We start from the raw sequence: 115,343 nt of genomic DNA on the forward strand, positions 1-115,343 counted from the left end.
CGAGTGGGACAGCTTTCGCATCGCCAGCGCGGGTAAATCCACTCATGCCGACAATCATGCCATCTTTGATCAGGCCTGCTGCTTCTTCTGCAGTGATGATCTTATCACGCAGAGACGTGTTCCTGATACGTGCTTCCAACATGGTATCTACCTTCCTTGCAGACCGGCTTTAGGCCGGAAACAACGCTCTCCGGTACGCGAAGCGCTTAGGCTGACGATCGGAGTCGGCGCATGGAGGTAATAGCCTAAGCAGAGAACTATTACACGCATGCTTTGGTCTTAGATTGGGATCCTAGATCGACAATCAGCAGCTACATTGAAATGGAGCATCAGGGAAATGATTACAATCAAACGGAAACAGTTCCCATCCCGATAAAAACAGCATAAATGTAGATGTGTTGGCACCGTCCTTCTCACAAAAACACTGAAGCGCATTTCTTTCAGAAGCACCGTCTGGCTGAAGATTGAGCCTTCGCAAACAGAGGTTATGCGATGAACGATATCGCTAATCAGAATGTCGGTTTCGGACGAATTGCGGCTATGATTCCTGTCAAAGACATGGCCCGAGCCTATCATTTTTACGGTGAAATTCTTGGTTTCGAAAAAGTCTTCGAAAACGGAAATCCTGTTGGCTTTATGATCCTCCGAAATGAGAAAGGTGAACTGCATCTTTCACTGCAGAAAGATCACAAAGCTGCAAACTTCAACATTGCACATATGCTGGTCGATAATGTTGATGCTCTGCACAACATCTGCAAACAGAACGGTATGCGGATCATAAAAGGCTTGCAGGACAAGGATTACGGCTTGCGGGCTTTTGTGTTTGAAGATCCGGACGGTAATCGTATCGATGTCGGGCAGAAGATCTAAAGCTTAGGCTAAAACCGGATGAGCACTGTTTCATCCGGTTTCGTTTATGAGCCAGCGTTAAACATCGGTTGGCTCTTCAAAAGAGAGCAGGCGTCGCAGTCGTCAGTCGGTTACAGCACGCACAAACGGACCCAACCCAAACCGAACACATTGTTTTAGCAAGTTAAAGTTGCGACGTTCCCAGCAGATTACAGATGCGACAGGTGCTGACGTTCAGCCCCCATTCCGAGAGGCTGGTCGGGGTTGCAAACGAGGAATGGGGGCGGGTGAATATCCACCTCTTCGGCTTTAGCTTTCTTAGTAGCAATTGTTCTGTCAGCAGTTGATACTCGGCTCACCTGCATCGGGCAGGAGAGGGATCCAAGTCGTACAATGCTACCAAAAATCTGCCTGCAAGGTGACGTCGATATCGCTGCACTCTCACCACTGCTTCGCGGCATGCTGCTTGCAGTTGCCTATGCTCAGCGCGAGGGTGGCATCGGACTAACGGCAACCGGCGCGATGAACCGCAAGTTCGTGCATTGGGCTGCTGAGAACTTCCTCTGGCCCAGGTTCACAGCCAAAGACCTCTTCAGCATGCACAAGGTGCTCAATGAAAACGACATGCCACCACTTTGTGTTGTGCACGACCTGACCCGTTATCTGAAGCTTCTTCGCCGCAGGAAAAATGTACTGCTGCCAACCAAACGTGGCCTGGAGTTTCTGGTCAATCCACACGCTTTCTTCGATCTGATCGCCACCGATTATCTCTATTCGTATATTCATGCCACCGAACGTAAAGAGGCGATCCAGGCACGATTGCGTTGGTGGCGTATGTATCTCAATCTGCTCAATATCAAGACCAGAGAAGGGTGTAAGCCGATGGACATTGTAAAGATACTCTATCCGGATATCGCTCATCTGTCCGACACTGAAATAACCGTCGATGCGTGGGACCTGAAATTCGAGCTTCAGTACGGTGTCCTGCGACGCTTATGCTGGCTCGGCCTGCTTTTTGAGGCAAGAGAAGGGCTCAGCTTGCTTGACGACGGAACCTTCCACAAAACACCGCTCTGGACAGCTTGCCTGCAATTGGAGTCAGATACGCAAAGCGATATCGGTGTCCATTGACTCCCTTTATTCCGGCGCTGGCTGTCTCAATAAAGCTTGTTCTCGCCGGGCAATGACGGCAGGGTCGTTCATGTAAGCTGTGCGCGATTTACGCTCTCGCTTCTGATAGCCATTCCCGACACTGCCGTCAGGTATACCAAACATATGGTTGGCCTGACCAGTACGACGCGGACCGCTTTTGCTGCGTTGCTGCTCCCGTCCCGCCTGCATCTCAGCGACGATCAACAGCATGTCATCCAGCCGTTTGTTCTCGACAACAGGTGAGCGATGAATGGAACGAAGCTTGTCGAATGTTGTATAGGGCAGGGTGTCCGTACCGTGCATGATCTCCAGACGTCCGTCGGGATAGTCGCAGACAATGACCTTCTGCCGCGCAAGCCGCTTTGCAACTTCGGTCGGTTCCAGGATGAACAGCACTTTATCATAGCGTAGTGTCAGTGTTTGTGACAGCGTTCGCACTTCCTTCCGGCACAGCGCACCATCAATATTCTCATGCGCTGCCAGCGGTCGATGCATGTCCTTGGGATTGCGTGGCTCCTTGCCAAAACGGGCATTGAAATCTGCAATATATTCCGGCGCATATGCATTGGCTGCTTCGATCGTATCGATGCCGCGCAGCCGCAATTCCTTAACCAGACGATCCTGCAAAGTCCTGTTTGCCCGCTCAACACGGCCTTTGGCCTGTGGAGTATTGGCACAGATAATGTCGATGTTGAGCTCATAAAGTGCCCGACCAAACTGTGTCAGGCCGCTTGTTCGATCTTGCTTCGACGGATGAAGCGAACGAAAAACGCCGTGTTTGTCGCTATAGAAAGCTAGTGGTTTGCCCCATTGCTGGAGATATGCCTTCGTCGCATGAAAATAATCAAACGTGTTCTCTGAGCCCGCAAAACGCAAATGCAGGAGCTTGCCAGTGGCATCGTCGATATAAACGAGGAGGGCGCATTTGGGACCCCGCTCCTCGAACCACCAATGATGCGAGCCGTCGATCTGTATCAGTTCACCAAAGCAATCACGCCGGCCGCGCGGTTGATGCAGTTGCCGCTTGCGTTCGCGACGTGATGTCCACAATCCCGCTGCTGTCATCCATTGCCGCAGCGTCTCCTTGCTGACTGAAAGCCGATGGCGTTCAATCAGCTTCTCACAGGCCAGTGTCGGCCCAAAGTCCCGATAATACGTCCGTACAATATCCAGAATATCATTCCGGAAATCCTCGCCATAACGGCGATTGCTCGGACGACCGCGCTTGCCCGAAACAAGGCCCGCTGCACCAAGCCGATCAAATGCCTGTAACATCCGATGAATCTGACTACGACTGAGGCCAAGCAGCGCCGCTGCCTCCACCACACGAAGCTGATTATCTCTGATTTGCTGAACAGTCTTCAGCCGGTTGAGTTCTTTCTGCGACATCGTGATCAAACAAGACATGACGGCTCCCATCCGCTGTTTGCTGCTGAAAGCCCAGTCTTCCTTTCCGCGTTCGATTTGAAAAGGGCAAGAGAGGCAAAAATTGTCGCATCTCTAAATTGCCCATGTGTCGCATCTGTATATTGCCGTTATACACATCGATTGCATAAGATAGATTATGGAACATACCTTTGTGATTTGGAGTCAGCTTACGCCGATATTATCGGCGCTGAGCGATATATAAATGTCCCGGAACTGGCGAACCTTGCTCGCTACGAACGACGATATCCTCACAGCGTATGCATTCCATGCCATGCGCAGATAAAAGCGCACGCACATAGGATTGTGCATGAGCAAAGCGCTGATAATCACCCACCATGAAATCACGTCCGGCAAAACGCTCGTCAGGCTGCGTTTCACTGGAGAAGCCGAAATAGCCTCCGGCTTGCAGATGATTTGCTACGCCTGAAAAGAACTGATCCAGCCCGCCCATATAAGGCAGCACGTCGGTCGCGACGATCAGATCCCAATTGTCTTCTTCAGTGGTCTCAAGAAAGCGAACAGCTTCTCCAACGAACAGCGCGTCGTAATCGCCTTTTTCATACGACACTTCGATCATGTTTTCAGAAATGTCGACGCCGGTTTTGTGGTCTGCCATGTCATCCAGCGCATCGGCAGAAAGGCCAGTACCGCAGCCAAGATCAAGCATACGCTCAGCCTGAAACTCTTCGTCCATTTCAAGAAGCATTTCGCGCAGCTGCAATGGCACATCGTAACCAAGCTGATCGACAAGGATCGTGTCAAACATCTCGGCGTGTTGATCAAACAGCGTTGCAACATAAGCGTCTGGCGCTTTTGGCGGCACGTTTCCGCGCCCCATGCTGGCAAGGCGCACCGCAGCGCCACAATGATCTTCCGGGTCGAGTTTTAGAACGGCCTGATATGCCTTTTCAGCAGCATCCAGATCACCGGCTTTTTCCAGCGCAAGCGCATGGTTGTAAGCCTCGGCCAAAGCCTCCTGATCAAATGAATCCGTCGTGCCGGATTTGCCGTTCTGCTTGGACATATCAATCGCCTTTTCTTGAGCCCTTAGTGAACGCGGATAGCCACTAGAAAGCAAATAACTGGGTTAGGGCCGTCTGCTCCATAAAAGGAAAGGGCGAGGCGAAACCACTCGCCTGCCCTCCTACCCTCATATGAGGATCACAGCAAGAACCAGTTCTATTCAGCTGCTGCAGTCGCCGTATTTGCAGCAGGCTTATGATCGGCAAGTTTACGCGCAATCACTGCGCAAGCCATCAGCTGGATTTGGTGGAAAAGCATCAGCGGCAACACCACGCTACCGACATTTGCGCCTGCAAATATAGCACTGGCCATCGGCGCACCGCTGGCAAGGCTCTTCTTGGAGCCACAGAACATGATCGTGATACGGTCGGCGTGATTAAAGCCCAGCGCCTTGCTGCCATACCAGGTCGCCAACATGACAATCACCAGAAGCAGAATATTCACGCCGATCATTACACCGAGATCGTTCCAGGAAACTGTATGCCACAGACCTTCGACGATCGCTTCACTGAACGCCAGATAGACAACCATCAGGATCGAGCCCCGATCGACAAATCCGAGCGATTTGTTGTGACGACGCATGAAATTGCCGATCCATGGCTGCAAAATTTGCCCAAGAACAAACGGTGCAAGCAATTGAAGCAGAATAGATTCAAGCGCATCGACAGAAATACCGCCGCCACCTTTCACTGCGAAAAGCAGGCCGACAAGCAATGGCGTCAGGAACATACCGAAAATGTTGGATGCAGAGGCCGAAACAATGGCAGCGGAAACATTACCGCCTGCCATCGAGGTAAAGGCGATTGACGATTGAACCGTAGAAGGCAGAACGCAGAGATAGAGAATGCCGAGATAGAACGGCGATTGTGCCAGTCCCGGAATTGTCCAGCCTGCGGCCAGTCCCAAAATCGGGAACAGGACAAATGTCGAGCATACGACCGCCAAATGCAGTCGCCAGTGCGTAACGCCCGCAACAACCGCTTCACGCGACAAACGAGCGCCATGCAGGAAGAACAGAAGCCCCACAGCGATCTTCGTCGCAATCCCGAACCATTCAGCGAAATCGCCTTGCACCGGAAGGAATGACGCAAGCAAGATGGTTGCAATCAACATGCAAGTGAACTTATCGGGCAGAAAACGCATTATCTCGGTAGTCCTTCATTACTTCGGGCCGTAAACCGGCCAGCCATCCCTCCAGTTGTAATAGTCCAATCAGACTTTGGTACAATACTTAAGGATAGGTGACGCATATAGCCGGTTCACTTTTCCGGGAGAACAGGACTGAAATACAACAGCCCTACCCTACTGCTTTATTCATATCCGTTTGGATTTTTAGACTGCCAGTTCCACATGTCCTGACACATTTCACGAAGGTCTTTTTCAGCGGTCCAGCCCAGAAAATCACGCGCGAAAGCAGGATCGGCATAGCATTCGGCAATATCACCTGGGCGGCGCGGCGCGATCTCGTATTTGATCTCACGGTTTGACACATGCTCGAAAGCCTTGACCACATCAAGAACGCTGTAGCCCTGCCCTGTACCCAGGTTGACTGAAAAGCACTTCGGTTCATCAAGCTTTTTAAGCGCTTTCAAATGCCCTGCAGCAAGATCGACAACATGGATATAATCGCGGACACCTGTGCCATCCGGCGTATCATAATCATTGCCCCAGATGTTGAGCTTCTCGCGACGGCCCGTCGCAACCTGCGCGATGATTGGCATCAGATTGTTTGGGATACCCTTTGGATCTTCCCCAATCAGACCGCTTTCATGTGCGCCAACTGGATTGAAATAGCGCAGGATCGCAATTTTCCAGCTGTTATCGCTGTTATAGAGATCGCGCAGCATATCTTCGATGACGAGCTTCGTGCGGCCATAGGGATTTGTTGCGGACAGTGGCTGGTCTTCGGTGATGGGGAGTTTTTCCGGATCGCCATAAACCGTGGCCGAAGAGCTGAAAACCAGCGTTTTGACGCCTGTAGTTTCCATCGCCTGCAACAAGCGTAGCGTACCTAGCACATTGCAATCATAGTAATGCAGCGGCTTTTCGCTCGACTCACCTACGGCTTTCAGCCCGGCAAAATGAATAACAGCCGTGCATTTGTGACGTGTAATGATCTGTTCCAGCAGGGTACGGTCGCGAATATCACCAGGTTCGCGAATTGGCGCACGCCCCGTGATCTTTTCCACACGATGGAGAGCTTCCGGATTACTATTATCAAAATTATCGACCACAACCACGTCGTGGCCAGCCTCAATCAGCTGTACGCATGTATGAGAACCGATATATCCGGCACCACCAGTTACAAGAATCGTCATTCTTTAAATACCTGCTTGTTGAACATACTGCCCCAATGTGCGATCCCCCAAAGGCGTTTATTGGCTGACTATGCAAAAACCATAGCGGACTGCAACCCAAACCCTTCGATTCTCGCAGATTGCCTCAACAATGCGACATCAATTTAATGGAGCGAAGATGGAACCCTCCCGCAATATCGACCGTCTTCTCGAAATCATGGTCGCTCTGCGCGATCCGGAAACCGGCTGCCCATGGGATGTCGAGCAGACCTCAAAATCCATCGCACCTTATACGCTTGAAGAAGTCTATGAGGTTCTGGATGCCATTGAACGTGACGATGTGGATGATCTGCGCGAAGAGCTTGGCGATCTGTTGCTACAAGTCGTATTTCACGCACGCATGTCGGAAGAACAGGGAAAGTTCGGTTTCGGTGATGTCGTGGAAGCCATCACGCACAAAATGATCCGCCGTCATCCGCATGTCTTTGGCGATACTGAGGCCAGAAGCGCTGGCATGGCGAAGGGCTCCTGGAATCGGATCAAGGCGGAAGAGAAGGCTGAGCGTGCAGAGCGCCGTGCTAAACTTGGTTTGGAAACTGTTGAGAAAACACGTTATCTCGATGATATTCCAAATGCCTTCCCTGCCCTTCTACGCGCGCTGAAACTCCAGCAGAAAGCCGCCAAGGTGGGGTTCGACTGGTCGGAAGCAGCGCCGATTCTCGACAAGATCGCTGAAGAAACTGCCGAGCTCAAAGAAGCAATGGCCGCTGAAGACAAAGCTAATATCGCCGAAGAATACGGTGATCTGCTTTTCGCGATGGTCAATCTCGGTCGACATCTGGAAATAGATGCCGAAACAGCCCTGATCGCGGCGAATGACAAATTCAAGCGCCGCTTTGATTTCATTGAGAAATCCTTGAAGGATACAGGCAGCAGTCTTGAGGCAGCAGAACTCGACGAGATGGAACATATCTGGATCGAAGCAAAGAAAAAGGGGCTGTAATCAGCCCCTCAAATCTACAGCATAATTTCTAAAACTTGAATCAGCTTAAAATGAAATTATGCTGTAAAATCAAAATACTATAGCTATAATTTCGCGCCCAGCAGGGTGAACGGCGCTCTAACCTTCCCACTTCGGTCGGAACATTTGATAGACGTACTCGGTCGTCGCATAATCCATATAGCCAAGCCGTGTGACGGGCTTGGCTTTTCTTATGTCAAACAGTCCATCAGTCAGCACGCTTTCATCAATGTGAACGCCGACAACTTCACCGATGACCATATAATTGTCAGTCGGCCTGCCCTCTTTGTCCTGTAGACGTTTGGTCTCGACTGCGACGCATTCGAGTGCTGCATAGGCTTCTTTCACATATGGCGCTGCAATGACCTTGCTGTGGGCAATACCAAGGCCTGCATATTCAAACTCGCTCACACTGCGTGGCGCATTGACCGAAGAAGCATTCATCTTCTCTTTCAGATGGTCACTCACCAGACTGGCGGTAAACTCGCCCGTTTCCTCGATGAATGTCACGCTGTCTTTCACACCTGAAGACGAAAACATCACCATAGGTGGCGTATCACAGATGGCATTGAAAAACGAGTACGGAGCCAGATTGACGCTTCCTGATGCCGAACGCGTACCGATCCAGCCAATCGGACGCGGAGCGACAATTGCCTTGAACGGATTGTGGGGCAGTCCGTGACCATCTTCTGGCTTATAAAACATCTTGTTTTCCGTAGTTTATCAGAGAAAACTAACCTAGTTTATTCAGTCCAAGGTCCACTATAATCGGAAACGATCTTTTCCATATCGGCGCGCGGACGCTCAGGCATCTTGTTTTCTGCTGTCCCGATATGCACGAAACCGGCAACCCGTTCATTCGGAGCAATCCCCAGATGAGCGCGTGCAGGCGCATCGTCGGAATACCAATTGGTGATCCAGTTGGTGGCATAACCAAGCGCATTTGCTGCGGTGCAAAGGTTCATTGCAGCAGCGCCTGCCGACAGAAACTGCTCCCATTCCGGAATGCGCTCGTGAGCGACCGGCGAAGAAACCACACCGATTACCAGTGGTGCGCGCGCAAAACGCGCCCTCTCCTGATCCTTGCGACTGTCCGGCAAGGGACCTTCCCGCTCTTCTGCGCGCTTGGCAAGATATTCACCAACCTTGTGACGAACATCACCACGATAAAGAATGAAACGCCAAGGTGTCAGACGACCATGATCCGGCACGCGCGCTGCCACTTTCAGCAATTCGTCCAGTTCAGCGCCTTCGGGTGCTGGTTCTGAAATAGCCGAAATAGGTGTGGAGCTGCGCTGAGCCAGAAAATCAAACACCGGATGTGTCACGGGGGGAAACCTCATCGCTAAAATCTGCATATGTCACTCCACTTAAAGCATAATGCGACCAGAGTGAAATGGAGATCGCCAAGATTATGCTGGAAATGGAATGTGACTGCTTCTCACCTGTCATTGTTGGCCTGTAAAGCCAAGAATCTGTGACAACGCATGAAGCGCCCATATAAATTGCCATGTCTATGGTCGATTTGGCCTTGAATTCGCCACCCGCTTGGGGTCAAAACATGTCCATGTCAGATACTATGGGTCTGTTTCGAGCAAACAGTGCAAAATCATCGCGCAGCAAGTCACTTGCCGCGACCCTTTCTTTTGTCCTGATTGCTTCGTCTGCTTTAGCGCAAGGCCCCGGTGGCCCGGGCGGACCGGGTGGTCCCGGCGGCGGAATGGGCGGGGGATTTGGCGGCGGTCCGCAGGGAGGTCCCGGCGGCGGCTTCAAATTACCGAATTTCCAGCTTGAGCCACCAGCTGCCCCACCTGCCATGCAGGCCCCTTCCGGCGGAAATGGATCAGTTCAGACCAACAGCACTAGCGGCTTGCCAAATTTTCCAGAGCCAAAGCTTAATTTGCCAACGCTCAGCCCCTACGCAAGCCCAATAAGCCCTGAAAACAATCCTCTTGTGAAAACAAGCGAACTGGATCTCAAGGCACGTCTCAAACAAGACGGTCCGGATATTTCGACCGGGCTTGTCTGGCGCGTCTTCGCACCTGAGGTTGGGGCAGATGGACAACTCGCGCTCATCGCTTCTTCAAAGGGCGGCAGCACAGTTTTCAATCTTCCTGAAGGCAGTTATCTCGTACACGCCGCCTATGGCCGTGCGGGAGCAACCAAGCGCATCACACTGACCAATGCCAGCCGCCATGAAGTAATGACCCTCGATGCAGGCGGCATGAAGCTCAGTGCAGTTCTGCCAGATGAAGGCAAAATCAAAAGCGACCTGGTGCGATTCTCGATTTATGCCGACGAAGACAACAATGACCGCTCGCTCATCGTGCCGGATGTAAAACCAGATACGATCATCCGTCTGAACAGCGGCACCTATCATGTCGTTTCCAACTACGGTTCTGCAAATGCCATCATTCGCGCAGATATTCGCGTCGAAGCAGGCAAGCTGACGGAAGCCACCGTTCAGCATCGTGCGGCCGAAGTTGTGCTGAAGCTTGTTCGCGAAAAAGGTGGCGAAGCGCTCGCCGATACCTCCTGGTCAATCTTGAACGCTTCCGGTGACGTCGTTCGCGAAAGCGCTGGCGCCTATTCTTCACTCGTTCTCATCGAGGGGGACTATGTCGCCGTTGCCAAGAACAAGGACCGGATTTATCAGCGTGATTTCAAGGTTTCATCGGGCAAGAATGAAGATGTCGAGGTTGTCACAAGCAAGGAATTTGAAGCGTCCGACGACACTGTAGATTGATTTCTCACCCATCTATAGCGCATTGCTTCCCTACGCCTGTCAAATTCAGCCCGTAAGAATTATCGTTCTGTGTATGGATGCATAAAAAACCGCGCCTAAGCGCAGTTTTATTTGATTACTTCTTCAGACGAAGAAGATCTGGTGGCGTCGCCTCTTCTGTCAGACGAGCAATCGCTTCGTCCAGCGTCATGGCTTCCTGATCGCGCGATCCGAGACGGCGCATATTGACCGTCTTTTCCTCTGCTTCACGCATACCGCAGACGAGAATGACCGGAACCTTCTGCAACGAATGTTCGCGAACCTTGTAGTTGATCTTCTCGTTACGAACGTCAGTCACGACCTGGAGGCCAGCAGCCTTGAGCTTTGCTGCAACTTCAGCAGCATAGCCGTCAGCTTCAGACGTAATGGTCGCAACGACAACCTGAATCGGTGCAAACCACAGTGGCATGTGACCGGCGAAGTTTTCGATCAGAATACCAAGGAAGCGTTCCATCGAACCGCAGATCGCGCGATGGATCATCACCGGCTGCGTCTTCTCCGAATTGCTGTCGATATAGAATGCGCCAAAACGTTCCGGCAGGTTAAAGTCAACCTGTGTCGTTCCGCACTGCCATTCACGGCCGATCGCATCCTTCAGCGTGTATTCGAACTTAGGACCGTAAAACGCACCTTCGCCCGGCAGAATTCCAGTCTTGATGTCTTCTGACTGTTCCGCGATTTGTTCCAGAACCGTCATCATCACGCTTTCAGCGCGATCCCACAATTCATCCGAACCCACACGCTTTTCAGGGCGTGTCGAAAGCTTGATCGTGATCCCTTTAAAGCCGAAGTCCTTATAGACTGACAGGATAAGATCATTGATGCGAAGGCATTCGGCAGCCATCTGCTCTTCGGTGCAGAACACATGCGCGTCGTCCTGCGTGAAGCCACGCACACGCATCAGGCCATGCAATGCGCCCGATGGTTCGTAACGATGCACATTACCAAATTCTGCAAGCTTTATAGGCAGATCGCGGTAAGACTTAAGACCATGCTTAAATATCTGAACGTGACCTGGGCAGTTCATCGGCTTCAACGCGAATACGCGATCATCGTCGGTATCGTCACCGGCAACAGTCACCTTGAACATGTTGTCGCGATACCAACCCCAGTGACCAGATGTCTCCCAAAGGGACTTGTCCAGAACCTGTGGTGCATTGACTTCCTGATAGCCGTGGCTGTCGAGACGACGACGCATATAGGCGACCAACGTCTGGAACATGCGCCAGCCTTTGGCGTGCCAGAACACAACGCCCGGACCTTCTTCCTGAAAATGGAACAGGTCCATTTCACGACCCAAACGGCGGTGATCGCGCTTCTCGGCTTCTTCAAGCATATGAAGATAAGCGTTGAGATCGGCATCATTGGCAAATGCCGTGCCGTAGATTCGGGTCAGCATCGGGTTGTTGGCATCGCCGCGCCAGTAAGCGCCAGCAACCTTCATCAGCTTGAATGAATTGCCGATCTGGCCAGTGGATGCCATATGCGGGCCACGACAAAGATCGAACCATTCTCCCTGATTGTAGATTTTCAGGTCCTGACCTTCAGGGATCGCATCAACGAGTTCGACCTTGTAGCTCTCGCCTTTATCGGCAAAAACCTGCTTGGCCTTCTCGCGCGACCATACCTGCTTGGTGAACGGCTTGTTGCGCTGAATGATTTCGCGCATCTTCTTTTCGATCACCGGCAGATCATCGGGCGTGAAAGGCTCATTACGCGCAAAGTCGTAATAGAAACCGTTCTCGATGACTGGACCGATTGTTACCTGCGTTCCCGGAAAGAGTTCCTGCACAGCTTCAGCCAGAACGTGAGCCGTGTCGTGACGGATCAGTTCCAGCGCGCGCGGGTCTTCGCGGGTGAGAATTTCGATTGCACCGGAAGCGCCAAGCGGATCGGAGAGATCGCGCACGGTACCGTCTACGGCATAAGCCACGGCCTTCTTTGCAAGTGATTTGGAGATTGATTCAGCTAATTCGGCACCGGTTGTTGCGGCATCATATTCGCGCACCGAGCCATCAGGAAACTGCATAGATACATTCGACATCATTTTCTTCCTTATCCAGTCCCGCCAACGATTGCGGGTGGTTTTGCATGAAACGATCCTGCTCAAGCTGTCAGAACCGCCTATATGTTGCTTACACAACAGGAATTATAGCATTCCAGCAAAAGCGCGAAGCGGTTCTGCGTCGGATACTGCGTAAAAACAAACAGTTACAGCGGCTCCAAAGATTCAGTCTTAACTGGATCCGCTATAACGTTTGGGTATTAATCTTTTTTGATTAATAGGTAAAGCAAAAGCGCCGTGGCAAACTGCATCACGGCGCCTTCAGCATTCTGGAAACTGGATGAACTCAGTTGCGGATGGCGAGGCAGGGAACGCCCTGCTGCTTGAGCTTCGCACAAGTCTTTTCAGCTGCATCCGAATCCTTGAATCCGGAGAAGCGAACACGGTACATCTTGCGACCGCGAGGAGCGGTGGAAATCTCAGCCTTTGTACCTGGCACCAGGTTGCTTACAACCGGCAAATACTTGGCTTGCAGTTCGTCTGCGCCCTTGCGGGATGGCGTTACACCAACCTGAACACGCCATGCAGACATGGCAGACTTCACCAGAAAGCCGCCGTCGCCCTGCTCGATCTTGTTGTCGTCGATCATATCGGCAACAGCATCAACCTTTGGCTTTTGTGGCTTAAGCGGCGAGATAACGGGCAAAGGTGTCTGAACCGAAGCCGTAACGATTTCGTCTGTGGACTTTCCAGCGCCTTCCGTGCCGAAGCGCGTCAGGAGTTTCGCCATGCGGTCATCACGCTCGCGCGATGAGCCAGCGCCAAGCACAACGCCCACGAGATGCTTGTCATTGATGATTGCCGACGAAACGAGGTTATAGCCGGAAACATCTGTATAGCCGGTCTTGATGCCGTCTACGCCCTGATAGCGATACATCAGATTGTTGTGGCCGTTGAACGGACGGCCTTTATAGGTAAAGGAGCGCTGCGAAAACAGCGCATACTCTTTTGGAAAATCGCGACGCAGCGACATGCCAAGCACGGCCATATCGCGCGCGGTTGTCAGCTGGGTCATCTTCGCCGTCAAACCCGATGGATTAGCGAAATAAGTGCTTTTCATGCCGAGGTTTCGGGCTCTTTGCGTCATCAGGCGGCCAAAGCCCGCTTCCGATCCACCGAGATATTCGCCAACAACCGTTGCGGCATCATTTGCCGAAACGATAACCATACCCATGACGGCATCACGAACTGAAATTGTTTCGCCTGCTTTCAGATACAGCTTCATTCTGACTTTGGCAGATGCGTTCTTGGAGATCGGCATTTGATCATCCCAATTCAGCCTGCCAGTCTTGAGAGCCTCAAAGGTCAGATAGAGCGTCATCATCTTAGCCAATGAAGCAGGCGCGTGCTGCTCGGTTGCATCGTCTTGTCCCAAAACGACGCCAGTATCGGCATCAAAAACCACCCATGAAACATTCGCCATGGCGTTGGTAGCGCAGAAGATGCTGGCACCAAGCGCAACACCGGCAATCAGCTGGGAGGTGCGGGACAACGATTTATGCATATTGGCTCACATGAAAAGAAAACTAGATGCAAATGAAGCCGAATTGCGGCGCGAAAAAGACGCCGGGCCGACCTGATTTCCTTTTCCCGATAAAACAGAATTATCATTAACGAATTCTAATCAACGGGCAATAAACTAACAGATTTGTTGCAATCTTTAAAAAACAAACACTTAGCTTGTGGGTGACGAGACCCGCCAGTAGCGCCAAGGCAAATACCAGCGATAATAGGCCGACAATTCTTGCGGAACAGGATCGAATCCGTGAGTTCCCATGGGGCCGCAACGCATGATCCGGAACAGTCCCATCCAGCTGCCGTTCCACAATCCGTAACGGGCCACAGATTCGTAGGTATATTCAGAACAGGTCGGCATATGTCGGCAGGAATTGCCGATAAAGGAGGACAGCGTGAGCTGATAAAGCCTTATCAGACTGGTGCCGAGCACCCTGCCCGGCGTTTTGCGCCATGGATCGGTAAAATTGCGGGTCTGGCGCTTTCCGGTTGCCGTCGCACCGCCCGAATGATCTTTCCCGCAACTGCACATATGCTATCCTAAGCCGCCTGCACCTTTTCTTCGATCTGGCGAATGCAATCGATAACCGCGTCGAATGTCAGAAGCGTCGATGCATGACGGGCTTTATATTCACGAACCGGTTCAAAATATTTGAGATCCTCAAAACGGCCTTCCGGCGCAGGGCCGTTTTCCTTGAGCATCTTATACATCGAATCGCGCACGGCGCGCAGTTCTTCCGACGTGCAGCCAACCACATTGCGCGCCATGACCGACGATGACGCCTGCCCCAATGCGCAGGCCTTCACCTCATGTGCGAAGTCTGTAACCACGCCGTCTGACATGCGCAGATAGACGGTAACTTTGGACCCACATAATTTGGAGTGAACAGTTGCGACCGCATCGGGGTCAGCAATTCGTCCGAGTCTTTCAATATTCCCTGCAAATTCAAGGATACGTTTGTTATAAACATCGTCGATCATTGAGGGAAACCTTCCGCCTTTCCGGAGAAAAATGTAAAATTGTCGTCCGGTTACGGTTTGAAGTTGCAATTTCCTGTCTATATAATAGGCAAGTAGCGGCTGCGCCATGGGTAGATTATCACATGGTGATGAGTAGCCGCGGAAATGCCCGTCCGGCAGCTTGGTGTTGCCGGATCAATACATCGCACGCTCGCAAATCAGACTATGGGGCGCATCGTTGTATTGTCCGTTTAACTCGTCTCCTCCTTGAAGGAGACTACTGGAGAATACTGATGGACGCTCGCATCCTCAAGATTGATGACGAATCCAATCCGTCTGCAGACCTGCCACGGCCAACTCAGGCCGACGCAGAAGCTGCTGTGCGCACTCTTCTTCTTTGGGCAGGAGACAATCCTGACCGCGAAGGCCTGCTGGATACACCAAAGCGCGTTGCCAAATCCTACAGCGAACTTTTCGGCGGCTATGCCGAAAGCCCGGAGGATGTGCTTGGCACCACTTTTGAAGAAGTATCCGGCTATAATGACATGGTGCTAGTGAAGGACATTTCCTTCTTCTCGCATTGTGAACATCATATGGTTCCAATCATCGGCAAGGCGCATGTCGCTTATCTGCCAGATGGCAAGGTGCTTGGCCTGTCGAAGATTGCACGCGTTGTTGATATTTTTGCGCGTCGCCTGCAAACGCAGGAAAGCATCACTGCCCAGATCGCTGAAAGCATTCAGCGCATTCTGAAACCGCGCGGCGTTGCAGTAATGATTGATGCAGAACATATGTGCATGGCGATGCGTGGCATTCGCAAGCAGGGTTCAAGCACAATCACGACGACCTTTACCGGCACGTTTCAGGAAGAAGTGAACGAACAGGTTCGCTTCATGAGCCTTATCCGCCAGTAAAAAGACAACCAGGCGCAACAATGAGTATTTTTCCCGTTCAGCCTTCTGACAAGAAGGCGATTGAAGAAGGCGCGGTTTTCATGCCGCGCTTTGACGCATCAGGTTTGATCACGGCAGTCGTCACCGACGAACGTGATGGCGAGTTGCTGATGGTCGCTCATATGAACGAGGAAGCACTGCGCCTGACGCTCGAAACCGGGATCGCGCATTACTGGTCGCGCTCCCGCAATACGCTTTGGAAAAAGGGCGAAACCTCTGGCAATCTGCAAAGCGTGATCGAGCTACGTACAGACTGCGACCAGGATGCGCTTTGGCTGAAAGTCCGTGTTGCTGGTGATGGTCCAACTTGCCACACCGGTCGGCGCTCGTGTTTTTACCGACAGGTTCAGTCAGAAGATGGTCAGGTTAGCCTGTCTCTGAATGGTTCCTGCGACCACGATCACTAAATTCTCTCACGATCTGTGACCCCTCTCAAATCGATGTGAAGGCGTGATTTTCTCTCGCGCCTTCAATTTGCAGCATTTATTGTTTCGATACAGTGTTTTGATACACTCACCGAAATGAAAGGTGCTTGGTCGATATGCTCGCATGGGGTCAAAGGCGCAAGGCAGCCAATACGCAACCCTTGAAGCCTGAAGAAGAAGTCATCGAACTGCCGCAGGTACGGCATGAACCACGCCGCATTGCACTTGCGCTTGGCGGCGGTGCGGCGCGTGGCTGGGCACATATCGGTGTGCTGCGAGCGCTTGATGAAGCGGGCATCGAAATCGAAATGATTGCCGGCACCTCAATCGGCGCACTGGTTGGCGGCTGCTATCTTGCGGGCAAGCTCGATCAGCTTGAAGAATTTGCGCGCAGCCTCACACGCCGCCGCATGTTCAACCTTCTCGACATCACATTTCGCGGCAGCGGCCTGTTTGGCGGCATGAAGCTTGATAGCCGTATGCGCGAGCACCTCGACGGCTTGCGTCTTGAAGATCTGGATCGCCCATTCGTCGCCGTTTGTACCGAACTGCGCACAGGCCACGAAATCTGGCTTTCGACAGGTCCACTGGTTGAAGCCATGCGGGCATCCTACGCCCTGCCCGGCGTGTTTGAACCCGTTCGCTGGCAGGAGCGCGTGCTGGTCGATGGTGCGCTGGTCAATCCGGTTCCGGTCTCGGTCTGCCGCGCCTATGAGCAACGCCTCGTTCTGGCGGTAAACCTGCATTACGACCAGTTTGGACGTGCTGCGGTCATCAAACACGCTCAGTCGCGTCAGGACACATTGAGCGAAACGATTCACGGCGAGAAGGAAAGCCGCCTCGGTATTACCGGCGTGATGATGGAAGCCTTCAACATCATTCAGGACCGTATTTCCCGCGCGCGTATGGCTGGCGACCCGCCCGATGTTTCGCTGATGCCCACTGTCGGGCAAATCGGCCTGGCCGACTTTCACCGGGCATCAGAAGCAATCGATATTGGCTATGCGGAAACCGTAAAGCGGCTGGAAGACATTAAAAGACTGCAGGGAATAAGCGGTTGATGAGTGCAGCAGATTCGTCGTCATCTATGGCAAATCCGCATAGATCGACGCCGAAAGCCGCAGAATGGCCACAATCTTGACACCAAGAAGCCAGGAAAACTGAGGTTTTAAGTGCCTTAAATTGCAGTATTACGACTTTTAGGCACTCTTTTTTGAAAAAGATCGGCAGAAGCACAAGATCGGGCTTGTGCCTGTCTGATCGATTTGCTAGATGCCTCCTCGCTGACAAGTTCAGCTTCTACCACACAGTGCGGTCGTGGCGGAATTGGTAGACGCGCAGCGTTGAGGTCGCTGTGGGGCAACCCGTGGAAGTTCGAGTCTTCTCGACCGCACCATTCTCTCCCAAGAGTTATGATTTCTTTTTAGATGCAGCTCTGCGATCTGGTTAAACACCAGATGAAGCAGGGATTTTTTGCGTTTTAAAATCAGATATTTAAGCCCAACATAAAATAATTTCATTCAATTGTGCTCAACTGCAAGAATGGCCTTGTGCAGTCCAGATTGATTTGCTAAATGCCCTCTCGCTGACATTGTTCAGCTTCTACCACACAGTGCGGTCGTGGCGGAATTGGTAGACGCGCAGCGTTGAGGTCGCTGTGGGGCAACCCGTGGAAGTTCGAGTCTTCTCGACCGCACCATTCTCTCCCCTTAAAAATTTGATTTTTTTGCGCTGCAGTAATGAATAGCTTCTCGAATTTGGGATGTTATCCAACCTGCTAAAATGCTTTATTGCATCATGCAGACGCCAATCAACGACGGGAAGAAACAATGAAAATCAGCGCACGCAATCGCCTCAAAGGCACAATCGTCGATGTCACCAAAGGTGCAACCACGGCGCATATCCGCATTGATATCGGAAACGGTGTCGTTGTTACCTCATCCATCACCAATGAAGCCGTGGATGAACTTGACCTCAAGGTTGGCTAGACAGCCTATGCAGTGGTTAAAGCATCAGACGTGATGGTCGCCACCGACGACTGACCTACTAATAACCCCGCTTAAAGCGGGGTTTTTGTTATATATCATTCTTATGCTCGCCCAGTTTCGGTGATCGCCTGTCGAGCTTCAGTTCGGCGTCTGAGAATCGGATTGGCGTACGCAAGCCCGGCACACCATCGGGATCGATTCTCATCTGCCGCGCGATGAATTGCGGATCGGCAAACACATCTGCAACCGTGTTGATCGGCCCGGCGGGCACCCCTGCCTTAGCAAGCGCTGCCAGAAGATCATCCCGTAACCATTGCGTTGTACGCTCTTCAAGCATTGCTGTCAGTGCATCGCGATTGGCGACGCGCGATGCATTGGTGAGGAAGCGGGAATCACGCGCGATTTCACCGACTCCCAGCAAAGCCGTCAGTTTTGCAAACTGCCCGTCATTGCCGCAGGCGATAATGAAATAACCGTCCGATACAGGCAGCGTCTGATAAGGCGCGATATTGGGATGCGCATTGCCCATACGCTTGGGCGAAACGCCGGATGCCAGATAATTCATCGCCTGATTGGCAAGAACCGCCGACATACAATCAAACAGCGCCATATCGATATGCTGACCCTTGCCCGTGCGCTCACGCATGATGAGTGCCGACTGGATAGCGATGACGCTGTAAAGCCCGGTGAAAATGTCTGCGAAAGCCACGCCAATCTTCTGCGGTTGCCCGTCCGGCTCGCCAGTCAGATCCATGATGCCGCCCATGCCCTGGATCATGAAATCATAACCCGCACGTTCTGCATAAGGCCCGGTGTGGCCAAAACCCGTGATTGAGCAATAGATCAGCCGTGGATTGATCGCTTTCAGGCTTTCATAGTCAAGGCCGTATTTATCAAGACCGCCGAGCTTGAAATTCTCAATCACCACGTCCGCATCGGCAACCAGCTTGCGCACAAGCTCCCTGCCCTCATCAGAGCGAAAATCAGCAATAATCGATTGCTTGCCACGATTACAGGCGTGGAAATAGGCTGCCGACTTTTCGCCTTCAACCTCGATAAATGGCGGCCCCCATGTGCGGGTGTCGTCACCTTCAGGGCTTTCGACCTTGATGACGTCGGCACCAAGGTCGGACAGTGTCTGTCCGACCCATGGACCTGCCAGAATGCGGGCCAGCTCAATGACTTTAAGACCCGCAAGCGGTGTATTATGCATTTCTCAAAACCTTTTCGAGCGATCAGAAGAAGGCCTGAATTCCGGTCTGCGCACGTCCGAGAATCAGCGCATGAACATCATGCGTACCCTCATAGGTGTTGACGGTTTCAAGATTCTGCGCGTGGCGCATGACGTGATATTCGATCTGAATGCCGTTGCCGCCATGCATGTCACGAGCCTGACGCGCAATATCGAGCGCCTTGCCGCAATTGTTGCGCTTGACGATGGAAATCATTTCGGGCGCCATTTTTCCTTCGTCAAACAGACGACCAACGCGTAAGCTTGCCTGCAAGCCCAGCGCTATTTCAGTCTGCATATCGGCGAGCTTCTTCTGATAAAGCTGCGTTCCAGCCAGCGGCTTGTCGAACTGCTTGCGATCAAGACCATACTGACGTGCGCGGAACCAGCAATCTTCTGCCGCGCCCAGCACACCCCATGAAATGCCATAGCGCGCACGGTTGAGACAGCCGAACGGACCCTTGAGGCCCGATACATTCGGCAACAATGCATCTTCCGATACTTCCACGCCATCCATGACGATTTCGCCAGTGATCGAAGCACGCAACGAAAGCTTTCCGCCAATCTTGGGGGCAGAAAGACCTTTCATGCCCTTTTCAAGTACAAAGCCACGGATCGCACCGTCATGGGCAGTCGACTTAGCCCAGACCACGAAAACGTCGGCAATCGGCGAATTGGAAATCCACATTTTAGAACCGCTGATGCGATAGCCACCATCGATCTTATCGGCGCGGGTTTTCATGCCAGCAGGATCGGAACCGGCATCAGGCTCAGTGAGACCAAAGCATCCAATCAATTCGCCGGAAACCAGGCCCGGCAGATATTTCTTGCGCTGTTCGTCGGAGCCATAAGCATAGATCGGATACATGACGAGCGACGACTGAACGCTCATCATCGAACGATAGCCGGAATCGATGCGCTCGACTTCGCGTGCCACCAGACCATAGGAAACATAGCCAGCATTGGCTGCGCCGTATTCTTCGGAAAGCGTTACACCAAGAAGGCCAGCCTGCCCCATCAGACGAAACAGGTCCGGATCAGTCGTTTCATCAAGATAAGCTTTTTCAATGCGCGGCAGCAGAACATCGCTCGCGAAAGCCTGCGCCGAGTCGCGGATCATCCGCTCGTCTTCGGTCAGTTGCTCATCAAGCAGAAACGGATCTTCCCAGTTAAATGCGGCACGCGACATGAATAATCTCCTCAAATTCAGGTGCCCAAATGTGACCGGAAAAGCGGAATCATGCAATGAACGTTTACTCATCGATCTATTCCGTTTAGTAATAGATGATGACATCACTATCGAGACGCCTGCTTCCTTCGACAAGCGCGCTTGCTGCCTTTGACGCAGTGGCGCGACACGAGAGCTTTTCGAGTGCGGCGGAAGAGCTGTCTCTGACGCAAGGGGCTGTCAGCCGTCAAATAGCAGCATTGGAAGAACAGCTTGGCGCTGCTCTGTTTGACCGCACCAGCCGCCATGTTTTGCTGACCGATGCCGGACGTGCCTATCTGAGTGGGATAAGCCCTGCCCTTGCCTCTATTCGCGCGGCCTCATTGCAAGTCATGTCGCAAATGCGTGGGACAACGCTCAATCTTGCATTTCTACCGACCTTCGGCACCCGCTGGCTGATCCCGAGAATCCCGCGTTTCGTCGCGCAATATCCGGATATTATTCTGAATTTTGCCACCCGCATTGGCCAGTTCGACTTTGAACGCGAGGGCCTTGATGCGGCAATCCATATTGGCCAACCGGACTGGCCGAATGCCGATTGCACATTTCTGATGGAGGAAACGGTTGCGCCCGTTTGCAGTCCAGCTTTTCTGAAACAGCACGCCATCACCGAGCCGAATGACCTGTTGCGCCTGCCGCTTTTCAACATGGCATCACGCCCCGGTGCATGGAGCCACTGGTTCAAAAGCCTCGACATTGCAGCACCTGTTGCGGGCGGAATGCGCTTTGAGCAATTCTCAAATGTTTCTCAGGCTTGTGTCGCAGGCCTTGGGATTGCACTGATGCCGCTGTTTCTGATCAGTGCCGAAATTGAAAGCGGGCAGCTTGTGGTGGCCTATCAGCACACAGTCAAAAGTCCGAGCAGCTATTACTTTGTGACACCGCAGGCGCGTGCGAATACGCCTGCGGTCAAAGCTTTTCGCGATTGGCTTCTTACTGAGGTCAATCGCGAGTTCGATCCTCACGCCATCGAGTTGCTGACGATCTCATAAGAGCGAAGACGCTTCTGATGGTCATAGATCATGCCCGTCACCATCAATTCGTCCGCACCAGTGCGTTCGGCAAATTCGCGAATGCCCTTGTCGACGGCTTCAGGACCGCCCACCACACGACATGATAGCATCTGGCGAACCAGTGCCTGTGCGGAAGGATCAAGCTGCTCCTGATAGCCCACAACGGGCGCTGGCAACTTGCCCGGACGGCCGCTGCGCAAGTTCACAAATGCCTGCAATTGCGACGTGAACAGATGATGTGCTTCTTCATCCGTATCCGCTGCAATGACATTAAGCCCAAGCATGACATAAGGCTTCTGCAAATATTCGGACGGCTCAAATCGTTCGCGATAAAGCTCTACAGCGCGTTCCATGTCAGCCGGTGCGAAATGGGAGGCGAAGCCATAAGGTAGCCCCAGCATCGCAGCCAGTTGCGCGCCAAACAGGCTCGAACCGAGAATCCAGACCGGGACATTCAGTCCCGCGCCCGGCACGGCCTGAACGCGCTGGGCGGGATCGGCTGGCTTAAAGTAATTGAGAAGCTCCACGACATCGCGCGGAAAGTCATTGGCGCTGCTTTCAAGATTCCGGCGAAGCGCATGTGCCGTCAGCTGATCAGTGCCGGGCGCACGACCAAGGCCCAGATCGATACGGCCCGGAAACAGCGAAGCCAGCGTGCCGAACTGTTCGGCGATCACCAATGGCGAATGGTTCGGCAACATGATGCCGCCCGCACCAACGCGAATGGTGGACGTGCCCGCTGCCACATGGCCGATAACGACCGAGGTAGCTGCACTGGCAATACCGGGCATGTTGTGATGCTCGGCCAGCCAATAGCGCGTAAAGCCCAGTTTTTCAGCCTGCTGGGCCAATTCGAGCGTGTTGCGCAGAGACTGTCCTGCATCGCTGCCTTCAGGGACGGGTGAAAGATCGAGTACGGATAAAGGTATCATGCCTGCTCATATGGTAATTAAGAGTTGGAATACAAATGATCCCAAGAAAAAGGGCGGCCCACATGTGGCCGCCCTTCATCTTATTATTCAATACAAGTTTCAGTGATGCGGTACAGGAGCAGGTTGTCCACCCTCTTCCTTTTCAGGAACGAATTCACCCTCAACATCTTTCTTTGCAATGAACGTATAGAACATCGGAACCACGAAGAGCGTGAAGACTGTACCGATGGTGATACCGGTGAAGATCACCAGCCCCATCGAGTAACGAGCCGCCGCACCCGCACCACTTGCGATGATCAGCGGAACAACGCCAAGCGCCATTGCAGCCGTGGTCATCAGAATCGGACGCAGGCGGGTTTCTGCCGAGAGGATGATGGCCTCACGACGCGAATGACCATGCAGGCGACGCTGCTGGTTGGCAAACTCCACCATCAGAATACCGTGCTTGGTTATCAAGCCGACAAGGGTAATCATACCAACCTGCGTATAGATGTTGAGCGTGCCAAGTCCCAGGTTCAGCGGAACGATAGCACCGAAGATCGAAAGCGGAACCGACATCATGATGATGAACGGATCGCGGAAGCTTTCGAACTGCGCCGCAAGCACCAGATAGATCACGATAACGGCAAGGCCGAAGGCGATCATGATCGTGTTGCCCTGCTCGACTTCCAGACGCGACTGACCGGAATAGTCAAGGAAGAAGCCTTCCGGCATCTTCTGCTGCGCCAGATTGACGAGTGTTTGCAGGCCCTGACCTGTGGTGACACTCGGCATTGGCAGAGCGGAAATCGTTGCCGAATTCAGCTGGTTGAACTGCTCGATAGCCGCAGGCGAAGAGTTCGTCTTGATCTGGATGACAGAAGACAGAGGAACCATCTCGCCCGAAACACTGCGAACATAGAAATCACCGAGCTTTTCAGGATTCGAACGATAGATGTCCGGCACCTGACTGATGATATCATAGCTGTTTGAATCGCGGTCGAACTGAGCAATCTTTGCACCACCGGTCAGAAGACCAAGCGTCGAGCCAATATCACTCACCTGCACGCCCAGCGTTGCAGCCCGGTCACGATCAATTGTGATGGTGGTCTGCGGCGCATTATAGGACATGGAGTTCTGAACGATAATGAACTGGCCTGTCGCCTGTGCTTCGTTTTTGATTTCCTCAGCAAGCTCGAACACCTGACTTGACGGTCCCGTCGACTGAAGAGCAATCGAAATCGGCAAGCCACCACCAGCACCCGGCAGCGAAGGAGGCGCAAAGATGAATGCGTCAACGCCGGCAACCTTGGTCAGTCGGGCAGTCAGGTCTTCCTGAATCTGCTTCTGCGAACGCGTGCGCTCAGACCAGTCCTTCAGCACCCAGAGAGCGATACCGGAGGTTGTGCCACCATCCATGCCGACGATCTGGAAGCGTGTGTCGAGTTCCGGCAGATCCTTGGTCAGACCATCGATCTGCTCGGCATAGAGGTTGGTATAGGCAGAGGTTGCATATTGCGGCGCCTGGAACATCGAGAACAATGCGCCTGAATCTTCTTCCGGTGCCAGTTCGCTCGATGTGTTCACAAACAGGAAGCCTGTGAGACCAACCAGAGCAATAACGATCATCAGCGTAATCGGGCGATAATTAAGCGATCCCGATACGAGACGATGATATCCCTTTTCGAGCTTCTTGAAGTTCGTATCAATGAACTTCTGGAAGCGCGATGCCTCGCCATGTTTCAACATACGCGCGCACATCATCGGCGAGATTGTCAAAGCTGCAACGCCGGAAATGATAACCGCACCTGCAAGCGTGAAGGCAAACTCGCGGAACAGCGATCCGGTCAAACCACCGGTAAATCCGAGAGGTGCAAACACCGCAGCCAGCGTGATCGTCATCGCGATAATGGAGCCGGTGATTTCCTTCATACCCTTGAAGGCCGCATCCATAGGACGCAATCCCTCTTCGATATGCCGGTGAATGTTCTCCAGAACCACGATGGCGTCATCCACCACCAGACCAATCGCCAGAACCATCGCCAGAAGCGACAGAAGGTTGATCGAGAAGCCCAGAATATACAGGAAGAAACAGACGCCAATCAGCGAAATCGGGATTGTTACAATCGGGATAAGCACCGACCGGAACGAACCCAGGAACACGATGATGACCAGAATAACGATAGCGACCGCTTCGCCGATGGTCGTGAACACTTCGTTGATCGACGAGCTGATCTGCTCAGTCGCATCATAGACCAGATCAAGCGTCATGCCTTCAGGCAAGGATGCCTGAATGGCCGGGAGTTCTTTCCTGAACGCTGTCGCAACATCGATAGGGTTCGCTGAAGGCGTTGGGTAGATTGCAAGGAATGTACCCGCAGAACCATTGAACGAAACGATCGTGTCCTTGCTTTTCGCCGCCAGTTCCACCTTTGCAACATCGCGCAGACGAACGACTTCATCGCCGGAAGTCTTGATCGGCATCGCACCGAAAGCTTCCGGTGTCTGCAAGGTCGATTCAAGCGTAATCGAAGAGGCAACAAACTGGTTTTTGGTCGTACCCGGTGCCGACAGGAAGTTCGACGCATTGATCGCAGCCAGAACTTCCGGTGCGGTGATCTGGCGTGCGGCGAGCTGAATTGGATCAAGCCACACGCGCATCGAATAGACCTGACCACCCAGAATTTCGGCCTTGGCCACACCCTGCACCGTGGAGATGCGCGGCTGCATGACGCGTTCCAGATATTCAGTAATCTGCTCGCTCGTCATGTTCGGGTTCTGTGCTGCCAGATACATGGTAGCAAAGCTCTGGCCCGTTCCCTTGACGATAACCGGGTCATCGGATTCAGACGGCAGATTGCCGCGAACCTGATTAACCTTTGCAATCACCTCGGTCAGTGCCGCATCAGGATTTGCGCCAAGCTTCATCTGCACCGTCACCGTGCTCGACGATGGACGGCTGGATGAAGTGACGTAATCAATGTTTTCAGTGGTCGCCACGGATTCCGCGATTGGCGATGTGATAAAGCCCTGAATAAGCTCCGCACTCGCACCCGCATAAGCAGTGGTGACGGTAATAACGGTTTCATCGACCTTTGGATATTCACGCACCGAAAGCTGCGCGATACCCTGAAGGCCAAGGAGAATGATCATGAGAGCGACCACGGTAGCAAGTACGGGTCGCCGGATGAAAATATCGGAAAAACTCATCTTGCTCGCCTATTACTTGTCAGCCGCAGGCAGCGGATTGACTGTGTTGTCGATCGTAACAGCAGCACCCGGCGAAAGCCGGTTCTGACCTGCAGTGATCACGATATCACCAGCCTTCAGGCCATCGGTGATTTCAGCAACGCCGCCATAACGACGACCGACCTTGACGAAAACCTGCTGCGCGACCTGCTTTGCAGCCTGTCCTTCAGGAGCTTTTTCGCCTTCTTTTGGCTGCTCGGGACGAACAGCATAAACATAGTCACCGTAAAGGCTTGTCACGATTGTCGTTTGTGGCAAAGCCAGAATATTGTCTTCCTGTGGAAGCTCAACGCGAACCTGAACGAACTGACCAGGCGTCAGACGTGGTTCATCATTCTGCACTTCTGCACGCACGGAGACCAGACGGCTTGCAGGGTCGATCTTTGGATCAATACCAACAATCGTGCCGTTATATTTCAATGCGTCCATGTTTGGTCCGACCTTCACAGGCTGTCCAAGCTTCAGGGAAGAAAGCGACTGCTCCGGTACAGAGAAGTCGATACGCATCTTGTCGGTTTCCTGCAAAGTGCCGATAACGGTGCCCGGCGTCAGGTACTGACCGAGATCGACCTTGGAAATACCGATAACACCGTCAAATGGCGCCGTTACGGTCTTCTGATCAAGCACTGCCTGCATCTTGGCAACAGCGGCCTTCTTGGCGCTGGCAGCAGCGGCAGTTGTGTCAACGTCTGAAACTGCACCCACGCCACGCGTGCGCAAGGTTTCAGCGCGCTTCAGGTTCTGATCAGCAAGCACAGCTTCAGCCTGAGCAGCCACCAGATCGGCAGTCTCAATGCTGTTTTCCAGCTGAAGAAGGACAGTGCCCTTCTTTACTTCCTGATTGGCGGTGAATTCGATTTTATCAACGATACCATTGACCTGAACTGTCAGATCGACACCATTGATCGCATTGGCAGAACCAATCGCTTCAATGCCTGGAGTCCAGACGCCCGGCTCAAGCGTGACAGTCGAAACCGTCTTGGCAGGCTGCTGCATATTCGCGAAGAAATCCTTGATCGCCTGCGTTCTGAACAGGTTGAAACCAACGAGCCCCCCCACGACGATCACGAGGAAAATTATTGCCAGAATGAGGCGTTTGATCATTGCGGATGCACTCCAGGGTGTCGTTGGCGTGCTTCCTTTATGTTCCTCACAATTTGGTCGCACGTATTTTACTTGAATATCAGATGAAAATAACTGTACCGTCTGGACGGTATTGTCAACTATCGAACTGTCAGGAGACCATAGGAATTGCACACAAAGAATAAGGTCTCTTCGCGAGAGCGCATTTTGCGCGCAGCAGTGGAACTCGCCCAAGAGGTCGGACCAGCACATATATCTCTCGACGCGGTTGCGGCCCGCGCAGGCCTCTCAAAAGGAGGATTGCTTTACTCGTTTCCAACGAAAGCAAAGTTGCTTGAGGGCGTGGTCGAAGAGTATATGAAAGAGCATGAACGTGCGATGGAGGTTCAGGAACGCCTGCAGAGCGGAGATAAAAACCGTGTCGCGCGTGCTTTTTTTGATGTTTATCGCGTTCAGGCTGACGATGAGCCACCGGCCAGCGGAATTCTTGCTGCGCTGGTCGAGAACCCGGATTTCATGATCCCGGTCAGACATTATCACCGGGCCGTACTTGATCGGATGCTAAAAGACGCTTCCGACTCCAATCTCGTTTTGATTACTTATCTTGCGCTTTCCGGACTTGAATGCGGCCGCTTGCTTGATTGTGACATCGTAAGCGAAGAAGAGCGCCATTCCGTTATCTGTCGTCTGGAAAAGCTGCTCGAAGCTGGATAGGTTTATAGCATTTCCAGCAAAAGTGCGAAGCAGTTTTGCGTCGGATAATGCGTAAAAACAAACAGTTACAGTGGTTCCAACGATTCATTTTTAACTGGAGCCGCTGTAATAGATACAAAAAACGCGCCTTAGAGGCGCGTTTTACAACTCAAACAGAGATGAAAATCAAAGGGCTGGTATATCGCCCCTCTCCCATCCGGCTGTCGTTTCAGCCGCGAAGTCTTCAAAACGACCTTCAGCGATTGCCGCCCGAATGCCCTGCATGAGATACTGGTAATAGGCCAGATTGTTCCATGTCAGCAGCATCCCGCCCAGTGCTTCACCCGATTTGACCAGATGATGCAGATAAGCGCGGCTGTAATCACGCGTCGCCGGGCAGTTTGATTCTGGATCAAGCGGACGATGATCATCGGCATGACGCGCATTGCGCAGGTTCACCTTGCCAAAGCGCGTGAACGCCAGACCATGACGGCCAGCACGCGTTGGCATCACGCAATCGAACATGTCGATACCGCGGGCGACCGATTTCAGAATGTCATCCGGCGTGCCAACGCCCATCAGATAGCGTGGCTTTTCTGTAGGCAGGATCGGGCAAACCACTTCGAGCATCTCGAGCATGACGTTCTGCGGCTCACCAACAGCCAGACCACCAACGGAATAGCCTTTGAGGTCCATCGCCTTCAATGCTTCAGCCGAGCGCTCACGCAGGCGCGCATTGTCACCGCCCTGCACGATGCCGAACATCGCCTTACCAGCCTGTGTACCAAACGCCACCTTGCAGCGCTCTGCCCAGCGCAGCGACAATTCCATCGCGCGTTCAGTGTTCTTTTCAGGCGATGGCAGCGCTACGCATTCATCGAGCTGCATCTGAATATCGCTATCAAGCAGCCCCTGAATTTCGATGGAACGCTCCGGCGTCATTTCATAAGGCTTGCCGTCGATATGCGAGCGGAAAGTCACACCGTTTTCGTTAAGCTTGCGGAGCTGCGCGAGCGACATGACCTGAAAGCCGCCGGAATCGGTCAGAATTGGGCCTTTCCAGCCGCCGAATTCATGCAGACCACCAAGACGAGCAACGCGTTCCGCACCCGGACGCAGCATCAGATGATAGGTGTTGCCGAGAATGATGTCGGCGCCCAAATCCTTCACCTGATCCATATACATGGCCTTGACGGTTCCGGCTGTGCCAACTGGCATGAAGGCAGGCGTACGCACCACGCCGCGCGGCATGGAGATTTCGCCCTGACGGGCTGCGCCATCACGCGCAAGCACTTTGAATTCAAAATTTTCGCTGGTCATGCCGTGTCTCTAATGAATTATGCCGAAAAAGGGAACCGTTTCATTGCCTCTCAAGAAGAGAGGAGTCTCCATAGGAATAGAAGCGGTAGCCTGTCTCGATTGCACGCTTATAAGCGTCCTGCATCGTCTCAAAGCCACTGAAGGCCGAAACAAGCATGAAGAGCGTCGAGCGCGGCAGATGGAAATTAGTCATCAGCAGATCGACCGCCCGGAACTTATAGCCCGGTGTGATGAAAATATCGGTCGGACCCGCCCATGGGCGAATGATGCCATCTTCACCGGCAGCGCTCTCAATCAGGCGCAGGGATGTGGTGCCGACACAGATTACCCGGCCGCCTCGGGCATGAACGGCGTTCAGCGCATCGGCAGTTTCCTGCGAAACGTATCCGATCTCGGAATGCATCTTATGGTCCGTCGTATCGTCGGCTTTGACGGGCAGAAATGTGCCCGCCCCTACATGCAGCGTCACGAAATGTTCTTCGATGCCACGATCGCGGATTTTTTTGAGCAGATCGGGTGTGAAATGCAGCCCTGCAGTCGGGGCTGCAACAGCCCCTTCCTGACGCGCATAAACAGTCTGATAATCGCTGCGGTCGCGCTCATCTTCAGCGCGCTTGGATGCGATATAAGGCGGCAAAGGAATGTGGCCGACCGAAGCAATGGCTTCATCCAGCATCGCGCCAGAGAGGTCAAACACCAGCAGAACTTCGCCAGCGTCACCCTTCTCGGCAACGGTTGCGTCGAGTGTTCCGAGGAAGCAGCTTGAATCGGAATGGCCGAAACGGATGCGGTCGCCTTCCTTCACGCGCTTGGCAGGACGCAGGAATGCTTTCCAACGATCGGGGCCGGTACGCATGTGAAGCGTCGCGCTGACCTGCGAAATATTGCCATCGCGCTCGCGCATACCTTCAAGTTGTGCAGGAATGACTTTTGTATCGTTGAAAACGAGCGCATCGCCCGGCTGCAACAGATCAGGCAGCTCGAATACCTGTCGATCTTCGAATGGCTGACCGGGACGCACGCGCAAAAGCTTGGCGTGGTCGCGCGGTTCGGCTGGACGCAGAGCAATGCTCTCTTCCGGCAAATCGAAATCGAAAAGATCAACACGCATCATAAACCTCATCAGAGCATTTCAAATTTCAGAAATGCATCAAAGCAAGAGCGGCCCCGGCAAAACCGGAGCCGCTATATTTCTATAGAAACGACAGAATTAGATATCTGCAGCGATGCGTGCAGTTACGATCACGTCTGGATCGGTAACAGGTTCGCCGCGCTTGATCTTGTCGACATTGTCCATGCCTTCGATAACCTGACCCCATACGGAGTACTGGCGGTCAAGCCATGGAGCGTCGGTGAAGCAGATGAAGAACTGCGAGTTAGCCGAGTTCGGGTTCTGCGAACGAGCCATCGAAGCAGTGCCGCGCTTGTGCGAGGTGTTCGAGAATTCAGCCTTGAGGTCAGGCTTGTCCGAACCGCCCATGCCAGCACGCGAGCCATTGAAATGCGCGCCGCCCGTCTTGCCGAACTTCACGTCGCCGGTCTGCGCCATGAAACCGTCGATAACGCGGTGGAACACAACGCCGTCATAAGCGCCTTCGCGTGCCAGTTCCTTGATGCGTTCGACATGGCCAGGAGCCAGATCAGGGAAGAGTTCGAGAACGACATTGCCCTTGGTGGTTTCAAGAACGAGCGTGTTTTCCGGGTCTTTGTAAGCCATCGGGCCTCTCCTATTGAGCGTATCCCCAAAAGTTTGAATCATTTTTTGGGACAGGGATACGTGTTGAATTTAGAGCGCATCCCGAAAAGTGTGAAACGGTTTTCGGATAAGATGCGCATTAGAACAGATATTTAGAGCACCGATCTGTTTCAATCAGATCGAAAAGCGCTCTAAAACTCATTTCTTTTCGATCGTGGCTTTGATGATCTTGTCAGGGCTTTCCACCGAACCATTATCGGATTCACTTCCCTTTTTGATCTTATCAACCACGTCCATGCCACTGACAACCTTGCCAACAACCGTGTACTGGCCGTTCAGGAATGCGCCATCATTGAACATGATGAAGAACTGCGAGTTGGCGGAATTCGGGTCCTGGCTGCGCGCCATACCAACCGTGCCACGCACAAATGGTTCCTGCGAGAATTCAGCCGGAATGTTCGGCAGTTCAGAACCACCGGTACCAACGCGCGACGCATTGAAGCCCTTGTCAACGTTACCGAACTTCACATCACCGGTCTGAGCCATGAAGCCGGGAATCACGCGATGGAAAGCCACGCCGTTGTAAGCGCCTTCCTGAGCCAGCTTTTCAATCTGTGCGACATGCTTTGGCGCAAGGTTTGGGCTCAGCTCAATAGCGACATTGCCGTCTTTGAGCTGCAGATTGAGGATGTCAGCAGCAAAGGCCGCACCTTGAGAAAACGCAACAATGCTGGCTGCGACAAGCGCCGAACGAACGAATGACATAATCGAGAAACTCCCTGAATCAGGATTTGAATTTTGCTTCCAGCGCAGCCGCAACAGCTGCAGGAACGAAGGGCTTTATATCGCCTCCCATTGAGGCAATCTGGCGAACCAATGTGGCAGTAATCGTGCGCACAGCAGGATCGGCTGGCAGAAAGACGGTTTGCAACTCCGGCGCCATCGTTCCATTCATGCCCGCCATCTGCATTTCATAATCGAGATCGGTGCCATCGCGCAGACCACGCACCATGAGCTTGGCGCCATGCTTACGTGCAGCATCAATGACAAGGGCATCAAACGAAATCACGGAAACGCGCTTCGCCTCAGCCCCAAGCAAAGCCTTGGCGCTTGCATTGATAAGCTCGACACGTTCTTCAAAACTGAACAGCGGCTTCTTGCCCGGATGCACGCCAATAGCGACGATAACCTGATCGGCAAGACGCAGCGTGCCTTTCAGAACATCCATATGGCCATTGGTGACCGGGTCGAATGAACCCGCATAAATCGCGATCGTCATTTCTTCCAGCTAGCCTTTTCTAATCAGATTTTCAACAACAACCACAATTGAAAGAAATCAGAAACCAAGAAAACAGATGAATGCGATATGAACAACGATTTCACGAGAAGTTCACAACCGATTTACCAAGATAGGCGCAAGTTTGGTGCAACCTTTTCGCTTCTGAAGCGTATCTATAACGAAAGGATACCGCGATGATGATATTTCTTCTGGCATTATCCATGATGGTAGCAATGGCTGCATCGGCGATTGTTTTGCTTCTGGAAGAGAATGAAGCGAAGCGCCAACGCGTACGTCCCGCCGCTTTTAGTCTAAGCGCCATGCGTAAACTGAGTTCGCATTAAGTACAGTTTTGAGTTTCCAGAGATCGCCAGTTCCCTCCAGTCCTGGCATCTGAAAAAGGCCGATGGTGAACCATCGGCCTTTTTATTTGGAACATGAAATCCCCTGATACTGCTTGCATCAGGGAGTTTCCTTTATTCTTCGCCACCAGCTGCAGGTGCATCACCCTCAGCTGCGGTTTCATCAACCTCGGCAGCGCCATTCTCTTCATCGCTTTCGGTTTCCGAAATGCGCTCGACCGAGACGACCTTTTCGCCGTCAGCCGTATTGAAGATCGTGACACCTTTGGTCGAGCGTCCAGCGATACGAATGCCACCAACCGGCACGCGGATCAGCTGACCGCCATCGGAAACCAGCAGGATCTGATCGCTTGCCTCGACCGGGAAGAGCGCTACCAGCTTGCCGATTTCGTCGGTCTTCGACGTATCGGTTGCACGGATACCTTTGCCGCCACGGCCAGAAACACGGAACTCATAAGACGAGGAACGCTTGCCGTAGCCATACTCACTAACCGTGAGAACAGTCTGCTCGCGAGCCTTCAACTCCTGATAGAGCTCTTCGGAAAGATCAGCTTCCACCGCAACTTCTTCACCGACAACAACGATATCATCGGCGTCGTCTGCACCCTGTGCCCGACGTTCAGCAATCGAGCGCTTGAGATAAGCGGCACGCTGCGAAGCGTCTGCATCAACGTGATGCAGAATTGCCATCGAGATGACCTTATCGCCTTCCGCCAGATTGATACCGCGTACGCCGATCGAGTTACGACCAGCAAAGACGCGAACATCCGTGACAGGGAAGCGAATGCACTGGCCACCAGCACAGGTCAGAAGCACGTCGTCGAATTCCGTACAGGTATCGACCGAGAGGATTTCATCGCCCTCGTCTTCGAGCTTCATCGCGATCTTGCCGTTGCGGTTGACCTGAACGAAGTCCGACAGCTTGTTACGGCGAACCGTACCGCGCGTGGTCGAGAACATGACGTCGAGGTTTGCCCAGGATTCTTCATCCTCCGGCAGCGGCATGATCGTGGTAATGCGCTCGCCCTGCTGCAATGGCAGCATATTGATGAGTGCCTTGCCGCGCGACTGCGGATTACCCACTGGCAGACGCCAGACTTTTTCCTTGTAGACGATGCCGCGCGAGGAGAAGAACAGCACCGGCGTATGCGTATTGGCGACGAACAGACGGGTTACGAAATCCTCGTCCTTCGTTGCCATGCCGGAGCGGCCTTTGCCGCCACGACGCTGCGCACGATAGGTCGCCAGCGGTACACGCTTGATATAACCGGCATGGCTGACGGTGACGACCATATCTTCGCGAGCGATGAGGTCTTCATCGTCCATTTCGGCGCCGCCAAGACCAAACTCGGTACGGCGCGGCGTAGCGAACTCGTCACGAACAGCAATCATCTCTTCCTTGACGATTGTCATAACGCGAATGCGCGAGCCAAGAATCTCCAGATAATCGCGGATTTCTTCGCCGATCTTATTCAGCTCGTCCGCAACTTCATCGCGGCCAAGTGCTGTCAGGCGCTGCAAGCGAAGATCAAGAATAGCACGCGCCTGCTCTTCCGAGAGGTTATACGTGTTATCATCGTTGATCGCATGACGCGGATCATCGATAAGACGGATCAGCGGTGCCACATCGGCGGCAGGCCAACGACGTTCCATCAACTGCTCACGCGCGGTCGCCGGATCTGGCGCACGACGAATGAGAGCGATAATCTCGTCAATATTGGCAACTGCAATCGCAAGACCAACCAACACATGCGCGCGATCACGCGCCTTATTGAGCAGGAACTTGGTGCGGCGCGTTACCACTTCTTCGCGGAACGCCACGAAAGCGCGCAGCATGTCGAGAAGATTGAGCTGTTCCGGCTTGCCACCATTCAGCGCCACCATGTTGCAGCCAAACGAGGTCTGCAGCGGCGTGTAGCGATAAAGCTGGTTCAGCACGACATCGGCAACAGCATCGCGCTTGAGCTCGACTACAACGCGATAGCCATCGCGGTCCGATTCATCGCGCAGATCAGAAATGCCCTCGATACGCTTGTCGCGCACCAGTTCGGCCATTTTCTCGATCATCGAAGCCTTGTTCACCTGATACGGTATCTCGGTGATGATAATAGCTTCACGGTCGCCGCGCATTGGCTCTATCGCCACGCGACCACGCATAATAACGGAACCGCGACCCGTGCTGTAGGCCGAGTTGATGCCGGCACGCCCAAGGATAATACCACCGGTCGGGAAATCCGGACCAGGAATGATTTCCATGACTTCTTCCAGCTCAAGAGCCGGATTGTCGATCAGCGCTACGCAACCATCAATGACTTCGCCAAGATTGTGCGGCGGAATATTGGTTGCCATACCAACCGCAATACCGCCCGAACCATTGACAAGCAGGTTTGGAAAGCGGGCAGGCAGAACCATAGGTTCCCGCTCGCGGCCATCATAGTTGTCCTGAAAATCAACCGTATCCTTGTCGATATCCGACAGAAGGGATTCGGTGACTTTTTCCAGACGGCATTCGGTATAACGCATCGCCGCTGGCGGATCGCCATCGATGGAACCGAAATTGCCCTGTCCGTCCACAAGTGGATCGCGCAAGGAGAAGTCCTGCGCCATGCGCACCAAGGCGTCATAAATAGAAGAGTCGCCGTGTGGATGGTATTTACCCATCACTTCACCGATCACACCTGCCGACTTTCGGTAGGGGCGATTGTAAGCGAGGTTCATCTCGTTCATGGCGTGGAGAATACGGCGATGTACGGGCTTCAAGCCGTCGCGCACATCAGGCAGAGCACGGCTCACGATAACGCTCATTGCGTAATCGAGATAGGAGCGCTGCATCTCCTCAATAATGGAAATCGGTTCGATACCTGTAGGGCCGCTTGGGCCGCCATCCATATCTTCGGAACCGGGTGGAGGTGTTTGATCTGACACTATTCAGATATCTTTCTCAACAGAATCGATAAAGTCACTTTATAGAATAAAACGTCACAAAACGCCAATTTCGGGGCCATTTCAACCGGCGAATTTCATTCATCGAATCAATAACTTGAAAGATATTCACATAAAGATCGCGCAATGATGTTGCCTGAGCGTGCGCTTTGCGTCGACCGAGCGCCACTCATCGGCTACAATCCGTTTCACAAATCAGGCAGAGAATACCAACAAAAGGGGCGAGTTTAGCATGGGGTTCTACGATACGGTTTTCAGCGCCTTCGTCACCCTCCTCGTCACCATTGATCCGCCCGGTCTCGCGCCACTGTTTCTGGCACTCACACCCGGCATGGATCGCAACCATCGCGGACAGGTCGCGCTGCGCGCATCCATCATCGGCTTCATCGTTATGGCGCTGTTTGCGATTGCTGGCGCGCAGATACTCGGTATGTTTGGTATCAGCATCGGCGCCTTCCGTGTCGCAGGTGGCCTGCTTCTCTTCTGGATCGCTTTCGAGATGATTTTCGAAAAGCGAACCGAGCGTAAGGAAAAGAGCGCCGAGGTTGCCATTACCAAGGACCATATCCGCAACATCGCGGCATTCCCGCTGGCCATTCCGCTGATCGCAGGTCCGGGTGCTATTTCGGCTATCGTGCTGACATCAGATTCTTTTGACGGCATCGGTCCCCGTGCCGCCCTTCTCGGCGTCATAGCCGTCTGTTTGCTGATTACCTATTTCGTGTTGCTGCTCGCAGAACGCGTCGACCGGTTTCTTGGCGAAACCGGCCGTTCTATTCTGACCCGTCTGCTCGGTGTGATCCTCGCAGCACTTGCGGTTCAGTTTGTGGCAGATGGCGTTAAGACACTTATCAATGGTTAGAGTGCATCCCGAAAAGTGCGAAGCGGTTTTCAGGATGCGCTTTAAGCCGATTTCATCGCCTTCTTGCCAATCATCGCATGGCGAAGCTTGGACGAGAACCAGTCGATAACAGCGACGGCGATCAGGATCATGATGATCAGGAAGGAAACGTCCTGAAGATTGAGAACCTTGATCTGCTCAGCCAGATGCGCGCCGATGCCGCCTGCTCCAACGATACCGATGATGGTTGCCGAACGGGTGTTTGACTCAAAAAAGTAAAGCACCTGACTTCCGATCAGCGGCAGAACCTGCGGCAACACGCCGAAGCGATAGCCGTGCAGTTTGCTCCCGCCCGATGAGACAACGCCCTCGATCGGCTTCTTGTCTGCGCCTTCAATGGCTTCCGAGAACAGCTTGCCGAATGCCCCGAAATCCGAACAGGCAATTGCGAGAATACCGGCAAACGGTCCGAGACCAACAACCGACACCCAGATCAGTGCCCAGATCAGCGTATCGACGCCACGAATGGTATCGAGGAAGCGACGGATGCCGAAATGCAGGAACACATTCGGGATGATGTTCTTGGCAGCAAGAAAGCCGAATGGGAAAGCAAGAATTGCCGCGAGCAATGTGCCGAGATAGGCGATTGCCAGCGTTTCCATCATCGACCACAAATAAAGGCTGAAACGCCCACCGGACGAAGGCGGCATCATCATAAGCGTGAAATCGCCGAGGCGACCCAGGCCATTGAGAATGCGCAGCAGCGAAAAATCGAGCCAGTAGAAAGCGAACCAGACGGAAGCAATCAAAGCTACGGTTAAAATCGCCAGATTTCGCCAGGCACGCGCGTTTCCGAACAATTCGGCATGTTCTGCCCGAAGTTCCTTTTCATGCGCGTGCGCTTCACGGGAGAGACTTTGTGCAATATCGGTCATAATTCTCTCTTTTGTTTGAGCATGATCTTTTCCGAAAACCGGTTCCCACTTTTCGGGATCACGCTCCTCAACCAATACGGCCCAAAAGCGCATGGCGAATACGCTGTGTAATGAGATCGATGGCAACAATGGTTACGATAATCAAAAGCAGAATGGCGCTGACATCGCTGTAATAGAACTGACGGATCGAAGTCAGCAGTTCCTGCCCGATACCGCCCGCACCCACAAAGCCCATAACCGAAGCACCGCGCACGTTGATTTCGAAGCGCAGCAGGCCGTAGGACGCAAAATTTGCGGCTACTTGTGGAAGCACGGCGAAACGGATGACCTGAAAGCCGGAACCACCCGATGCACGAATGCCTTCCACCGGACGCACATCGATGTTCTCAACAACTTCGGAGAACAATTTGCCCAGTGCTCCCGTTGTATGAAGCATCAGCGCCAGCACACCAGCCATCGGCCCAAGACCGAAAGCGATGACGAAAAGCAGCGCGAAGACGATTTCGGGAACCGTACGCAGCAGCTCCAGACCGCGACGAACGACGAAACGCACCGTCGAATTGGGAGCCATGTTGGATGACGCCGCAAATGACGCGGCAAAAGCGATGATGCCGCCAATCAATGTTGCCAGATAGGCAATGAGCAGCGTCTCAAACAGCATCTTGAGCCAGCCGCCGAGATTCCAGTACCAGGCAGCGAGATCGCCCCAGAAATTGGCAATCGTCAGATCTGGCAGGATGCGGCCAAGATAGCTTGTAAAGCGAAAGAGATTTTCGACCAGAGTGCCCGGCCGAACATCGGCAACGACGGAGGCAGCAATGGCGACAACGACGAGCGCAAGGAGGAGCGCGATACCGTAGAGACGCCGTTTGCCGACTTCTCTCCGATAATCGGCAAGCAGGCTTTTTGCTCCGTTGCCGTCGAGTGAGGATACCGTCATGCGATCTTTCCTATAAAAATGCCCGGAACGGGTTACGTTCCGGGCACTTCAATTGTTCTAAGGATTAAGACTTGCGAGCCTTGTCGTTGAACTTGAGCATCTCGATGATTGGCTCATATTCCTTGGCTTCGGTCGCTACGAATTCCTTATCCTTGCCGTCGGAAAGAGCGTCAAAGCCAGCCTTGTCCTTGGTTGGCATATCGAGGAAGGCCTGCTTGATGTCAGCCTTGAGCTGATCTGGCAGGGTGCTGAGAACCGCAAATGGGCCTTCTGGAAGGAAGTCCGACTTGAAGATGATGCGGAAATCATCCTTCGTCATTGCCTTGCCGTTTGCATCCTTGAGAACGCCGCGGCTGACCATGCGGGTCAGGTTGGAATCGTCTTCCGAGTTCCAGGAGTTTGCAGCAGCGTCTGCGGTGCCCTGAGCGAGAGCGAGAACTGCATTTTCGTGGCTGCCAGCAAAGAAGTTCTTACCAAAGAACGTATCAACGCTATAGCCATCGCGGTTCAAGAAGAAGCGTGGCGCGTTGTTGCCCGATGTCGAGTTAGGATCGACGAGAGAAATCGCTTTGCCCTTGAGGTCATCCATCTTCTGGTAAGGGCTGTCGGCGCGAACATAAACAACCGAATAATAGCCGTTTACGCCGGTGTCATGACGCTGGTTGACGAGCGGAGTGGTTTCAACGCCAGTCATCACAGCGCGGGCGTAAGAAGCCGGGCCATAGAATGCGATCTGAATGTTGCCAGCGCGCTGACCTTCGATAACAGCCGCATAGTCGTTAGCAACGCGCAGCGTAACCTTCGTGCCGAGTTCCTTGCCGAGATAAGCTGCCAGAGGCGCATAACGGTCGGAAGTGGTCGAAGCGTTTTCAGCTGGGATCACGCCCAGAACGATTTCTGGATAATCCTTGCTCCAGTCTGCAGCCTGTGCAGTGGAAGCCATCATCGGCATGGTCAGCGTAGCGGTAAGCGCAGCAGCCGCCAGAAAGTTTCTACGGTTAAGCATAGGTATCTCCTGTTAATCCCTGATTTTGGAGCGTATTTTTTTCCGGAGCTTTGTGCGCTCAGGCGGAAAGCTGGCGCAGAACGGCTTCGGCCGACTGCGGAACTGGCATTGGCATTGTTTCAGCCTGTTCATCGGTATCGATGACGTCATCGGCTTCCATGCCGTAAAGGTCGCGTGATGCCATATCGGTCAGCATCGACGGTGTGCCGCGGAATACGATCTTGCCGGCAGACATGCCGACGAGGCGATCGCAATAGCTGCGCGCAATATCGAGCGAGTGCAGATTGCAGAGAACCGTGATGCCATATTCGCGATTGATGCGACGCAAAGCGTCCATGACGCTGCGGGTATTGCGCGGATCGAGCGATGCAATCGGCTCGTCTGCGAGAATGATGCGCGGCTGCTGAACAAGCGCACGGGCAATGGCCACGCGCTGCTGCTGACCACCCGAAAGCTCATCAGCGCGATGGGCTGCAAGATGCGCAATATCGAATTGCTGCAACGCCGAAAGAGCGATCAGACGCTCTTCATCGCTCCAGATACGCAGGAGCGACTTAGGCGTCGAAACATAGTTGAGACGCCCCATCAGAACATTGGTTAGAACATCAAGACGATCGACCAGATTGAAATGCTGGAAAATCATCGCGCATTGTGCGCGCCAATCGCGCAATCCCGAACCCTTGAGCCCGGTAACGTCGCGACCATCCCAGTGAATTGTTCCCTCTGAAGGCTCAACCAGGCGATTGATCATACGCAGCAGCGTCGACTTCCCCGCGCCCGAGCGACCAATAATTCCAACAAACGAGCCGGGCTCGATCTCGAGGTCAACACCCGAAACCGCCACCTTATCATTATAGCGGCGCGTTACGTTTTTTAGTTGAAGCATGAATTCGTCTCCATTCATGCTCACTATTGATCCGTTCAATGACACTGCAATGAACGGACCATGACGTTTGTGTAAACTTACATTCCGCTTTAAGATTTTAATTTAGGCAATTGTTTTAATGCTCATTTCCTGCAAGTGACGCAGGAAGGCATCTGTGGAAGCAGCGACTTCACCTGAATTGTCTATTATGACGACATCGTCTGCACTGTCATCGAAGCTCACTTCGCGCTTAAGTCGCAAAGCGATTTCTTCTCGACTTTCACGTCCGCGCGATGCAAGCCGCTCTGCAAGTACTTCCGGCCTAGCCGAAATGACGACCACGGACCGTTCCGAATAAAGCCTGCGGATATCGCCAAGTACACGCCGCGAGACATTGGCAATCACGACGATACCGTCGGCGATTTCATCATCAAGCGATTTAGGCAATCCATAGCTCAGGCCATGCGCCTGCCAGTGCAGCGCGAAAGCACCCTCGCCTGCGGCTTTTGTAAATGCTGCTTCATCCAAACTGTCGTGATCTTCCGTGCCCGGCATTTGCGGACGCGTGATGATCCGGCGCACAAAATGAAACCGCGTGTCGCCCGCAAGAGCCACACGCGCTGCATCCATAATCGTGTCTTTGCCGGCCCCACTGGGGCCGACAACGGCAACGAAACAGCCTTTCGGCGTATCGGATTGCATCTGCATCAAAGCACCCGTTCGCCTTCGCGCCAGACAGTGCGCACAACCGGAATTGCACCTTTCGGGCGCACGCGAACCAGATCGGCACGCTTTCCGATAGCGATTTCGCCGCGATCATCCATAGCCATGGCATCAGCCGGGTTCTTGGTTACGAGGCGGACAGCCTGTGGCAGCGCAATCGGACGCTCCCCCGAAGCAAGGCCGAAAGCCGACTGAATGAGGCTGAACGGAATGTAATCCGAGGACAGAATGTCGAGGCTGCCATTATCGACGAGATCGCGTGCAGCGATATTGCCGGAATGCGAGCCACCGCGCACAATATTGGGCGCGCCCATCAGAATGGAAAGGCCTGCACCTTTTGAGGCACTGGCTGCTTCCATCGTGGTCGGAAACTCGGCGATCCGCACACCATGGTCGAGTGATTCATCGACATGCGCGCTGGTCGCATCATCATGGCTGGCCAGCACGATGCTGCGCGCTGCTGCCAGTTCGGCAATGGCGCGACGATGTTTGGCCGAATAGGCGTCCGAATCCGCCATACGCTTCTCACAATGCACCCGGAACTCCTCATCCGTGAGCTTCATCTTGCGCATGTAATAAGTGCGATACGTATTAAGATCAACGAATTGACGCTGTCCCGGTGCATGATCCATCAGCGAAGCAAGTTTAACGCGGTCATCGCCTGCGAAAAGCTCGAATGTTTCAAGGCAATCTGCGGAGGAAACTTCGCAGCGCAGGTGCAGAAAGTGGTCTGCACGCAAGCGATTTTCGCGAACACCGCTTTCGATGGCGTCCGCAAGCATCCGCATATCCTTGCCCACGAAGTCACGGTCATAATCGGAACCAACGCGCATCGCATCGAAAACTGTCGTGATGCCCGATGCTGCAACCTGCGCATCATGCGCCTGAACCGCTGCATCGACATTCCAGCGCACCTTTGGGCGCGGCGCGTAATGGCTTTCCAGCTGATCGGTATGCAGCTCGATGAGGCCTGGAATAACATAATCGCCATCCATGTCATCGCCGCCATTGGTATTGCCCTGATCTATGGCGGCAATTTTGCCATCACGGATCAGGATAGAACCAGAAACGATCTCATCAGCAAGCACGATCTGCGCATTTTTCAGAACGGTTTCATTAGCCATTGGATAGCTCTTTCATGACCGCATTCGCATTGGCGGCCGTTTCATATTTCGAGAGGAATGCTTCGATATCGAGCGCGCGGAAATCATCGAGCGCCTGACGCAGACGATCATGGCTCCAGTCCCACCAGGCCAGTCGATCCAGACGATTGCCGGTCGCAGCGTCGAAGCGTTCACGAATGAGACGCGCCGGGACACCACCAACAATCGTATAGGGCGCCACGTCCCTGCTCACGACAGCTCCCGCACCGACAACCGCACCGTTGCCAACCGTCACACCCGGCAAGATGGTGGAGCCATGGCCAAGCCATGTGTCGTGACCGATTTTCACAGCATTGCCGCGACGCCAATCAAAGAACTCCGTCTCATCCTTTTCTTCCGGCCAGTAATCACCGGCGCGATAGGTGAAATGATGCAACGTCGGACGCCATGTCGGATGATTGGTGGCGTTGATACGCACATGGCTGGCGATATTGGAAAACTTGCCGATCTCAGCACACCAGATTTCGCAATCGATACCGAGATAGGAATAGTCGTCCAGCACAGTCTCCGACACACGGCTGCGCGCGCCGATCTCGGTATATCGACCAAGCTTGCTACCGTTTACTTCAGCCGTTTCGTGAACCAGTGGTTCTACCGAGAGCTTGGTCATGCTGCTGCCCTCGGCGAGAAAGCGGTTACGTCGATAATGCGATCAGCAACCTGTTCACGCACATCTTCATCGTGGAAAATGCCAAGCATTGCGACGCCTTGCGCCTTCTTGGCCTTGATGAGATCAACAACCACTGCCCTGTTTTTGGCATCGAGCGAAGCTGTCGGCTCATCAAGCAGCAACACGGGATGATCCGTGATGAAACCACGCGCAATATTCACGCGCTGCTGCTCACCGCCAGAGAAGGTTGCAGGTGGCAATGCCCAGAGCCGTTCCGGCAGGTTGAGCTGCGCGAGCAATTCGCTTGCACGATTGCGAGCAGCATCGCGATCAACACCACGAGCCACCAATGGCTCCGCAACGACGTCGATTGCTGCCACGCGAGGCAATGTGCGCAGGAACTGGCTGACATAACCAATCGTATCACGCCGAACAGCCAGCACTTCGCGCGGATCGGCTGTTGCCAGATCCACCATACGGTCTTCGTGACGAATGAGGATAGAGCCTGCATTCACGGCGTAATTGCCATAGACCATCTTGAGAATGGAGCTCTTACCAGCACCGGAAGGTCCGCCAAGCACGGCGCATTCGCCTGCTTCCAGATTGAAGTCCACGCCACTTACGACTGGCAACTGAATGCCACCCTGCAAATGCATCGTGAAAGTCTTCGCCAGACCCGACACGGCCAACGGAGAGGATGTTCTAACTTGTGTCATTTCTCACCTCACGCATGAAGTTTCGCTAATTTACGAACAACACGCTGCAAACATCTGTTTTAATTTACTAAACCTGCAGAATAGACGACACGAGCAGCTGCGTGTAAGGCGCTTGCGGGTCATCCAGAACGCGGTCTGTCAGGCCCTGTTCGACAATATGGCCGTCTTTCATGACCATGATGCGATGGGACAGAAGACGCGCCACTGCGAGATCGTGGGTCACGATGACAACGGAAAGGCCGAGATCGCTCACCAGACCGCGCAGCAGGTCGAGAAGACGCGCCTGCACGGACACGTCGAGACCGCCGGTCGGTTCATCCATAAAAACAAGACGCGGAGCCGTGACGAGATTGCGCGCAATCTGCAGACGCTGACGCATACCGCCGGAGAAAGCGCGGGGCTGGTCGTCGATGCGGTCAGCAGCGATTTCGACACGTCCGAGCCATTCAGTTGCCGTGTTGCGAATATTGCCATAATGGCGCTCGCCAACAGCCATCAGCCGTTCACCGACATTGGCACCCGCTGAAACGGTCATGCGCAGACCATCCGAGGGATTCTGATGCACAAAGCCCCAGTCGGTACGCATCAGAAAGCGGCGTTCAGCCTCTCCGATCTTGTAAAGATCGCGGAACTCGCCATCACGCATCCGATATTCGACACTGCCCGATGTCGGTTCCAGACGTGTTGCCAGACAGTTGAGCAAAGTCGTCTTGCCCGAACCCGATTCACCAACGATGGCCAGCACTTCGCCCGGCCACAGCGAGAAATCGATATCCGCACAACCGCGACGACTGCCATAAAACTTCGAGAGATTGCTGACTTTCAGCAGAGGTTCGACGCTCATTTCAATACTCATTTCAGGGCTCCCTTGGCTGCGGCCTCATTGTTCGCTGCCAGATGGCCAAAGTGGCCAGTCGCCTGACGATCTTCACAATAATCGGTGTCGGAGCAGACAAACATCGAGCCGCCACGGTCATCGAGCACGACTTCGTCGAGATAGACACCGCGAGCGCCACACAATGCGCAAGGCTGTTTGAATTTCTGCACCTCAAATGGATGATCCTCGAAATCGAGGCTCACGACATCCGTATAAGGCGGTACGGCATAGATGCGCTTTTCACGACCAGCACCAAAAAGCTGCAAAGCTGGCGACATATGCATCTTTGGATTGTCGAACTTGGGCGTCGGCGACGGTGCCATGACATAGCGCCCTTCGATCATCACCGGATAATCATAGGTCTTGGCGATATGGCCGTGGCGCGCGATATCTTCGTAAAGCTTCACATGCATGAGGCCATATTCGGCAAGCGCGTGCATCTTGCGCGTTTCGGTTTCACGCGGTTCCAGAAAACGCAGCGGCTCAGGAATTGGCACCTGATAGACAATCACCTGCCCTTCAGTCAGCGGATATTCCGGAATGCGGTGACGTGTCTGGATGATAGTCGCCTCACCCGTATGGGTTGTCACGGCAACATCGGCAGTTTTCTGGAAGAATGCCCGGATGGAAACGGCATTGGTCGTATCATCAGCGCCCTGATCGATAACTTTGAGCACGTCATCCTGACCGAGAATTGCCGCCGTCACCTGGACGCCGCCTGTGCCCCAGCCATAAGGCATCGGCATTTCACGGCTTGCGAACGGAACCTGATAGCCCGGAATAGCAATGGCTTTCAGGATAGCACGACGGATCATCCGCTTTGTCTGCTCGTCCAGATAGGCGAAATTGTAATTGGCTAGATCGCTCATTCTGCTGCTTCCTTGCCTGCGGCAATATTGGCTGCTGCTTCCTTGCCTGTGCCGATATTGGCTGCTGCTTCGGTTGCCAAAACTTCAGTCTCGTTGTTCGCTTGTTCATATTCCGCACGCATACGGCGGATGAGATCGAGTTCGGCCTGAAAGTCCACGTAATGGGGCAATTTCAGATGCTCAACGAAGCCCGTCGACTGCACATTGTCGGAATGGGAAATGACGAATTCTTCGTCCTGCGCGGGTGCTGTCACATCCGCATCGAATTCGCGGACACGCAGCGCCCGGTCGCAAAGCGACATCGACATGGCTTTGCGCTCGCTTTGTCCGAACACCAGACCATAGCCACGGGTGAACTGTGGTGCCTGCTTGGAAGAGCCTTTGAACTGGCTCACCATCTGGCATTCGGTCAGCTGAACACGGCCAAGCGAAACGGCAAAGCCGAGCTCAGGCACATCGAACTCAACCTCCACCTCGCCAATGCGGATTTCACCGACAAATGGATGCGTGTTGCCATAACCGCGCTGCGTGGAATAACCCAGCGCCAGCAGGAAGCCTTCATCACCGCGCGCCAAAGCCTGCAAGCGCAAATCTCGCGGCATCGGGAACGTCCACGGTTCGCGGGTAAGATCGCCCGGCTCATGCCCTTCCGGCATCGCACCGTCTTCTTCGATCATGCCGTTGACACCGAGAATATCGGTCACGCGTGGCGTTTCTTCAGGCTCAGTCGCACGCACTTCCGGCTCGGGAACACTGACATCACCCGCCAGTTCCGGATCAAGCAGACGATGCGTGTAGTCAAATGTCGGTCCCAACAGCTGCCCGCCGGGCAGATCTTTATAGGTGGCCGAAATGCGGCGTTCGATAAGCATATTCGCGGTCTCAAGGGGTAGCGAATAGCCAAAACGCGGCAAGGTTGTGCGGTAGGCACGAACCAGAAAGATTGCCTCAATCAGATCGCCCCGCGACTGGCGCACGGCAAGTGCTGCGAGTTCTCGGTCATAAAGCGAACCTTCGGCCATGACGCGATCAACGGCGAGACCCAGCTGTTCAGCAATCTGGTCAAGACGCAACGCCGGAACCGAACGGTCACCACGACGGCGATCATCAAGCAGACGGTGGGCATTGCGGATGGCGGTTTCACCGCCCTTTACAGCAACATACATGGATTAGCCCTCAATCTTTTCGACAGCATGATCTTTTCCGAAAACCGGTTCCCACTTTTCGGGATCATGCTCCAAACTTGCTATACGCGTGGTGCGGGGAAGCGCTGCGACTTTGCCGTCAGCGACGAGCACCAGATCGATACCCAGCGGAAACAACGCGCCATTCTCACGCCATTGCGCAGCAAAATCCTGCGGCAAACCATCAACAGTCAGCACAGTTTCATCCTTGATGCCCGGGCCTTTGAGGCTGAAACCCTGCCCACTCGTCAACGACGAAACTGCTAGAAAAACAGTCGTCGAACGATCCGGAAATTCAGGGTCTCCCTGCGCGAAGGAAGAAAGTGCCGGCAACGATTGCGTATCCGTTACAAGTGCGAACTGCGCTTTCGACTGATCGCCGACGATTGGTGCACCAGTATGGAATGTCAGCCATGCCGTCGCATCCTGATTGGCTGCTATTTCGGCATCGACCCAGACGCTTGCGTCGTGATCAAGAAGCGTTGCTGCGATCAGGCCAAGCTCAGGCGTAAGCGGCTTTGATGGCGCAGCCGCACTAGGCAGCGAATGGATACGACCAGGATTGGCCATTGCGTGCATGACTGCATGAAACGCCGACTGCGCTTCATTGACTGGATCAGCCAGTCCGCCTTCAAATGCAGAAGAAGAATGGAGCATCAGTTGTCTCCCCGAACCATTGTGAAGAAATCGACCTTCGTGGCAGCAGCTTCGCCGCGCCGTTTTGCATCCGCAGTATCGACACGACCACGCAATGCGTTGAGCACACTGCTTTCGATCGCATCGCGGGTAGCCTCATCGAGCCAGAGCGCATCAAACAATGCAGCCAGCTTCGCCTTTTCCTGATCACGTCCCAGCGCATAGGAATGCCCAACCGAGCCATTCGCCAGACGAACAGTTGCGCGGGTGACGGTTGCCTCGCCAACATTGAACGGAGCACCGCCACCGCCAATACGACCGCGCATCATAACCAGTCCGGTTTCAGGACCACGCAAAACTTCAAATTCAGGCTTGTCTGCCCAGTTCTGCCAGAACGTTTTCAATTCTTCGCCGCTTGCGCGAGCGAGAAGCGCCATACTGGCCTGACGTGCTGCTTGCGTTGCATCCGGCGCCAAATTGCTTCCAGCGGTGGAGCCACCTCCACTTTCAACTGTGCTGTGCCGCGTAGTATGCCCCATCGTGTTCATGAGCTTATCCGCCCTATCTAATCCGGTTGACTTGATCGCCTTAATTGTCTATTCATATAGACAACTATACAATACCAGAATGAATACACCCTGCCAATGACAGGACGATGACAATTGATGACAAAGGCGCAGATGAAAAAGAGCGGACGGATTGAGAGAAACAGCGGTGTAGCCATCTGGCGGCAGATTGCCGACGAGATACGCGGCGACATCATGGCCGGGAAACTTGCTACGGGCGCGCGTATGCCAGCCGAAATGGACCTGGCAGAACGATTTGGCGTCAATCGCCATACCGTGCGCAGCGCAATTGCGGCTCTTACGCAGGAAGGTGTATTGCGCGCGGAACAAGGACGCGGCACTTTTATCGCCAATGCAAAACGCCTTACCTACCAGATCGGGCGCCGCACTCGTATTTCGCAATCGCTGGCTTCGCAGGTACGCGACATGAAGGGCGCATTACTCGCTTCCGACACAGTGCCCGCTTCTCAAGACATAGCCGAAGCTCTTGCAATTGAGATCGGTTCACCTGTTACGCAACTGGAAACCTTACACAGTGCCGACGGACGCCCTGTGTCGCGCGCTACACTTTGGATCAGCGCCGAAAAATTTCCGGAAATCACCACGGACTATGCAGAGAGTGGTTCTGTCACCTTGGCTTTCAGAAAAGCAGGTCTTACGGATTATTTCCGCAAATCGACAATCATATCCGCCCGACATGCAGATTCTGATGATCTGAAACATTTAAAACTTTCGCCAGGCGCCATTGTGCTGACAGCCAAAGCTATCAATGTGAACACGGATGGGGAACCGATCCAATATTCGCTCACCCGGTTCTCTGCAGACAATATGGAATTCTCAATCGAGACTTATCCCGGCGATCCTCAGATGAATGACATGAGCTAGATCGTGCTGATTCAGATACTGCCAAAACCAGCCCAGAAGCTGCTTTAATCACACACTGGTGGTCTGATTCTAATATTTGCTCAGCATAAGTGTCAGCCGGGATTCAAACGACAAACTCAATCCACTAGGGCGCTGTGCGCCCTTTTTGGCGCACAAAAGTCGCTCTAACACTTTATATTTACAGCATAGTTTTACCTTAAACTGATTCAGTTTAAGGAATTATTCTGTAACTAATTCAGGCAGGAAAACGCCGATGACAGTGACTATTTTTCACAACCCTAAATGCGGCACTTCGCGCAATACGCTGGCAATCATCCGCGCCAGTGGTGAAGAACCAGTCATCATCGAATATGTACAAAACCCGCCTACACGGGAACGTCTGACAGGGCTTCTGGCGGCCATGAATGTAAAGCCGCGGGAATTGTTGCGCGAGAAAGGCACACCTTATGTCGAACTCAACTTGTCTGACCCGAAATGGAGCGATGACGCGCTGATCGACTTCATGATGGCTCATCCAATCCTGATCAATCGGCCTATTGTAGAAACACCGCTCGGCACGAGACTATGCCGCCCTTCAGAACTGGTTCTGCCTCTTCTGGAAAATCCCGTTGCTTCATTCACGAAAGAAGACGGCGAGCAGATCACATATCCGGATAGACCACGCTGATAAGCCTCTTTAGAGCGGTTTCTGTTAAAACCGAATCATTGGAACTGCTCTATCTCTTTGTTTTTACGCGCATCTTGCTCCGAAAACCGGTTCGCATTTGTGAGGATGCGCTTTAAATGCGCTCCTAGTTTGGCTTTCTTTGATTTTGGCCGCTAACAACCAATAGAAAAGGCGCTGTAAAAACAGCGCCTTATCGTGTTTATCTTATAAAGCAGATTATATCCGCTCTCAGAATGGAATTTCGTCGTCGAGATCGCGGGAGAAACCACCGCCGCCGCCACCCTGATTGGATGGGCCGGAGGAACCGAAATCACCACCGCCGCCGGAATAATCCGACATCTGGTTGCGATTGCCACCGCCACCACCGCCGAATGAGCGACCTTCGCCGCCGCCTTCACCACGGCCATCGAGCATCTGAAGCTCGCCGCGGAACTTCTGCAACACGATTTCGGTGCTGTAGCGGTCGTTTCCGTTCTGGTCCTGCCACTTGCGGGTCTGGAGCGCGCCTTCGATATAAACCTTGGCACCCTTTTTCAGATACTGCTCGGCAACCTTGGCAAGATTTTCGTTGAAAATGACAACGCTGTGCCATTCGGTACGATCCTTGCGTTCGCCGGTCTGACGGTCGCGCCAGCTTTCCGAAGTCGCAATGCGCAGATTGGCGATCTGATCACCTGAATTGAGGCGACGAATTTCAGGATCGGCACCAAGATTGCCGACCAGAATGACTTTGTTGACGCTACCAGCCATCGAAAACTTACTCCGGGTCTCGCAAGCACGCCTTCCCGCACGTCTTCATCCAGACTTCATCCAGATTTATCCAGACAAGGGGTGCTGTCCAAAATAAAGATCAGGCGCAACCATGCGCCATCACCAGAAACTCAGCAAACACTCTACAACAGCCACTCTCCATGCGCTCTCATTGGAGGGGCTATTTTAATAGTGTTCCACAGAAGTTATGTTCTTGTTTTGTTCGAAATGCAATAACTACTGACAATTTTCAGCAGATAATTCCTGAGAGAACAGAGATAAGCCCTGCCGCTCACTGTTTATTAGGCGCGCAGGGCTTGGGGTTGAGCAATGCTCTCATATCGACAGTACTTCGCCGATAAATCTAATCGGAAATCTGAGGTACGAGACCATATTTCCGCGCATGTTTTAAATTTTCTGCAATTACCTGTTTCAATCAAAAATGCATCATTCCTTGCAGATGAGGCAGCTATGACCGCAGACAATTGTGCTTTCATCAATATGAAAGCTAGGCAACGTAGTCAGGTGGACTCATGCTCCTTTACCTCCCTGTTGCGTTGGCTCGACTGACTGGGACCTCTTGTCGATATCGTTTCATCCCTTCCGATATCTCCCCATTCAGCGAGTAAATGTAGTCTGCTCCTGTCAGGAGTAACAGTCAACGCTCTTGCGTTCACATTTCGTATCGCCTATCAGAAGGCTGGTTGTTCGATCTTTGTTCTGGTGCTAAATCTGCACCGAACGATTGACCGGCCCCCTTTCCCTGGAAGGGGTTCATCCCCATATTATGGAGCGGCGCGACGTATATCGGCGCCCGAACACTCCATGACATGACCAAACAGGCAGGACGCGGAATGAGCGATCAGAAATTCATTTCCATACGTGGCGCGCGTGAACACAATCTGAAAAATGTCGACCTAGATCTACCACGCGACAAGCTGATCGTGATGACAGGCCTTTCAGGCTCCGGCAAATCATCGCTGGCCTTCGATACGATCTATGCGGAAGGTCAGCGCCGCTATGTCGAAAGCCTTTCGGCTTATGCGCGCCAGTTCCTTGAGATGATGCAGAAGCCAGATGTCGATCAGATCGACGGTCTGTCCCCTGCCATCTCCATCGAACAGAAGACGACAAGCCGCAATCCGCGCTCGACTGTCGGCACCGTTACTGAAATCTACGACTATATGCGCCTGCTTTTCGCGCGTGTGGGCGTGCCTTATTCGCCAGCCACCGGTCTGCCGATTGAGAGCCAGACAGTCAGCCAGATGGTTGATCGGGTTCTGGCATTTGAAGAAGGCACGCGTCTTTATATCCTCGCGCCTATCGTTCGCGGTCGTAAAGGCGAATACAAGAAAGAGCTGGCCGAGCTTCAGAAAAAGGGGTTTCAGCGTGTGAAGGTCGATGGCACCTTCTATGAAATCGCTGATGTTCCGGCGCTCGACAAGAAGTACAAGCACGATATTGATGTGGTCGTCGACCGTGTTGTGGTACGTGCTGATCTCTCGACCCGCCTCGCCGACAGCCTTGAAACCTGTCTCAAGCTCGCGGAAGGTCTGGCGATCGCAGAATTTGCCGACAAGCCGCTGCCGCCGGAAGAAACTGCCGGAGGTGGTGCCGCGAACAAGTCGGCCAACGAGACGCATGAACGCGTAATGTTCTCGGAAAAATTCGCTTGCCCTGTTTCCGGCTTTACAATCCCGGAAATCGAGCCGCGCCTGTTTTCCTTCAACAATCCATTTGGCGCCTGTCCGACCTGTGACGGCCTGGGAACCCAGCAGGCAATCGATCCAAACCTGATTGTTCCAGATGTGAATGCTGCCCTGAAAGATGGAGCGATTGCGCCCTGGGCTCGTTCATCTTCGCCTTATTATAATCAGACGCTCGAAGCGCTCGGCAAAGCCTATGGTTTTAAGGTCAGTGCCAAGTGGTCGGATCTTTCCGCTGAAGCACAGGACGCCATTCTCTATGGCACCAAGGGCAAGGAAATCACCTTCCAGTATGATGATGGCCTGCGTTCCTATCAGACCACCAAGGCTTTTGAAGGTGTGATTCCCAATCTCGAGCGCCGCTGGAAAGAAACCGATTCGGCATGGTCGCGTGAAGAAATCGAACGCTTCATGTCTTCGACGCCCTGCCCGGCCTGTAAAGGCTTTCGCCTGAAGCCGGAAGCGCTGGCGGTGAAGGTTGGCATGAAACATATCGGTGAAATCACCAGCATGTCGATCCGCAATGCGGATCAGTGGTTCCGCGATGTCGATGGCACATTCAACGACAAGCAGCGCGAAATTGCTGCCCGTATTCTCAAGGAAATCCGCGAACGTCTGGAATTCCTCAACGATGTTGGTCTCGATTATCTGACGCTGGCGCGAAATTCCGGCACGCTGTCGGGTGGTGAAAGCCAGCGTATTCGCCTTGCCTCACAAATCGGCTCCGGTCTGACTGGCGTGCTTTACGTGCTCGATGAGCCGTCCATTGGCTTGCATCAGCGCGACAATGCCCGCCTTCTCGACACGCTCCGTCACCTACGCGATCTCGGCAATACCGTTATCGTCGTCGAACACGATGAAGATGCGATCCTGACAGCAGACTATGTGGTCGATATCGGCCCTGCAGCTGGTGTTCATGGCGGCAAGATCATCGCGCAGGGCACGCCGAAAGACGTTATGTCCAACCCGAATTCGCTCACCGGAAAATATCTGTCGGGTGCGATGGAAGTAGCTGTTCCCGCTGAGCGCCGCAAGCTAACCAAGAACAAGCGCATCCGCGTTGTCGGCGCGCGTGGCAACAATCTGAAGGATGTTTCAGCGGATATTCCGCTTGGCACATTCACGGCAGTTACAGGCGTATCCGGTGGTGGCAAGTCCACCTTCCTGATCGAAACGCTGTTCAAGGCCGCTTCGCGCCGTATCATGGGCTCGCGCGAACATCCAGCGGAGCATGACCGCATCGAAGGACTGGAATTCCTCGATAAAGTCATCGACATCGATCAGTCGCCGATTGGCCGCACGCCGCGTTCCAACCCGGCGACCTATACCGGCGCGTTTACACCGATGCGCGATTGGTTCGCTGGTCTGCCGGAAGCCAAGGCTCGCGGTTATCAACCGGGACGCTTCTCGTTCAACGTGAAGGGTGGTCGCTGCGAGGCCTGCCAAGGCGATGGCGTCATCAAGATTGAGATGCACTTCCTGCCGGATGTCTATGTCACCTGTGACGTCTGTCACGGCAAGCGCTACAACCGCGAAACGCTGGAAGTGCAGTTCAAAGGCAAATCGATTGCCGATGTTCTCGACATGACGGTTGAGGAAGGCGCTGAGTTCTTCTCCGCAGTTCCAGCCGTGCGTGACAAGCTTGAAACGCTGGTGAAGGTTGGCCTCGGCTATATCAAGGTCGGTCAGCAGGCAACGACACTTTCGGGTGGTGAAGCGCAGCGCGTGAAACTCGCCAAGGAACTGTCGCGCCGCGCAACGGGTCGCACACTCTATATTCTTGACGAGCCGACGACCGGCCTGCACTTCCACGACGTTGCAAAGCTTCTCGAAGTGCTGCACGAGCTGGTCGAACAGGGCAATACGGTTGTGGTCATCGAGCACAATCTCGAAGTCATTAAGACTGCCGACTGGGTTATCGATCTTGGTCCGGAAGGTGGTGATGGCGGCGGCGAGATCGTGGCCGTTGGACGTCCGGAAGACATCGTGAAGGAAAAGCGCTCTTATACAGGCCAGTTCCTGAAAGAACTGCTGGAGCGGCGCCCAAAGGGCAAAGCAGAAGCTGCTGAATAAGTGTATATATCAGAGCCGGGCCCTAGTGCCCGGCTTTTTGCTATTCAACAAATCCCACAATCGGGCCATATCCGCCATGCCACGAGATATCGTTTCTCCCCATGGCTGGATTGTAAATTCCGGCACCGCCACCACCGTCGAGGAACAGTGAGTTCGCGCATTTCAGCTCGTCTCGAAACAGTGACGCGAAATCATAGAAATTCACCGCATCTTCGCTGATGGCAAAGCGGATGGTCTCATCGGCGCAAACACCAACGCCGCTTCTACGGGTCCGGTCCGTCGATCCTTTGATCAGAATCGGATTGAGCTTGTTCTGAATGACCAACATCGGTCCGGATTGAGTCGCAAAGCGCGCCTGCGGCCGACGTTTCAAAAACCTGTCAGTCGCAACAATGCCGGCGCTGTCATCACTAAAATAGAAAACACCATTGGGCTTTTTATAGAAGTTCGGAATTGGGCCAGACGCGCGCTGAGGCACTTTCGTATCGGCCGCAACCAGTTCCTGCCCGTCCTCGACAAAAAGCCCCATAGGCGCGAAATTTTCCCTGTACATTCCCGCGTTAAACGCGAACGACAGCGTTTTGCCTTGTGCAGCCACAGCATCCGCAACTTTCGAGAAATTGCGATAAGGCTCGCCATCTGCGCCCTTCCAGAACAGACGCAGGTTTTCTTTAGCCTTCACCGTGCAGATGATGAATTTGGTGTCCTGAAAGACCTGCTCGTCACAGCTTTCCGCCTGCGCGGATTGGATACCCAAAAGCAGCCCTGCAAAGCCAATAACCGGGAGAGCCATACTCATTTTACGAAAGCGCATCGCGAAACCTCCCAATTAAAACCATAGACCGTAGAAATGAAAAAAGCCCGGTCAAACCGGGCCTTCTCGCATAACTGATCGCGATCATGCCGCGCCAGTTCATAAGGATTAGCCGTTAACGGCATCCTTCAGGCCCTTGCCAGCCGAGAACTTCGGCACGTTGCGGGCAGGAATAGCAACTTCCATACCGGTCGAAGGGTTCCGGCCAGTCGAAGCTGCGCGATGCGAAACGGAGAAAACGCCGAAGCCTGGCAGGCGTACTTCTTCGCCAGCCTTGAGAGCACCGGTGACAGCTGCGAGTACAGCGTCAACAGCAGTTCCTGCGTCGGCCTTAGTCAAACCGCCCTTTTCCGCTACTGCGGCGACCAATTCGTTCTTGTTCATAGGCATTTCCTTTCTTTATCTGCCGACGCGATTTACGCGAACGGATTGGGTGCAGTTTATTCAAATCGGTTGACAAACCAAGCCTGTCAACACGAAAAAACCCCGGAAAACCGGGGTTAAACACAGAAATGCCGGGAATTTAGCCCGGCATTGTATGCTTATTAGCCACTAGCAATGACTAATGTGCAGTTGAAACACCTGCATCGTCGTCCACAGGAGCGGATGCAACAGGCGTTTCAGGCTCTGTCCACTCGATCGGCTGCGGCTCACGAACCAGTGCATGTTTCAGCACTTCACCGACTCGCGACACTGGAACGATCTCAAGATTGTTCTTCACATTGTCCGGAATATCCGCCAGATCCTTGGCGTTTTCTTCCGGGATCAGAACCTTCTTGATGCCGCCACGCAATGCAGCAAGCAGCTTTTCCTTGAGACCACCGATAGGAAGCACACGGCCACGCAACGTCACTTCACCGGTCATCGCAACGTCCTTACGAACCGGAATACCGGTCATAACAGAGACAATTGCCGTGACCATGGCGATACCAGCCGACGGACCATCCTTTGGTGTCGCACCTTCCGGTACGTGAACGTGGATGTCGCGCTTGTCGAACAACGGAGGCTCGATGCCGAAATCAACCGCACGCGAGCGAACATAAGATGCCGCCGCAGAAATCGATTCCTTCATCACATCACGGAGATTACCCGTGACAGTCATACGGCCCTTACCAGGCATCATGACACCTTCGATGGTCAGCAATTCGCCGCCCACTTCAGTCCATGCCAAGCCCGTGACGACACCGACCTGATCTTCGCCATCAATCTGACCATAACGGAAGCGCTCGACACCGAGATAATCGGAGAGGTTCTTGTCAGTGATCTTCACCGACTTCTTCTTCGACTTCAGAATCTCGGTCACGGCCTTACGTGCCAGAGTCATCATCTCACGTTCAAGGCTACGAACACCGGCTTCACGCGTGTAAAGACGGATAACGTTACGCAGCGCATCGTCCGTGACCGAAAACTCCTTCGGCTGCAGAGCATGATCCTTGATCGCCTTTGGCAGCAGGTGCCGTTTGGCAATCTCGAGCTTTTCATCTTCGGTGTAACCGGCAATACGGATGACTTCCATACGGTCCAGAAGCGGACCGGGAATGTTCAGCGTATTGGCAGTCGTTACGAACATGACGTTCGACAGATCATATTCAACCTCAAGGTAGTGATCCATGAAGGTTGAGTTCTGTTCTGGGTCCAGTACCTCAAGCATTGCCGATGACGGATCACCGCGGAAATCCTGGCCCATCTTGTCGATTTCATCGAGCAGGAAGAGCGGGTTAGACTTCTTCGCCTTCTTCATCGACTGGATGACCTTGCCGGGCATCGAGCCAATATAGGTGCGGCGATGACCGCGGATTTCAGCCTCGTCACGCACGCCGCCGAGCGACATACGGACATATTCACGGCCGGTAGCCTTGGCAATCGAACGTGCAAGCGAGGTCTTACCAACGCCGGGAGGTCCAACGAGGCAGAGGATCGGACCCTTGATCTTGGTCGAGCGAGCCTGCACCGCGAGATACTCGACAATGCGCTCCTTGACCTTTTCCAGACCAAAGTGATCGTCACCGAGTACGCCTTCGGCAAAGTTCAGATCCTGCTTGATCTTCGACTTCTTGCCCCAAGGAATAGACAGCAGCCAGTCGAGATAGTTACGAACAACAGTCGCTTCCGCCGACATCGGGCTCATGCTGCGCAGCTTCTTCAGCTCAGCCTGTGCCTTTTCGCGAGCTTCCTTGGAAAGCTTGGTCTTGTTGATGCGTTCTTCGAGTTCAGCCGCTTCATCGCGACCATCCTCACCATCACCAAGTTCCTTCTGGATCGCCTTCATCTGTTCGTTGAGATAATATTCGCGCTGCGTCTTTTCCATCTGGCGCTTGACGCGGCCACGGATGCGCTTCTCAACCTGCAGAACCGAAATCTCGGATTCCATGAAGGCAAGTGCCTTCTCAAGACGCTCACGCACCGAGAGAATCGACAGCATTTCCTGCTTTTCAGGAATCTTGATCGCAAGATGTGAAGCAACCGTATCGGCGAGCTTGGAATAGTCGTCGATCTGGCTGGCAGCACCAACCACTTCCGGCGAAATCTTCTTGTTCAGCTTGACGTAGTTTTCGAAGTCGGAAACCACCGAGCGGGCCAGAGCCTCAACTTCAACCGCATCTTCTTCCGGCTCAGGCAGAGCCGTTGCGTAAGCTTCGTGATAATCCTCACGATCGGTAAACTTGGAAACCTTGGCGCGCGCAGTGCCTTCGACGAGAACCTTTACGGTACCGTCTGGCAGCTTGAGAAGCTGCAGCACATTGGCGATCGTGCCGATTTCATAGATTGCATCCGGTGCCGGATCGTCGTCAGCCGCATTCTTCTGCGTTGCGAGCAGAATCTGCTTGTCGACACCCATCACTTCTTCAAGCGCTTTGATCGACTTTTCGCGTCCAACAAACAGCGGAACAATCATATGGGGGAAGACTACGATATCGCGCAACGGCAGAACGGCAAACAGCCCGTCTTCGCCACCCGCTGGGGTCTTCTGTTCAATACCCGTCATTATTCAGTCCTTTCTCAGGTCATTCGACCCGATTGCCACAGGCTGTGGCCCCTTTCATTATGAGGCAGTCCACAACCAGTGCTTCGGTCCATAATTGGAGTGTCGAACTCCTTAATTCAAGCTGCTTTAAGGGGCAGCATTCATAGAATCGTCATCTATCCTGCGCCGTCACGGGAATTTGTACAATAACAAGCGCTCGTTGTATTCAGCATCAGCCAAGACATAGACAAGAAAAAGGCCGCTTGCGCGGCCTTTTACAAAAGTTCTCGCAATCGTCAGGCCGACGCATTGCCCTTTTCTTCCTGCCGCTCAGCATAGATATAGAGCGGACGAGCGCTGCCATCCACAACATCGCCGGAAATGACCACTTCCTGCACGCCTTCCAGCGTTGGAAGCTCGAACATCGTGTCGAGCAGGATCTTTTCCATGATCGAGCGCAGGCCGCGAGCGCCGGTCTTGCGTTCAACTGCCTTGTTGGCAATCGCGCGCAGAGCGTCGTCGTGGAAGCTCAGCTCGACACTTTCCATGTCGAACAGACGCTGATACTGCTTCACGAGCGCGTTCTTTGGCTCGGTCAGGATCTGTACCAGTGCATCGACATCCAGATCTTCCAGAGTGGCGATAACAGGCAGACGACCGACGAATTCCGGAATGAGACCGAATTTCAGCAGATCTTCCGGTTCCAGTTCCTTGAACACGTCACCGATACGACGCTCATCAACCGACTTCACGTTTGCACCGAAACCAATCGATGTCTTCTCACCGCGTGCCGAGATGATCTTGTCGAGACCAGCAAAAGCGCCACCGCAGATGAACAAGATGTTCGTCGTATCCACCTGCAGGAATTCCTGCTGCGGATGCTTGCGACCGCCCTGCGGCGGTACGGAAGCAACGGTGCCTTCCATGATCTTCAGAAGCGCCTGCTGAACGCCTTCGCCCGACACGTCGCGGGTGATCGAAGGATTGTCCGACTTGCGGCTGATCTTATCGACTTCGTCGATGTAAACGATGCCGCGCTGTGCGCGTTCAACGTTGTAATCAGCCGACTGAAGCAGCTTCAGAATGATGTTTTCGACGTCTTCACCGACATAGCCGGCTTCTGTGAGCGTCGTGGCATCAGCCATGGTGAACGGAACATCGATAATGCGTGCGAGTGTCTGGGCAAGATAGGTCTTGCCGCAACCCGTAGGGCCGACCAACAGAATGTTGGACTTCGCCAGTTCGATGTCGCTGCTCTTCGTCTGATGTGCGAGACGCTTGTAGTGATTGTGCACGGCTACAGCGAGAACGCGCTTGGCGCCCTTCTGGCCGATGACATAATCGTCAAGAACGTCCATAATTTCCTGCGGCGTAGGTACACCTTCGCGCGACTTCACCATCGAGGTTTTGTTTTCCTCGCGGATGATGTCCATGCAAAGTTCGACGCACTCGTCGCAGATAAATACGGTCGGGCCTGCAATCAGCTTACGAACTTCATGCTGGCTTTTGCCACAGAACGAGCAATAAAGCGTATTCTTTGAATCGCCGCCGCTGTTGCTGACTTTGCTCATTGCAGTTTCCTTTCAATTGACCGAATTGAACGCAATTCCGAGATGCGCCCACTTCAATCGTTTCTTCCGGTTCGGATCCAATTGAGGGAACAATACACCGCCGCCTCAATGGTCATATCAGCAGTCAAAACGCACTGCTTACATTCTCTGGATTCCAGTCACCGCAGGCTTCCCGACCGAAGAAGCCTGTTTTGGCGACTTTTGCAGAACCTTAGGCGGGGAACAATTGAAAAATCGCCATTCCTGCCAGTTTCTGCACAATCTGAGCGATTTTAGCGCCCTGAACCCCAACAGATGCTTAACGCCACTCGTTAACCTTCAGGTACGAACAACAAATAAGCCGCTTTTGTGGCAAAGAGCACCAAAATATGGAGAGGCAGTCAAACTGCCTCCCCAAAATTACTTGGCTTCTTCAGTGCCTGCGTCGCGCGATTCGATCACCTTATCGATCAAACCGAACTCGAGAGCTTCCTGTGCGGTCATGAAATGATCGCGATCAAGGGTACGCTCAATCGTCTCATAATCGCGACCGGTGTGCTTGACGTAGGTTTCGTTCAGACGGCGCTTCATCTTGATGATGTCCTGCGCATGACGCTCGATATCCGACGCCTGCCCCTGGAAGCCACCCGAAGGCTGGTGAACCATGATGCGGGCATTTGGCAACGCATAACGCTGGCCAGTAGCGCCTGCAGTCAGAAGCAGCGAGCCCATGGAAGCAGCCTGGCCCATGCAGAGCGTGGAAACAGGAGGCTTGATGAACTGCATCGTGTCGTAGATCGCCATGCCGGACGTAACAACGCCACCTGGCGAATTGATGTACATGTTGATCTCTTTCTTCGGGTTTTCAGACTCGAGGAAGAGCAACTGCGCGCAAATCAGCATCGACATGCCATCTTCGACAGGACCGTTGACGAAGATGATGCGTTCTTTCAGCAAGCGCGAGAAGATATCATAGGCCCGCTCGCCACGGTTGGTCTGCTCGACCACCATCGGCACGAGGTTCATGACGGTTTCAATGGGATCTCTCATAATGGGCCTCTGCATATTTATGGCGAATATGAATCGTACGGATGTTCCATACATAGGGCTTTGCAGCCCTGTTCCGCAAGATGCCGATCAATCCCAGTCGGAATCCTGTTCGACAGGCTTAATGCCGCGTTTCTCATCGAGCATTTTGCGTGCCGTTTCAGTCAGGCGTGCCTGAATACGAACAGAGCCATCTTCCAGATCTTCGCGCTTCACGTCGCTGCCATGCTGGTACATCCAGTCGAGGATACGAAGCTCCGACGGAGAAAGCACAACATCAACAGTACCAAGCGCGCCTGCAATGCGGGTCTCGATCAAAGAAAGCAACCTGTCAACGCCTTCTCCGGTCCAAGCTGAAAGCGGGATCGGACGTCCCTCCTCGCTGCCTGCAGCAGCCAGACGGGAAGCCGCTTCACGGCCAGCTTCGTCCAGATTGTCGATCTTGTTCCATATCTGGATCACGCGCTTATGATCATGCGGCTCGACGTCGAGACCAGCCAGAATGCTTTCGACATCCTCAGCCTGTGCTGCATTGTCGGGATCGGAAATGTCGCGCACATGCAGAATCAGATCGGCCTCAACCACTTCTTCCAGTGTCGCACGGAATGCAGCAACCAGATGGTGCGGAAGGTTCGAAATGAAACCCACAGTATCCGACAGAATAACCGTCTCGCCATGCGGCAAACGAATACGACGCAATGTCGGGTCGAGCGTGGCAAACAGCATATCTTCCGCCAGCACATCCGCGCCCGTCATACGATTGAACAGCGTTGATTTGCCCGCATTCGTATAACCAACGAGCGCGACAACCGGATGCGGCACCTTGCGGCGCTTCTGCCGGTGCAGCGTACGCGTACGCACAACCGTTTCAAGCTCGCGCTTGATCTTCAAAATCTTGTCTTGAAGCATACGTCTGTCGGCTTCGATCTGCGTTTCACCCGGACCACCGAGGAAGCCGCTACCGCCGCGCTGACGCTCAAGGTGGGTCCAGCTTCGTACCAGACGGCCCTTCTGATAGTTCAGATGCGCAAGCTCAACCTGCAACGCACCTTCCTTGGTGCGCGCTCTCTCGCCGAAAATCTCGAGAATGAGGCCGGTACGGTCAATAACCTTGACGTTCCACTCTTTTTCAAGATTGCGCTGCTGCACAGGCGTCAGCGCATGATCAACGATAACAAGACCAATCGCCTTTTCTTTGACTACTTCAGCAACAGCCTCAACCTTGCCGGTTCCCAGAAGGGTCGCAGGCCTCGGCTGATTGACGATCACGTTTTCGGCATGGGCAATTTCAAGATTGATCGCACGCGCAAGACCGACGGCTTCTTCCAGCCGCGCTTCATTGGAGCGCTGGAACTGGGGTCTCTCGCCTTCTTCACTTGCAGTGCTTGTATTGTGCCGCTCTGGCAAAATTGGAACGATAACCGCCGCTCTTGTGGGTTCTGGTTCAGACACACCAAATCCCTTGTTTTCATCGGCAGGCGATACGTTCTTACCCTTGAATTTCGACAAATAAACTTACTCCGGGATACGGAAACGAACTATCCAGCAGATAGGTCTCCGCACTTGCGGTTTCAAACAGAAGACGCCCCGGCTAATCAAATCATGATCCATATTGCCCAAATCGGGCGTGGATCGGAATCGAAAAAACTGGAGCGGTGTGACAGTTTCAAGAGATCACCACGCTCCAGCATAAAACTGGTCAGTTATAAACTGATAAGCGTCAGACTTCCTCACCCTCGAACATCTGTACCGGCTGGCTCGGCATGATGGTCGAAATTGCATGCTTGTAAACAAGCTGCGAATGACCATCGCGACGCAGCAATACGCAGAAATTGTCAAAGGACGTCACGATACCCGTGAGCTTCACGCCATTAATAAGGAAGATGGTCAGTGAAATTTTCTGCTTGCGTACAGAATTGAGGAAAAGGTCTTGAAGATTTTGCGATCGTTCAGCCATTGTTTTTATTCCTTTAATCGATCAGCAGTTTGTTCGTTTAATGCCAGACGAACACGCGCACACACATAAATCAAGCACCCGGATTGCGCAAAGCCTGGCACTGATCGCAATTGCTGTGGAAAGACAACTGCTTCGCTCTTTAGCTTCGGTTAACAGGATGGGAATCTTTGCGCAACCAGCAAATTCAAATGCAGGTAAGCAATTCTTTCTAGGCACCAACGGATGAGCACTGATTTTGCTCGAAAGAAAGTGGCTCACCAAGCAGCGGTCTCACGCGGTCAATTGCCCACATATAGAAGCTTCCCGGTTGCATCGAGACGACTTCCTTATGCTTCTTATGGATATGAAAGCCAATGAAATCAGGATGTTTGGTAGGTTCAATCCCATAAGCCGGATCGTAAATCCGCGTCGCTTCCTTACCGACCCAGTAATAGAAATTCTCCTGCGGAGCTGCATTTCTGAAGATGCCATACTTGCGCGCCAGCCGGGATATGCCGTCATTTCCAAAAATAGTGATTCCAATGGCGGCGGGCGTAACTTCCTTACCGATCACGCGATAATAAAGCGGGCGCAGCTTTCCACGTCGCAATCCAAGCCAACGCGGCAACGGATAGCTGGCAGCCACATAAGCTTCAAATTCGCGGATAATCGGATGGTCATGCGGCAGATAAAGCGCGGATACGCCAACACGGAAGCGATTCTCGCGCGCGAGATATGGCTTTGACGGGTCGGGGTGAAACTGCTTGAGCAGGTAAACATCCGTATCGAGCCACACACCCTGCTTATGCTTCATCAGCATTATACGGAAAATATCGCTGAACTGAACGATCGTCGTCCGGCTGTGGAAATTCGGATAGCCGGGATCAAGACGCTTAAACACCAACTCAGGCAGAATGCTGCTGGCATCGTGCAGTTCGACGCCCGCTGGCACGTTCTCGATAGGCGCGTATGAAAACAGCTTCACACGCTGACCGGTCATCACCATCGATGCCAGACAGATGCGATCAACATCGCGCAGCCGCGGCCCATACCAGAAAGTGCAGATATCCATGAATGACACCGAGGAAGAAGAACTGCGGCATCATATAAAGATCAGCTAATAAAATAGATACATCAAATTGCTAGCTAGAAGAACTCGAGGCTTACGCGGAACATTTGCTCCACATGCTTGATAGCATCGGCGGTCGCAAAGATCACAACACGGTCTTTCGGCTTGATGCGAACATTGCCATTGGGCTGGATAACCTGACCGTCGCGATAGATTGCGCCGATTCGCAGGCCTTCCGGCAGATCGAGATCGCGCAGAGGCGCACCGACCAGCGACGACGTCTCAAGCGCTTCCGCCTCAATGATTTCCGCCATGTCCCGATAGACACTATAGACGGCACGGATACGACCACGCCGGACATGCTGCAATATCTTCGATACGGTAACGGCTTTCGGATTGATATAGGCGTCAATCCCCACCATGTGGGTAAAATCCTGATACGCAACCGTATTGATCAAAGCCATATTGGCCTTACAGCCAAGGCGCTTGGCCATGATACTGGAGAGGATATTGACCTGATCCTGATTGGTCAGCGCCACAAAAAGATCGGCGTCCTCGATATCGGCTTCCTGCAAAAGTGCCTGGTCAAGCGCACTGCCATGCAGAACCATGGTCCGGTTGAGCTGGTCGGCAATCGCGAAGGCGCGCTCGTGCTCGCTCTCGATCATCTTGATGCGCGTCTGCCACTTACGCTCTTCAATTGCCTTGGCGACATAAAGCCCGATATTACCACCGCCTGCGATAACAATACGATGCGCTTCCGGCTTCTCATGCCCGAACAATGACAGCGTTCTGCGGACCTGCTCACGGGTCGTGACGACATAGGCAAGATCACCGGCATGTAGTTGATCGTTGGAGCGTGGAATAAACAGGCTACCATTGCGCACAACGCCCACGACTGTCGCAGCCAGTCCAGGAAAAAGGTCGGACAGCTGTTTCAGCGGCGTATTGATAACCGGGCATTCTTCCAGACATTCGATGGCGAGACCGATGATCTTATCATCGGCAAATCGCAGCACATCGGTCGCGCCCTGTAAGGCGATGCGCCGCAAAACCACTTCACCGACCTCAAGCTCCGGCGAGATAATCACATCAATGGGCAGGTTTTCGCGCAGGAACAGGTCCTGATATTCAGCTTTGAGATAAGACTGTGCGCGAATGCGGGCAATCTTGGTCGGCACATTGAAAACCGAATGCGCCACCTGACAGGCCACCATGTTGACTTCGTCAGACAGCGTCACCGCAATAATCATATCGGCTTCGTTGGCACCGGCGGCCGCGAGCACATCTGGTTGCGAGCCATGGCCGACGAAGCCACGCACATCCAGCGTGTCACGGACAATCTCGATATGGCGCGCGGACGTATCAATGACGGAGACGTCATTTTCTTCGGCAGCAAGCCGCTCGGCAATACCATAGCCGACCTGCCCTGCTCCGCATACGATTACACGCATATCATCCCGCCTACTTGAATATTAAACGCCGAGCGACTTCAGCTTGCGATGCAATGCCGAGCGTTCCATGCCGACAAATTCAGCCGTACGCGAGATATTGCCACCAAAGCGATTGATCTGCGCGATGAGATATTCCTTCTCGAAACGCTCGCGCGCCTCACGCAACGGCAATGCCATGATGTGCTGATCGGATTCAGTCGGCGCGCGCGGCAGCGTGTCGCCAATTTCTGCAGGCAGAAGATCAGCGGTTACAGGTGCTTCCGGATCATCGCCACGCGCCAGAATCATCAGGCGTTCAACATTGTTGCGCAGCTGGCGAATATTGCCCGGCCAGCTATGCGCCTGCAGAACTGCCATGGCGTCAGATCCGATTTTGCGCGGCTTGATACCGGCTTGTTCGGCAATCTGAGTCATGAAATATTCGACCAGCGATGGAATGTCTTCGCGGCGCGCTGCAAGCGGTGGCACATGCACAGGCACCACAGAAAGGCGATGGAAAAGGTCTTCGCGGAAAGTACCCTCGGCAATCATGCCTTCAAGGTTCTGTGCCGTAGAGGAAATGATGCGGACATCCACCTTTACGCGCTTGGTTCCGCCAACGCGTTCAAACTGCTGATCGACGAGAACGCGTAAAATCTTGTTCTGCGTTTCGCGCGGCATGTCGGCGACTTCATCAAGATAAAGAATGCCGCCATGCGCTTCTTCAAGCGCACCGACCTTGCGTTCACCACCATCCATTTCAGTGCCGAAAAGCTCAATTTCCATACGCTCTGGCGTAATGGTTGCAGCATTGACGGTCACGAATGGGCCATTGGCGCGGCTCGATTGCGCATGAATGGCGCGTGCCGCGAGTTCTTTACCTGCACCCGAAGGGCCGGTAATCATGATGCGGCTATTGGTTGGTGCAACGCGCTCGATAGTCTGGCGCAGCTGGTTGATCGCAAGTGACGCGCCAATGAGTTCCATACTGTTGCCGCCGCGCTTGCGCAGATTTGAAACCTCACGCTTCAGCTTCGACGTTTCCAGCGCACGTTCGGCAACCAGAATGAGACGATCCGCCTTGAACGGCTTTTCAATGAAATCATAAGCACCGCGACGGATCGCAGACACAGCCGTTTCAATATTGCCGTGACCGGAAATCATCACCACTGGCAGATCGGGATGCTGCTTCTTGATTTCATCGAGCAGCGCAAGACCATCAAGGCGGCTGCCCTGCAACCAGATATCGAGAAACACCAAACGTGGCACGCGATCATCAATCGCCGCAAGCGCACTATCGGCATCAAAGGCTGTGCGGGTTTCATAGCCTTCGTCGCTGAGGATACCTGCAACGAGTTCCCGAATATCCGCTTCGTCATCAACTACAAGAATATCGGCTGCCATATCAGTTCACCTGTCCAATTATCTCGTTTCCGGGATTTCCCTCTTCCACACCGGATGGACCGGCGGAAACCTCAGGAAAGATCATACGTATCATTGCGCCACGTCCTCCGTGGAAATCTGCTGGCGCATCATGCAATTCCAAATGTCCACCATGGTCTTCCACGATCTTGCGGACGATCGCGAGGCCAAGACCCGTGCCTTTTTCTCGCGTCGTCATATAAGGCTCCAGGAGCTTCTGACGATCATCACCCGGCAGACCTTTGCCGTTATCGATGACATCGACGATCAGGTTCCCGTCCGCCTTCATTGAGCGCACAAGAATATGCCCCTCGCCGCGCTCTTCCTTGGGAACAGCATCAATTGCTTCACTGGCATTCTTGATGACGTTGCCAAATGCCTGACCGAGCAAGCGGCTATCAAACGAACCAATCAGCTTTTCAGAACCATATTCATTGGCGAACTGAATATCCTGACGGCTGACTTCAATGAGGAACGATGCTTCCCGCAGCGCCTCGCGCATATCCATGGCCTTCATTTCAGGCTTGGGCATACGCGCAAAAGCGGAGAATTCATCGACCATACGGCCAATATCGCCAACCTGACGAATGATCGTATCGGTGCATTGATCGAAGACTTCGCGATCCTCGGTAATCACTTTGCCATAACGACGACGAATGCGTTCAGCCGAAAGCTGGATCGGTGTGAGCGGGTTTTTGATCTCATGTGCAATGCGGCGCGCAACATCAGCCCATGCAGACGAACGCTGTGCCTGAACGAGATCGGTAATGTCATCAACGGTGACGACATAAGAGTGATCGTCGGATTCCGCATCCTCAACAGTTACCTGCACGTTGAAGGTACGCGCAACACCGCCACGAGTCATGCTGACCTGCTCGCGATGAACAGTGCGACCCGTCGTGCGGGCAACTTCAAAGGCCTGTCCGATTTCAGGAGCAATGCTGCTTAGGCTCTTGCCAATTGCATCCTCTGAGCTGACCCCGAACATATGCTCGGCAGAACGGTTGAGGATCGAAATCGAGCCATCCGTTTCGATGCCGATAACACCGGCTGTAACGCCTGAAAGCACGGCTTCGGAGAAGCGACGGCGTTCATCGATCTGGTCTTTGGCAGACAGAAGTTCGTTACGCTGGCTCTTAAGCTCGGCGACCATGTTGTTGAAGGTGCCCGAAAGCGCACCAACGTCACCATCCGACGAGCGTACCGGCACAGAAATATCGAGATTGCCAGCAGCCACATCATCAGCAGCACCAATCAGCAGCCTGATCGGGCGCACCAGACGGTCAGCAACGGCAATACCGGTCCAAATAGCCGACAACAGAACAATGAGAGTCAGACCAAAATAGAGAAGCGCAAAAGCGATCTGGGTCGGGATGCGCGTAGCATCCATCTCCTGATAGCGTTCTGTGTTGGCTTTCATCAGACGCATTGCGTCCAATATCTGCTGATCGATAGCCCGAACCGTATAAAGATACAGATCCGGTATTTCGCGCATCTTAATAACAGCGCCGACGAAGTTCAGATCACCCGGGGGGATGATAACCGGCTTACCGTCAGAGGCTGTTTGCAGAGCATCTTCGGTAGGCGGTGGAAGACGTGTTTCCACACCAGTTTCGCTTTTAACGATAACGGTGCCGTCTTCACGAACCAGAAATGCACCGAGCAGCCCGCGGCCGCCGGCTTGGAGCGTCATATAGCGAATGAACCCGCCCCTATCGAGACTGTAAAGCGTGCGTTGAGCATCCAGCTCCTGCAGCATCGAAAAAGACGTGCTCTGCAAGTTAAGTGCCGTGTCGCGGAGATAGGAGTCGGCCAAACTCTGCGACGAACTCACGATATCGCGTGTATTCGTATCAAACCACCGATCAAGTCCGAGATTAAGCGTCACGGAAGCGACAATTGCCACCACGATTGCCGGAACGGCCGCAATCAATGAGAACAGCGCGACGATGCGGACATGCAGACGAGAAGCTGCTTTTCCCGATCTGCGAGCCGATACGATACGGAAAATCTCGCGGCAAATCAGCAGGATAAGAAAAACAATTAGCGCAACATTGACGATAACCAACGCAATCGTCACGTTGCGATCAGGCGTGATTGGCGTGATACCGATGAGGATGGCAAAAGAAATTGACGCTGTAACCAGCGCCAACACAACGGTAATAATACCGGGCAATGCAAGAAGCCTGCGCCCCTCACCGCCTTGCGATGATCGCCCCACCTTATCCATATCCGTCGTCAGATTCGCTGTATTCATGTTAACCATGTTACCCAATAGCGTTGCATCTATGCAACGCATTGTGGCGAAAATGCAACGATTGTTTACAGCTTAGATAGGGTTTCGCGAAACTGTGAGCGGCTTATTGCCCATTTTCTTACTGCTTAGCACCCCGATAGATATTCACGCCAAGCTCTCTGATCTTCTTACGCAGCGTATTGCGATTAAGTCCGAGAATTTCTGCAGCCTTAATCTGGTTGCCCCGCGTTGCGGTCAGACAAGCAAGAATCAGCGGATATTCCAACTCCGCCAGCACGCGATGATAAAGCCCTGGTGGGGGCAAATCAGCACCAAACGATGCGAAGTATCGCTGCATATTCTGCTCAACCACCTGCGTTATGGTGATGTTTTCAATGTCGCCCGCAACCGCAATTGGAATATCAGGCTTTGAAAGCTCTGATTTCAACTCGGTCTCGATGATTTCCGGCGAAATCTCATCCTGCGGATAAAGTGCTGAAAGCCTGCGCACGAGATTTTCGAGTTCGCGCACGTTACCCGGCCACGGATAGCGACGCATCATTTCAATGCCAGCAGGCGTAATGCGCTTTTCAGGCAGGCCTTCTTCGGCAGCGCGCTTGAAGAAATGACGAACCAGATCAGGCACATCTTCGCTGCGCTCACGAAGCGGCGGCAAGCGCAGTGGCACGACATTCAGGCGATAATAAAGGTCTTCGCGGAACAGACCCTGTGCGATGAGCTGGCGCAAATCCTTGTTGGTTGCGGCCACGATGCGCACATCGGTCTTGATCGGCGTGCGGCCACCAACCGTCATATATTCGCCCTGCTGCAACACGCGCAGCAAGCGCGTTTGTGCTTCCATCGGCATGTCGCCGATTTCGTCAAGGAACAGCGTACCGCCATTGGCCTGCTCAAAACGTCCGCTGGAACGGTTCTGTGCGCCGGTAAAGGCACCCTTTTCATGACCAAACAGTTCGGATTCGATCAGATCGCGCGGAATTGCAGCCATATTGATGGCAACAAACGGTCCTTTGCGACGGCGACCATATTCATGTAGCGCGCGCGCAACCAGTTCCTTGCCTGTGCCCGACTCACCTGTGACCATCATGGTCAGGTCGGTTTGCATCATACGGGCCAAGACACGATAGATTTCCTGCATGGCGGGCGAACGGCCAACGAGCGGCATATTTTCTGCCTGCTCATCCTGCAACACGGCAGCTGGTTTATGCTTGGGCTCTGAAAGCGCACGACCAACAATATTGATGAGCTCTGTCAGATCGAACGGCTTTGGCAGATATTCATAAGCTCCCGCTTCCGAAGCCCGGATCGCGGTCATGAATGTATTTTGCGCGCTCATCACCACAATCGGCAGATCGGGGCGCATTTTCTTGATGCGTGGCAGCAGATCAAACGCATTTTCGTCTGGCATATTGACGTCGGTAATAACCAGATCGCCATCGCCAGCCGCCACCCAGCGCCACAGCGAGGTCGCGTTGGATGTAACCCGAACATCGTAGCCAGCACGCGAAAGTGCCTGATTAAGCACTGTGCGAATTGCAGCATCGTCATCCGCAACGAGAATCGTACCTGTCGGACGTCCGGCAATCATGCGTTATCTCCTGTCTTTGCAGACATGCTTGGGCTCTTGGAGCCCGTGTTATCAGCAGAACTTTTCCATGCAGGCATCAGAATGCGGAACGTAGTGCGCGATGGATGACTATCGCACTCGATCACACCGCCATGATCTCCAATGATTTTGGCCACAAGCGCTAGTCCGAGGCCCGACCCATTAGTCTTGGTCGTTACAAACGGATCAAACAGATGCGGCAGCATATCTTCCGGCACGCCCGGACCATTATCATGGACGCAAAACTCAAGTGGCAGCGCAACACGGTCACTGGCACCCGGCACTTGCAGGCGAATGCCCGGACGATAAGCCGTCGAGAGCGTGATCTCGGCACCTTCACGGTCGCCAAGCGCCTCAGCAGCATTTTTCACCAGATTGAGAAAAACCTGCACAAGCTGATCTCGATTGGCATAAACCGGCGGCAGCGATGGATCATATTCCTCGACAAAGCGGATATGCCGCGCAAAACCGTTTCGCGCCAACGTCTTCACATGATCCAGCACCGAATAGATATTGACCGCCGTGCGCTCGATAGGTCGCTCATCGGAAAACACTTCCATACGATCAACGAGCTTCACGATGCGGTCGGTTTCATCGGTAATCAACCGTGCCAATGCGCGGTCTTCATCACCAACCACCTGTTCAAGCAGTTGAGCGGCCCCGCGAATGCCTGAAAGCGGGTTTTTGATCTCATGCGCCAGCATGGAAGCAAGCCCCGTCACCGAACGTGCGGCCCCGCGATGGGTCATCTGGCGGTCAATCTTCTCCGCCATGGTCTTTTCTTTAAACAGAATAACCACAGCACCCGGCGTTTCGATGACCGGTGCCACGTAAAGATCGACAATGCGTTCGGCACCGAGTTTCGGCGATGAAATATCGACACGATACTCGTTCACCGGAACCTGAGCGGTGCGAACCTGATCGACAAGAGCAAGCAACGGACTGCCGAAAGGCAAAAAGGATTCAAGACGGTTACGCGCCAGAATGGACGAACCCGAGCGAAAAAACTGCTCCGCATCCATATTGGCATAAACAATATGATTGTCGGCGCTGACCATGATGACAGGCTGATTGATTGCATCCAGAATGATTGCTGGAATGCCGTTCGTTTCACCTCTAACGCCCATCATGCGACCTTTCTGTCTGCTTCACGCAGAAAAACGCGGGTCAATGCCGCGATAACCGCTTCCGGATCGATGAGCGTCATGATTTCAGCCTTGTCTGCGGGAGAAAATGCTTCGACTGCATGGCGATCCAGATACCAGCCAAGATGCTTTCTTGAATGGCGAATACCCGTCTTGCTGCCATAATGGTCGAGCATATCTTCGTAATGTCTTATAATATAAGAAAGAATGCCATCTTCCGACCGCGGTGCGAAATCGCTACCTGCGATCAAGCCTGCAAGCCAGGGCTGACCATAGGAAGCGCGTCCGACCATCACGGCATCAGCGCCTGAGCGACGCAGCAATTCTTCCGCATCCTCGCGTGACGACACATCGCCATTGGCGACAAGTGGAATCTTCACGACATCGCGTACCGCATGAATGGCGTCCCAGTCGGCTGTGCCTTCATAAAACTGGCAACGTGTGCGTCCATGAACCGTCACCATCGCAATACCCGCATCTTCGGCACGCTTTGCAAGCTCCGGTGCGTTGATACTGTTTTCGTCCCAGCCAAGACGCATTTTCAGCGTAACTGGCACTTTCACGGCATTAACGGTTGCTTCAACCAACGTCATGGCATGATCAAGATCGCGCATAAGGGCTGAACCCGAATAACCGCCTGTCACTTTCTTGGCAGGGCAGCCCATATTGATGTCGATAATATCCGCGCCCTCGCCCTCGGCGATGATGGCTGCTTCGCCCATCCAGTGCGCTTCGCGGCCTGCAAGCTGCACGACATGCGTGCCAAGCCCTTCGCCGGATAAGCGCAACATGCTTTCCCTATGGCGATTGCAGAGTTCAGCACTTGCCACCATTTCCGAAACAACCATGCCCGCACCAGCCTCGGCGGCGCGCTTTCGGAACGGAAGATCGGAAACGCCCGACATGGGCGCGAGAAATACGCGGTTTGGCAGTGTCACACCGCGTATATTCAGAGGTTGTTCAAGGGTAGTCACCACGAAATGCCCATTTGATGTGCATGATGCAATTAGCACACACTTTAATCATTCAATGCATTGAACGCAAGGAAAAGCGCGTAGCTGCGATGATAAATCGATTGCCGTCTGGCAATTATTTGCGCAAGGCATTATTCCGCATGTAACTAGATGAATCTTTTGGCGAAGGCGACCGACATTTCACGGGCAGCAGCAGTCATCGTAGCCGCAGGACGCGGCGAACGGGCGGGACAGAGCACTGAAGGGCCGAAGCAATATCGGCGGATCGGCGGCGAAGCAGTGCTTTCGCGCACGCTGCGCGCTTTTGCGCATTGCGCTGAGATCGATCAGATCATCGTGGTCATCCATGCCGATGATGCGGCGCTTTATGAGAATGCCATCACCGAATATTATGAGAATGTGCGCGTTGTCACCGGTGGTCCGACGCGCCAGGAATCCACGCGACTTGGATTGCTGGCGCTCAACAATAACGTCCCTGACTATGTCCTCATCCATGATGGTGTGCGTCCATTCATTGAGCAGGATTTGCTTGCACGCATATTCGACAATCTGACACCACAGGAAGGCGTGCTGCCTGCCCTTGCCGTTTCGGACACGCTGAAGCAATCGGCCAGTGATGGCACTGTTAGAACGACTGTCCCTCGTGCTGGTCTTTTTGCAGCACAGACGCCGCAGGCCTTTCCCTTTACCCCGATCCTGGACGCCCACGAAAAAGCTTATCTCAGCGGCCGGTCGGATTTTACCGACGATGCCTCGATTGCGGAAGCTTATGGACTTTCCGTGCGTATTATCGAGGGTTCGGCAGACAATACCAAACTCACATGGGCCAAAGATATTGAAATGGCCGACAAACGCTTGAGGCATGGCATGACTTCATTTCCAGATATCCGCACCGGCAATGGCTATGACGTTCACAGTTTCGAGCCGGGCGACCACGTCACGCTTTGCGGCGTGGCCATTCCGCACAACAGGAAACTGAACGGTCATTCGGATGCCGACGTGGCCCTCCACGCACTGACCGATGCCCTGCTTGCCACACGCGGCGCAGGCGATATTGGCACACATTTCCCGCCTTCCGATCCGCAGTGGAAGGGCGCAGCATCGCATATCTTCGTCGAACATGCGGTCAAGATCGTGCGTGAAGCCGGTGGTCGTATCGCCAACGCGGATGTGACGATCATCGCTGAAGAACCTAAGATTGGTCCGCATCGCCCCGCAATGATGGAAGCCATGGCCAATATGCTAGGCATTTCGCATGACCGTGTTTCCGTCAAAGCGACCACCAACGAGAAAATGGGCTTTGTTGGTCGCGGCGAAGGCATTGCTGCTATCGTTACGGCAACAGTCATCTATCCCGGTGAGGTTCCTGCCCATGAGGTTCCAGAATGACACTTGTTGCGCAAACCCAGGCCATCGACGTACTCAACGCTTGCCGCAAACACGGCATCATGATTGCGACAGCAGAATCCTGCACAGGCGGGCTTATCGCGGCAGCACTCACCGATATTGCGGGTTCATCCGATGTGGTGGATCGCGGCTTTGTAACCTACTCCAATGAAGCCAAGAATGAGATGATCGGCGTCCCGATGGAACTGATCAACCAGGTGGGTGCGGTTTCAAAAGAAGTGGCAATAGCTATGGCAGAAGGCGCGCTGAACAATTCACGCGCTGGCATCAGCATTGCCGTTACCGGTATTGCCGGCCCCGGTGGCGGGTCAGCAGAAAAGCCGGTCGGTCTCGTGCACATTGCCAGCGCGCGCAAAGGTTTTGCCACGCTACACAAAGAATGCCGTTTTGGTGAAAAGTCACGCGAAGACATTCGGCATCAAACCGTGCTTTCTGCGCTGGCACTGGTCCTTGAGGCGCTGAACTCTAAAGCCTAAGCCAGACCGTAAATTGCGTCAGCACGCTTCTCAAAGGCTTCTGAGAACTTGCGGAAAGCCAGATCGAACATTGATCCCATCAGCAGCCCAAGCGTGCGACTTTTGAATTCATAGTCGATGAAGAATTCGACGTCACATTCATAACCATCGCTAACCGGCTTAAATGTCCAGCGATTGTCGAGATAGCGGAACGGGCCATCGACATATTTCACGTCAATGACGTTTTCGTCCGGTTTCAGAAGCACCTGGCTGGTGAATGTCTCGCGGATCAGCTTATAGCCAACCGTCATGTCAGCGATCAGAAGCGTCTTGCCCTCCCGCTCCTTTCGGGAGCGAATTGAGAGTGCTTCGCACATCGGCAGGAATTGCGGATACTTTTCCACATCCGACACCAGGGCAAACATCTGGTCTGCCCTGTGATGAACGCGTCTGACATTCGTAAATTGCGGCATGCGAACTTAAGCCTGTGCTGCAACCTGCGCTTCGCGAGCAGCCTTGAGCTTTGCGAAATCGTCACCGGCATGGTGCGATGAACGCGTCAGCGGGCTGGACGCAACGAGCGCAAAGCCCTTGGTACGACCAATCGTCTCGAAAGACTTGAATTCGTCTGGCGTCACGAAACGGATCACCGGATGGTGCTTGCGGGTTGGCTGGAGATACTGACCGATGGTCATGAAATCCACTTCAGCAGAACGAAGGTCGTCCATCAGCTGAAGGATTTCGTTCCGCTCTTCGCCAAGACCAACCATGATGCCGGACTTCGTGAAGATTGTCGGGTCGAGTTCCTTCACGCGCTGCAACAGGCGGATCGAATGGAAATAACGAGCGCCCGGGCGAACCTTGAGATACTTCGACGGAACCGTTTCCAGATTGTGATTGAACACGTCAGGGCGTGCCTTGACCACGATCTCAAGCGCGCCTTCCTTGCGCAGGAAGTCTGGTGTTAGAATTTCAATCGTCGTCTTCGGGGTCGCCGCGCGGATCGCGCGAATAACCTCGGCAAAATGCTGCGCGCCGCCATCGGCCAGATCGTCACGGTCAACAGAGGTGATGACAACATGGGTCAGGCCCATCTGCTTGATCGCGCGCGCAACACTTTCCGGCTCATTCGGATCAAGCGCTTTTGGGATACCGGTCGAAACATTACAGAAAGCACAGGCGCGGGTGCAGATTTCGCCCATGATCATGAAGGTCGCGTGCTTCTTTTCCCAGCACTCGCCAATGTTCGGACAACCGGCTTCTTCGCAAACGGTAACGAGCTTGTTCGAACGGACAATCTCGCGGGTTTCATTATAGCCGCGTGAAACGGGAGCCTTAACGCGGATCCAGTCCGGCTTCTTCAGAATTTCGGTGTCTGGACGGTGAGCCTTTTCAGGGTGCCGCTGACGTCTCTGGTTCACTGTATCGAGAACTGTAACCATGCTGTTTCCTGCCTATCTGAAACAAATGCCTGAGAGCTAATCTGTTCCAATAATGGGTAGACCCCTGACTTAACGCTTGCCCTAACAATTTGATACGCTGCAATGCAATGGCATTTGCTGCGGCTTACCGTCTCGCTGCCATACCTAATGCTCTGAAAACCAACGCCCAGATGAGGCCAAACAGAAAGCCGCCTAATCCGAGAGCGAATGTCAATATCCAGACGCCGTACCAGCCAGCGATAGCCATTCCGTTGACCGATATGGTGTTTCCGCCGAGCAAGCTCAAGCTTCCTGCCAGAAAGCCTAAAGCAAGACCGCCTGTCGTACACCATTTAATCATGGGCCAAGCGGCACGCCGCCATGGCCCTCCATTATCAATCAGCGGAATGAGTTCACTCCTTTAAGAGCGTTTCCTCGTGAATTGAATTCAAAGTTTGAAAACCGACATTTGCACAACACTTGTTGTGAAGAGGTGCAAATGTCGGAATCAGGTCTCTGAATTACATATTCAGCGCGCGGCCATAGGCATCCAGTACGCTTTCCTTCATCGTTTCGGAAATCGTTGGATGCGGGAAGACCGAGTGCATCAGTTCTTCTTCAGTGGTTTCAAGGTTCATCGCAACGACGAAGCCCTGAATAAGTTCGGTCACTTCGGCGCCAACAAGATGCGCGCCCAGCAGCTGTCCGGTCTTCTTGTCGAAGATCGTCTTGACCAGACCCTGATCTTCACCAAGTGCAATCGCTTTACCGTTTGCTACAAATGGGAAACGACCGACACGAATGTCGAGGCCTTTTTCCTTTGCCTTGGCTTCAGTCAAACCAACCGATGCAACCTGTGGGTTACAATAGGTGCAGCCTGGGACCATATTGCGGTCAAGCGGATGAACATTTGGCAGACCTGCAATCTTTTCAACGCAGATAACAGCTTCATGCTCAGCCTTGTGAGCCAGCATCGGCGGACCAGCAACGTCACCAATCGCATAAATGCCATCAACATTGGTCTTGCAATAAGCGTCGATGGCAATGCAGCCACGATCAGTCTTAACGCCAAGTGCTTCAAGACCGATCTTCTCGATATTGCCCTGAACGCCAACAGCCGAAATCATGCGATCAACGGTGAGTGTCTGAACCTTGCCATCCTTGGTTTCGATATGAGCTGTCACATTGTTTGCGCCCTTCTCAACTTTGGAAACCTTGGCTTCGGTGATGATCTTGAGACCGCGCTTTTCGAGCTGCTTGCGTGCGAAAGCCGAAATTTCCGCATCTTCAACAGGCATGATCTGCGACATCAGTTCAACGACGGTAACATCAACGCCCATGTCGTTATAGAACGAGGCAAACTCGATGCCGATTGCGCCCGAACCCATGACCAGCATGGTTTTCGGCAGTTCCTGCGGCACCATCGCTTCAAAGTAAGTCCAGATCAGCTTGCCATCTGGCTCAATGCCTGGAAGCGCACGCGGACGCGCACCTGTTGCAACGATGATGTGCTTAGCCTTGTAAGTGCCCTCGCCAAGTGTGTTCTTCGGCTGAGGTGCCTGTGGCAGCATCGGCGCCTTGGAAGTCTTGGAAACGACGATTTCACCCGGCTTGGAAAGCTTTGCTTCGCCCCAGATCACATCGATCTTGTTCTTCTTCATCAGGAAGCCGACGCCACCGTTCATGCGCTCGGCAATGCCGCGCGAACGCGAAACAACAGCCTTGATATCGGCAGTGATTGAACCTTCAAGCTTCAGACCATAATTTTTGGCATGATCAGCGAGGTGCTTCACTTCAGCCGAACGCAGAAGCGCTTTGGTCGGGATACAACCCCAGTTGGAGCAGATGCCAGCGAGATGTTCGCGCTCTACAACAGCCGTCTTGAGCCCGAGCTGTGCTGCGCGGATCGCCGCAACATAGCCTCCAGGGCCGGATCCGATAACAATAACGTCGTAAGTGTCGGCCATATTGTTCCTGCCTTTGCTCAGTTCACATTCCGGGTAAGCAATACCCAGTCATGAACTTTGTCCTGCCCGATACGCTTCACAGCTTCGAGCCGTTCCATTTCTTCAAATCCATAACCGCGATAAAGCGAAAGCGCTACGCCATTATGGCTTTCTGTTATCAGGCTGAGACTGGCGTTCCCGCTCAGTTTTGCCTGCTCGATTTCATTTGCAACGAGTGCGCGACCGATACTCTTGCCACGAAATTTCTGATAAACGGCAACGCTGTCTATAAAACGGCTGCCGATCACCTTGCATTGAAGTGCAATAAGTTGAGCCAGAACCTCGTTCTGTGGCTTTAGCTCATGCAAGCTTTCGTCCAGAGTAAAACCAATGGATAATCCAGCTGTAACGCCATCCCACTCGGCGATGGTCGTTCCTTGCCAGCCCTCCATGCCAGCTTCCTGCATCTGACGTAAGCCCGCCTCCATCACGGTCTCAGCGTCGCAATCATGCATAACACTTTGCCACAACCAATGTGCGAAGCCATGAGAAGAGATATCGACCAAAATGGCTATCTCGGCAGCATCATGGCGTTCAGCCGGGCGAAGTTTGAGTAGTCCTGCCATTCAAAACCTCAAGCGCCGCATTCTGAGAATGCGGCGCATTTAAAGGTCATCCAATCAGACCAGCATACCCATCGGGTTTTCGATGTGGCGCTTGAAGGCCTGTGCAAGTTCAGCGGCTAGAGCACCATCGACGGCACGGTGATCGGTGGAAAGGGTTACGGACATAACCGTCGCAACCTTGATTTCACCGTTCTTGACCACTGCGCGCTGTTCGCCCGCACCGATTGCGAAGATCGTCGCATGTGGTGGGTTGATGATTGCTGCAAAGTCCTTCACGCCGAACATGCCGAGGTTGGACACAGAGGTCGAACCACCCTGATATTCATCAGGCTTGAGCTTGCGATCCCGCGCCCGCTTGGCAAGGTCCTTCATCTCGTTGGAGATGGCGGACAGCGTTTTGGATTCCGACTGACGCACGATTGGCGTAATCAGACCGCCAGGGATCGACACAGCAACGCCGACATCCGCACGCTTGTGCTTGATCATGCCGCCTTCAGTCCAGGAGACATTGGCTTCAGGAATGTCACGCAGCGCAAGAGCAACAGCCTTGATCACCAGATCGTTGACAGAAAGCTTGTAGGCCGGAACCTCGCCCTTCTCCGTCTTGGTCAGTGGTGCAGCCGAATTGATCTGCGAACGCAGAGCCAGAAGCGCATCGAGTTCGCAATCGATCGTCAGATAGAAATGCGGAACAGTCTGCTTCGATTCAACCAGACGGCGGGCAATGGTCTTGCGCATACCGTCGTGAGGAACGATTTCGTATGTGCCTTCTTCAAAGAGCTTGAGGATGGCATCATCCGACTGAGGCTTTGGAGCCGATGCAGCTGCCTGCGGCGCAGCGGATGCTGCTTTCGCTCCGCCGGACTTAATTGCAGCTTCAACGTCACGCTGAACGACACGGCCATGAGGACCAGTGCCTTTTACAGCGGAAACATCAACGCCTGCATCCTTGGCGATGCGACGAGCAAGCGGCGATGCGAAAACGCGGTCGCCCTTGTTCTCGGCACCCTTGTTCTCAGCACTCTTGGCTGCTGCCGGAGCAGCTGCTGGGGCTTCAGCCTTTGCAGGAGCCGCGGTTGCAACTTCCTTCTTTGGCTCTTCCTTAGCCGCTTCTGCCTTTGGTGCAGGAGCGGAGTCGCCACCTTTGGCTGCTTCTGCAACATCCTCGCCGTCTTCGGCGAGGATTGCGATCAGCGCGTTGACCTTGACGCCTTCGGTTCCGGCAGGAACGACGAGCTTAGCAACAACACCTTCATCGACAGCTTCGACTTCCATCGTCGCCTTGTCGGTTTCGATCTCGGCGATCACATCGCCTGACGTAACCTTGTCGCCTTCTTTGACCAGCCACTTGGAGAGATTGCCCTCTTCCATGGTTGGCGAAAGTGCTGGCATGGTGATTTTAATCGGCATGTCCAGTACCTCCTCAGGCGGTGTAGGTCACGGCTTTCACCGCTTCCACCACTTCTGCAACAGTTGGCAGAGCCAGCTTTTCGAGATTTGCCGCATATGGCATCGGAACGTCCTTGCCAGCGATCGTCAGGATCGGCGCATCGAGATAATCGAAAGCCTGCTGCATGACGCGGGTGGCAATTTCAGTGCCAACGGAAGACTGTGGGTAGCCTTCTTCAACGGTGACGAGACGACCGGTCTTCTTTACCGATTCAACGACCGTTGGAATATCCATTGGGCGGATGGTGCGCAGATCGATGATTTCGACATCGATGCCCTGTGCAGCCAGCTCTTCAGCAGCCTTGACCGCATAGGTCATGCCGATACCGAACGAAACGATGGTCGCGTCCTTGCCCTGCTTGTGAATGCGAGCCTTGCCGATTGGCAGAACGAAATCGTCAAGCTTCGGCACATCGAAATGATGACCATAGAGAATTTCGTTTTCAAGGAAGATGACCGGATTCGGATCGCGGATAGCAGCCTTGAGAAGACCCTTCGCGTCAGCAGCCGAGTAAGGCATGACGACCTTCAGGCCAGGGATCTGGCTGTACCATGCGGCATAGCACTGGGAGTGCTGGGCGGCAACGCGGGCAGCAGCGCCCGAAGGACCGCGGAACACCATCGGAGCGCCCATCTGGCCACCTGACATATAAAGCGTCTTTGCAGCCGAATTGATGATCTGGTCAATCGCCTGCATGGCGAAGTTGAAGGTCATGAATTCGACAATCGGCTTCAAGCCAGCCATTGCAGCACCAACGCCGACGCCGGCAAAACCATGCTCGGTGATCGGGGTATCGACAACGCGGCGTGCGCCGAATTCGTCGAGAAGACCCTGTGTGATCTTGTAGGCGCCCTGATATTCGGCAACTTCTTCACCCATGATGAAGACGTTCTCGTCGCGGCGCATTTCTTCAGCCATGGCGTCGCGCAGTGCTTCACGCACAGTCATCGAAACCATTTCTGTACCGGCTGGAATGTCCGGATCGGAAGCAACTTCAACTTTCGGAGCAGCAGGCACGCTATCGGCCTTCTTTTCCTCAGTCTTTGGTGCTTCTTTTGCTTCTTCTTTCGGTGCTTCAGCTTTTGCAGCAGGAGCAGAACCGATGTCGGAGGCGCTTTCGCCATCGCCGAGCAGAACAGCAATCGGCGTGTTGACCTTCACGCCTTCGGTTCCTTCTGCGATGAGAATTTTACCGACGGTGCCTTCGTCTACAGCTTCGACTTCCATCGTCGCCTTATCGGTTTCGATTTCAGCGATCACGTCACCGGATGTGACCTTGTCGCCTTCTTTTTTCAGCCACTTGGACAGTTTGCCTTCTTCCATCGTCGGGGAAAGGGCAGGCATGAGAATTTCTACGGGCATGACAATACCTTTCCTGAATTAGAGCAGAATATCCGTGTAGAGCTCGGAAACATCCGGCTCTGGATCGTTTTGAGCGAAATCGGCCGAATCAGCGACGATGTCGCGGACTTCCTTGTCGATTTCCTTCAGCTCTTCTTCAGTGGCCCAGTTATTTTCAATCAGGCGCTGTTTGACCTGTTCAATAGGATCGTGCTCGGAGCGCATCTTCTGCACTTCGTCCTTCGAGCGATACTTCGCAGGATCGGACATCGAGTGACCGCGATAACGATAGGTTTCCATTTCAAGAATCAATGGACCCTTGCCAGCACGCGCCCATTCAGCAGCAGCTTCAGCAGCAGCAGCAACGGCGCGAACGTCCATACCGTCAACCTTGATGCCCGGAACGTTGAACGAAACGCCGCGCTTGGAGAAATCTGTTTCAGCGGAAGAACGCGAAACCGATGTACCCATTGCATAGCGGTTGTTTTCGATCACGTAGATCACCGGAAGCTTCCACAGCGATGCCATGTTGAAAGCTTCATAGACCTGGCCCTGATTGGCAGCGCCATCACCGAAATAGGTGACAGAGATATTGTCATTGCCGCGATACTTGTTCGCAAAGGCAAGACCAGTGCCAAGAGGAACCTGAGCGCCGACGATACCATGACCGCCGTAAAAGCCCTTTTCCTTCGAGAACATGTGCATGGAGCCGCCCTTGCCCTTGGAGTAACCTCCACGGCGACCGGTCAGCTCGGCCATAACGCCACGCGCTTCCATGCCGGTTGCCAGCATGTGACCATGGTCACGATAGGAAGTGATGATCTGATCACCTTCCTTGAGCGCACTCTGCATACCAACGACGACAGCTTCCTGACCGATATAAAGGTGACAGAAGCCACCGATAAAGCCCATACCATAAAGCTGTCCGGCCTTTTCTTCGAAACGGCGGATCAACAGCATTTCACGGTAAGCGTTCAGTTCCTGCTCTTTAGTGAAATCAGCTGGCGCTGGAGTCTTGGGAACATTCCCAAAAGACGCCTGCGATTTTCCAGCCGACGCCTTATTAGCCTTCGGTGCCATATCTCGCTCCCTACAGCATGCACCCAAAATCGGGATCGATTTTGAAAGCAACATGCGTCGATTCAAATTATCAGAGCACATTCACGCACACGAAGGACGCGCGGCGCTCTACGATTGTCGTTCTATTGTGACGTTATACGGGCAATTTACAAGATACAATATGCGCGTAGAGCATAGCTGCTATGCCGCCAAGCCCTTAAAAACATATCACAAAAAGACAATTAACCGGGATTTGGTTAATTCGATCGATCCTCCCGAGAAACGATAATTGTCATTTCATCGGGATGAGAGAGATTAAGCGCTCTGCGGGCCTGCTCGTCAAGCATGTCCTTTTCAATCGAACCATCACGTAAAAGCGTGACTCGCTTTTCAAGTGCTGCTCTGTCGGCAGTCACCTTATCGAGCTGCTGCGTCAGCAAGCTCTTCTGTTCTTCAAGCTGGATGCGGGAATAAAGACCGAATTCGCCATGATAGGCGTGAAAGCCGAAATAGCTAAGAAACGCAGCCGTCAGAATAGGCAGCAAAAAACGGCCGCGGATAGATTTACGTTTCTGCTTGGTCCACATTTCGACTTCCTTCCCGCACATTCAGAGCGGCTTTGATTCTGAATTAAAGCGCACCCCGAAAAACGGGAACCAGTCTTCGGAACAGGTTGCGCATTAATAAAGATAATCAGAGTGCCGATCCGTTAGAATCAGATCGCACGCGTTCTGACCACGTCAATCCGATTTCCACCATGAAGCATTATTTTGCTTAACAGAGCTTTACCGCAGAGTGATGACAGGGCAATTCCGGCGTAGAATTTTTACGACATATGGCTCTCGCCTGAATCAGAAATGGCGGCCGAAGCCGCCATCTCATCAACGAATCCTGTGCAAATCACACATCAAGAATTGTTGAGAAGCCACCCATGATCATGCGCTTGCCATCAAATGGCATGGTATCGCCCATGTCCTTCATGCGCGGATCGCTCATCATTTTTTCATTGGCAGCATCGCGCGTGGCTTTGTCCGGGTATTCGAACCACGAGAAGACAACCTCTTCGTCGTCCTTGGCCTGAACCGCACGGCGGAAATCGGTAACTTTGCCATCAGGCACATCGTCGCCCCAGGCTTCCACCATCCGCGTCACGCCGAATTCCTTGAACAAGGCCGAAGCCTTGGCTGCGTGTTTCTGGTAGGTTTCCTTGTTCGCCTTAGGAACTGCGACGACAAATCCTTCTATGTAAGCCATTTCTCTCTCCCATTTTGGCCCACCCATTTTTGATTAGATGCGTCTGCCCTCGGTCAGCATTCCCTAGAAATAGGACACCGAATGAAACGGGCAACCACACTTATATTGATATCAATGTAATTTGTTTTGTCAAATCGACTATAACGGCTGCAAAGGCCATAAGAGGAATGGAAGACAACTATAAGATAAGGCTCTGCGTGATTTAGTTCGAATGGTTTGTGAGAAAGCTCAGCGCTGTGACAGCACCGAATGCCACAAAGTCGGCTTCTGATCGTAGCCACCGCCCTGCCAACTCTCCAGTGACACAACATTCCATGCTGCATTGTCGTTCCAGATGCGGCCGATCTCTTCAGCACTCATATAATTATAGTAACGTCCCAATGCGTCATGGCCCTCACCGGGGCCATCTTTGAAACTGGCCCACAGCCAACCGCCGGATTTTAATGCCCGATGCATATGTTTCACGATATTTGGTAAATCGGCACGCTTTGCATGAAGAAGCGACGCCGAAGCATAAATGCCATCGTAGCGGGCAACTGCATCAAGCTCGTGAAAAAGCAGCTGCCTAACAGGACGCTGCAACAGCGCCGAGGCTTCCTGAGCAAGTTCGGGTGAACCGTCGGTCGGATCGACATCGAAGCCACGCGAAAGCATTGCCTTCGCATCCTGCCCGCTTCCCGTACCAAGTTCGAGAATGCGCCCAGTTGGACGAACATGCTTGAGAAAGCTATCGAGTTTGCGATTAATGCTTGAGCTCGCAGCATAAGTCGCGGCGTTATTGGCGTAAAAACCCAGCGTATCGTTCGACATGACCTTGCTCCCCGTTTGTAAACTTAGAGAACAAGCAAATATGTCCGCACGAAGACAAAAAGAAAAAGGCGAGCCGAAGCCCGCCTTTTTAATTCAGATATCAATTCGATCTTAGAGGAACTTCAATGCGCTGCGGCCTGCATAGCGAGCCTGCTTGCCAAGTTCTTCTTCGATGCGGATGAGCTGGTTGTACTTTGCAGTACGGTCTGAACGAGCCAGCGAGCCGGTCTTGATCTGACCGCAGTTGGTTGCAACTGCGAGATCGGCAATGGTCGAATCTTCGGTTTCGCCCGAACGGTGCGACATGACCGAGGTGTAACCAGCCTTGTGTGCCGTTTCGACGGCATCAAGCGTTTCGCTAAGCGAACCGATCTGGTTGACCTTGACGAGGATCGAGTTGGCAACGCCCATCTTGATGCCATCGCGCAGACGAGCCGAGTTCGTTACGAACAGATCGTCGCCAACGAGCTGGCACTTCTTGCCAATCAGGTCGGTCAGATACTTCCAGCCTTCCCAATCGTCTTCAGCCATGCCGTCTTCAATCGAAACGATTGGGTAATCAGCAGCAAGCTTTGCGAGATACTCGGCCTGAGCCTTTGGATCGCGGGTCTTGTTCTCGCCTTCATAGACGTAGTTACCGTCCTTGAAGAATTCAGTCGCAGCGCAATCAAGACCAATAGCAATATCTTGACCTGGCTTGAAGCCAGCCTTTTCGATCGATTCTACAACGAAATCGAGAGCAGCTTCTGCGCTCAGCAGGTTCGGAGCAAAGCCGCCTTCATCACCAACATTGGTGTTGTGGCCGGCATCCTTGAGGCGCTTCTTGAGCGTGTGGAAAACTTCCGCGCCATAACGAACAGCTTCGCGCAGCGATGGAGCACCCACTGGCAGGATCATGAACTCCTGGAAGTCGATTGGATTGTCGGCATGTGCGCCACCATTGATGATGTTCATCATTGGAACTGGCAGAACATGGGCGTTAGCACCGCCAACGTAACGATAAAGTGGCAGGCCGGTCGACTGTGCAGCAGCCTTGGCAACAGCAAGCGAAACGCCGAGAATTGCGTTTGCACCGAGATTACCCTTGTTTGGCGTGCCATCAAGTTCAATCAGAGCCTGGTCAACGAGCAGCTGATTTTCAGCATCGATGCCGGCGATTGCGTCGAAAATCTTGCCATTGACTGCTTCAACAGCCTTTTCAACGCCCTTGCCGAGATAGCGGCTGCCGCCGTCACGAAGCTCAACAGCTTCATGTGCGCCAGTAGAAGCGCCCGATGGCACAGCTGCGCGGCCAAAAGAGCCGTCTTCGAGTACGACGTCGACTTCAACAGTCGGGTTACCGCGGCTGTCGAGAATTTCGCGACCAACGATGTCGATGATTGCAGTCATAGGGGCAAGTCCTTCCCTGTAGATAGCCCCGCTCCTGCCGCGAGGCACATTGAAGAAATCCGATGTGAGACTTCATTACAGAAATAAAAGGCGGAGGAACATCCCCCGCCTGTGAATTTCTAATGAAATTTTAAATCGATTTAGAAATCCTGTCGAAAGCCATGAGTTTTTCGAGAAGTGCAGGCATTTTATCAATCTGAACCATGTTTGGACCGTCAGATGGTGCATTATCCGGGTCTTCATGCGTTTCGATGAATACACCAGCTACACCCACAGCAACCGCAGCGCTTGCAAGCGTTTCAACGAATTCGCGCTGGCCACCGGACGAACCACCCTGCCCGCCAGGCTGCTGCACGGAATGGGTAGCATCGAAAATCACCGGCGAGCCGAAACCTGCCATGATAGGCAGCGAACGCATGTCGGAAACAAGTGTGTTGTAACCGAAAGACGCGCCGCGTTCGGTGGCCAGAACATTCGGGTTGCCATTCTCAGTGATCTTGGCCAGCACGTTTTTCATGTCCCAGGGCGCCAGAAACTGGCCCTTCTTCACATTAACCGCACGGCCTGTCTTTGCAGCGGCGACCAAAAGGTCAGTCTGGCGGCAAAGGAACGCTGGAATCTGCAGAACATCGACAACTTCAGCAACAGTTGCGCATTGCTCTTCAGTATGGATGTCAGTGAGAACAGGAAAGCCGAACTCTTTCTTGAGATCGGCAAAAACTTCGAGCGCCTTATCCAGACCAATGCCGCGATGTGCGCTAAGCGAGGTACGGTTGGCCTTGTCGAAGCTCGACTTATAGACGAGGCCCATGTCGAGCTTGTTGGTGATCTCCACCAGACGTCCGGCCATGTCGAACGCATGTTCACGGCTCTCCATCTGGCAAGGCCCGGCAATCAAAGCCAGTGGCGCGCTGTTGGAGAACGTAACATTGCCGATTTTCACGGCAGAATTAGCGGTCGTCATGACTGTGAACCTTCAAATACAAACAATGTCCCCTGACCTGCGGCAGGATGGACGAGAACACGACCATCGCTCTTTGTAAAAGCGATTCCGTTACGAGTGAGGAGTTGCTCAACGGCATAAAGCGAAGCAACCAAGAAAACCAGTCCTGATAGCCGCAAGCCACGACCATGTAGTTCCGGCGACCATCCGAAACAGCGATTAAACTGTGTCGGCGTCATGACCTCTATATTGGAATTTTTAGCCGTGATTGCCAGAGAGCCATCTTCACGTCTCCGAGCAGCGGCATGAAATACGCCCTGCAAGAGATCGGAGAAGTCTTCCGGTTGTTCCTCACACAGCAATATCTCGCGTAAGCCTGTTACGCCATTTTCATGTGTGATCAGGTGCGAACGGTCAGTCTTGGGATAAGCCAAACGCTGACAGGTAAAGAAGAATGCGTCCGGCGCGCGCAAATCCGCGGCAAAAGCCAGCCGGAAGCTGCCCTTCTCACGTTTTCCCTCAGACGAGATGAAACTGCGCGAAAACTCGACCATGCGACCGCCGGAAATACCGCGCCGCTTGAATTCCGCATGATCGCCACGCGAATCGTCGGTCTTGAAGGCTATGCCGGAAAAACCATCATCACCGTTTCGAAAACGGTAGGATAAATCACGCTGGATAAAGCTGTTGTTTCGCTGTGCGGCGGCTTCATAAAGCGGCGAACGGTCTACAGCCAACATTTCGAGATAAGTATCGTCTGCAAAGAAACTGCAGACATTAGCGGTGCCGAACGGATGTTGTGCGTCCGGCGCCACTGTAAATCCCAGAAGGGAAAGTCTCCTGCGCGCCTCACTCAGTTGAGAAACTGGAAGCACCAGATGGTCAACTGAACGAGCTTTGCGCGCAAGATCATTTGTCATGCATCAAACCAGTCTGCCCTGTTCCATCGCAGCCGCGATGAAGGAAGAGAATAGTGGGTGTGGCTCAAACGGACGCGACTTCAGTTCCGGATGGTACTGAACGCCGATGAACCAAGGATGGTCAGCATACTCAACCGTTTCCGGCAGAACGCCGTCGGGTGACATGCCCGAGAATACCAAGCCGCTTGCTTCAAGACGGTCCTTATAATCAACGTTCACTTCATAGCGGTGACGATGACGTTCAGAAATCTCGGTCGAACCGTAAATCTCGGCGATACGTGTTCCAGCCTTGAGTGTGGAATCATATGCACCAAGGCGCATCGTGCCGCCCAGATCACCCGACTTCGTGCGCTTTTCGAGCATATTGCCCTTGAGCCACTCGGTCATCAGACCAACAACAGGTTCCTTGGTCGGGCCAAACTCGGTCGAAGAAGCATTTTCGATACCGGCGAGATTACGCGCGGCTTCGAGACATGCCATCTGCATACCAAAGCAGATGCCGAAATATGGAACCTTGTGTTCGCGTGCGAACTTGGCCGCAAGGATCTTGCCTTCCGCACCACGCTCACCAAAGCCGCCTGGCACCAGAATGCCGTGGACTTTTTCGAGATATGGCGACGGGTCTTCGCTTTCAAAGACTTCAGCTTCGATCCAGTCGAGATTGACCTTGACCTTGTTGGCAATGCCACCGTGCTGCAGCGCTTCGATCAGCGACTTATAAGCATCCTTCAGCTCGGTATATTTACCGACAACGGCAATGGTAACTTCGCCTTCAGGGTTGTGCAGAAGATGGGAAATACCTTCCCAGCGTTCCATACGTGGCTTCGGTGCCGGTTCGATACCAAATGCTGCAAGCACTTCGTTGTCGAGACCTTCCTTATGATAGGCAATCGGCACATCATAAATGGTCGAGACGTCGAGCGCCTGAATAACCGCACTTTCACGCACATTACAGAACAGCGACAGCTTGCGGCGTTCGGAAGCCGGAATCTCGCGATCCGCACGAACCAGAAGAATATCCGGAGCAATACCGATCGAACGCAGTTCCTTGACCGAATGCTGTGTCGGCTTGGTCTTGAGTTCACCTGCCGCTGGAATATACGGCATCAATGTCAGATGGATATAGACTGCGCTGTTGCGTGGCAGTTCGTTGCCGAGCTGACGAATAGCTTCGAGGAACGGCATGGCTTCGATATCGCCAACCGTACCGCCGATTTCGCACAGCACGAAATCATAATCGTCATTGCCTTCAAGAATGAAGTTCTTGATTTCATCCGTGACGTGAGGAATGACCTGAACCGTCGCACCGAGATAATCGCCGCGGCGTTCTTTTTCGATGATGTTGCGGTAAATGCGACCGGTGGTGATGTTATCCCGCTGATTTGCTGGACGACCGGTGAACCGCTCGTAATGGCCCAGATCAAGGTCTGTTTCGGCACCATCGTCAGTGACGAACACCTCACCGTGCTGGTAAGGAGACATCGTGCCGGGGTCGACGTTCAGATAAGGGTCGAGTTTACGGATACGCACGCGGTAACCGCGTGCCTGAAGGAGTGCAGCCAATGCTGCTGCGGCAATGCCTTTTCCAAGGGAAGAAACCACGCCGCCTGTGATGAATACATATCGCGCCATGGGCTTATGTCGTTAGACCCTTCTTGCTGATTCCGCCACTAAAAAAAGTGTGACCAGCGTTTTTTCCATCAAAATCACACCCGTTCAGCCTCCCATATGGGATAACCGGATGCTTCCACCAAGTTCAGTCCTGCTCGCAGCATGTAGCGTTGTTTGTTACACGCGCACGAAAAAAGGCCGGGAAAATCCCGGCCCTTCGGGTATTTCTACAAAAAATTAGAGAACGACGACTTTTGCGCCCATGCCGACGCGATCATAGAGATCCAGAATGTCGTCATTGGTCATACGGAAGCAACCGTTCGAAGCCGGGCTGCCGATTGTCCATGGCTGAGTGGTACCGTGAATACGGATATACGTATCCTTGTTGCCCTGGAACAGATACATGGCGCGCGAACCAAGTGGATTGCCTGGACCGCCATCCATGCCGTTCTTGTAGCGACCATACTGAGCCGGATTGCGTTCAATCATTTCCTTGGTCGGAATCCAGCGTGGCCATTCGCGCTTTGCGCTGACAGTTGCTGTTCCCTTGAACTCAAGACCGACTTTACCGACCGCAATGCCGTAACGGCGCGCAGTGGTCGAGCTTTCGACGAGATAAAGGAAATACTTCGCAGGATCGATGACGATCGTGCCAGCTTCGTAACCGGTAAAGGATACGGTCTGCGCCTGATAGCGTGGGTCGATATTGTAGCGGTTGAGGGCAACCTTCTTCGCAGCACCTGCGTTCGAAGCGCTCTTCTTTTTCTTCTTTGCAGGCTTTTCCTTGGCATCGTTTGCCATAGCGACCTGCTGAACACCCGTTGCCGCAGCCGTAAGTTCGGCTTCAGCACCAGCTGCAAAACTTGGGCCCGTAAGTCCAATGCAAAGGCTTGCAATGCCAGCCATCAAAATAAAACGTGAAGACATGATCTGTTCCCGAAAACCCAAGCAGTGCGGAAAACACCTGTCGCAGTATCGCGTTCAGGCTTTCGCTCTCCATACTGCAAAGGGCAGCACTACTCAATTATCCACAATAGCTATCCCTCACGATTCGAGAGGGGCTATTGCCCGTGTGCAACACTTTGCAATCTGATGCTTAACAAAAAGAAAACCGGCCCTTTCGAGCCGGCTTTCAAATTTTCTGCAATTACAAAGCTCTTACTGTGAGCTTGGAACCTGTGGAGCCTGTGGCTGAGTGCTGTCAGGCTGCGCTGGTGCAGTTGCTGGAGCTTCACCCGAAGCAGGTGTTTCAGCTTCATTGGTGCGCGAAGACTCACCACCCAGCTGATTGAGAATGCCACCGCCAGTACCGGTACCAGTTCCACCAGCAGGAGGATTCTGCGTGCTGCCAGCTGCAGGAATACGGTTCAGAATGTCCGTTGGCTTTTCGCCATAACGGGCCATGATGCCGAGAACGAGCGAAGTGGCGAAGAAGCCAATCGCAAGAATAGCTGTCGTGCGGGTCAGCGCGTTAGCCGCGCCGCGTGCCGTCATGAAGCCCGAACCACCGCCGATACCAAGGCCACCGCCTTCGGAACGCTGGATGAGCACAACGCCAACAAGCGCCAGAACGATCAACAAATGAATGACAATGACTATGGTCTGCATAGGTTACGGTCTTTATATCTCTGGACTAATGCATAACCGGGAAAAACCAAGCGATTTCCGCCCCGGATAGCGATGATACAAATAGATAGAGCGGCTCTTTACACGCTATTGCATGATAATCCAAGCCCTGCGCCCGATATAGATTTAAGGACGCAGATGCTCATCACAGATTACGATAAGTTTCGCATATGGCGAGGAAGTCTGTTGCTTTCAAGCTGGCTCCGCCAACCAATGCACCATCGACATCCGGCACGCTCAACAATTCAATGGCATTGGCTGGTTTGACCGAACCACCATAGAGGAGTCGCAGATGCGCGCCGCTGGTGCCAAAACGTTCGGTCAGCTTGTCACGCATGAATGCGTGGGCTGCGCGTACATCCTGAACAGTTGGCGTCAGACCAGTACCAATGGCCCAAACTGGCTCATAGGCAACAATCGTGTTTTCAGCCTTCACACTTTCGGGAAGCGAAGCTGCAAGCTGATCGCCGATAACATCAAGTGTGCGATCTGACTTGCGCTCATCAGCAGTTTCGCCAACACAGACAATCGCAATAAGACCAGCAGCCCAGGCGGCTTCAGTCTTGCTGCGCACCAGTTCGCTGGCTTCGCGATGATCGGTACGACGTTCGGAGTGGCCGAGGATAACGTGACTTGCACCTGCTTCTTTCAGCATTTCTGCCGAAACATCGCCGGTATGTGCGCCAGACACTTTCTGGTGACAATCCTGACCGCCAAGCGCAACTGTTTCACCTTCAAGCGTTTCAGCAGCGCGCGACAACAATGTCGCCGGAACGCAGATCACGGCATCAAGCTTACGACCCAGATCGGAACTCAAGCCCGCAGAAATCGCGCGCAATTCCGTGAGGGATTCTCCTGTACCATTCATTTTCCAGTTGCCAGCAACCAGAGGACGGATTCCCGGAGTCATTTCATTCTCCTCGCCTTAAAGAACGCCGGACCGCATATTTTTGCGTGAGCAGCGCCAAATTTTGCCACTGACTAAGCGTATTCGTCACGCAATGCAACGTTCTTGGCAATGTTCTTGTTGGTCGACGCTCAATGAGAACTTGCATCATGGCCTAGCTTAAGGTTATCCCCTCACACGGGTTATCTTTATCGATAGCCGGGCTTGTTTTGTTCTTAAAGGGTTTCCAATGCTCGACAGTATGCGTGATGCCGCCAAATCCTGGGTTGCTAAGCTTCTCCTCGGTCTGCTCGTTCTGAGTTTTGCAGTCTGGGGCATCGCTGATGCATTCCGAGGCGACATGTCTGGCAATGCAGCGCTGAGCGCTGGCAAGTCGGAAGTGAGCGCAACAGATTATCGCTTTGCTTACGAGCAACAGCTGATGCGTCTGTCGCAGCAGTTCCGTCAGCGACTGACCCGCGAACAGGCACAACAGTTCGGCGTCGACAATCAGGTTCTTGCACAGCTCGCAGCTGGCGTTGTTCTGGATGAAGAAGCACGCAACATGCAGCTTGGTCTTTCCAAGGATGGCATTGCGCGTCTGACCGGCGAAGATCCATCGTTCCAGGATGCCAGTGGCAACTTCAGCCGCGCCCAGTTCGATGCAGTTCTGCGCCAGTCAAACATTCGTGCGCAGGACTATCTCGATAACCGCGCGAAAGTTGCTCGTCGCCAGCAGATTGTTGAAGCAGCAACCGACGGCATGAAAATGCCAAACACCATGCTCAAGGCGCTTGCTCTTTATCAGGGTGAAAGCCGCAGCGCGGATTACATCACAATCCCGGCTGAAAAGGCCGATGCTGTTCCAGCGCCTTCCGATGACGCTCTCAAGGCTTACTTTGAAGAGCACAAGGATGAATATAAGGCTCCGGAATACCGCAAGATCACCTATGTGAAGCTTGAGCCGTCGGACATTGCCGATGCTACTGCTGTCACGCAGGATGAGATCAAGGAATATTACGAAAAGAACCAGAGCCGTTTCAGCACCACTGAAACGCGCACAATCGAACAGCTGAACTTTGCTGATGAAGCAGCTGCTACGGCCGCACAGCAGAAAATCGCAGCAGGCACAAGCTTTGTCGATATCGGCAAAGAACAGGGCAAGAGCGAAGCTGATCTGGTTCTCGGAACCTTCGAAAAGACCGCTCTTCCAGATGCAATTATCGCCGAAGCAGCATTTGGCCTTAATGAAGGCGGCGTAAGTGACGTTGTTAAGGGCGCATTCGGCCCGGTCATTCTCCGCGTTACCAACGTTAATCCGGCAAACACCAAGTCGCTGTCGGATGTTGAAGGCGAAATTCGCGATACCGTTGCAACCAACATTGCAATCAGCAGCATCAACGGCATTCACGATTCCTATGAACAGCAGCGTTCAGACGGCGCAAGCATGGCCGATGTTGCCAAGGGTCTCAGCCTCAAGACCGTAACCATTGACGCTGTCGATGCCGAAGGCAACGATCCAGCCGGCAAAGCAGTTGAACTGCCAAACTCCGAAGCGCTTCTCGCTGCCGCATTCCAGGCAGAACAGGGCTTCGACAACGACGCGCTCACCATGGGTAACACCGGTTATCTCTGGTACCAGATTGATGGCACCACCCCTGCCCGTGACCGCACCCTTGATGAAGTTAAGGACAAGGTCATAGCAGCCTGGAAGGGCGAAGAAGCCGTCAAGCGTTTGAACCAGCGTCTGGAAGAGCTGAAGAAGCGCCTGGATGGCGGTGAAACGCTCGATGCGATTGCTGCTGAAGCTGGTCTTGAAAAGCAGACCAAGCGCGGCATCACCCGCAACACTAACGATGCGGATTTTGGCTCGGCTGCAACCGCTCAGGTATTCCGTGGCGCAAACGACCACACCGGTACAGCGGCTGCGGCATCTGACGATGCACAGATCTTGTTCAAGGTTGTTGAAGTCACCGAACCAACCGCTGCAGGTCCGGAAGCAATTCCTGAACAGCAGCAGACCTATCTGTCAACGACACTCACAGATGATGTTCTTGAGCAGATGGTCGGCGAACTGCAGAAGCAGTATCCGGTGCGGATCAACCAGACCGTCATCAACAATGCATTGGCCTTCTGATCAGCGGCGGACATGGAATAATGGCTGACTTAAAACCCTATATCGCCAAGGCTGCCTCCGGCAATCCGTTGTCGCTCGAGGATTCCAAGGCAGCTTTCGACATCATGATGTCCGGACAGGCTACGCCGTCTCAGATCGGCGGCTTTCTGATGGCTCTGCGTGTTCGCGGTGAAACAGTGCCGGAAATAGCTGGCGCTGTTTCATCTATGCGTTCACGAATGCTTCCAGTTTCCGCTCCGGCGGGCGCTGTAGATATTGTCGGCACTGGTGGAGATCAGTCCGGCTCCTACAACGTTTCCAGCTGTTCCGCCTTTGTCGTGGCCGGCGCAGGCGTTCCGGTTGCAAAGCATGGTAATCGCGCTCTCTCTTCCAAATCAGGTGCGGCAGATGCGCTGGCAGCTCTTGGTGTGAACATCGAAGCCGATGCAAACACGATTGGCCGCAGCATCAATGAAGCCGGTCTTGGCTTCATGTTTGCGCCGATGCACCATTCTGCGATGCGTCATGTCGGACCATCGCGCGTTGAACTCGGCACCCGAACGATTTTCAATCTGCTTGGTCCGCTTTCAAACCCGGCAAGCGTCAAGCGCCAGCTGGTTGGCGTGTTCTCGGCGGAATGGGTTGAGCCTTTGGCTCAGGTTCTCAAAGAACTGGGCTCTGAAACCGCCTGGGTGGTCTATGGCGATGGACTCGATGAGATGACCACAGCAGGCACCACAAAGGTTGCAGCACTTGAAAACGGTACTATTCGTACTTTTGAGATTACACCAGAAGACGTTGGCCTTCGTCGCGTCGATATGTCGGAGCTCAAGGGCGGAGAGGCCGAAGTTAACGCAAAGGCGCTGCTTGGTGTTCTTGAAGGTGCACAGAACGCATATCGCGATATTGTGCTCTTGAACTCTGCCGCAGCACTGGTGATTTCCGGCAAGGCGAAAGACCTGAAGGACGGCATTGCCCTCGCAGCGCAGTCAATCGACAGCGGAGCAGCTTTAGCCGTTCTGCAAAAGGTCATTGCTGTATCAAACGATAACCCGCTCTGACGGAGAGGATCAAACCATGTCCACCGACATTCTGGGGAAAATCGAAGCTTACAAGCGCGAGGAAATCGCTGCTGCCAAGGCTCGTCTTCCACTCGAAGAAATGAAGGCGCAGGCCAAGGATCAGCCTGCAACACGCGGTTTTCTCAAGGCACTGGAAGCCAAGCGCGCAGCCAACAAGTTCGCGCTCATTGCTGAAATCAAGAAGGCGAGCCCTTCCAAAGGCCTTATCCGCCCCGATTTTGATCCGCCAGCGCTGGCCAAGGCTTATGAAGACGGCGGTGCGGCCTGCCTGTCCGTTCTCACGGATACGCCATTTTTTCAGGGCGCACCGGAATTTCTGACAGCGGCACGCAATGCCTGTTCACTGCCCGCCTTGCGCAAGGATTTCCTTTTCGACACCTATCAGGTCTATGAAGCGCGCAGCTGGGGTGCAGATTGTATCCTCATCATTCTGGCAAGCGTCGATGATGATCTGGCCAAAGCGCTCGAAGAAACCGCTTTCGAACTCGGCATGGATGCTCTCATTGAAGTCCATGACGAAGAAGAAACCGAACGCGCGCTGAAGCTTTCATCGCGTCTCGTTGGCGTCAATAATCGCAATCTGCGCACGTTTGAAGTCGATCTTGCTGTTTCCGAACGCCTCGCAAAGATGGTGCCTTCGGACCGTCTTCTGGTCGGTGAAAGCGGCATCTTCACCCATGATGATTGCCTGCGTCTTGAAAAGTCGGATATCGGCACATTCCTCATCGGCGAAAGCCTGATGCGCAAGGATGATGTTGCTCAAGCGACCCGCGAACTTCTGACCGGCAAGGTGTAAGCCATGACAGCCAAACTCACCCATATCGACCAGACTGGCGCCGCCCATATGGTCGATGTCGGCGATAAGGCTGAGACTGAACGCCAGGCAGCGGCTGAAGGTGCAGTCAAAATGAAGCCAGAAACTCTGGCCCTCATTCTGGAAGGCAATGCTGCCAAAGGCGACGTTATCGGTGCTGCCCGTTTGGCGGGCATTATGGCTGCGAAGAAGACTGCTGATCTCATTCCGCTTTGCCACCCATTGATGCTGACAAAGGTCTCGGTGGACATCGAACCGGATCAATCACTTCCCGGCCTGCGCGTCTCTGCGACTGCAAAGCTGAAAGGCCGCACGGGAGTTGAAATGGAAGCGCTGACTGCCGTATCAGTCACCTGCCTGACCATCTATGACATGGCAAAGGCCGTTGATCGCCACATGGAAATTACCGATATTCGCGTTTCCGCAAAAAGTGGTGGCAAATCAGGCGACTGGAAAGCCTGATTCTCAAACGAACTTGCGGCAAATCAATTCATGGCCGCAGTTAATCTGCTTTAAGCAGCGAAGCATTTCCGGCATGAGCATTTAGCAGCCTGTGTGAGATAATGCGCAGAACAAGCGAAATAACGAGATTATTTTCTACGAGAGGAAGCCAATGTCCCTTCTCCCGGTCGATGAAGCCCTTGCACGTATCCTGAGCTCGGCAGAGCCACACGGTTCTGAGCAGGTTCCTTTGACTTCAGCCGGTGGACGCGTCGTTGCTGAACCTGTGAAGGCTCACCTTCTGCAACCTCCCTTTGATTGCTCTGCTATGGATGGCTATGCGCTGATCTCACCTGAAAATATCAGCTATCCGCTTGAACTGAACTTAATTGGCGAATCAGCAGCCGGTAAGCGTTTCGATGGGCAGCTGGGCGAAGGTCAGGCGGTCCGCATTTTCACCGGCGCACCAATGCCAGCAGGTGCAGATAGCATCGTTATTCAGGAAGACACGGAGCGCTCCGGCGACAAGCTGACGATACGGCAAGGCCTCGATAAAGGCCGTCACATTCGTCGCGCGGGCCTCGATTTTGCACCTGCCGATGTTGTTCTTCCAGTTGGAAAAGCACTCGACGCCCCGGCACTTTCCCTTGCTGCGGCCAGTGGCAACGCAGCCATCTCCGTTTTCAAACAGCCCCGCATTGCAATACTCGCGACTGGAGACGAGCTCGTCCCGCCCGGTACAGTTCCCGGCCCGGACCAGATTGTCGCCTCCAACAGCGTCGGCATCGCCGAAATCGTTCGCCGCGCAGGCGGCAGGCCTGAAGATATGGGCATTATTATCGACGATCCCGAAAAGATCGAATCCGCAATTGGTGCCGTTCTCGAAGATGGCATCGATGTTCTTGTGACGATTGGCGGCGCGTCGGTTGGAGATCGCGATTACGTTCACGGGGCTTTACAGAATTGTGGTGTCGATCTCGACTTCTGGAAGATCGCGATGCGCCCGGGTAAACCGCTGATTTATGGCCGCAAGACAGTTTCGGGTAAAACCGTGCATGTCATCGGTCTGCCGGGTAATCCGGTTTCAAGCCTTGTCTGCAGTCTCGTATTTCTGCGTCCATTGGTGGCAAAGCTATCGGGCACTGACTTAACTGCAGATATTCGTCCCGCGAAATTTGGTCAGCCAATGAATGCAAACGATCATCGTAGGGACTTTGTTCGTGCGACGGTCGAAAAGGCAATCGACGGCACATTGATTGTAAAGCCATTTCCAGTTCAGGATTCTTCAATGCTTTCTGCTCTTGTGCGTTCCAATGCACTACTGATCAGAGAAGAAAATGCGCCAGCGGCAGCGCTTGGAGATCCTTGCACAATACTGATGCTGTAACGAACGGCATCAATTCCCGCCCTCATTAATCATTTTAAAACCATTGCAGAACAAGACTGGAACATATAGTGTTCGTTCTGGTTTTGTTTTTATTTGATTCTGGTTTGGAGGGTGTAGCGCATGTTGACCCGTAAGCAGCACGAGCTTCTGCTGTTCATTCATGAACGTCTTAAAGAGACGGGCATCCCTCCGTCTTTTGACGAGATGAAAGAGGCTCTCGATCTAGCCTCGAAATCGGGCATTCATCGCCTCATCACGGCATTGGAAGAACGTGGCTTTATCCGCAGACTTCCTAACAGAGCACGCGCTCTGGAAGTCCTGCGGTTGCCAGATTCGATAGCACCGGGCTTGAACTCGCAGAAGAAGTTCGCTCCGAGCGTCATCGAAGGAAGCCTTGGTAAAGCTCCCCCTCCTCCACCGGCGCGCCCTGCTCCGGTCATGGCGGACAATGATTCCTCAACAATGGTCTCTGTGCCTATGATGGGACGCATCGCTGCCGGTGTGCCGATCTCGGCAATCCAGAATCAGACACACTCACTGAGCCTTCCTCCGGAAATGCTTGGCGCCGGTGAACACTACGCTTTGGAAGTCAAAGGCGATTCGATGATCGACGCCGGTATTTTTGACGGCGACACAGTCATCATTAAACGCGGTGATACAGCCAATCCGGGTGAAATTGTCGTCGCACTGGTGGACGACGAAGAAGCGACATTGAAGCGTTTTCGCCGCAAAGGCGCTTCCATCGCCTTGGAAGCAGCAAACCCGGCTTACGAAACCCGCATCTTCGGACCTGACCGCGTGCGCGTTCAGGGCAAGCTGATCGGTCTGATCCGACGCTATTAAATCTCACACATAACCGCTGCGCTTCCTTGAGGTATGTGGCGGTTAATATTCATAGCATTTCCGGCAAAAGTGCGAAGCGTCTCCGCAGGGAAATCGGTTCGCCGGACTGATTTCTTTTCCTGCTGCGGTGCGTCGGATAATGCGTAAAAACAATCAGTTATAGCGGTTCCAACGATTCATTCCTAACTGGAACGGCTGTAAGTCTGCCAGAAGACCATGAACTAGAGCGACTCTGATTTGTCTGTAAAAGCTGGAGCCGCTTCGAGCTTAGGGTTCTTTTCAGAGCCAGCTTTCTTTTGATATTCGCGATCAGCTAGCCCCCGCGCTGCTCGCGAATAAAGACGATGAAGGTGCCAAGGCCTCGTAGGCGCATCAATGGCAAAGCTCAGATCATCTGCATAGCCGGCTAATTTACGAGGTTTTGCCGGTTCGAATCGGTAGATTTTATCTTCGTTGTCGACTTCGTGGACAGCCGAAACTGTTGCAGCCTCGCCTTTCGAGGACTCCTTCTGTTGCCCCAGCCTGAGTTCAAGCGTTCCCTTTAAGGCAAGCTCTTTTCGATCCACCACGAGCACATCAGGGCGCTCGCAGCTCAGATTTTTGCCTGCTATCGCAAGAACGACGATGTCGCCAATATTGCAGGCGATGTCCTTCATTTCCTCCTGCGCGGTATAAGCGAACATCCGCCCGTCCCGCAAAGGGATCGTACACAGTCCCTCTTCGCAGACAAACGCATCAGTGGCGGATACCAACTTCTGCTTTTTTACAATCTGCGGCGGAATAAACGTTTCGATCAAATAGGCAGTCTGCCAGTTTTGACCTGTGAATTTTGGCGGCCTGCTGCGATTGGCTGCGAAATTGCCATCGGGCAAGCGCACGGCCACAAATTTTGCATCCTCACTAACGAGAATATCCGGCAATGGCGTTCGTATAAAAACGACAAGCCCGGCAATGACAAAAGGTAAAGCCAGCCATCGCAACCGGGTCGTGGAAACAACCGCGATAACAAGCGCTACGGTCCAGAGGATAAGCGTGCTTGCAGGCATGACGCCCGGATTGCCGTCAGGAGAAAAGCTAGCGACCAGACTTGCAATATGCCTGACCAATAGGACACCAAATCCCATGATCTGTAATGGCAGCCAGTCAAGCTGCAATGGCATCAACACCAAGCTCAGCACTGCAAAGGGCATCACAAGGATCGAGATAACCGGCAGGGCCAATACGTTTCCGACAAGGCCTAAGGGTGCGGTGTTGTTGAAATGATAGGCGGCGAATATTCCGCTCGCTATACCGGCAACAATCGATGTTGCTCCTGTCGCCACCGCAGGAATAAGCATTTTTGATATAAATCCGCGTGGATTAGAACGTCGATTTTCATTGGCCGTTTGATTGCGTGCTTTCCTGTCGCTCCACCATGCAAATGCAGCAATCAATCCCGCGGTCGCCGAAAAAGACATCTGAAAACTCGGACCGAGAATTTCATGCGGAGAAATTGCAATCATCGCGACAGACGCAATCGCAAGATTGCGCATACTGATGGCAGCACGGTCAGCCAGCAATGCGCAGAGCATCACGACAATCATGACGTAACTGCGCTGTGCTGCAACATCCGCACCCGACATGGCGAGATAAAATGTGCAGCTTAGAAGCGAGAGAAAAGCCGCAAACTTTTTTACCGGATATCGGGCGCTAAACCCCGGCAACAGAGCAAACAGCGATCTCAACGACATCATCACAACGCCAGCGGCCAGCACCATATGAAGGCCGGAAATTGACAGGATATGCGCCAGACCTGCCTTGCGCAGATCCTCATTCGTTTCTTCGCTGATCCCTGCTCGCTCACCCGCTATGAGCGCTGCGGCAACACTGCCATCCTCACCAGAGAGCACTTCCGCAATACGTTCGGAAACATGCACGCGTAGCTGAGCAATGGAACTCGCAATTTTTGCCGTCATGTCGGTCGGTCCTGGCACATCGGCAATCTTTGGTGTTCCAAGAAAGAAACCGTTGGCACCGATGCCGCCGAAATAGGCATGGAAGGCAAAATCGTAATTCCCCGGCCGCATAGGTCCCGAAGGCACCCTCAGGCGCGCAAAGCCGGTTAGCCCGCTACCAATAGTCGTCTTGGCCGGTATGTCGCGTGCAGTAATGCGGATGCGGTGCGGTGCGTAGCGAAGTTTCGGCCTTTGCGTTTCAAGCAGATCAAGCGTCACACGCCAGCTGCCATTGTCGCGATATTCGAGACCAGCCACTCGGCCGGTAACGCGCGTTGCAACCTCTGAACCCAACAATTGCGTGCTTCGTCGTTCAGTCTCAAATTTCCCCGCTATCATGCCGAGCTGCAGAGCCACGACAAGCGTCAGCAATTGCGATAGCAAGAAGCCTTTGCGCACAAAAAAACGCAATATAAAGACCGTTGTCAGGGTCGAAAGGAGCGGCACCCAGTCAGGCTCAAAAGAAAGCGTAAAATAGACAACTGCTCCCACACCCATCATCACGGGAAACAGAAGGAAGAATATCCCGCGTCCCACTTCCCGACTCAGCGCTCTGCTTAAGTTCAACCACGCGGCGGCTAGTAGAACGCGCGCGCGTTCAGAAGGCGTTAGAACTTGCTCTGGCAGGGCAGTAGGATAAATTTCTTCGTGTTCATCCGGAGCCCACGGAGCGGGCACCAAAGCGCGAGCCAAACCATCGGACATGTCTTTGACAAATGCCCGTTCGCTGATCTCCTGTGCTTCCCTTGTGCCCGTCATGCCCCCGCCTGACTGCAAAAGTGCTCCCCGCTAACCTAAAGAAGAATACCGGATCGGTGCGAAAGGGACGTCAAGCCCTTGCGCGCTGTGCTACCTATGCTACATGAACGCCAGCCAAAATCGAGAGGGTTCGCGCGTCGAGAACCCCGATTGCCTGTAGAACACAATCAAACGGGCACTATATACTCTAATTCTGCCTCGCCCTCGGCGTCCTGCCGCAGTCCCGCGAGGCTCTGACACAGTGGAGCTGTCATGTCGAAACCGGTCGTCACCCGTTTTGCCCCTTCGCCCACGGGTTATCTGCATATTGGCGGAGCTCGCACGGCTCTCTTTAACTGGCTTTACGCAAAGCACACCGGCGGCAAGATGCTGCTGCGCATCGAAGATACCGATCGCGAACGCTCCACCGATGCAGCCACAGCCGCAATTCTGGACGGCCTGAACTGGCTTGGTCTTGATTGGGATGGCGATGCAATTTCTCAGTTTGAGCGCGCTCCACGTCACCGTGAAGTGGCCGAAGAACTGGTTGCAGATGGCAAAGCCTATTATTGCTATGCAACGCCGGAAGAGCTCGAAGAAATGCGCGAAAAGGCACGCGCTGAAGGTCGTCCGCCGCGCTATGATGGCCGCTGGCGTGACCGCGATCCTTCGGAGGCACCTGCAGGCGTAAAGCCCGTTATTAGAATCAAGGCACCACGCGAAGGTGAAACCCTTGTACGCGATGCTGTTCAGGGCGATGTTCGCTTCCCGAACAAAGACCTTGATGATTTCATCATCCTGCGCTCCGACGGCACACCGACCTATATGCACGCGGTTGTCGTGGACGACCACGACATGGGCGTCACCCACATCATTCGTGGCGACGACCATCTGACCAATGCGGCACGCCAGACCGTGATCTACGATGCGATGGGCTGGGAAGTCCCTCAGATGTCGCATATTCCGCTTATTCATGGTGCAGACGGAGCCAAGCTCTCCAAGCGTCATGGTGCGCTGGGCGTCGATGCCTATCGCGCCATGGGTTATCTGCCGGAAGCGCTTCGCAACTATCTCGTCCGTCTTGGCTGGAGCCATGGTGACGACGAAATCATGTCGACCGAACAGATGATCGAGTGGTTTGACGTCACCGACATCAACAAAGGTGCTGCGCGCTTTGACTTCCAGAAGCTCGAAGCCATCAACGGCCTTTACATGCGCGCAAGCGACGACAAGGCTCTGTTTGACGCGCTGATCGCTGTATTACCGGAAATCGAAGGCGGCAAAGAACTGGAAGCTTCCCTTGATGAAAAGGGTCGCGCTCAGCTTCTCACCGCAATGCCGGGCCTTAAAGATCGCGCAAAGACACTGGTGGAGCTTGCTGATGGTGCGAAGTTTATCTTCGCAAAGCGCCCGCTTGTATTTGATGAGAAGGCCGCATCTCTGCTTAACGACGAAGGTCGCCAAGTTCTGAAAGCTGTCCTTCCGCATTTGGAATCAGTCAGCGAATGGACCGTAGACGCGCTCGATGCGGCTGTTCGGGCCCATGCAGAAACAGTAGGCCTCAAACTTGGCAAGGTAGCACAACCACTGCGCGCTGCCCTTACAGGTCGGGCTACATCTCCGGGTGTATTCGACGTACTGTTTGTGCTCGGCCGTGAAGAGTCACTTGCACGCATAAAAGATCAAATCGTTTGAACTGTTAGCATTCACGCTGACGTGACAAATCGGACTTAATTAGACCAAATTACGCATTGCATCGCAAAATCATTGGGATAGTTTGGCGGGCGAAATCGTTTGGATAATGCGTTGAAAATCCGTTCTTCTACGGGAACGGCTAACACATAAAAATAATGCGGTTTCCCGCGTTGGCGGGAAACACATAGATGTTACAAGAGACAAGTTATAACGACGATTAAAATTCAGCCGCCACACGGGCGGCAAAGTGGACACGAAAGGAAACACGATGTCAGATAAGACAGCTAGCTTTACCCTCGACGGCAAAACGTTCGACCTGCCTGTACGACAAGGCACTGTCGGGCCGGACGTCGTCGACATCGGTCCACTTTACAAGAACGCCCACGCTTTCACTTACGATCCAGGTTTCACTTCGACCGCTTCATGCGAATCCAAGATCACATATATCGACGGCGATGAAGGCGTGCTGCTGTATCGTGGCTATCCGATTGATCAGCTTGCTGAACATGGCGACTTCCTCGAAACCTGCTACCTGCTGCTTTACGGTGAACTGCCTACAGCAACCCAGAAGGCCGATTTCGATTACCGCGTGACCCGTCACACGATGATCCACGAGCAGATGACGAAGTTCTTCACCGGCTTCCGTCGTGACGCGCATCCAATGGCTGTCATCGTCGGCTGCGTCGGCGCAATGTCAGCATTCTATCACGACTCGACCGACATCACTGATCCGCATCAGCGCATGGTTGCTTCGATCCGTCTGATCGCCAAGCTGCCTACGCTCGCTGCAATGGCCTATAAGTACCACATCGGCCAGCCATTCATGTATCCGAAGAACGACCTCGATTTCGCGTCGAACTTCCTGCACATGTGCTTTGGTGTTCCTTGCGAAGATTACAAGGTCAATCCGGTTCTGGCACGCGCCATGGACCGCATCTTCATTCTGCACGCTGACCACGAACAGAACGCTTCGACATCGACCGTTCGTCTCGCTGGTTCGTCAGGCGCAAACCCATTTGCATGTATCGCTGCTGGCGTTGCCTGCCTCTGGGGTCCTGCACATGGCGGCGCAAATGAAGCAGCGCTCAACATGCTGGCTGAAATCGGTTCCGTCGACCGCATTCCGGAATTCATTGCACGCGCCAAGGACAAGAACGATCCGTTCCGTCTGATGGGCTTCGGCCATCGCGTTTACAAGAACTACGATCCGCGCGCCAAGATCATGCAGAAGACCTGCCATGAAGTTCTCGGCGAACTCGGCATCAAGGACGATCCGCTTCTCGACGTTGCTCTGGAACTCGAAAAGATCGCTCTTACCGATGAATATTTCATCGAAAAGAAGCTCTATCCAAACATCGACTTCTACTCCGGCATCACGCTGAAGGCTCTCGGCTTCCCAACCGAAATGTTTACGGTTCTGTTCGCCCTCGCCCGCACCGTCGGTTGGGTCGCTCAGTGGAAGGAAATGATCGAAGATCCACAGCAGAAGATCGGTCGTCCGCGCCAGCTCTATACTGGTGCTCCAGAACGCGATTACGTGCCAGTTGCAAAGCGCAAGTAATCCTATCCCAGAATGCAGAAAACCCCGGCAATTTGCCGGGGTTTTTGTTTGTTCTCAATTTGAGTTCAGCGTTTTCTGCCGTTCTCGGCCAGATCGAGCAAGACCTTTGCTCCGATCTCGCCGGAAGGTCGCTCCGTGGCCATTATTGATATCACTTTATCAAAGCCATCAAGTTGCGCCTGACGCGACGCACTTTTCTGCATAAGCTTATCGACATAACGGGCAAGATTACCCGGCCTTACCGATTCATTGAAAAACTCCGGTACAACGGGTTCGTCAGCGATAATGTTCGGAAGAGCCGCACTCCAGATCGTGATCTTGGACAGCAGAAACTGGCGTGCAAACCAATCAGCCTTGTATGACAAAATGGTCGGGATGCGCGACAGTGCAAGCTCCAGCGAGACAGTACCCGACGCAGCCAGTGCTGCATCTGCACGCGCAAAGGCATCCCACTTGGCTTCATCACCGGTCACGATAAGCGGCTTAACGGCCCAATCCTTGGAAAGCTCACGCACCATTTCCTCAATGCGCGGCAATGTAGGCAGAATGACCTCAAGCTTTTCGACACGCTTTGACAGCTCTTCTACAGCCTTGCCGAAGGGTTCCATAAGCGTCTGGATTTCGCCACGGCGCGATCCGGGAAGCAACAACAGGCAGCGTGAGCCATCAGGCCAGCGTTGCGCTTCAGCGGCGCGCTGTGCAGCCTGTACTTTCACAATCGGCGCGTAGCTACTGAGACGATGTCCGACATAGGTTGATTGCGGGCCGTTAAGCCGCTTCATGACCTCAACTTCAAACGGCAATACTGTGAGCACATGGTCGACATAGGCACGCATCGCTTTGGCGCGCTGCGGACGCCAGGCCCAGACACTCGGAGCGATATATTTTACGATTGGAATTGAAGGACTGGCTGCGCGGATTTTTTTTGCAACACGATGCGTGAATTCCGGGCTGTCGATGAGCAAAACACAATCAGGCTTTTCTGCAACGATCCGCTTTGCTGTCTGATTTATACGCAGAATAAGCCCAGGCAGATTCTTGAGAATAGCACCAAGCCCCATCAAGGCTATTTCATGCGGGTCGAAGAAGGTCTTCAATCCACGTTCAGCAAGATGGTCACCACCAACGCCAACGATATCGACGAGCCGGTCTGTCTGGCCGCGAAGAGCATCAACCAAATCCGCACCGAGGAGATCGCCGGATTCCTCTCCGGCCACGATCGCAATTTTCAATGGCCGGCTAGTTTTGCTCAACGTGCTAAGTCCCTTTGGTTTCGACTGATCGTCTCAATGAAAAGACCTTTTTCATTGGCCGCAGCCATGGTTTCACCAAGACCGAGAATGAAAGTGCGACCAGCTTCAATCGCAATACCGGACAAGCCAGCACGGGCTGCGTTCTCCACTGTCGATACGCCGATTGCCGGCAAATCTGCGCGCTCATCCTGTCTTGGCTTGGCCATTTTGACAAGTACGCCGCCACGCTTGGGAATACGACCTGCCTGACGAAGCGCGTAAACACGCTCGATCATCTGATCGGTGCCTTCTGCACCTTCAAGCGCCACAACGCGGCCACCTGCAGCAATTGCACCCTGCCCGACATCCAATTCGCCAAGACGAAGCGCAGCTTCCATAGCGAGCAAAACGTTCCGGCGTTCGCGGGAATCGGGCGTCAGACGCGTGATCGCTCTCGGCGGTGTCGGTGAGAGAAGATCAGGAACAACTTCATGCGCTCCGACCATCTTGAAGCCATAGCGCTCAAGCAGGCGCATGAATGCACGCAGTAACGCATCATCGCCTTGACCGAGCGCGGTCAGAACATAGCGCACAGCCCTTATCGTCGGGAGATTGAGTTTAAGATCACTCAGATGCGGACGGTTACGAAGGCCACCGGCAAGGACAACTTGAGTGACGCCAGCCGACCGCATGGCACGGATGAGCATGCCAAAATCAATCGCTGCGATTTCCTGATGTTCATATTCATAGAGCGAGGCATCAGCCTCACCACGCAGTGGAAGCATAAAAGGCGGATTTCCATCCGCCTTCAGAGCTTCAGCTACTTTTATCGGCAAAAGGCCATTGCCAGCAATAATGGCTGTGCGTTGACGCTTTACCGCGCTTGTCGCGCTATCAATCGTCGTCGCCGTCATCCATCGCTCCACCTACCGATGAGCCAAGCGGCGGCGTGCAATAAGCGCGCTTATTTTCCACCAGAATGAAGGAGATAAGATCAGCCACACCATCAGAATCAGGAATAGCTTTAAGCACATCCTGTGCACGCTCACGCACCGGCTTGGTGCGGTCAAACAGCATGTGGACTGCATGACGCAGATTATGGATATCCTTGCGCTGCATACCGGAACGCTTCATTCCGATGATGTTCAGACCGCCGAGATAAGCATGGTTGCCGATCGCACTGCCGTAAGGAATGAGATCGTGGGCCAGTGCCGCCATACCGCCAACAAAAGCATGATGGCCAACACGCGTAAACTGGTGAACAGCAGAACCACCGCCGAGAATGGCGTGATGACCGATTTCGACGTGGCCACCAATCATAACGTTGTTAGCAAAAGTGACGTGATCGCCGACATCGCAATCATGCGCGACGTGTGCATAGGCGAGAAACTGGCAGTTATTGCCTACACTCGTGTAACCACGGCTACTGTCAGAACCGCGATGCATGGTGACACCTTCGCGGACAAGGCAGTTATCGCCAACAACTAGCGTCGTCGGGCCACCCTTATGCTTACCGTTCTGTGGATCGCAACCCAAAACAGCGTGCGGATAAACCTTGGCATTGGCGCCAAGACGAACAGCATCGCTAATAACAACATGGCTCATCAGTTCAGAATTATCGCCGATGACGGCGCCGGACTGAACGTGACAAAAAGGACCGACGGAAACGCCCTGTCCAAGTTCCACACCCGGCTCCACGAGAGCGGTAGGGTGGATAAAAGTTTCCTTCATTGAAGTACTCATGCCTTCTCTTCGGCTACGCCAACCATTGCGGCAACTTCAGCTTCGGCAACCTTTACGCCATCAACTTCAGCCACGCACTCAAATTTAGAGATATTTCCGCGTTGTTTAACCTTCTTCACGTGAAGGTGAAGCTGGTCACCAGGAACAACTGGACGGCGGAACTTGGCTTTGTCGATTGTCATGAAATAGACGAGGCTTGGCGCGTCAGAGCCCTGATTGAGAACAGTGATCGCGCCTGCCGTCTGCGCCATGGCCTCAATGATGAGAACACCTGGCATAATCGGCTTGTCGGGAAAATGACCGGTAAAATGTGGCTCATTGATCGTGACATTCTTGATGCCAGTCGCAGACTCATCACCATTGATATTGATGATGCGATCAATCAGCAAAAATGGATAACGATGCGGGAGCGCACGCAGAACAGCCTGAATATCTGCAACTTCCAGCTTCTGATTAGTTTCACTCATCAGAGGATTGCTCCTTTTTTGGTTTCCCGATGCTCCGGATATTTGCGATATCCCTGAACCATTGTTTAATAGGACGAGCGGGGAAGCCCCCCCAACGCTCGCCATCGGGTATGTCATTCATCACACCGCTTGCTGCGGCAATCTGCACGCGCGAACCAATAACCAGATGATCAGCAAGACCAACGCGGCCTCCAAGCATCGTCTGGTCACCGATCACGCAACTTCCCGAAATACCGCAATGCGCGGCAACGATACAAAACCGGCCAATACGCACATTGTGTGCGATTTGCACCAGATTATCGATCTTGGTGCCCTCACCGATAACAGTGTCGCTCAAAGCGCCACGGTCGATCGTGGTGTTCGCACCAATCTCAACGTCATCCTGAAGGATGACGCGGCCAAGTTGAGGGACTTTTTCAAGGCCTCTAGGACCGGGAACATAGCCGAATCCGTCCTGCCCTATACGGACACCCGGATGCAGGGATACGCGATTACCGATCATAGCGAACTGAACAGCAACGCCCGGCCCAATATAGCTATCGCGGCCGATCTGGCAGCCTTCACCGACCACAGCTGTCGCCGCAATAAGCGTTCCTGTGCCTACGCTCACACCTTTGCCGATGACTGCGCCTGCTTCAATCGTAGCACCCGCCTCAATCGATGCAGTAGGATGCACATAAGCAGCTGGCGAAACGCCCGTTTCGCCGAGCCAGCTTTCAGGCCGCACGGAAACAGGAAACAGCATTCGTCCAACGGACGAAAAATCACGTTGTGGATTTCTGGTTACAAGCGTAGCAACACCGGAAGGCACGCTGTCAGCAACATCTTCAGAACACAAAACACCTGCGGCTTTTATGCCGGCAAGAGCCTGTGCGTTCTTCTTACCATCGACAAATACGAGGGCATCATCACTCGCGTCATTCAATGACGCCAGACGCGCAACAGAACGCGGTGCAAGCTTCGGGTTGCGAAGGCTTGCACCGGTAAAATCAGCAATATCGCCAATCGTGAGGTCACGAGAAGGCTTGAAGAAAATGGGATCTGCCATCAAAGCACTTTCTTGCCCGGGGCATGTCTGCCCCGGGAAAAGGCAAATCTATTAGAACTTGGTCGAAACACCAAAGTTGAAATTCTGAACCTTATCGGTGTCAGCCTTTGCAATCGGGAACGCATAGTCGAAGCGGAGCGGACCGAATGGAGAAGCCCACATCAAGCTCACACCAGCCGAAGCGCGGAGTTTCTTGTCATCGCCCAAGACGCCCGGGGTATCGTTTCCGTACAAGGTTGCAGCGTCTGCGAACAGAGCACCACGGATACCAAGGCTTTCTGGAACGAGCGGCATCGGGAACTGAACTTCAGCAGTACCGCTGAAGTATGTGGTGCCACCCATCCAGTAACGGTTGCCGTTAGCAGCATCCTGATAAGGACCAATACCGTTGAACTTGAAGCCGCGGATAATGTCGGTGTTGTTCTTGAACAGATCGAAGATACGAACACCGTCACTACCAAATTCGTGGATGTAACCACCGCCGACACCCAGCATACCGACAATGTCGGCTTCCTGCATAAGCGTGGTGTAGTAGTTACCCTTGAAAGTCGTCTTCAGATACTTCGCGTCGCCACCAAGACCTGCGAATTCCTGCGTGAACTTGGCATAAAGACCTTCATGTGGGTTCTTCATGTCGTCGATCGAGTTATACGTCAGCGAGTAGCTGATCGACGAACGCAGCCATGGGCTATGCTCAGCAGCTTCAATAAGTGCTGGAGCATAATAGTTAGGATCTGGATTGCCATTCTGGTCAGAAACGTACAGGTCGTACTTTTCCTGAACCAGGTTATAGGCCAGACCAGCCGAGAAGTTGTCAGTAATCGGCAGGCCGAAGCGGATCGTACCACCCGTCTGCTGAACGTCATAACGACCACCGTTGTCTACGCGGTACGAACGACGGAATACGTCAAAACCGGCCGACATGCGATAACCGAGGAAGTAAGGCTCAGTGAACGACAGTGCGTAGTTACGCATTTCGTCCTGACCTGCACCAGCACTGATTCGGATAAACTGACCACGGCCAAGGAAGTTACGCTCGGTAATCGCAGCTTCAACCTGCGCACCTGGCGATTCTCCGCCGGTCGTGTAACCACCACCGATCGAGAACTCACCGGTCGACTTTTCGACAACGTCAACCACCAGGATAACCTGATCTGGCTCGGAGCCTGGAGCAGTCGAGATATTGACGGTCTGGAAGAAGTCGAGAGCTTCAAGACGGCGCTTAGCGCGCTGAACCATGACCTGATTGAAGGCGTCGCCTTCGTTCATGTCGAATTCACGACGAATCACGTAGTCGCGCGTCTTGTCGTTGCCGCGGATTTCAATGCGCTGAACGTAAGCGCGTGGACCCTGATCAACGCTATAAACAACCGAGATTGTGTGATTGTCGAAGTCGCGGTCGCCGCGTGGCTCAACCTTGGCGAAAGCGTAACCGCTACCAGCAACGTTTTCGGTAACCGCAAGAACGGAGTCTTCGATTTCCTTGGCGCTGTAAGGCTTACCTTCGCGGGTCTTGACCAAATGACCGAGCGACTGCGTATCAACGCCATCAACGGTGCTTTCGACGCTGACATTACCAAAGGTATAGCGCTGACCTTCATCAACCGTAACGGTGATGTCGTATTCGTTGGTCGATGGATTCAGAACCGCATTCGATGACAGTACGCGGAAATCTGCATAACCGCGATTGTAGTAGAAGCGGCGTAGCGTTTCTTCGTCAGCCTGCAGACGGCCTTCATCGTAAACGTCATTACGGGTCAGCCACGAAAGCGGGTTCGAACGCTTTGTGGAGATCACGTCACGCAGACGACGGGCGCTGTATGCACTGTTACCAACGAAATTGATGCTGGCGATCTTCGTGCGCGAACCTTCAGTGATTTCATAAACCACGTTCACGCGACCCTGACCGAGATCAACGGTGCGAGCATTTACAGTCGCATCGCTGCGGCCGATATGAGCATATGCACCCTTGATGGCTTCCTTATCAGCTTCCATCGTTGCCGCATCAAACGGCGAACGGGCTTTAAGCTGAACAGCACGAGCCAGATCAGGATCTTTGACCTTCTTGTTGCCCTGGAAGAGAACATTGTTCACAACCTGGCGCTCGCTCACCTGAACGATCAGCGAACCACCTGACTGGTTGATGCGCACGTCCGAGAACAGCCCCATTGCGAACAAGCGCTTAACAGCAGCATCAATATCATTGCTGTTGAAAGCTTTGCCCGGGCGAATGTCGATGTTGTCACGGATTGTCTGAGCATCGACGCGCGTATTACCGCGAACTTCAATGCGATTGACGACCGCAGCCTCAGCAGCATTGATCGATGCCAGAGAGAGCGCAGCAGTACCAGAAGCTACAAGAGCCACCGACATGGCGAGCGCTGAAGCGGCGCCAAAGAATTTAGAACTTGCCGTCATAGGCTTTCCGAACCTTCGTTTCTTTCTGTCCCCGGGGCGAATTTCCCAGAAATGCACGTATAGATACAACCGTAATAGCCGGTTTTTCTATACAAGCAAGCGTCGCGGTTAAAAACTGTTTACTTAAACAACCGGCGTGGCATCCGCGCCACGCGATTTAACTGTTATGGTAAACAGATCACTACGCTTTTCCAGTCCTCACTCCCAATGTTCATTTCTGATTAACGCCTCCGTACGGCTTCCGCCACACGTTGCGCTCCTTACGGTGGAGAGTCTCGCCAATCAGCAGCGCGACCCGGCTCCCCGTTTGCCAGCCGGACAGTGATCTAGCAGGCAAACAGGTCGTTGAAAAGTACGAACCCCATGAATCCCATCACAACGAGGAACCCAACACGATAAAAAATTTCCTGTGCCCCAACAGACACTGGGCTGCCCTTGATTGCTTCCACAGCATAAAAAACCAAATGTCCGCCATCCAATGGTGGCAATGGAAACAGGTTCAAAAGCCCAATACCAATAGAAAGCATGGCTGTCAGCTGGATAAGCCAGTCGAATCCCTGACTTGCGGCTTTGCCCGCCATATTGGCAATTTTCACTGGACCGCCGAGTTGGCACTTATCTTCACGGCCAACGGCAAAGCGTTGAAAAAACTCACCAGTTCGGCTGATGATGTGACCGGTTTCGACTATCGCCTGCCCTACTGATTCGAGCGGACCATACTCAATGCGTCGAAAATTACCGACCGCCTGCGTAGTTTCCACGCCGATAGCACCCATCTTGACCTTGTTACCCAGCGGATCAGTACGTTCGACAAGGGCAGGTGTCGCTTTCAGGTCGACCATCTTGCCGCCGCGTTCAACGGTAAAGTCCAACTCATCACCTGAGCGACCAGAAACTATCCGCTGAACATCGGAGAAAGTTGTGATTTTCTGTCCCTCAACACTGACAAAGCGGTCGCCCGGCTCAAAACCAGCTTCGGCAGCCGGGCTACCCGGCTGAACCCCAGCAACAAGCGGATCAGCGATCTGCCGACCATAAAGCGCAAAGAACACGCTGAAGATGACAACCGTAAGAATGATGTTGAAGGCGGGACCTGCAAAAACAGTCGCGGCACGTTTCCAGACAGGCTGGGTATGAAATGCCCTGCTCTGTTCTTCTGCACTGAGATTGGAGTTATCCACACCCACAGGTGAGCTTGTGGCGCTTTCATCACCCAAAAACTTCACGTAGCCGCCGAGCGGAATCGCAGAAAGCTTCCAACGCGTGCCATGCTTGTCGGTGAAACCGATCAGTTCGGGTCCGAAGCCGATGGAAAAGGCACTCGCACCGATGCCGCACCAGCGTCCAACGAGATAGTGGCCCATTTCATGCACAAAGACGACAACCGTCAGTACAAATAGAAATGGAATTATCGTTCCTACAAGCAGACTTTCGCTGCCGATAAAAAAGGCCAGAGCCTCCTGCAAATCACCACTCCTACGAATTCACACGCATCAGAAACTAAAGAAAATTGCAGACGGAACATCTGGCTCGGCAATAATCGCACCAAAGATGTACAAAAGTGCAGCAGCCGCAACAAGTCCGTCAACCCGATCCAGAACGCCGCCGTGTCCTGGCAGAAGGCGGCCAGAATCCTTTGCACCGAACTGACGCTTCACCCATGATTCTGCGAGATCGCCAATCTGCGAAACAATCGACAGCAGCAATGCCAGCAATGGCACAACCCAGCTTCCGGGAGGTGCAACGAGCGACGCAACCAGAATACCACCCGCAACTGCAGCAGCCGCGCCGCCCAAAGCCCCAGACCATGTCTTGTTTGGTGAAAAACGCGGCGCCAGTTTTGGTCCGCCCAGAGCGCGCCCATTGAAATAGGCTGCGATGTCGGTGGACCATACGACGGCAAAAAGAAAGCAGATAGCTGTGAAACCGAACGGCTCATCGCCTCGAAGCAGCGAAAGCGAAATTGCAGAAAAACCGGCGTAAAAGATGCCAGCAGCGGGCCAACCACGTCCGGTCTTCCACTGTGTTACGAGAAGAACAATTGAACCTGCAAGCAGCGCCCCGATAGTCAGCAGCGCGCTACGATCAAGCACAAGAAGAATAAAGGTGAGAATAAGCCAAGCCCAACCAAAGAGGCGGGAAAAGGACGTCTGCTTTGTCGCACTGAGTTCCGTCCACTCATAAAACATCGCCAAACCGATCGCGATGGAAAAGAGCGTGAAACCCAGTCCGCCTACCCAGGTCAGCCAGAGAGCTGCAGCGCCGAGAACGATGGCGGTCAGAATGCGAGTTTGCAGATTTGACATTGATACCTTTCGGCTAACCTAAACTGTTAGAGCGGCCTTTGTGCGCCCCACCGGTCGCACGGCACTCTATGCGGCCAGGCCGCATCAAACCGCTGCACCTTTTGCTGAAGTGCATTCGATTGCAGGTGAACACTCTTCGAGCTTGTCGCGCACCTCCACACCACCAAAACGGCGCTCGCGCTGACGGAAGACCTCATAAGCCGCATCGAGATCGGCAGGCTTGAAGTCTGGCCAGTGGCCAGGAACGAACAGAAATTCTGCATAGGCTGCCTGCCAAAGCAGAAAATTAGACAGGCGCATTTCGCCACTGGTGCGGATAATCAAATCCGGATCGGGAATACCGGCCGTGTCCAGATTGGCGGAGATCAGCTCCGCAGAAATCGATGATGGGTCAAGGCGGCCAGCCGCCACATCACGCGCAAGGCTCTGCACCGCGCGGACGATTTCATCGCGAGAACCATAATTGAAAGCGATAATGAGGTTAAGGCCGCTATTATGGCGGGTCAGAGATTCCGCTTCGCCAAGCAGGCTGCAAATGTCCGCGGCCAGCCCTTCGCGCTCACCAATAATGCGCACGCGCACATTATTGCGATGCAGTTCGGCAAGATCGCGGCGGATAAAAAGCTTCAGCAATCCCATGAGATCGCCGACTTCACCGCTTGGGCGCGACCAGTTTTCTGACGAGAATGCAAAGAGTGTAAGATAGCCAAGGCCGCGGTCGCCAGCGCCCCTCACCGTCTCACGCAAAGCTTCGACACCGGCCCTGTGACCGGCGCTGCGCGGCAAACCGCGTGCCTTCGCCCAACGGCCATTGCCATCCATAATAATGGCTATGTGGCGCGGATCGGACATGGCGAAGCTCTCCTCATTGGTAAATCATGCACAGCCAGTGCCTAACGTCATAAATCTGTAGCGCTTTGAAAAACACAATCAGAATTTCATAACTTACCAGACACTGGCAACAACTTGTTTCTAGTAGCCCATGCTTTCAAAGCCGCACTTTTCTGAAAAAAAGAATTCGCGCGCTCCAAAATCAGGAAACTAGACCTGCATGATCTCACCTTCCTTGACCGAAACGATCTTATCCATTTCAGCGATCGTATCATCGGTGAGCTTCTGAACCTTCTCAGAAAGACCACGGCTGTCATCCTGGCTGATATCGCCGTCTTTCTCGAGCCTCTTCAGCGTATCCATACCGTCACGACGAACGTGACGGACTGCAATACGACCCTGTTCCGCATACTGATGCGCAATCTTGACCAGTTCCTTGCGGCGCTGTTCGTTGAGCTCCGGCAAAGGAATACGCAACGTCATACCGTCAGTAATCGGATTAAGGCCGAGACCGGAATCACGAATCGCACGCTCTACAGCGCCAACCATGGTCTTATCCCATACGGAAACTGACAGCATACGCGATTCAGGTACCGTAATATTGGCAACCTGATTGATCGGCATTTCAGATCCGTAAGCCGTAATCGTGATTGGTTCGAGCAAGCTTGCAGAAGCGCGACCCGTACGCAGACCACCAAGGTCATGCTTCAGGGCATTAACAGCGCCTTCCATGCGTCGCTTCAGGTCGTTGATGTCAAAAACATCGCTCATGCATGTTCTCCTTCAGTGCGCGACAAGACAAACGATCAATACGCCGATCAATTATCGGAAACGATCGTGCAGCGTCCTTTGCCTTGTAGAATTTCGGCCAAGCCGCCGTTTTCATGGATGGAATAGACTATTATCGGAATGTTGTTCTCGCGTGCAAGGGCGACCGCCGTTGTATCCATGACGGCAAGCCCGCGATCAAGAACTTCCTTGTGCGTAAGCGCGTCAAATCGCGTTGCGGTTGGGTCTTTCTTCGGATCGGCGGAATAGATGCCGTCAACCTGAGTACCTTTAAGAAGCGCATCGGCGCCCACTTCAGCTGCACGCAGAGCTGCCGCAGAATCTGTCGTGAAGAAAGGATTGCCCGTGCCGCCTGCAAAGATCACAACCTTGCCCTCGTCCATATAAGCAGTTGCCTGTCGCTGCGAGAAACTCTCGCAAATTTCAGGCATTGCTATGGCGGAGAGAACAACCGCATCCACGCCGATCTTGTGAAGCGAAGTACGCAGCGCCAGCGAATTGATCACAGTGGCAAGCATCCCCATATGGTCGCCTGTCACGCGATCGCCGCCCTTGGATGCAACCGCTACGCCACGGAAAATATTTCCGCCACCAATAACGACGCCCACCTCAACACCAAGCTCCCGCGCTTGTTTGATATCATTGGCAATGCGGTCAGCAACCGAAACATCGATGCCAAAGCCCTGACTGCCCATCAATGCCTCGCCCGAGGCTTTCAAAAGAACGCGTTTATAGGCGGACTTAACGGACATGGAGTGTTCTCCGCTGATTGTGATCAACTGTTAGTATTGGGGTTCCGATACACGAAGGGCACCGCGTTGTCACGCGATGCCCTTCATAATCAAAAGCCTTTTCAGATGAAAAGACGAATTAGCCCTTGGCTGCAGCAGCAACTTCAGCAGCGAAGTCGCTTTCTTCCTTCTCGATGCCTTCACCGAGAGCGATACGTGCAAAGCCAGTGATCTTAGCAGGAGCGCCGATCGACTTTTCAGCTT

General features: G+C 53.4%; 105 protein-coding genes, 2 tRNA genes and 1 pseudogene (2 of these 108 only partly in view). 27 read left to right on the top strand and 81 right to left on the bottom strand.

Annotation, left to right across the window (positions count from 1 at the left end; all coding sequences use genetic code 11):
- Nucleotides 1-142: the 5' end (the start) of an acetyl-CoA hydrolase/transferase family protein gene (locus KMS41_05265; GenBank protein ID QWK78643.1), read on the bottom strand. It extends 1,349 nt beyond the left edge of the window; the window shows 142 of its 1,491 coding nt (coding positions 1-142); the start codon lies at nt 140-142; the stop codon falls past the left edge of the window.
- A gap of 350 nt (nt 143-492) precedes the next feature.
- Between KMS41_05265 and KMS41_05270 the strand changes: the two genes are divergently transcribed.
- Both KMS41_05270 and KMS41_05275 read left to right on the top strand, forming a co-directional pair.
- Nucleotides 493-870: a VOC family protein gene (locus KMS41_05270; GenBank protein QWK78644.1), complete on the top strand. Its 378-nt coding sequence runs from the start codon at nt 493-495 to the stop codon at nt 868-870.
- A gap of 372 nt (nt 871-1,242) precedes the next feature.
- Complete coding sequence (locus KMS41_05275) at nt 1,243-1,980, top strand: hypothetical protein (GenBank protein QWK78645.1); 738 nt, start codon at nt 1,243-1,245, stop codon at nt 1,978-1,980.
- A gap of 6 nt (nt 1,981-1,986) precedes the next feature.
- Here the strand turns inward: KMS41_05275 and KMS41_05280 are convergent, their stop codons facing one another.
- The 4 genes from KMS41_05280 to galE all read right to left on the bottom strand — a co-directional run bounded on the left by KMS41_05280 (nt 1,987) and on the right by galE (nt 6,770).
- The gene (locus KMS41_05280; protein ID QWK78646.1) at nt 1,987-3,408 is read right to left on the bottom strand and encodes an ISNCY family transposase; all 1,422 of its coding nucleotides are present in this window, start codon (nt 3,406-3,408) and stop codon (nt 1,987-1,989) included.
- Between the two features lie 199 nt (nt 3,409-3,607).
- Nucleotides 3,608-4,453, bottom strand: coding sequence for a class I SAM-dependent methyltransferase (locus KMS41_05285; protein QWK78647.1), 846 nt, complete (start codon nt 4,451-4,453; stop codon nt 3,608-3,610).
- 155 nt (nt 4,454-4,608) lie between these two features.
- On the bottom strand, nt 4,609-5,595 hold the full coding sequence (locus KMS41_05290) for a bile acid:sodium symporter (GenBank protein QWK78648.1): 987 nt from the start codon (nt 5,593-5,595) through the stop codon (nt 4,609-4,611).
- Between the two features lie 167 nt (nt 5,596-5,762).
- Nucleotides 5,763-6,770 (bottom strand): UDP-glucose 4-epimerase GalE, encoded by a 1,008-nt coding sequence (gene galE, locus KMS41_05295; GenBank protein ID QWK78649.1) that lies wholly within the window; start codon nt 6,768-6,770, stop codon nt 5,763-5,765.
- Nucleotides 6,771-6,927: 157 nt separating this feature from the next.
- Between galE and mazG the strand changes: the two genes are divergently transcribed.
- Nucleotides 6,928-7,752: a nucleoside triphosphate pyrophosphohydrolase gene (gene mazG / locus KMS41_05300; protein QWK78650.1), complete on the top strand. Its 825-nt coding sequence runs from the start codon at nt 6,928-6,930 to the stop codon at nt 7,750-7,752.
- Between the two features lie 117 nt (nt 7,753-7,869).
- On the opposite strand, the gene KMS41_05305 is transcribed toward mazG, so the two are convergent.
- Together KMS41_05305 and KMS41_05310 are read right to left on the bottom strand one after the other, a co-directional pair.
- Complete coding sequence (locus KMS41_05305; protein ID QWK78651.1) at nt 7,870-8,475, bottom strand: flavin reductase family protein; 606 nt, start codon at nt 8,473-8,475, stop codon at nt 7,870-7,872.
- Between the two features lie 38 nt (nt 8,476-8,513).
- Nucleotides 8,514-9,098, bottom strand: coding sequence for a nitroreductase (locus KMS41_05310; GenBank protein QWK78780.1), 585 nt, complete (start codon nt 9,096-9,098; stop codon nt 8,514-8,516).
- Between the two features lie 530 nt (nt 9,099-9,628).
- Between KMS41_05310 and KMS41_05315 the strand changes: the two are divergent.
- Nucleotides 9,629-10,516, top strand: a pseudogene (locus KMS41_05315) (hypothetical protein).
- A gap of 115 nt (nt 10,517-10,631) precedes the next feature.
- On the opposite strand, the gene thrS reads toward KMS41_05315, so the two are convergent.
- The 4 genes from thrS to KMS41_05335 all read right to left on the bottom strand — a co-directional run bounded on the left by thrS (nt 10,632) and on the right by KMS41_05335 (nt 15,116).
- Entirely contained in the window at nt 10,632-12,602 is a 1,971-nt protein-coding gene (thrS, locus tag KMS41_05320) for a threonine--tRNA ligase (protein ID QWK78652.1), read from the bottom strand.
- A gap of 304 nt (nt 12,603-12,906) precedes the next feature.
- Entirely contained in the window at nt 12,907-14,124 is a 1,218-nt protein-coding gene (locus KMS41_05325) for a D-alanyl-D-alanine carboxypeptidase (GenBank protein QWK78653.1), read from the bottom strand.
- 171 nt (nt 14,125-14,295) lie between these two features.
- Nucleotides 14,296-14,667: a membrane protein insertion efficiency factor YidD gene (gene yidD, locus KMS41_05330; GenBank protein ID QWK78654.1), complete on the bottom strand. Its 372-nt coding sequence runs from the start codon at nt 14,665-14,667 to the stop codon at nt 14,296-14,298.
- An 8-nt stretch (nt 14,668-14,675) separates the two neighbouring features.
- Nucleotides 14,676-15,116, bottom strand: coding sequence for an iron-sulfur cluster assembly scaffold protein (locus KMS41_05335; protein ID QWK78655.1), 441 nt, complete (start codon nt 15,114-15,116; stop codon nt 14,676-14,678).
- A gap of 272 nt (nt 15,117-15,388) precedes the next feature.
- Here KMS41_05335 and folE point away from each other — a divergent pair, with 272 nt between their 5' ends.
- From folE to KMS41_05365, 6 genes are all read left to right on the top strand, one after another.
- A complete protein-coding gene (folE, locus tag KMS41_05340) occupies nt 15,389-16,009 on the top strand; it encodes a GTP cyclohydrolase I FolE (protein QWK78656.1) in 621 nt (206 codons plus the stop codon).
- A gap of 20 nt (nt 16,010-16,029) precedes the next feature.
- Entirely contained in the window at nt 16,030-16,455 is a 426-nt protein-coding gene (hisI, locus tag KMS41_05345) for a phosphoribosyl-AMP cyclohydrolase (GenBank protein ID QWK78657.1), read from the top strand.
- A gap of 134 nt (nt 16,456-16,589) precedes the next feature.
- Nucleotides 16,590-17,534, top strand: coding sequence for a patatin family protein (locus tag KMS41_05350; GenBank protein ID QWK78781.1), 945 nt, complete (start codon nt 16,590-16,592; stop codon nt 17,532-17,534).
- A 250-nt stretch (nt 17,535-17,784) separates the two neighbouring features.
- Nucleotides 17,785-17,869 (top strand) — tRNA-Leu (locus KMS41_05355).
- A gap of 218 nt (nt 17,870-18,087) precedes the next feature.
- Nucleotides 18,088-18,172 (top strand) — tRNA-Leu (locus tag KMS41_05360).
- Between the two features lie 130 nt (nt 18,173-18,302).
- Nucleotides 18,303-18,461 (top strand): TOBE domain-containing protein, encoded by a 159-nt coding sequence (locus tag KMS41_05365; GenBank protein QWK78658.1) that lies wholly within the window; start codon nt 18,303-18,305, stop codon nt 18,459-18,461.
- Nucleotides 18,462-18,549: 88 nt separating this feature from the next.
- Here the strand turns inward: KMS41_05365 and KMS41_05370 are convergent, their stop codons facing one another.
- Complete coding sequence (locus tag KMS41_05370) at nt 18,550-19,674, bottom strand: CoA transferase (protein QWK78659.1); 1,125 nt, start codon at nt 19,672-19,674, stop codon at nt 18,550-18,552.
- A gap of 22 nt (nt 19,675-19,696) precedes the next feature.
- Complete coding sequence (locus KMS41_05375) at nt 19,697-20,881, bottom strand: acyl-CoA dehydrogenase (protein ID QWK78660.1); 1,185 nt, start codon at nt 20,879-20,881, stop codon at nt 19,697-19,699.
- A 98-nt stretch (nt 20,882-20,979) separates the two neighbouring features.
- Between KMS41_05375 and KMS41_05380 the strand changes: the two genes are divergently transcribed.
- The gene (locus KMS41_05380) at nt 20,980-21,912 is read left to right on the top strand and encodes a LysR family transcriptional regulator (protein ID QWK78782.1); all 933 of its coding nucleotides are present in this window, start codon (nt 20,980-20,982) and stop codon (nt 21,910-21,912) included.
- On the opposite strand, the gene KMS41_05385 is transcribed toward KMS41_05380, so the two are convergent.
- From KMS41_05385 to KMS41_05395, 3 genes are all read right to left on the bottom strand, one after another.
- Nucleotides 21,882-22,865, bottom strand: a complete 984-nt coding sequence (locus KMS41_05385) for an LLM class flavin-dependent oxidoreductase (GenBank protein ID QWK78661.1) — start codon at nt 22,863-22,865, stop codon at nt 21,882-21,884. The two genes, KMS41_05380 and KMS41_05385, sit on opposite strands and share 31 nt — an antisense overlap.
- A 99-nt stretch (nt 22,866-22,964) precedes the next feature.
- Entirely contained in the window at nt 22,965-26,054 is a 3,090-nt protein-coding gene (locus tag KMS41_05390; protein QWK78662.1) for an efflux RND transporter permease subunit, read from the bottom strand.
- 12 nt (nt 26,055-26,066) lie between these two features.
- Nucleotides 26,067-27,197: an efflux RND transporter periplasmic adaptor subunit gene (locus KMS41_05395; protein QWK78663.1), complete on the bottom strand. Its 1,131-nt coding sequence runs from the start codon at nt 27,195-27,197 to the stop codon at nt 26,067-26,069.
- 147 nt (nt 27,198-27,344) lie between these two features.
- Here KMS41_05395 and KMS41_05400 point away from each other — a divergent pair, with 147 nt between their 5' ends.
- The gene (locus KMS41_05400) at nt 27,345-27,890 is read left to right on the top strand and encodes a TetR/AcrR family transcriptional regulator (protein QWK78664.1); all 546 of its coding nucleotides are present in this window, start codon (nt 27,345-27,347) and stop codon (nt 27,888-27,890) included.
- A 165-nt stretch (nt 27,891-28,055) separates the two neighbouring features.
- Here the strand turns inward: KMS41_05400 and tgt are convergent, their stop codons facing one another.
- From tgt to coaD, 5 genes are all read right to left on the bottom strand, one after another.
- Nucleotides 28,056-29,189, bottom strand: coding sequence for a tRNA guanosine(34) transglycosylase Tgt (gene tgt, locus KMS41_05405; protein ID QWK78665.1), 1,134 nt, complete (start codon nt 29,187-29,189; stop codon nt 28,056-28,058).
- A gap of 40 nt (nt 29,190-29,229) precedes the next feature.
- Nucleotides 29,230-30,300, bottom strand: a complete 1,071-nt coding sequence (queA, locus tag KMS41_05410) for a tRNA preQ1(34) S-adenosylmethionine ribosyltransferase-isomerase QueA (protein QWK78783.1) — start codon at nt 30,298-30,300, stop codon at nt 29,230-29,232.
- A gap of 99 nt (nt 30,301-30,399) precedes the next feature.
- Nucleotides 30,400-30,906 carry a peptidylprolyl isomerase gene (locus KMS41_05415; GenBank protein ID QWK78666.1) on the bottom strand — a complete coding sequence of 169 codons (507 nt, stop codon included), beginning with the start codon at nt 30,904-30,906 and terminating at the stop codon, nt 30,400-30,402.
- Nucleotides 30,907-31,083: 177 nt separating this feature from the next.
- Nucleotides 31,084-31,650, bottom strand: a complete 567-nt coding sequence (locus KMS41_05420; protein QWK78667.1) for a peptidylprolyl isomerase — start codon at nt 31,648-31,650, stop codon at nt 31,084-31,086.
- A 19-nt stretch (nt 31,651-31,669) separates the two neighbouring features.
- Entirely contained in the window at nt 31,670-32,164 is a 495-nt protein-coding gene (gene coaD, locus KMS41_05425; protein QWK78668.1) for a pantetheine-phosphate adenylyltransferase, read from the bottom strand.
- A gap of 194 nt (nt 32,165-32,358) precedes the next feature.
- Between coaD and KMS41_05430 the strand changes: the two genes are divergently transcribed.
- Nucleotides 32,359-32,508 carry a hypothetical protein gene (locus tag KMS41_05430; GenBank protein ID QWK78669.1) on the top strand — a complete coding sequence of 50 codons (150 nt, stop codon included), beginning with the start codon at nt 32,359-32,361 and terminating at the stop codon, nt 32,506-32,508.
- Between the two features lie 132 nt (nt 32,509-32,640).
- On the opposite strand, the gene gyrA is transcribed toward KMS41_05430, so the two are convergent.
- The gene (gene gyrA, locus KMS41_05435; protein QWK78784.1) at nt 32,641-35,415 is read right to left on the bottom strand and encodes a DNA gyrase subunit A; all 2,775 of its coding nucleotides are present in this window, start codon (nt 35,413-35,415) and stop codon (nt 32,641-32,643) included.
- A gap of 286 nt (nt 35,416-35,701) precedes the next feature.
- On the opposite strand from gyrA, the gene KMS41_05440 reads away from it, so the two are divergent.
- The gene (locus tag KMS41_05440) at nt 35,702-36,331 is read left to right on the top strand and encodes a MarC family protein (protein QWK78670.1); all 630 of its coding nucleotides are present in this window, start codon (nt 35,702-35,704) and stop codon (nt 36,329-36,331) included.
- A 41-nt stretch (nt 36,332-36,372) separates the two neighbouring features.
- Here the strand turns inward: KMS41_05440 and phnE (KMS41_05445) are convergent, their stop codons facing one another.
- The 13 genes from phnE (KMS41_05445) to phnG all read right to left on the bottom strand — a co-directional run bounded on the left by phnE (KMS41_05445) (nt 36,373) and on the right by phnG (nt 47,382).
- Nucleotides 36,373-37,245 carry a phosphonate ABC transporter, permease protein PhnE gene (gene phnE / locus KMS41_05445; GenBank protein ID QWK78671.1) on the bottom strand — a complete coding sequence of 291 codons (873 nt, stop codon included), beginning with the start codon at nt 37,243-37,245 and terminating at the stop codon, nt 36,373-36,375.
- 67 nt (nt 37,246-37,312) lie between these two features.
- A complete protein-coding gene (gene phnE, locus KMS41_05450; GenBank protein ID QWK78672.1) occupies nt 37,313-38,185 on the bottom strand; it encodes a phosphonate ABC transporter, permease protein PhnE in 873 nt (290 codons plus the stop codon).
- Between the two features lie 64 nt (nt 38,186-38,249).
- A complete protein-coding gene (gene phnD / locus KMS41_05455) occupies nt 38,250-39,191 on the bottom strand; it encodes a phosphonate ABC transporter substrate-binding protein (GenBank protein ID QWK78673.1) in 942 nt (313 codons plus the stop codon).
- A 58-nt stretch (nt 39,192-39,249) separates the two neighbouring features.
- Nucleotides 39,250-40,077 carry a phosphonate ABC transporter ATP-binding protein gene (gene phnC, locus KMS41_05460; protein ID QWK78674.1) on the bottom strand — a complete coding sequence of 276 codons (828 nt, stop codon included), beginning with the start codon at nt 40,075-40,077 and terminating at the stop codon, nt 39,250-39,252.
- Between the two features lie 102 nt (nt 40,078-40,179).
- Nucleotides 40,180-40,758 carry a phosphonate metabolism protein/1,5-bisphosphokinase (PRPP-forming) PhnN gene (gene phnN, locus KMS41_05465; protein QWK78785.1) on the bottom strand — a complete coding sequence of 193 codons (579 nt, stop codon included), beginning with the start codon at nt 40,756-40,758 and terminating at the stop codon, nt 40,180-40,182.
- A gap of 5 nt (nt 40,759-40,763) precedes the next feature.
- Nucleotides 40,764-41,903: an alpha-D-ribose 1-methylphosphonate 5-triphosphate diphosphatase gene (locus tag KMS41_05470; GenBank protein ID QWK78675.1), complete on the bottom strand. Its 1,140-nt coding sequence runs from the start codon at nt 41,901-41,903 to the stop codon at nt 40,764-40,766.
- A complete protein-coding gene (locus tag KMS41_05475; protein ID QWK78676.1) occupies nt 41,896-42,552 on the bottom strand; it encodes an acetyltransferase in 657 nt (218 codons plus the stop codon). Before KMS41_05475 ends, KMS41_05470 begins: the two co-directional genes overlap by 8 nt.
- Nucleotides 42,549-43,268 (bottom strand): phosphonate C-P lyase system protein PhnL, encoded by a 720-nt coding sequence (phnL, locus tag KMS41_05480; protein QWK78677.1) that lies wholly within the window; start codon nt 43,266-43,268, stop codon nt 42,549-42,551. The genes KMS41_05475 and phnL overlap by 4 nt, the downstream gene beginning before the upstream one ends.
- A 67-nt stretch (nt 43,269-43,335) precedes the next feature.
- A complete protein-coding gene (gene phnK / locus KMS41_05485) occupies nt 43,336-44,112 on the bottom strand; it encodes a phosphonate C-P lyase system protein PhnK (protein ID QWK78786.1) in 777 nt (258 codons plus the stop codon).
- Between the two features lie 8 nt (nt 44,113-44,120).
- Nucleotides 44,121-45,014, bottom strand: a complete 894-nt coding sequence (locus KMS41_05490; protein QWK78678.1) for an alpha-D-ribose 1-methylphosphonate 5-phosphate C-P-lyase PhnJ — start codon at nt 45,012-45,014, stop codon at nt 44,121-44,123.
- Complete coding sequence (locus KMS41_05495) at nt 45,011-46,180, bottom strand: carbon-phosphorus lyase complex subunit PhnI (GenBank protein ID QWK78679.1); 1,170 nt, start codon at nt 46,178-46,180, stop codon at nt 45,011-45,013. The genes KMS41_05490 and KMS41_05495 overlap by 4 nt, the downstream gene beginning before the upstream one ends.
- A gap of 3 nt (nt 46,181-46,183) precedes the next feature.
- Nucleotides 46,184-46,855 (bottom strand): phosphonate C-P lyase system protein PhnH, encoded by a 672-nt coding sequence (gene phnH / locus KMS41_05500; GenBank protein ID QWK78680.1) that lies wholly within the window; start codon nt 46,853-46,855, stop codon nt 46,184-46,186.
- Nucleotides 46,855-47,382, bottom strand: a complete 528-nt coding sequence (gene phnG, locus KMS41_05505; protein QWK78681.1) for a phosphonate C-P lyase system protein PhnG — start codon at nt 47,380-47,382, stop codon at nt 46,855-46,857. The genes phnH and phnG overlap by 1 nt, the downstream gene beginning before the upstream one ends.
- A 132-nt stretch (nt 47,383-47,514) precedes the next feature.
- Between phnG and phnF the strand changes: the two genes are divergently transcribed.
- Complete coding sequence (phnF, locus tag KMS41_05510) at nt 47,515-48,285, top strand: phosphonate metabolism transcriptional regulator PhnF (protein ID QWK78787.1); 771 nt, start codon at nt 47,515-47,517, stop codon at nt 48,283-48,285.
- A 253-nt stretch (nt 48,286-48,538) separates the two neighbouring features.
- A complete protein-coding gene (gene arsC / locus KMS41_05515; protein ID QWK78682.1) occupies nt 48,539-48,952 on the top strand; it encodes an arsenate reductase (glutaredoxin) in 414 nt (137 codons plus the stop codon).
- A 228-nt stretch (nt 48,953-49,180) separates the two neighbouring features.
- On the opposite strand, the gene ssb is transcribed toward arsC, so the two are convergent.
- On the bottom strand, nt 49,181-49,702 hold the full coding sequence (gene ssb, locus KMS41_05520) for a single-stranded DNA-binding protein (GenBank protein QWK78683.1): 522 nt from the start codon (nt 49,700-49,702) through the stop codon (nt 49,181-49,183).
- Between the two features lie 854 nt (nt 49,703-50,556).
- On the opposite strand from ssb, the gene uvrA reads away from it, so the two are divergent.
- Nucleotides 50,557-53,481: an excinuclease ABC subunit UvrA gene (gene uvrA, locus KMS41_05525; protein QWK78684.1), complete on the top strand. Its 2,925-nt coding sequence runs from the start codon at nt 50,557-50,559 to the stop codon at nt 53,479-53,481.
- A 40-nt stretch (nt 53,482-53,521) separates the two neighbouring features.
- Here uvrA and KMS41_05530 read toward each other — a convergent pair whose 3' ends face one another.
- The 14 genes from KMS41_05530 to dusB all read right to left on the bottom strand — a co-directional run bounded on the left by KMS41_05530 (nt 53,522) and on the right by dusB (nt 71,699).
- A complete protein-coding gene (locus KMS41_05530; GenBank protein ID QWK78685.1) occupies nt 53,522-54,295 on the bottom strand; it encodes a phosphodiester glycosidase family protein in 774 nt (257 codons plus the stop codon).
- 108 nt (nt 54,296-54,403) lie between these two features.
- Complete coding sequence (locus KMS41_05535; GenBank protein QWK78686.1) at nt 54,404-54,679, bottom strand: HU family DNA-binding protein; 276 nt, start codon at nt 54,677-54,679, stop codon at nt 54,404-54,406.
- Nucleotides 54,680-54,857: 178 nt separating this feature from the next.
- A complete protein-coding gene (lon, locus tag KMS41_05540) occupies nt 54,858-57,281 on the bottom strand; it encodes an endopeptidase La (GenBank protein QWK78687.1) in 2,424 nt (807 codons plus the stop codon).
- Nucleotides 57,282-57,556: 275 nt separating this feature from the next.
- The gene (gene clpX / locus KMS41_05545) at nt 57,557-58,831 is read right to left on the bottom strand and encodes an ATP-dependent Clp protease ATP-binding subunit ClpX (GenBank protein ID QWK78688.1); all 1,275 of its coding nucleotides are present in this window, start codon (nt 58,829-58,831) and stop codon (nt 57,557-57,559) included.
- Nucleotides 58,832-59,230: 399 nt separating this feature from the next.
- Nucleotides 59,231-59,860 (bottom strand): ATP-dependent Clp endopeptidase proteolytic subunit ClpP, encoded by a 630-nt coding sequence (gene clpP / locus KMS41_05550; GenBank protein ID QWK78689.1) that lies wholly within the window; start codon nt 59,858-59,860, stop codon nt 59,231-59,233.
- 87 nt (nt 59,861-59,947) lie between these two features.
- Nucleotides 59,948-61,366: a GTPase HflX gene (gene hflX, locus KMS41_05555; GenBank protein ID QWK78690.1), complete on the bottom strand. Its 1,419-nt coding sequence runs from the start codon at nt 61,364-61,366 to the stop codon at nt 59,948-59,950.
- A 211-nt stretch (nt 61,367-61,577) separates the two neighbouring features.
- On the bottom strand, nt 61,578-61,814 hold the full coding sequence (gene hfq, locus KMS41_05560) for an RNA chaperone Hfq (protein ID QWK78691.1): 237 nt from the start codon (nt 61,812-61,814) through the stop codon (nt 61,578-61,580).
- 208 nt (nt 61,815-62,022) lie between these two features.
- Complete coding sequence (locus KMS41_05565) at nt 62,023-62,865, bottom strand: capsular polysaccharide synthesis protein (GenBank protein ID QWK78692.1); 843 nt, start codon at nt 62,863-62,865, stop codon at nt 62,023-62,025.
- A gap of 74 nt (nt 62,866-62,939) precedes the next feature.
- A complete protein-coding gene (gene trkA / locus KMS41_05570) occupies nt 62,940-64,316 on the bottom strand; it encodes a Trk system potassium transporter TrkA (GenBank protein ID QWK78693.1) in 1,377 nt (458 codons plus the stop codon).
- A 21-nt stretch (nt 64,317-64,337) separates the two neighbouring features.
- Nucleotides 64,338-65,699, bottom strand: a complete 1,362-nt coding sequence (locus tag KMS41_05575) for a sigma-54 dependent transcriptional regulator (protein ID QWK78694.1) — start codon at nt 65,697-65,699, stop codon at nt 64,338-64,340.
- Nucleotide 65,700: 1 nt separating this feature from the next.
- The gene (locus KMS41_05580; protein QWK78695.1) at nt 65,701-68,016 is read right to left on the bottom strand and encodes a PAS domain-containing sensor histidine kinase; all 2,316 of its coding nucleotides are present in this window, start codon (nt 68,014-68,016) and stop codon (nt 65,701-65,703) included.
- A 76-nt stretch (nt 68,017-68,092) separates the two neighbouring features.
- Nucleotides 68,093-69,562 carry a nitrogen regulation protein NR(I) gene (gene ntrC, locus KMS41_05585; GenBank protein ID QWK78696.1) on the bottom strand — a complete coding sequence of 490 codons (1,470 nt, stop codon included), beginning with the start codon at nt 69,560-69,562 and terminating at the stop codon, nt 68,093-68,095.
- Nucleotides 69,559-70,707, bottom strand: a complete 1,149-nt coding sequence (locus KMS41_05590; protein QWK78788.1) for a nitrogen regulation protein NR(II) — start codon at nt 70,705-70,707, stop codon at nt 69,559-69,561. The genes ntrC and KMS41_05590 overlap by 4 nt, the downstream gene beginning before the upstream one ends.
- Complete coding sequence (dusB, locus tag KMS41_05595) at nt 70,707-71,699, bottom strand: tRNA dihydrouridine synthase DusB (protein QWK78789.1); 993 nt, start codon at nt 71,697-71,699, stop codon at nt 70,707-70,709. Before dusB ends, KMS41_05590 begins: the two co-directional genes overlap by 1 nt.
- Before the next feature lie 150 nt (nt 71,700-71,849).
- On the opposite strand from dusB, the gene KMS41_05600 reads away from it, so the two are divergent.
- Entirely contained in the window at nt 71,850-73,088 is a 1,239-nt protein-coding gene (locus KMS41_05600) for a bifunctional 2-C-methyl-D-erythritol 4-phosphate cytidylyltransferase/2-C-methyl-D-erythritol 2,4-cyclodiphosphate synthase (GenBank protein QWK78697.1), read from the top strand.
- Entirely contained in the window at nt 73,085-73,582 is a 498-nt protein-coding gene (locus KMS41_05605; GenBank protein QWK78698.1) for a CinA family protein, read from the top strand. The genes KMS41_05600 and KMS41_05605 overlap by 4 nt, the downstream gene beginning before the upstream one ends.
- On the opposite strand, the gene KMS41_05610 is transcribed toward KMS41_05605, so the two are convergent.
- The 18 genes from KMS41_05610 to tpiA all read right to left on the bottom strand — a co-directional run bounded on the left by KMS41_05610 (nt 73,579) and on the right by tpiA (nt 90,867).
- Nucleotides 73,579-74,034: a type II toxin-antitoxin system RatA family toxin gene (locus tag KMS41_05610; protein QWK78699.1), complete on the bottom strand. Its 456-nt coding sequence runs from the start codon at nt 74,032-74,034 to the stop codon at nt 73,579-73,581. The two genes, KMS41_05605 and KMS41_05610, sit on opposite strands and share 4 nt — an antisense overlap.
- Before the next feature lie 6 nt (nt 74,035-74,040).
- Nucleotides 74,041-75,003, bottom strand: a complete 963-nt coding sequence (gene lipA, locus KMS41_05615; protein ID QWK78700.1) for a lipoyl synthase — start codon at nt 75,001-75,003, stop codon at nt 74,041-74,043.
- Nucleotides 75,004-75,127: 124 nt separating this feature from the next.
- The gene (locus KMS41_05620; GenBank protein ID QWK78701.1) at nt 75,128-75,343 is read right to left on the bottom strand and encodes a hypothetical protein; all 216 of its coding nucleotides are present in this window, start codon (nt 75,341-75,343) and stop codon (nt 75,128-75,130) included.
- 160 nt (nt 75,344-75,503) lie between these two features.
- Nucleotides 75,504-76,949, bottom strand: coding sequence for a dihydrolipoyl dehydrogenase (gene lpdA / locus KMS41_05625; GenBank protein QWK78702.1), 1,446 nt, complete (start codon nt 76,947-76,949; stop codon nt 75,504-75,506).
- Nucleotides 76,950-76,966: 17 nt separating this feature from the next.
- Entirely contained in the window at nt 76,967-77,554 is a 588-nt protein-coding gene (locus KMS41_05630) for a GNAT family N-acetyltransferase (GenBank protein QWK78703.1), read from the bottom strand.
- A 54-nt stretch (nt 77,555-77,608) separates the two neighbouring features.
- The gene (locus tag KMS41_05635; protein ID QWK78704.1) at nt 77,609-78,964 is read right to left on the bottom strand and encodes a pyruvate dehydrogenase complex dihydrolipoamide acetyltransferase; all 1,356 of its coding nucleotides are present in this window, start codon (nt 78,962-78,964) and stop codon (nt 77,609-77,611) included.
- A gap of 13 nt (nt 78,965-78,977) precedes the next feature.
- Complete coding sequence (locus tag KMS41_05640; GenBank protein QWK78705.1) at nt 78,978-80,366, bottom strand: pyruvate dehydrogenase complex E1 component subunit beta; 1,389 nt, start codon at nt 80,364-80,366, stop codon at nt 78,978-78,980.
- An 18-nt stretch (nt 80,367-80,384) separates the two neighbouring features.
- Nucleotides 80,385-81,425 carry a pyruvate dehydrogenase (acetyl-transferring) E1 component subunit alpha gene (pdhA, locus tag KMS41_05645; protein ID QWK78706.1) on the bottom strand — a complete coding sequence of 347 codons (1,041 nt, stop codon included), beginning with the start codon at nt 81,423-81,425 and terminating at the stop codon, nt 80,385-80,387.
- A 236-nt stretch (nt 81,426-81,661) separates the two neighbouring features.
- Complete coding sequence (locus KMS41_05650) at nt 81,662-81,991, bottom strand: septum formation initiator family protein (protein QWK78707.1); 330 nt, start codon at nt 81,989-81,991, stop codon at nt 81,662-81,664.
- 313 nt (nt 81,992-82,304) lie between these two features.
- Nucleotides 82,305-82,658: a DUF1428 family protein gene (locus tag KMS41_05655; GenBank protein ID QWK78708.1), complete on the bottom strand. Its 354-nt coding sequence runs from the start codon at nt 82,656-82,658 to the stop codon at nt 82,305-82,307.
- A 228-nt stretch (nt 82,659-82,886) separates the two neighbouring features.
- Nucleotides 82,887-83,468 carry a class I SAM-dependent methyltransferase gene (locus KMS41_05660; GenBank protein QWK78709.1) on the bottom strand — a complete coding sequence of 194 codons (582 nt, stop codon included), beginning with the start codon at nt 83,466-83,468 and terminating at the stop codon, nt 82,887-82,889.
- A 111-nt stretch (nt 83,469-83,579) separates the two neighbouring features.
- Entirely contained in the window at nt 83,580-84,857 is a 1,278-nt protein-coding gene (gene eno / locus KMS41_05665; GenBank protein ID QWK78710.1) for a phosphopyruvate hydratase, read from the bottom strand.
- Between the two features lie 130 nt (nt 84,858-84,987).
- On the bottom strand, nt 84,988-85,821 hold the full coding sequence (gene kdsA / locus KMS41_05670) for a 3-deoxy-8-phosphooctulonate synthase (GenBank protein ID QWK78711.1): 834 nt from the start codon (nt 85,819-85,821) through the stop codon (nt 84,988-84,990).
- Nucleotides 85,818-86,720, bottom strand: coding sequence for a VOC family protein (locus tag KMS41_05675; protein ID QWK78712.1), 903 nt, complete (start codon nt 86,718-86,720; stop codon nt 85,818-85,820). Before KMS41_05675 ends, kdsA begins: the two co-directional genes overlap by 4 nt.
- Nucleotides 86,721-86,723: 3 nt before the next feature.
- Complete coding sequence (locus KMS41_05680; protein ID QWK78713.1) at nt 86,724-88,352, bottom strand: CTP synthase; 1,629 nt, start codon at nt 88,350-88,352, stop codon at nt 86,724-86,726.
- A gap of 216 nt (nt 88,353-88,568) precedes the next feature.
- Complete coding sequence (locus KMS41_05685) at nt 88,569-89,258, bottom strand: L,D-transpeptidase (protein ID QWK78714.1); 690 nt, start codon at nt 89,256-89,258, stop codon at nt 88,569-88,571.
- Between the two features lie 231 nt (nt 89,259-89,489).
- Nucleotides 89,490-89,939 (bottom strand): preprotein translocase subunit SecG, encoded by a 450-nt coding sequence (secG, locus tag KMS41_05690; protein QWK78715.1) that lies wholly within the window; start codon nt 89,937-89,939, stop codon nt 89,490-89,492.
- Between the two features lie 163 nt (nt 89,940-90,102).
- Nucleotides 90,103-90,867, bottom strand: coding sequence for a triose-phosphate isomerase (gene tpiA, locus KMS41_05695; GenBank protein QWK78716.1), 765 nt, complete (start codon nt 90,865-90,867; stop codon nt 90,103-90,105).
- A 226-nt stretch (nt 90,868-91,093) separates the two neighbouring features.
- Here tpiA and KMS41_05700 point away from each other — a divergent pair, with 226 nt between their 5' ends.
- The 6 genes from KMS41_05700 to lexA all read left to right on the top strand — a co-directional run bounded on the left by KMS41_05700 (nt 91,094) and on the right by lexA (nt 97,526).
- The gene (locus tag KMS41_05700; GenBank protein QWK78717.1) at nt 91,094-92,980 is read left to right on the top strand and encodes a peptidyl-prolyl cis-trans isomerase; all 1,887 of its coding nucleotides are present in this window, start codon (nt 91,094-91,096) and stop codon (nt 92,978-92,980) included.
- A 20-nt stretch (nt 92,981-93,000) separates the two neighbouring features.
- Nucleotides 93,001-94,020, top strand: coding sequence for an anthranilate phosphoribosyltransferase (gene trpD / locus KMS41_05705; GenBank protein QWK78718.1), 1,020 nt, complete (start codon nt 93,001-93,003; stop codon nt 94,018-94,020).
- A gap of 16 nt (nt 94,021-94,036) precedes the next feature.
- Nucleotides 94,037-94,837 carry an indole-3-glycerol phosphate synthase TrpC gene (gene trpC, locus KMS41_05710; GenBank protein QWK78719.1) on the top strand — a complete coding sequence of 267 codons (801 nt, stop codon included), beginning with the start codon at nt 94,037-94,039 and terminating at the stop codon, nt 94,835-94,837.
- A 3-nt stretch (nt 94,838-94,840) separates the two neighbouring features.
- A complete protein-coding gene (gene moaC / locus KMS41_05715; protein ID QWK76632.1) occupies nt 94,841-95,317 on the top strand; it encodes a cyclic pyranopterin monophosphate synthase MoaC in 477 nt (158 codons plus the stop codon).
- 151 nt (nt 95,318-95,468) lie between these two features.
- Nucleotides 95,469-96,683 carry a molybdopterin molybdotransferase MoeA gene (locus tag KMS41_05720; protein ID QWK76633.1) on the top strand — a complete coding sequence of 405 codons (1,215 nt, stop codon included), beginning with the start codon at nt 95,469-95,471 and terminating at the stop codon, nt 96,681-96,683.
- Between the two features lie 120 nt (nt 96,684-96,803).
- Nucleotides 96,804-97,526 (top strand): transcriptional repressor LexA, encoded by a 723-nt coding sequence (gene lexA / locus KMS41_05725; protein QWK76634.1) that lies wholly within the window; start codon nt 96,804-96,806, stop codon nt 97,524-97,526.
- Nucleotides 97,527-97,747: 221 nt separating this feature from the next.
- Here the strand turns inward: lexA and KMS41_05730 are convergent, their stop codons facing one another.
- Nucleotides 97,748-100,279: a ComEC family competence protein gene (locus tag KMS41_05730; protein ID QWK76635.1), complete on the bottom strand. Its 2,532-nt coding sequence runs from the start codon at nt 100,277-100,279 to the stop codon at nt 97,748-97,750.
- A 252-nt stretch (nt 100,280-100,531) separates the two neighbouring features.
- Between KMS41_05730 and KMS41_05735 the strand changes: the two genes are divergently transcribed.
- Together KMS41_05735 and gltA are read left to right on the top strand one after the other, a co-directional pair.
- Nucleotides 100,532-101,953 carry a glutamate--tRNA ligase gene (locus KMS41_05735; GenBank protein QWK76636.1) on the top strand — a complete coding sequence of 474 codons (1,422 nt, stop codon included), beginning with the start codon at nt 100,532-100,534 and terminating at the stop codon, nt 101,951-101,953.
- Nucleotides 101,954-102,221: 268 nt separating this feature from the next.
- Nucleotides 102,222-103,514 carry a citrate (Si)-synthase gene (gene gltA, locus KMS41_05740; protein QWK76637.1) on the top strand — a complete coding sequence of 431 codons (1,293 nt, stop codon included), beginning with the start codon at nt 102,222-102,224 and terminating at the stop codon, nt 103,512-103,514.
- 65 nt (nt 103,515-103,579) lie between these two features.
- Here gltA and lpxB read toward each other — a convergent pair whose 3' ends face one another.
- The 12 genes from lpxB to tsf all read right to left on the bottom strand — a co-directional run.
- Entirely contained in the window at nt 103,580-104,767 is a 1,188-nt protein-coding gene (lpxB, locus tag KMS41_05745; GenBank protein ID QWK76638.1) for a lipid-A-disaccharide synthase, read from the bottom strand.
- Entirely contained in the window at nt 104,764-105,660 is an 897-nt protein-coding gene (locus tag KMS41_05750; GenBank protein QWK76639.1) for an LpxI family protein, read from the bottom strand. Before KMS41_05750 ends, lpxB begins: the two co-directional genes overlap by 4 nt.
- Complete coding sequence (gene lpxA, locus KMS41_05755) at nt 105,641-106,477, bottom strand: acyl-ACP--UDP-N-acetylglucosamine O-acyltransferase (GenBank protein QWK76640.1); 837 nt, start codon at nt 106,475-106,477, stop codon at nt 105,641-105,643. The genes KMS41_05750 and lpxA overlap by 20 nt, the downstream gene beginning before the upstream one ends.
- 8 nt (nt 106,478-106,485) lie before the next feature.
- Nucleotides 106,486-106,956 carry a 3-hydroxyacyl-ACP dehydratase FabZ gene (gene fabZ, locus KMS41_05760; protein QWK76641.1) on the bottom strand — a complete coding sequence of 157 codons (471 nt, stop codon included), beginning with the start codon at nt 106,954-106,956 and terminating at the stop codon, nt 106,486-106,488.
- Nucleotides 106,949-108,004: a UDP-3-O-(3-hydroxymyristoyl)glucosamine N-acyltransferase gene (gene lpxD, locus KMS41_05765; protein ID QWK76642.1), complete on the bottom strand. Its 1,056-nt coding sequence runs from the start codon at nt 108,002-108,004 to the stop codon at nt 106,949-106,951. The genes fabZ and lpxD overlap by 8 nt, the downstream gene beginning before the upstream one ends.
- Before the next feature lie 51 nt (nt 108,005-108,055).
- Complete coding sequence (gene bamA, locus KMS41_05770; protein QWK76643.1) at nt 108,056-110,422, bottom strand: outer membrane protein assembly factor BamA; 2,367 nt, start codon at nt 110,420-110,422, stop codon at nt 108,056-108,058.
- A 326-nt stretch (nt 110,423-110,748) separates the two neighbouring features.
- Nucleotides 110,749-111,888, bottom strand: a complete 1,140-nt coding sequence (rseP, locus tag KMS41_05775) for an RIP metalloprotease RseP (protein QWK76644.1) — start codon at nt 111,886-111,888, stop codon at nt 110,749-110,751.
- A gap of 27 nt (nt 111,889-111,915) precedes the next feature.
- The gene (locus KMS41_05780) at nt 111,916-112,728 is read right to left on the bottom strand and encodes a phosphatidate cytidylyltransferase (GenBank protein ID QWK76645.1); all 813 of its coding nucleotides are present in this window, start codon (nt 112,726-112,728) and stop codon (nt 111,916-111,918) included.
- An 84-nt stretch (nt 112,729-112,812) separates the two neighbouring features.
- Nucleotides 112,813-113,580, bottom strand: coding sequence for an isoprenyl transferase (locus tag KMS41_05785; GenBank protein QWK76646.1), 768 nt, complete (start codon nt 113,578-113,580; stop codon nt 112,813-112,815).
- 189 nt (nt 113,581-113,769) lie between these two features.
- Complete coding sequence (gene frr / locus KMS41_05790; protein QWK76647.1) at nt 113,770-114,330, bottom strand: ribosome recycling factor; 561 nt, start codon at nt 114,328-114,330, stop codon at nt 113,770-113,772.
- Nucleotides 114,331-114,377: 47 nt separating this feature from the next.
- Complete coding sequence (gene pyrH, locus KMS41_05795; protein QWK76648.1) at nt 114,378-115,100, bottom strand: UMP kinase; 723 nt, start codon at nt 115,098-115,100, stop codon at nt 114,378-114,380.
- Between the two features lie 118 nt (nt 115,101-115,218).
- Nucleotides 115,219-115,343, bottom strand: the end of a protein-coding gene (tsf, locus tag KMS41_05800; protein ID QWK76649.1) for a translation elongation factor Ts. The gene runs 793 nt beyond the window's last position; only the last 125 of its 918 coding nucleotides appear in the window; its start codon lies beyond the right edge, outside the window; its stop codon occupies nt 115,219-115,221.

It is taken from the genome of Ochrobactrum sp. BTU1 (genome assembly GCA_018798825.1).
Taxonomy (GTDB): domain Bacteria; phylum Pseudomonadota; class Alphaproteobacteria; order Rhizobiales; family Rhizobiaceae; genus Brucella.

What these genes read in the sequence shown, in the direction of transcription:
- KMS41_05335 (QWK78655.1), bottom strand. Translation starts at nt 15,116, where the DNA reads ATGATCGACGATGTTTATAACAAACGTATCCTTGAATTTGCAGGGAAT.
- KMS41_05575 (QWK78694.1), bottom strand. Translation starts at nt 65,699, where the DNA reads ATGGCAGCCGATATTCTTGTAGTTGATGACGAAGCGGATATTCGGGAA.
- KMS41_05440 (QWK78670.1), top strand. Translation starts at nt 35,702, where the DNA reads ATGGGGTTCTACGATACGGTTTTCAGCGCCTTCGTCACCCTCCTCGTC.
- clpX (QWK78688.1), bottom strand. Translation starts at nt 58,831, where the DNA reads ATGAGCAAAGTCAGCAACAGCGGCGGCGATTCAAAGAATACGCTTTAT.
- trpD (QWK78718.1), top strand. Translation starts at nt 93,001, where the DNA reads ATGGCTGACTTAAAACCCTATATCGCCAAGGCTGCCTCCGGCAATCCG.
- uvrA (QWK78684.1), top strand. Translation starts at nt 50,557, where the DNA reads ATGAGCGATCAGAAATTCATTTCCATACGTGGCGCGCGTGAACACAAT.
- KMS41_05785 (QWK76646.1), bottom strand. Translation starts at nt 113,580, where the DNA reads ATGTCCGATCCGCGCCACATAGCCATTATTATGGATGGCAATGGCCGT.
- KMS41_05390 (QWK78662.1), bottom strand. Translation starts at nt 26,054, where the DNA reads ATGAGTTTTTCCGATATTTTCATCCGGCGACCCGTACTTGCTACCGTG.
- KMS41_05675 (QWK78712.1), bottom strand. Translation starts at nt 86,720, where the DNA reads ATGACAAATGATCTTGCGCGCAAAGCTCGTTCAGTTGACCATCTGGTG.
- KMS41_05490 (QWK78678.1), bottom strand. Translation starts at nt 45,014, where the DNA reads ATGAGCGATCTAGCCAATTACAATTTCGCCTATCTGGACGAGCAGACA.
- lexA (QWK76634.1), top strand. Translation starts at nt 96,804, where the DNA reads ATGTTGACCCGTAAGCAGCACGAGCTTCTGCTGTTCATTCATGAACGT.
- KMS41_05605 (QWK78698.1), top strand. Translation starts at nt 73,085, where the DNA reads ATGACACTTGTTGCGCAAACCCAGGCCATCGACGTACTCAACGCTTGC.
- yidD (QWK78654.1), bottom strand. Translation starts at nt 14,667, where the DNA reads ATGTGCAGTTGCGGGAAAGATCATTCGGGCGGTGCGACGGCAACCGGA.
- KMS41_05680 (QWK78713.1), bottom strand. Translation starts at nt 88,352, where the DNA reads ATGGCGCGATATGTATTCATCACAGGCGGCGTGGTTTCTTCCCTTGGA.
- folE (QWK78656.1), top strand. Translation starts at nt 15,389, where the DNA reads ATGGACGCTCGCATCCTCAAGATTGATGACGAATCCAATCCGTCTGCA.
- KMS41_05720 (QWK76633.1), top strand. Translation starts at nt 95,469, where the DNA reads ATGTCCCTTCTCCCGGTCGATGAAGCCCTTGCACGTATCCTGAGCTCG.
- KMS41_05370 (QWK78659.1), bottom strand. Translation starts at nt 19,674, where the DNA reads ATGCATAATACACCGCTTGCGGGTCTTAAAGTCATTGAGCTGGCCCGC.
- KMS41_05530 (QWK78685.1), bottom strand. Translation starts at nt 54,295, where the DNA reads ATGCGCTTTCGTAAAATGAGTATGGCTCTCCCGGTTATTGGCTTTGCA.
- tpiA (QWK78716.1), bottom strand. Translation starts at nt 90,867, where the DNA reads ATGACTCCGGGAATCCGTCCTCTGGTTGCTGGCAACTGGAAAATGAAT.
- eno (QWK78710.1), bottom strand. Translation starts at nt 84,857, where the DNA reads ATGACTGCAATCATCGACATCGTTGGTCGCGAAATTCTCGACAGCCGC.
- KMS41_05660 (QWK78709.1), bottom strand. Translation starts at nt 83,468, where the DNA reads ATGTCGAACGATACGCTGGGTTTTTACGCCAATAACGCCGCGACTTAT.
- KMS41_05395 (QWK78663.1), bottom strand. Translation starts at nt 27,197, where the DNA reads ATGATCAAACGCCTCATTCTGGCAATAATTTTCCTCGTGATCGTCGTG.
- phnH (QWK78680.1), bottom strand. Translation starts at nt 46,855, where the DNA reads ATGCTCCATTCTTCTTCTGCATTTGAAGGCGGACTGGCTGATCCAGTC.
- fabZ (QWK76641.1), bottom strand. Translation starts at nt 106,956, where the DNA reads ATGAGTGAAACTAATCAGAAGCTGGAAGTTGCAGATATTCAGGCTGTT.
- tgt (QWK78665.1), bottom strand. Translation starts at nt 29,189, where the DNA reads ATGACCAGCGAAAATTTTGAATTCAAAGTGCTTGCGCGTGATGGCGCA.
- phnE (QWK78671.1), bottom strand. Translation starts at nt 37,245, where the DNA reads ATGACCGATATTGCACAAAGTCTCTCCCGTGAAGCGCACGCGCATGAA.
- KMS41_05580 (QWK78695.1), bottom strand. Translation starts at nt 68,016, where the DNA reads ATGCGTTGCATAGATGCAACGCTATTGGGTAACATGGTTAACATGAAT.
- KMS41_05635 (QWK78704.1), bottom strand. Translation starts at nt 78,964, where the DNA reads ATGCCGATTAAAATCACCATGCCAGCACTTTCGCCAACCATGGAAGAG.
- ntrC (QWK78696.1), bottom strand. Translation starts at nt 69,562, where the DNA reads ATGATTGCCGGACGTCCGACAGGTACGATTCTCGTTGCGGATGACGAT.
- KMS41_05565 (QWK78692.1), bottom strand. Translation starts at nt 62,865, where the DNA reads ATGGATATCTGCACTTTCTGGTATGGGCCGCGGCTGCGCGATGTTGAT.
- phnD (QWK78673.1), bottom strand. Translation starts at nt 39,191, where the DNA reads ATGCTTAACCGTAGAAACTTTCTGGCGGCTGCTGCGCTTACCGCTACG.
- galE (QWK78649.1), bottom strand. Translation starts at nt 6,770, where the DNA reads ATGACGATTCTTGTAACTGGTGGTGCCGGATATATCGGTTCTCATACA.
- queA (QWK78783.1), bottom strand. Translation starts at nt 30,300, where the DNA reads ATGCGTGTTGATCTTTTCGATTTCGATTTGCCGGAAGAGAGCATTGCT.
- KMS41_05305 (QWK78651.1), bottom strand. Translation starts at nt 8,475, where the DNA reads ATGTTTTATAAGCCAGAAGATGGTCACGGACTGCCCCACAATCCGTTC.
- pdhA (QWK78706.1), bottom strand. Translation starts at nt 81,425, where the DNA reads ATGGCACCGAAGGCTAATAAGGCGTCGGCTGGAAAATCGCAGGCGTCT.
- KMS41_05590 (QWK78788.1), bottom strand. Translation starts at nt 70,707, where the DNA reads ATGGGCGTTAGAGGTGAAACGAACGGCATTCCAGCAATCATTCTGGAT.
- KMS41_05495 (QWK78679.1), bottom strand. Translation starts at nt 46,180, where the DNA reads ATGTATGTTGCTGTAAAGGGCGGTGAAACCGCCATCCGCAATGCCCAC.
- KMS41_05655 (QWK78708.1), bottom strand. Translation starts at nt 82,658, where the DNA reads ATGGCTTACATAGAAGGATTTGTCGTCGCAGTTCCTAAGGCGAACAAG.
- KMS41_05375 (QWK78660.1), bottom strand. Translation starts at nt 20,881, where the DNA reads ATGTCGCGTGCCGCATTTAACTGGGAAGATCCGTTTCTGCTTGATGAG.
- KMS41_05600 (QWK78697.1), top strand. Translation starts at nt 71,850, where the DNA reads ATGAATCTTTTGGCGAAGGCGACCGACATTTCACGGGCAGCAGCAGTC.
- phnN (QWK78785.1), bottom strand. Translation starts at nt 40,758, where the DNA reads ATGCAATCCGATACGCCGAAAGGCTGTTTCGTTGCCGTTGTCGGCCCC.
- phnL (QWK78677.1), bottom strand. Translation starts at nt 43,268, where the DNA reads ATGACACAAGTTAGAACATCCTCTCCGTTGGCCGTGTCGGGTCTGGCG.
- hfq (QWK78691.1), bottom strand. Translation starts at nt 61,814, where the DNA reads ATGGCTGAACGATCGCAAAATCTTCAAGACCTTTTCCTCAATTCTGTA.
- phnG (QWK78681.1), bottom strand. Translation starts at nt 47,382, where the DNA reads ATGAACACGATGGGGCATACTACGCGGCACAGCACAGTTGAAAGTGGA.
- lipA (QWK78700.1), bottom strand. Translation starts at nt 75,003, where the DNA reads ATGGTTACAGTTCTCGATACAGTGAACCAGAGACGTCAGCGGCACCCT.
- KMS41_05610 (QWK78699.1), bottom strand. Translation starts at nt 74,034, where the DNA reads ATGCCGCAATTTACGAATGTCAGACGCGTTCATCACAGGGCAGACCAG.
- KMS41_05275 (QWK78645.1), top strand. Translation starts at nt 1,243, where the DNA reads ATGCTACCAAAAATCTGCCTGCAAGGTGACGTCGATATCGCTGCACTC.
- secG (QWK78715.1), bottom strand. Translation starts at nt 89,939, where the DNA reads ATGCAGACCATAGTCATTGTCATTCATTTGTTGATCGTTCTGGCGCTT.
- gltA (QWK76637.1), top strand. Translation starts at nt 102,222, where the DNA reads ATGTCAGATAAGACAGCTAGCTTTACCCTCGACGGCAAAACGTTCGAC.
- KMS41_05620 (QWK78701.1), bottom strand. Translation starts at nt 75,343, where the DNA reads ATGATTAAATGGTGTACGACAGGCGGTCTTGCTTTAGGCTTTCTGGCA.
- KMS41_05325 (QWK78653.1), bottom strand. Translation starts at nt 14,124, where the DNA reads ATGCATAAATCGTTGTCCCGCACCTCCCAGCTGATTGCCGGTGTTGCG.
- KMS41_05640 (QWK78705.1), bottom strand. Translation starts at nt 80,366, where the DNA reads ATGCCCGTAGAAATTCTCATGCCTGCCCTTTCCCCGACGATGGAAGAA.
- KMS41_05730 (QWK76635.1), bottom strand. Translation starts at nt 100,279, where the DNA reads ATGACGGGCACAAGGGAAGCACAGGAGATCAGCGAACGGGCATTTGTC.
- KMS41_05350 (QWK78781.1), top strand. Translation starts at nt 16,590, where the DNA reads ATGCTCGCATGGGGTCAAAGGCGCAAGGCAGCCAATACGCAACCCTTG.
- KMS41_05380 (QWK78782.1), top strand. Translation starts at nt 20,980, where the DNA reads ATGACATCACTATCGAGACGCCTGCTTCCTTCGACAAGCGCGCTTGCT.
- KMS41_05470 (QWK78675.1), bottom strand. Translation starts at nt 41,903, where the DNA reads ATGGCTAATGAAACCGTTCTGAAAAATGCGCAGATCGTGCTTGCTGAT.
- pyrH (QWK76648.1), bottom strand. Translation starts at nt 115,100, where the DNA reads ATGTCCGTTAAGTCCGCCTATAAACGCGTTCTTTTGAAAGCCTCGGGC.
- KMS41_05685 (QWK78714.1), bottom strand. Translation starts at nt 89,258, where the DNA reads ATGTCTTCACGTTTTATTTTGATGGCTGGCATTGCAAGCCTTTGCATT.
- KMS41_05285 (QWK78647.1), bottom strand. Translation starts at nt 4,453, where the DNA reads ATGTCCAAGCAGAACGGCAAATCCGGCACGACGGATTCATTTGATCAG.
- KMS41_05365 (QWK78658.1), top strand. Translation starts at nt 18,303, where the DNA reads ATGAAAATCAGCGCACGCAATCGCCTCAAAGGCACAATCGTCGATGTC.
- KMS41_05650 (QWK78707.1), bottom strand. Translation starts at nt 81,991, where the DNA reads ATGTGGACCAAGCAGAAACGTAAATCTATCCGCGGCCGTTTTTTGCTG.
- clpP (QWK78689.1), bottom strand. Translation starts at nt 59,860, where the DNA reads ATGAGAGATCCCATTGAAACCGTCATGAACCTCGTGCCGATGGTGGTC.
- kdsA (QWK78711.1), bottom strand. Translation starts at nt 85,821, where the DNA reads ATGACGACCGCTAATTCTGCCGTGAAAATCGGCAATGTTACGTTCTCC.
- phnE (QWK78672.1), bottom strand. Translation starts at nt 38,185, where the DNA reads ATGACGGTATCCTCACTCGACGGCAACGGAGCAAAAAGCCTGCTTGCC.
- KMS41_05475 (QWK78676.1), bottom strand. Translation starts at nt 42,552, where the DNA reads ATGACCAAGCTCTCGGTAGAACCACTGGTTCACGAAACGGCTGAAGTA.
- thrS (QWK78652.1), bottom strand. Translation starts at nt 12,602, where the DNA reads ATGATGTCGAATGTATCTATGCAGTTTCCTGATGGCTCGGTGCGCGAA.
- phnF (QWK78787.1), top strand. Translation starts at nt 47,515, where the DNA reads ATGAAAAAGAGCGGACGGATTGAGAGAAACAGCGGTGTAGCCATCTGG.
- lpdA (QWK78702.1), bottom strand. Translation starts at nt 76,949, where the DNA reads ATGGCCGACACTTACGACGTTATTGTTATCGGATCCGGCCCTGGAGGC.
- KMS41_05630 (QWK78703.1), bottom strand. Translation starts at nt 77,554, where the DNA reads ATGGCAGGACTACTCAAACTTCGCCCGGCTGAACGCCATGATGCTGCC.
- KMS41_05290 (QWK78648.1), bottom strand. Translation starts at nt 5,595, where the DNA reads ATGCGTTTTCTGCCCGATAAGTTCACTTGCATGTTGATTGCAACCATC.
- phnC (QWK78674.1), bottom strand. Translation starts at nt 40,077, where the DNA reads ATGCTTCAACTAAAAAACGTAACGCGCCGCTATAATGATAAGGTGGCG.
- arsC (QWK78682.1), top strand. Translation starts at nt 48,539, where the DNA reads ATGACAGTGACTATTTTTCACAACCCTAAATGCGGCACTTCGCGCAAT.
- KMS41_05780 (QWK76645.1), bottom strand. Translation starts at nt 112,728, where the DNA reads ATGTCAAATCTGCAAACTCGCATTCTGACCGCCATCGTTCTCGGCGCT.
- KMS41_05430 (QWK78669.1), top strand. Translation starts at nt 32,359, where the DNA reads ATGATGATATTTCTTCTGGCATTATCCATGATGGTAGCAATGGCTGCA.
- frr (QWK76647.1), bottom strand. Translation starts at nt 114,330, where the DNA reads ATGAGCGATGTTTTTGACATCAACGACCTGAAGCGACGCATGGAAGGC.
- KMS41_05700 (QWK78717.1), top strand. Translation starts at nt 91,094, where the DNA reads ATGCTCGACAGTATGCGTGATGCCGCCAAATCCTGGGTTGCTAAGCTT.
- lpxA (QWK76640.1), bottom strand. Translation starts at nt 106,477, where the DNA reads ATGAAGGAAACTTTTATCCACCCTACCGCTCTCGTGGAGCCGGGTGTG.
- gyrA (QWK78784.1), bottom strand. Translation starts at nt 35,415, where the DNA reads ATGGATGGCGGCCCAAGCGGCCCTACAGGTATCGAACCGATTTCCATT.
- coaD (QWK78668.1), bottom strand. Translation starts at nt 32,164, where the DNA reads ATGACGATCGCGATTTATGCGGGTTCATTCGACCCGGTCACCAATGGC.
- KMS41_05750 (QWK76639.1), bottom strand. Translation starts at nt 105,660, where the DNA reads ATGACGGCGACGACGATTGATAGCGCGACAAGCGCGGTAAAGCGTCAA.
- KMS41_05280 (QWK78646.1), bottom strand. Translation starts at nt 3,408, where the DNA reads ATGTCTTGTTTGATCACGATGTCGCAGAAAGAACTCAACCGGCTGAAG.
- KMS41_05415 (QWK78666.1), bottom strand. Translation starts at nt 30,906, where the DNA reads ATGGCTTACAAAGACCCGGAAAACACGCTCGTTCTTGAAACCACCAAG.
- mazG (QWK78650.1), top strand. Translation starts at nt 6,928, where the DNA reads ATGGAACCCTCCCGCAATATCGACCGTCTTCTCGAAATCATGGTCGCT.
- KMS41_05420 (QWK78667.1), bottom strand. Translation starts at nt 31,650, where the DNA reads ATGTCATTCGTTCGTTCGGCGCTTGTCGCAGCCAGCATTGTTGCGTTT.
- phnK (QWK78786.1), bottom strand. Translation starts at nt 44,112, where the DNA reads ATGAGCGTCGAACCTCTGCTGAAAGTCAGCAATCTCTCGAAGTTTTAT.
- trkA (QWK78693.1), bottom strand. Translation starts at nt 64,316, where the DNA reads ATGCGTGTAATCGTATGCGGAGCAGGGCAGGTCGGCTATGGTATTGCC.
- KMS41_05385 (QWK78661.1), bottom strand. Translation starts at nt 22,865, where the DNA reads ATGATACCTTTATCCGTACTCGATCTTTCACCCGTCCCTGAAGGCAGC.
- moaC (QWK76632.1), top strand. Translation starts at nt 94,841, where the DNA reads ATGACAGCCAAACTCACCCATATCGACCAGACTGGCGCCGCCCATATG.
- bamA (QWK76643.1), bottom strand. Translation starts at nt 110,422, where the DNA reads ATGACGGCAAGTTCTAAATTCTTTGGCGCCGCTTCAGCGCTCGCCATG.
- KMS41_05270 (QWK78644.1), top strand. Translation starts at nt 493, where the DNA reads ATGAACGATATCGCTAATCAGAATGTCGGTTTCGGACGAATTGCGGCT.
- trpC (QWK78719.1), top strand. Translation starts at nt 94,037, where the DNA reads ATGTCCACCGACATTCTGGGGAAAATCGAAGCTTACAAGCGCGAGGAA.
- ssb (QWK78683.1), bottom strand. Translation starts at nt 49,702, where the DNA reads ATGGCTGGTAGCGTCAACAAAGTCATTCTGGTCGGCAATCTTGGTGCC.
- KMS41_05735 (QWK76636.1), top strand. Translation starts at nt 100,532, where the DNA reads ATGTCGAAACCGGTCGTCACCCGTTTTGCCCCTTCGCCCACGGGTTAT.
- hisI (QWK78657.1), top strand. Translation starts at nt 16,030, where the DNA reads ATGAGTATTTTTCCCGTTCAGCCTTCTGACAAGAAGGCGATTGAAGAA.
- lon (QWK78687.1), bottom strand. Translation starts at nt 57,281, where the DNA reads ATGACGGGTATTGAACAGAAGACCCCAGCGGGTGGCGAAGACGGGCTG.
- KMS41_05535 (QWK78686.1), bottom strand. Translation starts at nt 54,679, where the DNA reads ATGAACAAGAACGAATTGGTCGCCGCAGTAGCGGAAAAGGGCGGTTTG.
- lpxD (QWK76642.1), bottom strand. Translation starts at nt 108,004, where the DNA reads ATGGCAGATCCCATTTTCTTCAAGCCTTCTCGTGACCTCACGATTGGC.